Genomic DNA, 115,343 nt, shown 5'->3' with positions numbered 1-115,343 from the left:
GCCTCCGCCGCTGATAGACCCTGCGCAGACCGCAGGTAGGGCACCCCCCACAGCAGCGCGAACGTGGTCATCGAGAACTGTGTGCCCATGTGCGTGAAGAATCCGAGCCGAGTGCCGGGACGCGCCCACACGGTTCTGATCTGCCTTCCCACCTCCCGCAGTCCCGCGGGCGCGGCCACTACCTCGAGGCCGGGCGGCGAGTTCCGGATCACCGAGACGGCCAGCACGAACGACAGCAACCCCAGTGAGGCGGCGCTGCCGTAGGCGAAGTTCCATCCGGGACCGTTGAGCAACAGCATCAACGGCAATGCCGACAGGATCTGGCCTATCTGCCCGAAGATGCCGGTCAGCTGGGACACCAGCGGGACGCGTCGCGGCGCAAACCACTGCGGCACCAGACGCAGCACCGAAATGAACGTCATCGCGTCGCCGATTCCGACGAGCACCCGCGCGGCGATGGCGATCGGCAGCGATTCGGTGACCGCGAGAAGCATCTGCGCCGACGCCATGATGAGAGCGCCGGACGCGATCATGCGCCGCGAACCGTACCGGTCGAGGAGCACTCCCGCCGGAATCTGCATTCCTGCGTACACCACGATCTGCAGGACGACGAAGCTGGAGAGCACGCTGGGACTGATCGAAAACCGTTCGGTTGCAGCGAGACCCGAAACACCGAATGAGGTGCGGTGGAGAACTGCGACGATGTAGGCGATGACCCCGACACCCCACACCAACCACACTCTGCTCATCGCAGATCAAACTACTCCCCGGCGACCGTTACCCGCCGGTTGCGCTACTCCCGCCCGAAGGACACCCACTGGGGATCGGCCGAGCGGTGGCCGACGGTGAGATCGGCGAGCAGGTCGAGACGAGCGATCTGGTCGTCGGTGAGCGTCAGCGCGAGCGCACCGGCATTCTCGGTGACGCGGGCAGCGAACCGGGTCCCGGGAATGGGCACCGTCGGCAGCCCGAATGCGCGTCCTTTCGCGTCGAGCCACGCCAACGACACCTGGGCGGGGGTTGCCTCGAGTTCGGCGGCCACCTCGCGAACGACGTCGAGCACCTTCGAGTTCGCGGTCAGTGCGTCGTCACCGAACCGCGGGAAGCGCCGGCGCAGGTCGTGCTCGTCCAGGGCGGCCGGGTCGTAGGTGCCGGTGAGGAAGCCGCGCCCGACCGGCGAGTACGGGACGAATCCGATGCCGAGCTCTGCCGCCGCCGGGACGACCTGCCGTTCCACGTCGCGGCTCCAGATACTCCACTCGCTCTGGATCGCGGCGATGGGATGCACTCCCGACGCTCGCCGCAGTTCGTCCCCGGTGGCCTCCGACAGTCCGATGTGCCGGACCTTGCCGGCGGCGACCTGCTCGGCGATAGCCCCGACGGTCTCCTCGATCGGCACAGTCGGGTCGACGCGGTGCAGGTAGTAGAGGTCGACGTGGTCGACACCGAGCCGGGCCAGCGAAGCCTCGAGCGCCTCCGCCACGTACTCGGGCTTGCCGTTGATGCCGCGCTGACCGTTGGCGATGTTGCCCACGAGGCCGAACTTGGTGGCCAACTGCACTTCGTCGCGGCGTTCCTTCAGGACCTTGCCCACCGCCACCTCACTGGCACCTCCGCCGTACACGTCGGCCGTATCGATGAACGTCACACCGATGTCGATTGCATGGTGCAGGGTCGCGAGGGCTTCACCGGGATCCACGGGTCCGTACACCGGGGCGACGGACATGGCCCCGTATCCCTGCGCACTCACGGTCAGCCCGTCGGACAGTTGCACGGTGGGGAGGGAGTTACTCATGCCGACCATCTTTACCGACTGGGCGGCACCGTGCACCGTCTGGAATCGCACTGATCGATATGCGGGTCGGGTAGCACCGGCCTGCCACGGGATTCGGGCGACCGGGCTGTCGGCGCGCGCCTAGGCTGTGACTCATGACAATCTCGGATCCGAAGCCCCGCAGCCGCGACGTCACCGACGGACTGGAGAAGACCGCAGCCCGCGGAATGCTCCGCGCGGTGGGCATGGGCGACGACGACTGGGGGAAATCGCAGATCGGCGTCGCATCGTCGTGGAACGAAATCACCCCCTGCAATCTCTCGCTCGACCGCCTCGCGAAGTCGGTGAAGGACGGGGTTCATTCGGGCGGTGGATACCCGCTCGAGTTCGGCACCATCTCCGTCTCCGACGGGATCTCCATGGGGCACGAAGGCATGCACTTCTCCTTGGTGTCGCGCGAGGTGATCGCCGACAGCGTCGAAACGGTGATGCAGGCCGAGCGCCTCGACGGTTCGGTCCTCCTTGCCGGGTGCGACAAATCGCTGCCCGGAATGCTGATGGCCGCCGCCCGGCTCGACCTGGCCAGCGTCTTCCTCTACGCCGGCTCGATCCTGCCCGGTATCGCGAAACTGTCCGACGGCAGCGAACGACAAGTCACCATCATCGACGCGTTCGAAGCGGTCGGCGCCTGCTCCCGCGGACTGATGAGTCGTGAAGATGTCGACACCATCGAGCGCGCAATCTGTCCCGGCGAAGGTGCCTGCGGCGGAATGTATACCGCTAACACCATGGCCAGTGCCGCGGAAGCACTGGGTATGTCCCTTCCCGGCAGCGCCGCTCCCCCGGCGACCGACCGCCGCCGCGACGGCTTCGCCCGGCGCAGCGGCGAAGCCGTGGTCGAACTGCTTCGCCGGGGCATCACCACCAGCGACATCCTCACCAAAGAGGCATTCGAGAACGCGATCGCCGTCGTCATGGCGTTCGGTGGATCCACCAACGCCGTCCTGCACCTTCTCGCCATCGCTCACGAAGCCGGGGTCGAACTGACCCTCGACGACTTCAGTCGGGTCGGAGCACGTGTCCCGCACCTGGCGGATGTCAAACCGTTCGGCTCGCACGTCATGACGGATGTCGATCACATCGGCGGTGTTCCCGTCGTCATGAAGGCGCTCCTCGACGCCGGACTCCTCCACGGCGACTGCCTGACGGTCACCGGCAAGACCATGGCGGAGAACCTCGCGGACATCGCGCCCCCGGACCCGGACGGCAAGGTGCTCCGCGCGATGAGTTCACCCATCCACCCGACCGGTGGCATCACCATCCTGAAGGGTTCACTCGCACCCGGGGGTGCCGTGGTGAAGTCGGCGGGTTTCGACTCCGACGTGTTCACCGGCACCGCCCGCGTCTTCGATCGCGAGCGAGCCGCGATGGACGCCCTCGAGGACGGCACCATCACCAGCGGTGACGTGGTCGTCATCCGCTACGAGGGACCCAAGGGCGGTCCCGGAATGCGGGAGATGCTGGCCATCACCGCCGCGATCAAGGGCGCCGGCCTCGGCAAGGACGTGCTGCTCCTCACCGACGGCCGCTTCTCGGGCGGCACCACCGGCCTGTGCGTCGGCCACGTCGCACCCGAGGCCGTCGACGCGGGGCCCATCGCCTTCGTCCGCGACGGCGATCAGATTCGGCTCGACGTGGGCACCGGGACGCTGGACCTGCTCGTCGACGAAGAGGAACTCACCGCCCGGAAGAACGGGTGGGAGCCGCTCCCGCCGCGCTATACCCGTGGCGTTCTGGCCAAGTACACCAAGCTGGTCGGCTCCGCTTCCGGCGGCGCTGTCTGCGGCTAGGCGCTCCGCGCCCGTGAGTGGTTGACGAGTCCAGAGACTCGTTAACCACTCACGAGCGCCGAAGGCGCCTAAATGGGCCGGAAGCCTGCGCCCGGACCGCCGCTCGCATTCATGTCGCCGACGATCACCGACATGTTGGTTCCGATCTCCGGGCCGATGCACGGAGCAGCCAAATAGGCGTTGACCATGGCAACGAGGGTGGTACCGACGACCAGCGGTGCACCGGAATCGCCCTCCACCACGCACGCCTGCGTCCACGTCTCCTGGGTTTGCATCAGGTCGCCGTACACGATTCCGCAGGTGTTGCCGGTGGTTCGTCCTTCCTTGCATGCGACCTGCGGGAAGCTGGCCGGGGCACCGATCTGGGTGATGGTGACATTGCCGACCCGGTTGACCGGCACCACCTTCGCCCGATCGAACTGGATCACCGCGTAGTCGAGCGCCGGGTTCGACTTCACGAACGTGCCCACCACTCCGGTGTCCAACGCAGCTTCGGAGACCACGGTGGAACCGACATCACCACAATGGCCCGCCGTCACACCGACCAGGCGACCGCCGCTGTCATTCCCGATCGTGGTGAGCGTGCACACCAACTCGTCATTCACCACGATCCCCGACCCACCCCCGAGGACCGCCGGAGGCGCGGCCGTCGCGATACCACTGCCAAGAAAACCCAGAACTCCCACCGTGGCTGCAACAACCGCCGCGAATCGTTTCAACATTGTTCGAACCTTCCCGGAAAATGAGCCCCGACGGCCGCGTGTCTCCCCATAAGAATCCCACCCCACCCATTGCGCGCGTGGGGGAATGCGACGGAGAATCGCGGCCGCCAGCTCACTTACCGGCGCCGAGCGCCACAGCTCACTCCCCGGCGCCGAGCGCCACAGCTCACTCCCCGGCGCCGAGCGCCTCCAGCGCCTTCCGGGCGTCCTCGAGTTGCCTGCTCAGCTCCTCGACCCTCGCCGCGGCGAGGTTGCGCGCCGCAACGATGATCGACTCGACGGCCTCGATCGCCGTCTCCTCGCCCAGTTCGCGCACGGCACGCTCCACGGCCTCCGGCGAGACGGGGACGGCCTTACCCGGACGTTTGGCCCCGTGCGCGACGGTGACACTCCAGTCGTTGTCCGCTCCGGCGTGGATGGTGACGCTCACGCCGGCGGGGGCTTTCTTCGTTGTCCGTTTCGCGGGCGTCGCGGCGGATTTCGGTGCGGCAGCGACGGGCTCGGGCGCCGACACGGTGCTCGGCGCCGGAGCCTTGGCGGCGGGCGGACCGGGCTCGATCTCCTGGTGGACAGCGGGCTTCGCGGGTACTGTCGCGGGTGCGGTCTTCGGTGCTGGAAGGCGTTTCATCATGAGCTCCTCCGCTTCGAACGGAAGCTCGTCGTCGACACCCTTGGGCCGAATCATCACCGTATTACCCTGCACCGAAAGAGCTCTCGCCGACGCGCCTGCTTCGAGACGAAGGCTCGGCATCGCCTCGCGCAGATACACGGTGGCGCGTCTGCCCTCCGCGATCGCAGCAGCGAGGGTCTCGAGATTCTCCGCTGTCAGGTGATCCGGTGTGGCGGCTGCACCGGAACGTCTACGGGGCGGCATGGCGCTGTCCTTTCTGGGGTGATCTCGCGAACGGGCTCGTGAGCCCAGCAACTCTCGCACACGCCACCGACGTTTCCGCACCGGGCGGGCCCGCACAATGGCAGATTGAGAGCAGATCGAAGGCAAGTGATGAGCGCGCGAGAGGACAGCAGTGGTCGCGGACACCAATGACGACGAGACGGAGACGGTTCCGGAGGTCGAGCCGAGCCTGCTCCGCGACATCCAGGCCGATCTGGAGGAGTCGCTGCTCGGTGGCCCTCGGCGATACACCCGGCTGGAGATCGCCGAGTTCGCGGGAGTGTCGGTCGAACGTGCGGACCGACTGTGGGTGTCCATGGGTTACGCAGTGGACACCGACCCACACGGGGTGATGTTCACCGAGGGAGACATCGAAGCCCTGCGCACCATCGCGTCTCTCGTCGATCGAGGGATCATCTCGCCGGACCGCGAAGTGGCGGCTGCCCGTGCGCTCGGCCAATCGATGTCCAGGCTGGCCGAGTGGCAGGTGTCGCTGATCAGCACCCACATCATCGAACAGCTCGCCGGCTCCACCGATAGTGACCCGGAAGCGATCCGGCGGCAGGTGCGCGAACTGACCGCCGACATCCTGCCCGCGGTCGAGTCGCTGCAGGCTTATGTGTGGCGACGGCACATCGCGTCCACGACGGGCCGCAACGTGGGCAACCCGGGCGAGGAAGTGGCTAGCCGCACTTTGGTCGTCGGCTTCGCGGATATCGTCGGGTACACCTCGCTCACCCGCCAATTGGGCGCGCGGGATCTCGCCGACCTGCTGGAACGGTTCGAGTCGGCTTCGGCGTCCGTGATCAGCGGACACCACGGCTGGGTGGTGAAGACCGTGGGCGACGAGGTGATGTTCGCGGTCGAGTCGCCGGCCGACGCCGCCGCCATCGCCTTCACTCTTCAGGAACAGGTACTCCCCGACGAGGGCGACCCGAATCTCCGGGTGGGCCTCGCGATGGGACCGGCTCTCGTTCGATTCGGGGATCTCTACGGCTCCGTCGTCAACACCGCGGCGAGACTGACAAGTTCGGCACGTCCCGGCACGGTGCTGATCGACGACGAGCTCGCCGGCGCACTGGCCGACACCCCCGGCTGCTATCTCAAGCAGCTACGACCGCGACGGGTCCGGGGTATACGGCGGCTCGAGCAGTATGTGCTGCGACGAGACCGCGAGGGCTAACTCTCTGGTATCAGCTTCCGAAGGGCAGGGTTCCGGGCGGAATGGAGTATCCACTGCTTCCTGCGGCTACCCCGCCCCACGCACCGAGGATCCAGTTGAGTGCTTCAGTGATCATCGAGAAAGCCCTTCCCACATCATCTTGTCGACACGACCGGCAATTGGGTGCCGGGCGCAGGTGCCACGGTAACGACGCGGTCCCGAGCTGTCGACGTCACAGAGCCTGAGCTGGCGGAACTTCGGCAATCACCGGCGACGGCCGCGACGCGATCTGCGCGGCCCGCGCGGTCTCGATCTGCGCGGCCCGCGCGGCCAGAAAGTCGTCGACGATCTGTTCGCAGGCCTCCCGGCCCAGCGGGGTCAGCGTGGCGAGGCGAGTGAAGACGAGTGGGCCGACCAGTTGAGCGAGCGCGAGGTCGTAGTCGAATTCACCGAGCCGCTCGGCGGCCTCCGGTGTCCCGAAGATCCGGTCGAAGGCCGCGCGGTACTGTTCCACGATCGTCTGCCTCAGCGTGCGCAGTTCCGGCTTGTCCGACTCCAGCGCAGCCGCACTGGAATAGTCCTCCAGCGCCGGGCCCATTCCCAGCCAGCACATCGCGGTGACGTGCATCGGCGCGCTCTCGATCAGGGTGGCCTGACTGACCATCAACTCGACCAGCTGGTCGCGGAGATCGCCCTCCTCGGAAACGGTCGGAGCGGGCGGAATGAGTCGTCCGAATGCAGCGGCCACCAACTCTGTGCCGTTGCCGAAATGCCGGTACAGCGTGGCACGCGCCACCTTCGCCAGTGCGGTGACGGCATCGATGGTGACGGCTTCCGTACCACCCTTGGCGAGCAGAGTCGTCGCTGCGTCGAGAAGCCTCGCGCGGGAACGCTGCTTGCGGGGATCCTGCTCGGTCATCTGGCCGCCGTTCTCGCCGTGGACACCACTTGTGAACTAACAGTCTACCAACGATACTGACAGTCTCATTTCCTATCGGGAGGACCACCGTGCATCCTCGCAACGAGGCACCACAGGTACAGGCCGACCAACCGGACACGACTGGATGGACGTTCCGGCAGATATGGATGCTGGTGGTTTCCTGCTGTGCGGTCGCGCTCGTCGTCGCAGCGATGGCGGCGCTGAACACCGCGTTGCCGGACCTGGCACGCGACACCGGGGCCACCCAGAGTCAGCTCACCTGGATCGTTGACGGCTATACCCTGACGCTCGCGGCCCTGCTCCTGCCCGCAGGCGCACTCGGGGATCGGTACGGCCGACGTGAACTTCTCATGCTGGGACTGCTCGTTTTCGGCGCCGCCACCGCGGTGCCCCTCATCAACGACGCGCCCGAGTGGATCATCGGATCGCGAGTGGCTGCGGGAGTGGGGGCAGCCTTCGTGATGCCCGCGACGCTGTCGCTGCTCACAGCGGGTTTTCCGCCGTCGCAGCGCGGGCGGGCCGTGGGCATCTGGTCCGGCGTGGCCGGTTCGGGTGCCATCGCCGGAATGCTGGTGTCCGGTGCGCTTCTCGAGAAGTGGTCGTGGATGGCGATCTTCGTCAGCCTCGCGGTGGTGTCCGGGCTCATCCTGCTCGTCAGCTTCACCATTCCCTCGTCCAGGGACGCGAGCCATTCTCCGCTCGACCTGCCCGGCACTGCATTGATCGTGACCGCCGTCGGCATGTTCGTCTTCGGCACCATCGAGGCCCCGCATCGAGGCTGGCTGGATCCTGTCGTCCTGGTTCTGCTCGTCGGCGGACTCGTCGCCGCCGGCGCTTTCGCCTGGGTGGAACTCCGCCGAGAACATCCCCTTCTCGACGTGCGATTGTTCGGCAATCGTGCCTTCGGGTCGGGGTCGATGTCACTGCTCCTGCAGTTTCTCGCCTCCCTCGGGCTCTTCTTCCTGGCGATCCAGTACCTGCAGTTGGTGCTGGAGTACTCGCCCCTGCAGTCGGCGCTGGCGCTCGCGCCCATTGCGGTTCCGGTCGTCATGATGTCCGCCGTCATGCCGCTGGTCGTCCCGCACGTCGGCCTCCGGCCACTTCTGGCGGCCGGGACCGCCATCCTCGGCGCGGGAATCTTCCTGCTGGTTCGCCTGGATGCGGATTCGAGTTATCTGGAGGTGTCCTTCCCCCTCATCGTCGCGGCCTTGGGCATCGGGCTGTGCACCGCACCTGCCACCGCCGCGATTGTCCAGAACACTCCCGATGCCAAGCAGGGCGTCGCCTCTGCCGTCAACGACGCCGCCCGCGAGATCGGGTCGGCCATCGGAGTGGCCCTGGCCGGCAGCATCCTCGCCACCGGCTACAGCCGGAACGTCCAGCCGGCGGTCGACGCACTTCCCGAACAAGCGAAGGAACCGGTCTCCGGCTCACTGGCGGCCGCACTGCACGTCGCCGAAACGGCGGGCCCACAGGGCGAGCAGCTGGCGACGTTCGCGCGCGACGCACTCCTGAAGGGAATGGACGAGGCCTCCGTCGTCTTGGCCGGAGTGTTGTTCGCCTCCGCGGTCCTGCTCGGAGTGTGGGCGCCCGGTCGCCGACACCCGTCGGTTCGCGTCGATGCAGCCGAGCGGGATGCCGCCGAGCGAACGGCCGACATCGACTGAATGAACGTTGCCCTTGTGACCCCTGTCATTGTATCGTTCAGTATCAGTAACACGCTGTCACACTTAATTGACCGCACCGGCCACTGATCAAGGGGTAGTCATGACCGCATCGATTGTCGTCTCCGACCGCGAAGAGACCGCTCAGCGCCTGCTGGCGTCCTCGGCCCGCAAGTCCTACGACCCGATGGTGGAGGTCGACTGGGAAGCACCCATTCCCGACGACAAGTTCGGGCTCACGCCCGAGTGGAGCACCCTGTACGGCACCGCGCTGTGGGACGAGATGACCGACGCGCAGAAGATCGAGCTCACCAAGCACGAGGCGGCGAGCGTCTCGAGCGTCGGGTTGTGGTTCGAGATCCTGTTGATGCAGATGCTGCTCCGCGACGTGTACGGGCGCGACAAGCACTCCCGGCACGTCCAGTTCGCCCTCACCGAGGTGGCCGACGAGTGCCGCCACTCGGTGATGTTCGCTCGCGCCGGCGAACGCCTCGACATGCCGAGTTACGGCCCGCACCCCGTGATCCACAAGCTCGGACGTATCTGGGGTGGCTTCTTCAAGGGCGCCAATGCGTACGCCAGCGTGATGGCCGCCGAGGAGATCCTCGACATGATGCAGCGCGACTTCATGAAGGACGAGCGGGTGCAGCCCGTCACTCGGACGGTGAGCAAGATCCACGTCCTCGAAGAAGCCCGGCACATCCGCTTCGCACGCGAGGAAGTCGGACGACGCATCGAGGGCGCCAGCTGGGCACGACTGCAGCTGGAGCGCCTCAACACGGCCGTCGTCGTCTACTTCGTCATGAAGAGCATGATCCGCAAGGAGGTGTACTCGAATGCCGGCCTCGATCCGGAGCGTGCCATCGCCGAGGCCAAGCGGAACCAGCACTACAAGGACACCGTCCGCACGTCCGGTTCCAAGCTGATGCAGTTCCTCGACAGCGTCGGCCTCGTCGGCGGCCCGTCCAAGCGGCTGTACAAGAAGGTCCACCTGCTCTGAGTCAGCTGGGCACAGTGTCCAGATAGGACACACAGGTCGAGGTGATTTCGAGTACGCGTGCCGAAGGGATGTCGAAGAACATTCCCGCCACGCGCACTCGGCCCTCGGCCGCTGCTGCGCCGACCACCGGATGCCGTTGCAGGGTCTGTAGCTGTACCGCGACGTTGACCATTCCCAACCGGTCCACTTCGTCGAAGCCGAGCTCCTCAGCCGCACGTGCCACCGGATGACCACTGAGGAACGCCTTGTGGCTCGGCTGCGCGAACGTCAGCCACTGCTCGACGGGCCCCTGCTCGGCGATCGAGTGGTCGTCTCGTTCTTTCCCCTGTCCAAGTACAGCTTTCATGGCACCGCAACCCGAGTGGCCGCACACGATGACGGAGCTGACGTTCAGTTCCTCCAATGCAAACGTCAGCCCGGCTTCGACCGACACGTCCTGTCGACCCACCGGGACGAGATTGCCGACATTGCGCACCGTGAAGAGATCGCCCGGACCGCTGCTGGTGATCACGTTGGGCACGATGCGAGAATCGGAACAGGTGAGGAACAGCGAATCGGGGCTTTGACCGTCCTTCAGGTCGTCGAGGTGCGACTGCAGGTGTGCGGCGTTGCGCCGGTGGTACTCGGCCACTCCCGCCAGCAGTGGGCGCAGGGCGACCGGCGTGGAGTCGTCTGCGCGAGAGTGCCGCGGCTGCCAGCTTTTCCAGGGGGCGAACCTCCGGGCGCTCGCCACTCCGACCCCGCGCTGTGGAGGCGCGTCACCGATGGAGTCCATGTCGACGGTGCCGAGAGCATCGATCACCACAATCCCACCCGACCGCTCATGGTGCCGCTTCCACTCGTCGATCGCCTCGAACATGGCGTGGTCCAGAAAGTCGACAGCCAGTTCCACGGTGACGTGCGCACCGTCGGGCACCCTCGCGAGCAGCCCGGTCAATGCAGGCATGGACAGGAAGCTGCATGACCCCTCGACGGTCACGCGCCACCGGCCGGATCCCTCGGTCCCGGAACCACCGATGGGCTCCGCACGCATCTTCGGGTGGATGACCCGCCACAGCAGCAGGATCACGGCGAGAGCCAGGCCGAGGAGCACTCCCTCGAGCAGGTTGAGGAAGACGACACCCGCCACGGTGACCCCGTACACCCACAGGTCGCCGGTGCGCCGGGCCGTGCGCAAATCGGCGAGCTTGACGAGCTGGATACCGATCACGATGAGCAGTCCGGCGAGCGCGGCCATCGGGATCTGCTGGACCAGCGCGGTCAGCAGCGCGGCGAAGACGAGAATCCACACTCCGTGCAATACAGCCGACGCCCGGGTTCGTGCACCCGCCGCGACGTTGGTGGAACTCCGCACGATCACACCGGTGACCGGCAGTCCCCCGATCAGCCCCGAAACCATGTTGGCCGATCCCTGGCCGACGAGTTCCCGGTTGAATTCGGTTCTTTCGCCGCCGTGCATCTTGTCCACCGCGACTGCGGAGAGCAGGCTCTCGACGCTGGCGATCAGCGCCACCGTGAGCACACCTGTTGCCACCGCCAGCCACGGGCCTTGTGGCATCGCGGGTAGCGACAGCGCGTCGAACAGCGAGCCGTCCAACGTGATTCGATCGATGTCGAGCGGAAGAACCAGTGAGGCAAGGGTGGCCGCCGCAACCGCGACGAGCGGTCCGGGGAGCATGCCGAACTTGGGTGGCACCTTCTTCCACAGCAATAGAATGGCGATCACGGCCGATCCGATGAGAACCTCGCCGTATCGTGCGGATGCGAGTTGAGACGGAAGCTGCGTGATGTTGGCCCACGTCGAGCTGTGCGATCCACCTCCGAGGAGAACGTGAATCTGCTGAAAAGCGATGGTGATTCCGATCCCGGCCAGCATTGCATGGACCACGACGGGAGCGATCGCCAAGGCAGCTCGCGCAATTCGGCTGAGCCCGAAGATGATCTGCAGGAATCCGGCCGCGACGGTGATGGCACAGGTGGCGCGCCACCCGAAGGTGCCTACCAATTCTGCTACTACGACGGTCAATCCGGCCGCCGGACCGCTGACCTGAAGGGGTGATCCGCCGATCGATCCGGCCACCACGCCGCCGACGATCGCGGCGATGAGGCCCGCCATGACCGGGGCATCGGATGCGATGGCGATTCCGAGCGACAGCGGCAGGGCGACGAGGAAGACGACGAGCGAGGCAGGCACGTCGTACCGGGCGTTGCGTCGCAACCTCTCACCGAGGGTCGGTCCGGGGACGGCAGCGGATGGGGGCGCTTTCTCATTCTCGAGGATCGACATGTCGACACCTTACGGTGACGACCGGGCGAAACGCCCGAATCGGCTGCCGTCCTGTGGCATGTGTCACCGACGCTGAAGGTTTCGCGCGAACACAACGAAAACAACTGGACAACAGGCATATACATCGGGATCCTGTCGTCCTACCCTCCGGCCGAGGCCGGACGTTCACTCCGCCCACAACGTCTCATGGCACCTCGTGCACCATATGCTTCGCCTACCGCGCGGGGTATCGTGGGAGAGGAAAGCAGCCCCGAGGGAGCACCATCATGAAGCTCGCACTGTCGACGACTTTGCACACCTCGTTCGATGACGCCGTCGAGCGCACCCGCCAGGCTCTGGCCGAGCAGGGTTTCGGAGTGCTCACCGAGATCGATATGAAAGCCACCCTGAAGGCGAAGCTCGGTGAGGATATGGAGGACTATCTGATCCTCGGAGCCTGTAATCCGCCGCTCGCGCACCGCGCGGTCGACGTGAACCGGCAGATCGGCTTGCTCCTGCCCTGCAACGTGGTGGTGCGCGCCGATACCTCCGCCGAGAACACGATCATCATCGACGCGATGAATCCGGCGCTGATGGTGTCCGTGGCCGAGGAGCAGGGCCTCTGTGAGGTTGCAGACGAGGCCACCACCAAGCTGCAGGCAGCCATCGACGCCCTCACCGCGCAGAACGCCTGACCACGCCGCCGCCGAAGTCAGCGCACCTTCGGCGTCTTCCTCGTGCTCACAGCGATCCGATTCCAGGCATTGATCGTGAGAATCAGTGAGATGAGCTGAGCCAGCTCGGCCTCGTCGAAATATTCCTCGGCCTGCTCATACACCGAGTCGGGGACGAATCCGTCGGTCAACACCGTGATCGACTCGGCCAAGGCGAACGCCGCCCGCTCCTTCTCGGTGTACAGGCCGTGCGCCTCCTCCCAGGCGTTGAGGAGAAACAGCTTCTGTTCACTCACCCCGATCTTCCTGGCGTCGGCAGTGTGCATGTCGATGCACCAGGCGCAGTGGTTGATCTGGGAACACCGGGTGAGTACCAGCTCGACCAGCTCGGGGTCGAGTCCCTGACGAGCCGCGGCGTCGAGGGCGATCATTGCCTTGTATACGGCGGGCGCCTTCTTCGCGATGTCGACCCGCGTCTTACGTTCCGTTGTGGTCATACGACAAGACTATGCGCCCAGTAGCCCAGGTTCGTGGTTCAATCCGGTCATGGAAAGTTGGGCCAATTCGGGCGTGGGTCGGGATCTCCACCTCGACATGGTGTCCTCGTCCGGCACTCCTTCGACCACGCCGCGCGCCGACCTGGTCGCGGCGCTGCGCACGGCGATCCGTTCGGGCCGACTCCTGCCCGGCACCGTCCTGCCACCGTCGCGCACCCTGGCGGCCGACCTCGGTCTCGCACGCAACACGGTGGCAGGCGCATACGCCGAGCTCGTCGCCGAAGGCTGGCTCACTGCACGCCAGGGTTCGGGCACCCGGGTGGCGGACCGCGCCCGGGAGCCGCAGCAAACCCCCCGCATGCGTCGGGGCGTCCCGCCTCCACCACCGATGAGTCTGATGCCCGGCTCCCCCGATGTCGCAGAGTTCCCGCGAACCGCCTGGACAACCGCGGCGCGACGCGCCCTGACAGCGGCACCCCATGACGCGTTCGGTCCCGGCGACCCACGGGGACGGATCGAATTACGCCGCGCCGTAGCCGAATACGTCACCCGCACGCGCGGCGTCCGCGCCGACCCGGAGTCCGTGGTGGTGAGCGCGAGTTCCGGACACGGATTGTGGCTGCTCGCCCGCGCACTCGGCGGCCCGATCGGAGTGGAGAGTTACGGGTTACATCTGCACCGCGCACTCCTCCGTGACGCCGGGGTGGCCACCGTTCCTTTGGCACTCGACGATCGGGGCGCGCACCCGCCCGATGTGAACGGTCCCTCTCTCACCGCGGCACTCGCCACGCCGGCGCACCAGTTCCCGACCGGTGGCCCGCTGCACCCCAGCCGGAGAACCGCTTTCGTGGACTGGGCGAGCAGTACCGGCGCGGTGGTGATCGAAGACGATTACGACGGCGAATTCCGCTACGACCGACAGCCCGTCGGTGCGCTCCAAAGTCTGGCGCCCGAACACGTGGTGTATCTCGGCACCGTGAGCAAAAGCCTGTCTCCCGCGGTGCGCGTGGGCTGGATGGTGCTCCCCGATCGGCTGATCGACGACGTGCTGGCGGTCAAGGGCGACTACGAAAGGTGGGTCAGCGCTACAGAACAGCTCACCCTCGCCGAGTTCATCGGGTGTGGCGGGCTCGATCGGCACGTCCGTCGGATGCGCACCCTGTACCGCCGACGCCGCGACACCCTGGTTGCCACCCTGGCATCTCGCGCACCGCACGTGCACGTCGCCGGCATCGCGGCCGGATTGCACGCCGTACTCGAACTTCCAGCAGGAACGGAAGAGGCCACGATTGCACGCGCCGAGGCGCTGGGTCTGGCCGTCATCGGTCTGCGCACGTTCCGCCATCCGGACGCCGAAGACGAGCGGCCGGACGGTCTCGTCGTCGGCTACAGCACACCGTCGTCCGCGCGCTTCGCCGCCACACTCGACGCACTGTGCCGGGCGCTGCCCACCCGTTGAGCGCATTTCCTATAGGACTAGTCGGAATGCGTGTCTTCCGGTTACAGTCTGTCCGTGACCGACTTCCACGCGATCGATTCCGGCGAGCTGCTGACGCGGCGCCGCCATGTCGATTTCGCGTTGGTGTGTACCTCAGGGTGTCCGAGTCTCTGATCGGACTCATCCCGGCGTGACGTTTTCCCTCCGCCGGGCCAATCCCGTACACCCTCCGTTCGAAGGATTCGCCATGTCTGCCACCGATACCGCGTCACTTTCACACCTGTCGTCCGTCATCGCCGCCACCTCCGACGCCGTCTCCCAGAATCCCGCCAACGCCCAGGTCGTCTTCCGCGCGTCCGCCCAGGCGCACGACGCCGTGGCCAGCACAATCGCCCTCGGCAAGTACAGCGTCGAGGTGGACGAACCGCCCGCGCTCGGTGGTAGCAACGCCGCCGCCAACCCCGTCGAGTACTACCTCGCGTCGCTGCTGTCGTGCCAGGTGGTCACCTACCGCTTCTGGGCCGACAAGCTCGGAATCCGAGTGGACGACATCTCCGCCCGGGCCGAGGGAGATCTCGACGTGCGTGGGTTCTTCGGCTTCGACGAGTCCGTCCGTGCCGGGTTCGGCGAAGTGCGCGTCGTCGTGACACTGACCGGCCCGGAATCGCGGGAGCGCTACCGCGAGCTGCAGGAAGCGGTGGATGCACACTGCCCCGTCCTCGACCTCACCCGCAATTCGACCCCGGTCCACACCGTCGTCGAAACACTCACCAGCGAAAACTGATTCACCACATCCACCTCACCGAAATCGGAGTACACCACTCGTGACCGAGAGCATCGACCCCAGCATCAACTGGTCGTTCGAGACGAAGCAGATCCACGCCGGGCAGACGTCCGACGCCACCACGAAGGCGCGGGCACTGCCGATCTACCAGACCACCTCGTACACCTTCGACAACACCGATCATGCTGCCGCACTGTTCGGTCTGGCCGAGCCGGGCAACATCTACACCCGCATCATGAATCCCACCCAGGACGCCGTCGAGCAGCGCATAGCCGCACTCGAGGGGGGCGTCGCCGCGCTGCTGCTGTCCTCCGGGCAGGCCGCGGAGACCTTCGCGATCCTCAACCTCGCCGAGGCCGGGGACCACATCGTCTCCAGCCCATACCTCTACGGCGGCACCTACAACCTCTTCCACTACACGTTGCCCAAGCTGGGCATCGAGGTGTCGTTCGTCGAGGATCCCGACGACCTCGAGCAGTGGGCGTCGGCCGTCCGACCGAACACCAGGGCGTTCTACGGCGAGACCATCGCCAACCCCAAGAATCACATCCTCGATCTGCCCGGGATCTCGAAGGTCGCGCACGACAACGGCCTTCCGCTGATCGTCGACAACACGGTGGCCACGCCGTACCTGCTCCAGCCGTTGAAGCACGGGGCCGACATCGTCGTGCATTCGGCCACCAAGTACCTCGGCGGGCACGGCACGGCGGTCGCCGGCGTGATCGTCGACGGTGGCACCTTCGACTGGACCCAGGGTCGGCACCCGAACTTCACCACCCCCGACCCCAGCTACCACGGTGTCGTCTTCGCCGATCTGGGTGCTCCCGCATTTGCACTGAAGGCGCGCGTGCAGTTGCTGCGCGACCTCGGTTCCGCGGTGGCCCCGTTCAACGCGTTCCTCATCGCTCAGGGCATCGAAACGCTGAGCCTGCGTCTCGAACGGCATGTGGCCAATGCCCAGAAGGTCGCCGAATACCTCGAAGCTCGTAGCGAGGTGACGACGGTGGCCTACGCCGGTCTCGCGTCTTCACCCTGGCACGAGCGCGCACAGCAGCTGACCCCCAAGGGAGCCGGCGCCATCGTGACGTTCGAACTCGCCGGGGGCGTCGACGCCGGCAAGAAGTTCGTCAATGCGCTCACCCTGCACAGCCATGTCGCCAACATCGGTGACGTGCGTTCCCTGGTGATCCATCCCGCGTCCACCACGCATTCGCAGTTGACTCCGGAGGAGCAGCTCGCCGCCGGGGTCACGCCCGGGCTGGTCCGCCTGGCTGTGGGCATCGAAGGTATCGACGACATCCTGGCCGACCTCGACGCCGGGTTTGCCGCAGCGGGCGTCTGATTGGGAAGACGAGAGGGCGCGGGGCTGCTCGGCCCCGCACCCTCTTGCGTCAGATCATCCGACGCTCGTACGGACGATCACTCGTGCCGGGGTACGCCCGACACCACGCGGGAAAGTGCGTGTAAGTCCTCCGTCAGCAGGCGAAACAGCCAGTACGCCGCGACGAACGCGAAGACACTTCCGACGCACAGCACACGGAGCGCGACCACCACGTGCGGTAGGTCTTCCGGGGGAATGAACGTTGCACCCGCGACACCGAGCAACGGCACCGCGGCGGCCGCGGCCAGGAAGAACATGCTGCGCCGACCCAGCCGGTGCAGCATGCGGGCGTCGGCAGCACTGATCTCCCCGTGCGGCAGGAAGACCGGGTACAGGCAGCGGACGGCATAGAAGTTGACGAAGAAGAACGGATAGACGACGGCGATGGCGCCGCAGACCAGTTGTGCGGCCGTGAAGTGGACAACCGTATTCCACGGCACCTCACTTCCACTGATCTGCAACGTGGCCGGGACGATGATGCCGGTCACCGCCCACAGTCCGAGACACAGTAGGGCGCATCGTTGTCCGAGCAGCAGGGTGTCTTTGCGGGCGCGGGCGAGGTGGCCGCCGTCATACGCCTTTCCCTTCCGAAGCCCACCGGCCACCGTGGTCAGATACAGCGTCATAGAGACGGTGCCCACAACCCCGATCACAAAGGCCGTGGCGTAGTCGATTCGCGTGATGCGCTCGAAACTGCTCTGCGCGGTGGGCGGTAGCTTGCTGATGATCAGCGTGGTGTTGTGTTGATAGCTGTACAGAATTGCCAGGAGATTCGGTACGGCGATGGCGAGGAACATGATCGGGTGCGTCCACCGCCGCATCCGCAACCGCCAACTTCCCGGTGGTGGATCGACGAGATCGCGGGCGTGGGCATCGAGACACACGTCGAACTGTTGGGACATTTCGGCTCCGGTGGAGAACCGATCCGCCGGCTCGGGCTCGAGCGACTTCAGCAGCACTCGCCGCAACGCGCTCGGGCAGTCGGCCGGCAGGTCCGCGATCGCGGGTTCGTGACGGCCGCGGCGTCGTTCGAGCATCGCGTCGAGGGTGGTGCGATCGCCGGGCGGGTGCGTTGCCGCTTCCGCGTCGGTGTCACCGGTAGGCGTGTCGTCGAAAGGCTTACGTCCGGTGAGCAATTCCCACAGCACCACGGCAAGCGAGTACAAATCACTTCGGGTGTCGAGGTCTGCCGCGGTCCCCGGCCGATCTGGATGGATCGCCTCGAGCTGCTCCGGCGACATGTACGCGAGTGAACCACCGAAGTACGCGACCGGGCTGGTCCCGGGAAGAGTCTCGCTGAAGCTGATGTTGAAATCGGCCAGCTTGGGGACGCCCTCTGCCGTCAGCAGCACGTTGGCGGGCTTGATGTCCCGGTGTAGAACACCGTGTTTGGGGGCGTAGTCGAGGGCCTCGGCCAATCGGCGGCCCAGCCACGCCACGGTCTCCGGCCACGACAGAGCTGCGACTTCCTCACGTACCCGGGATTCACTGGGCCGTATCTCGCCCTTGCTGACCAACTCCCGATCGACTGCCTCCAGCAGCAGAAGTCCGGTACGCAGGCCGGGCGCCGTCTCGCGTACTCGCGCGACCACCCCGAGCAACGTGCCGCCCGGCACATACTGCATGTACAGCAATCGCAGCATTCGGTCGGCGAGGAGGCGCTGATCGAAGACCCGGACGATGTAGTCGTGATCGAACTGGGCGAGGGTTTGCGGCTCGGTTCCGTGGTCCTCGGAGATCTTCACCGCGACCAGTCGTTGCATCGACCGCTGACGGGCGAGGAAGACCCGGGCAAACGCTCCTCGTCCCAGGACCGTCATCAAGTCGAAGTCGTCGACCCGCTGCCCGACGTCGAGATCGCCGAGTTCCGTACTCCTCGGGGGCGGCGCCGCGGAGGTGTGTTCGAGGTGGTGAATCGAGGTGCTGTGGTACTCGTCGGTGCTCAGCAATTTTTCGAGTTCGTCGGCCTGCGCCGGAAACGTCCGCGTGTATTCCGAGGGTTCGACCGGCTGACCGCTACGCCTGCGTAGATGGAATTCCTCGTAGATCAGGTCTGGCGGTAACGGCCACCTGCCGAGCTCGGGAAGCTCGTCGCGGTACTCGGCCAGCCGCTTCGGGTGGTCGCCGCGGAGCCACCGCTTTTCCAGGTCGACCTTGATCAACTCGATCAGCGACACCCTGCGCAGCGCCGGATCAGCGGGCAGGTAATCGGTGAGGTCCGGAGCGGGGCCGGACGACTCCCACGCTGCCGCGAATCGCCCGACGATGTCTCCCACCGCCGTCGACTGTGGCGGCGGGCCGCTGGACACCGTCGCTTCCGGTGTCGGTCGGACCAAGCGCGTCACAAGCTTCTCGGACGCTAGCGGTCGTTCCGTGAACCTCGCCCGGAGAACATGCAGACCATGGTAGCTCGACGATCCCCCGTGCTACTGCAGTTCGGAAACGGGGGTCGTGAGGTCGATATGGACGCCGATGCCCTGCAAATTTCCGTGCAGCACCTGCCAGATCGACACCTCGAGGAACTGCGCCACCTCGTCACTGCCCAGTGTCGATTGCGGATTGCTCAGCCATCGGTTGACGCTCGCGTCGACCAGTCCTACCAATCCGAAGGCCAGCGGCTCCGCAAGATCTGCGTTGTCTGCCACCTTCTCCAGCACGGCCGCCAGCAGGCCCGCGAGCTGGAGTGCGATGGCAGTCTTCGTCCCGGTCACGACACGCGAACCGGTAGTGCGCCTGCTCGGCGACCCGGTGCCGAGGAATTGGTGCAGACGGGGAAATTCGACGATCCACGCCAGGTACGTCTCCACGGCCCGCGCGATGGCTTCACCTACCGTCCCCTCCGGGGTCAGCGTCGGCGCCAGATCTGCCATCAGACGTTCGATGATGCGTCCGCGGAGCTGCTCGTCGAGGTCGCCCCGGTCGGTGAAGATGCGGTAGACCACCGATCGTGGGACGTCGGCGCGCTGCGCGATCTGCTGCACCCCGACGTCGGGGCCGTCCTCGTTGATGGCCTCCATCGCGGCGTCGAGAATCCGGCTTCGGCGTTCCGCCTTGTGATCCTCCCAGCGGGTGGCACGACCGTCCCCGGTGGGCGAGGTGGCGGTGTCGACTTTGTCCGGCATCCGCCATACGTTACTCACCACGTAGTTGACTGGACAGCACGTCTCACATACTTTTGGTGGACAGCGTGTCACACACACATTTCTCAGGAGCCGCAATGGGTAACAGGGTGTTCGTGGTCGGAGTCGGGATGACAAAGTTCGAGAAGCCCGGCGCACGCGAATGGGACTATCCGGACATGGCGCGGGAGGCCGGCGGCAAGGCCCTGGCCGATGCCGGAATCGACTATCCGCTCGTCGAGCAGGCGTACGTGGGGTATGTGTACGGCGAGTCGACGTCGGGGCAGCGCGCCGTCTACGAACTCGGCCTCACCGGCATCCCGATCATCAACGTCAACAACAACTGCTCGACGGGGTCGACCGCCCTGTTCCTCGCCACGTCGGCGATCCGGAGCGGCCAGGTCGACTGCGCACTGGCACTCGGCTTCGAGAAGATGCAGGCCGGTTCGCTCGGGTCCACGTACGACGATCGCGAACAGCCGATGATGCGCCACCTCCTCGCGCTCGCGGAACTGCAGGAGTTCGCGATGCCGCCCGCGCCGTACATGTTCGGTGCAGCCGGTAAGGAGCACATGGAGCGATACGGCACCACCGCGGAACAGTTCGCCAGAATCGGCGTCAAGAACCACCGCCACTCGCAGAACAACCCCTACGCCCAGTTCCAGGACGAGTACACGCTCGACCAGATCCTCGACTCCAAGCAGATCTACGGTCCCCTCACCAAGTTGCAGTGCTCCCCGACGTCCGACGGCTCCGGCGCGGTGATCGTGGCCAGTGAAGACTTCGTCGAGAAGCACGACCTCGCCGGTCAGGCCGTCGAGATCGTCGGGCAAGCGATGGTGACCGATCTCCCCAGCACGTTCGAGGACAGGAGTGCAATCAGCCTGGTCGGTGCAGACATGACCCGCACGGCCGCCGCTCGCGTCTACGAGCAGGCCGGAATCGGTCCCGAAGACATCGACGTCATCGAACTGCACGACTGCTTCTCCACCAACGAATTGCTCACCTACGAGGCGCTCGGTCTCTGCGCCGAGGGCGAGGGCGGCAAACTCGTCGACAACGACGACACCACGTATGGCGGACGCTGGGTGGTCAACCCGTCCGGCGGTCTGATTTCCAAGGGACACCCGCTGGGCGCCACCGGACTCGCCCAATGCAGCGAACTCACCTGGCAGCTCAGGGGAACCGCCGACGCACGGCAGGTCGACGGCGCGAGCGTCGCTCTCCAGCACAACATCGGCCTCGGGGGCGCAGTAGTCGTCACCGCGTACCGCGCTCTCTGAACTCTTTCCTACCCACCTCGAACACACTTAGGAGTAACTCATGGCTTCCGTTTCCGTCTCCGCTGCGCTTCCCGCCTCCCCCGACAAGGTGTGGGACGAGCTGTCCAACCTGTCCCGCTGGGAAGAGTGGCTCACGATCCACCAGTCGTGGAAGAGCGAGGTCCCCGCCGAGGTGGCACTCGGATCGAAGTTCACCGAGGTGGTCTCCGTGATGGGCATGGCCAACAAAATCGAGTGGACCGTCACCGAGGTGCAGGTGCCCGAAATGGTGAAGATCTCCGGCACCGGCATGGCGGGTGTCACCGTCGAATTCACGCTGAAGGTCGAGCCGGACGGTGCCGGATCCAAGGCGATCATCGACGCAAGCTTCACCGGCACGATGATCGTCGGTCCCATCGGCAAGGCAGTCGCCAAGAACGCGAAGGCGGATCTGGAGGCATCCCTGGCCGGGTTCTCCGATATGGTGGGCTGATCCGTATGACCACCCCCACAGTCGAATTCGACACGAGTGGTCTCGGCGAGTGGACGGATCCGGAGCGGTTCGAGGTTACTGCCGAGCGCATCGCCCAGTACGCCGCGGCCACCAACGATCCCATCGAACGCCACCTCGCCGGAGAGGTCGCACCACCGGTGTTCGCTGTGGTGCCGGCGTTCACCTCGATGGCGCCGGCGGCACTGTCCGTCGCCCCGGTCGAACTGCTCATGAAGCTCGTGCACGGGGAACAGGATTTCTTCTTCCACCGTCCTATCCGCCCCGGCGACAACCTGGTGGTCCGCGCGAAGCCGATCGGATTCGAGGGGCGGGCGAACGGTTCCACCGTCGTCGTGTACGTCGAAACCCGCACAGAGCAGGGCGAACTCGTCAACGAGCAGTGGATGACCGCATTCTTCCGGAAGGTAGATGCGGGAGCCGGACTCGGCGCGCAGGCACCTGCACACCGGTTCGACGAATCCCTTCGCGGGCAGGCGCCGGAAGCGTCGATCACCCAGCACATCGACGACGACCAGACGTTCCGGTACTCGCCTGCCTCCGGTGATCCGATGCCGATCCACCTGGACGACGAGATCGCGCGGATGTCCGGGCTCCCCGGAATCATCAACCACGGCCTGTGCACCATGGCGTTCACCTCATGGGCGGCGCTCACCGAACTTGCCGACGGCCGGGTCGAACGCCTCCGCAGGCTCGCGGTGCGGTTCGCCAAGCCAGTCCTGCCCGGCCAGGACATCACCACGCAGTTCCGGCAGGTCGCCGAGTCCACGGGCGGGACAACGTCGTACGCCTACGAGACGACCGTCGGCGACGAACTCGTCATCAAGGACGGCCTCGCCGTCATCGCGGATACAGAAGCCTAGGAGTACGTACACATGGGAACACTCGACGGACGGGTAGCCATCGTCACCGGCGCCGGGCGCGGGATCGGGCGGGAGCACGCCCTGCTCTTCGCCCGGGAGGGGGCCGCCGTGGTCGTCAACGACCTCGGCGGTGCGAACGACGGCACCGGCGAGGACGCAGGCCCGGCCCAGCAGGTGGTCGACGAGATCGTCTCCGGCGGCGGCAAAGCCGTGGCGAACACCGACAACGTGGCGTCCTGGGACGGTGCCGAAGCGCTCGTCAATCAGGCGGTCAGGGAGTTCGGTCGGCTCGACGTCCTGGTGAACAACGCGGGCATCCTGCGCGACGCCTTCATCGCGGGAATGTCCGAAAGCCAATGGGACGCCGTCATAACCGTGCACCTCAAGGGACATGCCGCGACGCTGCATCATGCAGCGGCGTACTGGAAAGCGCAGACCAAGGCGGGCGAGACGGTGAACGCCTCCGTGATCAACACCGCGTCCGCGTCCGGCACGTTCATGCCCAACGCCGGGCAGGGCAACTACGGCGCCGCGAAGGCGGGCATCGCCGCACTGACCCTGGTCGCCGCGGACGAGCTCGAGCGGTACGGCGTCCGGGTCAACGCGATCGCGCCGATCGCCCGCACCCGGCTGACGCTGGCCACTCCCGGTATGGGCGCATTGTTCGCCGAAGAGGTGCCGGAAGGTGAGTTCGACGCATTCAGTCCGGCCAACATCTCCCCGCTGGTCGCCCGGCTCGCGGATGCGGACTGCAAGATCACGGGCAAGGTGTTCGCGGTGCAGGGCGGAGCCATCTCCGAGCTGGCCGGCTGGCACGACGTGAAGACCATCGAGAGCGACGGCCCGTGGACCGTCGCCGACCTCGCCGACCGGCTCGGCTGAAGGGTTCGGACATGGCCAAGAATACGTATGAACTGGGCCTAGGGCTCACCGAGGAGCATCGCGCCCTCGCCGATTCCGTTCGGGCCTTCGCCGAACGCGCCATCACGTCCGAGCAGGTGCGTGCCGCGGTCGAGTCGAAAGGCGAGGACAAGTTTCCGCCGTTCTGGGACGCGCTCGTCGGCCAGGAGCTGCTGGGCCTGCACATCCCCGAGGACAAGGGCGGCCACGGCGCCGGGCTGCTCACCCTGGCCGTCGCGCTGGAGGCGCTCGGCCGCACGGTGGCCCCCGGCCCATTCGTTCCGACCGCACTGTCCGCCGCCCTCGTCGCAGCCGCGGATTCCAAGGTCGGAATCGAGCTGATTCCTGCCCTTCTCGATGGATCACGCACCGCCGCGGTCGCCTTGGGTACCGCGCTCCATGCGCAGGCGCACGACGGCGGATACCGGATCGCGGGAAGCGCAGACGCCGTTCTCGGCGGCGAGCACGCCGACATCCTGCTCCTGCCGATCACCGTCGGCAACGACGTGCGCTGGGCCGTCGTCGAGTCGGCAGACGTCACCGTCACCGCGCAGGACAGCATCGACGTACTGCGAGGCTCGGCAAGAATCACGGCAGACGGCGTTCACGTCGGCGCTGATCAGATCCTCGACGGACTGAGTGAACAACGCGTCCGATCGATCGCCGCCGTCGTGCTGGGCGCCGAAGCGATCGGGGTGATGTCGTGGTGTGTCTCCACTGCCGCCGAATACGCCAAGACCCGTGTGCAATTCGGGCGTCCCATCGGGCAGTTCCAGGGCGTCAAACACAGGTGCGCCCACATGGGCATCGCCCTGGAGAAGGCGCGCGCCGTGTTGTGGGATGCCGCGTCCGCCCTCGACAATGACGACGACACCGCAGATTTCGCCGCGGATATCGCCGCCGTCATCGTTCCCGATGCCGCGGTGCAATGCGCTCAGGACTGCATTCAGGTCCACGGCGGCATCGGATTCACCTGGGAGCACGACGCGCACCTGTATTACCGGCGGGCGCTGGCCATCCGAGGGCTCCTCGGTACCCGCGAGGAGCGGGCTACCCGCGTCGCCGAACAGTCGCTCGCCGGCACCGCCCGCTCCTCCGAACTGGAACTGCCGGACGAGGCCGAGGCGATTCGGACGCAGGTACGGGCGGAACTCGCCCCGCTCGTCGATCTCGGCGAGGACGACCAGTTGATTGCCCTCGGCGACGGCGGCTGGGTGCAGCCGCACCTGCCGAAGCCGTACGGCCGCAGCGCGTCTCCGCTCGAGCAGATAGTGATCGCCCAGGAGATCAAGGCGGCCGGGATTCCCATGCCCCAACTGCTGATGGGCGGCTGGGCGGTGCAGGCCGTCGTCGCCCACGGCACCGAGTCGCAGAAGCAGGACCTCGCGGTCCCCACCCTGCGCGGAGATGTGGTGTGGTGTCAGCTGTTCAGCGAACCGGGGGCCGGCTCCGACCTCGCGTCGCTGACAACGAAGGCGGAAAAGGTCGACGGCGGCTGGAAGGTGACCGGCCAGAAGATCTGGACCACGGTGGCACAGTTCTCCGACTGGGCCATGCTGATCGCCCGCACCGACCCGTCGAAGCCGAAGCACGAGGGCATCACCTACTTCGTCCTCGACATGTCGACACCGGGAGTCACCGTCCGGCCGCTGCGCGAGATGACCGGGTCGGCGCTGTTCAACGAGGTCTTCCTCGACGACGTGTTCATCCCGGACGAGAACGTGGTCGGGAACGTGAACGACGGCTGGAACGTAGCCCGCACGACCCTCGCGGGCGAGCGGGTGGCACTCAGCCAGAAGATGGAGGCTTACGCCACCGACAAGGACCTGCTCCAATTCGCCCGCGGACGAAACCTCGGACCGTTGGCGCGGTACCGCGTCGGCGAACTGGTCGCCGAAAGCCAGGCCATCGATCTGATCGGCTCCAGGATTGTGCTGAAGCAGTTGTCGGGGGCGGACGTGAGCACCACGTCGAGCGTCGGCAAGTTACTCGGCATGGGCCTCGGGCAGGCGATCGCCGAGTTCGTCGTCGCCGCACTGGGACCTGCCGGTGCCGTGAGCATTCCGGGTGAGCCGAGCGACAAGGCGATGGAGCAGTTGATCGCCGGCCGGGCCACCACCATCTACGGTGGCACGACCGAGGTACAGCTCAACGTGATCGGGGAGCGCATGCTCGGGCTGCCCCGCGACGCGCAGGGAGTGTCGTGACCGGCGGGCCGCTGAGCGGGCTGACCGTCGTCGAGATCGCGAGCCTCGCGCCCGCCCCGTTCGGCTGTATGATCCTCGCCGACCTCGGCGCGGACGTGATCCGCGTCGAACGGGCCGGTGACGGCGGCAGCGGGCTCATGGCACCTTCAGGTGTACTCGACCGCGGACGACGATCGATCGCCGTGAACCTGCGCACTCCGGAGGGGCTGGAAGCCGTTCTGGCACTGGTCGAGTCAGCCGACATCCTCGTCGAGGGTTTCCGTCCCGGCGTCGCGGAACGGCTGGGCATCGGCCCCGACGACTGCTTGTCACGCAACCCCGGACTGATCTACGGGCGCATGACCGGCTGGGGTCAGGACGGGCCGCTCGCGGCGCGGGCCGGGCACGACATCAACTACATCGCGCTCGCAGGCGCGCTCGAACCCATCGGGCGCGCCGGCGAGCGACCGGTGCCGCCGCTGAACCTGTTGGGCGACTTCGGCGGTGGCGGCCTGATGTTGACGATGGGAATCCTGGCCGCGCTGCACGAGCGCTCCAGGTCGGGCCGCGGACAGGTGGTGGACGCGTCGATGGTCGACGGCGCGGCGCTGCTGACGGCGTTCGTCCACGGCATGAACGCCGCCGGGCTGTGGCAGGAGGGCCGCGGGCAGAACGTCCTCGACGGGGCAGCCGCGTTCTACGACACCTACGAGTGCGCCGACGGTCTGCACGTGGCGGTCGGGTGCGTCGAACCGCACTTCTACGGTGAACTCCTCGACGTGCTGGGGTTGAGCGGTGAGGATCTGCCTTTGCAGTACGACCTCGATGCGGCGCCGGAACTGAAGAAACGCCTCGCCGAGGTGTTCGCGACCCGACCGCGGGACGAATGGGCGGCGCTGTTCGCCGATTCCGACGCGTGCGTGTCGCCCGTCCTCTCGCCGTGGGAAGCGCACGAGCACCCCCACAACAAGGAACGGGAAACGTTCGTCGAAGTGGGTGGCATCCGCCAGCCCGCACCGGCACCGCGCTTCAGCCGCACCCCGGCGCCCGTTCCCCGGCCGGCCCCGCGGCCCGGGCAGGACACCGATGCGATCCTCGCGCAGGCCGGGTACGACGCGGCGGGCATCGAGCACCTGCGCTCGACGGGTGCCGTCGAATAGATGACGGGACCTATCCGCGATCGGCGTCCGGCGGGAAGCCACCGGTCGCGATGGGTCCCCACTCGTCGATGGTGATCCGGATCAGGCTCTTGTTCTGCTTCCGCATGGCGTCGCGGTACTCGTCCCAGTCGGGATGCTCGCCGGAGATTCCGCGGAAGTACTCGACCAGAGACTCGAGCGCATCGGGCATGTCCAGCACCTCGGCCGTGCCGTCGATCTGCACGTAGGCACCGTTGAACTCGTCGGAGAGCACGCACACGCTCACGGCGGGGTCGTGTCGCACGTTCGCGGCCTTGGCGCGCTGCGGGTAGGTCGAGACGACGATCCGGCTTTCCGCGTCGAGTCCCGACGTGACCGGGGAGATCTGCAGGCCGCCGGAGCGCTTCCGGGTGATCAGCACGCTGCGATGGCGCGGACGGACGAAGTCGAGCAACTCCTCACGCGACACGTGCTGTGCGGTAGCGACGGCCATGGTGCACCTTCTCTTGTCGACGGGTCGTTGCCCTCACCTTAGGCGGAACCCGGTGCCGGGGACCGATCAGTCGACGCTCTTGATCGTCTTCATCGTGATCAGCGAGGTGACCCGCGACACCGCCGGAAGTCCCCCGAGTTTCGTCACCATGAACCGCTCGTAGGTGGCAAGGTCGCGTACGGCGACGCGGATGAAGTAGTCGGGGATCCCGAACAGGCGCCGACATTCGATCACCTCGTCGAACGCAGCCACGCGCGACTCGAACTGCTCGATGGTCGCCTGGTCGTTCACCCCGATTTCGGCCGTGACGATCACCTGGAAACCACGATCGAGCGCTTCTTGACTGACGACCGCGCGGTAGCCGGTGATGATTCCGTCCGCCTCGAGCTTCTTCACGCGCCGCAGACACGGCGACGGAGTCAGGCCGACGAGATCGGCCAGCTCGGTGTTGGTCAGACTCGAGTCCCGGCGCAGATGCGCCAAAATTGCGTGATCGATGGCGTCCATTGATCAATTATTGCGCACAATCCGCTGTAGCAGCATTTGTCCGCAATCGCTCACCTCGATGATCGCTATACCTTTGCGTAGTGACCGAATCAGCACCCCACTCGACGGCCGTCGTCGCCGGCGCCGAGGCTCCACCTTCCTCGGAAGTACGCGGCGCTCTCCGAGCCTCACTCCCCGTCGGGGTCGGACTGTTTCCCCTCGGCATCGCCCTCGGGGTCCTCGTCGTACAACAGGGGCTGAGCCCGTGGTGGGCACTGGTCTTCACGTCACTGATCTATGCCGGTTCTCTCGAATTCGTCGCAGTGGGACTGGTGACCGCGATGACGCCACTGCCCTACATCGCGCTGACAGCACTGCTCGTGAACTTTCGGCACGTCTTCTATGCGCTCAGCTTTCCGCTCGACACGATCAAGGGCCGGCCGGCACGCCTCTACAGCATGTTCGCGCTCACCGACGAGGCCTACGCCATGGCGGTCACCAGCGACCGCAAGACGGTGTCCGGGCGGATGATCGTGTACACACAGCTGTACCTCCACGCCTACTGGATCGGTGGCGCCGGGCTCGGTGCGATTGCCGCGCAATGGATCCCGGACAATATCGTCGGCATGGACTTCGCGTTGACCGCGTTGTTCGTCGTACTGTCCATCGAGGCCGTCCGAGCGCAGCGTGGCCTCGCAGTTCCCCTGATGGGCGTCACTTGCGCTGTGGTCGCGCGCCTGGTCGACGTCGATCACATGCTGCCGCTGGCAATGGGGGCATTCGTGAGTCTGCTCGTCCTCCGATACGTCCTCACTCGGCGGAAGGTTGCCGGCGATGCCTGAGTCGGGTTACCTACTCGCCGCCGTGGCCATCATGGCGATTGTCACCTTCGCCCTCCGCGCCGTCCCGTTCGCGGTTCTCCACCCGCTGCGTTCCTCGGCGCTGGTCGGCTATCTCGGCGTGTTCATGCCGGCCGGAATCATGTCGATCCTGGTGGTCTACTCGCTGAAGAACGTGTCGATCACCGTCCCGGCGCACGGATTACCCGAACTGCTCGCCGTGGCAGCAACGGCTGTGGTGCACCTGTGGCGGAAGAATGCGGTGCTCTCGATCGTGGTCGGGACCGGACTGTACGTGATCCTGATGAACTGGGTGTTCGGCTGAGTAGAGGGCGTACCCGCCGGCACCTCCTGCCTTCGCCCGATACATCGCCGAGTCTGCACGGCGAACCAACTCTTCCCGCGTGCAGTCCGGATCCGAGAGGGCGATTCCGACGCTGCCACTGATCGGCAACTGGAGGAGTGCCACCTGGTTCAGCATCGCGAGGCTGTCGGTGATCCCCTTGGCGACGGCAATTGCCTCGTCGGCACCCGTAACTTGCTCGCACACGACGACGAACTCGTCGCCCCCGATCCGCGCGACAGTGTCGTCCGGGCGCACTGCCGAGCGCAGATGCTCGGCGAGGACGACGAGTACGTCGTCACCACCGGCATGACCGAGACTGTCGTTCTGTATTTTGAAATCGTCGAGGTCGATGAGCAGCAAAGCCATGACCGTACTCTCGCGCCGTGCCGCGTCGAGCGCCGAATCGATGCGTCTGCGGGCCAGCGTCAGGTTCGGCAATCCCGTCAGGGGGTCGTGCAAACTCTGATGCAGCAGTTGCGCTTCCGCCTCGATACGGCGTATCGCCGCCGACAGCACACCCGTCACCGAGCGGAGAAAGGACAGATCCCGGTCGGTGTAGTCGCGGGGGCGGTGACTGTGCGCGGTGAGAACTCCCCACACGGGGTCGGCACCGATCGGTACACACACCCCGCTCTGAAGTGCACGCCTTGTCATCGCTGTGGTGGAGAAGCGGGTCTCCTGGGTTCTGTCGCGGCACACGACCACCGATTCGGCCGCGGCGGCATATCCCGGCTGTGAGCCCGTACCGGGTGCAAAGCTCGCCGGTCCCGGCGCCGGACCCCGGTACGCGAGAACGGTCAGTTCTTCCCCTCCACCAGAGATCCGGGCAATGGAGGTACAGCGGACACCCATCAGCGCCGTAGCTGCCCTGGTCGCCGCGTCGAGAAGTTCATCGAGGTCACCATCGACGGCGAGCTGGCTCAGCTCGGCGATCGCCTGTTGCTCGCGGGCCCGGTACGCGGCCGCCTCGAGCGCGCTGTGCAGTCGGCGTTCTTCGATCTGCGCACTGCGGCGATCGTGGGCAATCGAGGCAATCACCGCCGGACCGGAGTTGTCGGATTCCACCACGAACGTCGAGATCAGCATGGGGATCGGCTCTCCGGTCACGAAGTGGCGGAGCTCGGTGAGCCCGGACCAGTCCCCCCGTTCGACGAGTGCCGACTCCACCTCGGGCGCCTGCACCAGACCGACGTCGGTGAAGAACTCCGCCGTCGTCCTCGAGTAGGCGTCGGCGGCGGTGGTGAAGCCCATGAGGCGGACGCCCGCCGGATTGAGGAAGACAATCCGGCCGGAGACGAACTCCGACAGCACTACCAGCGTCGGGGCCTGCTCGAGGACTGCGAGAAGCATCTGTGAGTTCTGCAGTCGCGATTCCATTGCGGCTCCTCCCTAGCCAGTGGTGCCGTCCACGATATGTCGCATGTACCCGCGCGTGACGACCGAGCCTGTCTCCGCATCGATCGAGACCACCGATCGACGAACCCGCCCACCCCAACGGCGGTATGTTGCGACGGTGACAGCCGAGTCACCGCTCCTCCTGCGTCACCGGCTCCAGTGGGTCGCGGCGGCGATTCTCCTCGCGCTCGTCTACGCCGCGTCCCTCACCGTCTACGGGTTGAGCAGCAACGCGATCGAGGACGACGCGCCGTTCGCCATCGACGACGACGCGATCATGGTGCTCGTCACCGCCAAGTCGCTGCAGCCGACGGTCGACCGGATGCAGGCAGAGGTGACGATCGCCGCCGGTCAGGATTACCTCCATGCCAACGGCGATACCCTCAACCGAGATATCACTCTCCTGCTCGTCCCCAGCACCAGCCACGAGCAGATCGTTTTCCGCGAAGGCACCGCGCCCACCACGTTCGACACCGAGTTCATCGCGAACGGCAACGCCGCCATGTGGCCCTTCGACCGGTTCGAGGTGAATCCGATGGTGGTCGAGGCCTACGAGGGCCTCGGCGCCCAACGCGAATTGGTACCCACGGGTGTTCTCCTGGACGGGCGGGTCGACGGATGGAAGGCGAAGGCCGAACCGGTCGCGGTCGACACCGACATCTCCCGGAACGGCACCGGCGTCGACGTGCGGTTGGCGCGCACAGGCGGAAACCTCATCTACGCCGGAATTCTCCTCCTGATGATGACGACCCTCGCCGTTCTCGCCGCCTTCGTCGCATTGCAGACGTTCCGGCGCAAGCGGGCAGTCGACACCGACATGCTCGGCTGGATGGCCGCAATGCTGTTCGCCGTCGTACCCCTGCGCGGGATCCTGCCGGGCAGCCCGCCGATCGGGTCGTGGGTCGACATTGCTCTCACTGTCTGGGTGGTGTCCACGCTGGTCGCGTCACTCGCCCTGTTCGTGTTCTGCTGGTGGCGCGACAGCGAGCCCGTCAAAGGAACGTGACCGCGCTACGAGCAGCAGTTCGGATCCAGCACGAAGCGCAGCGCCTCGAGCGCGTCGCGTTGTGGGCGGTAATAGACGTTCATTCCGCGCCGGGTGGGGACCACCATGCCCGCCTTCTTCAGTTGCCCCAAGTGATGACTGACGGTCGATTCGGATACACCGACACCGTCGGCGAGGTCGCAGGTACAGACCTCACCCTCGCTGGCGGACAACAAGATCGACATCAGCTTGATGCGCACCGGATCGGCAAGAGCCTTCAGCCGCACAGCCACCTCGAGCGCCCCATCGTCCGAGATGGGCCCCGACGCGACGGGGGCGCAGCAGAGTGGTGACGTCGCATCGATCAGGGGCAAGGCCTTGGGCATGAACCCATTGTGCCCACCTTCTTGACATACGTCAAAAAGGTGGCGCATAGTGAAGAAGTAATTCGATATACATCGAAAAGGTGGAGGATCTCATGTCCCGCGTACAGCTCGCCCTCAACGTCGACGACCTCGGTCAGGCCGTCTCGTTCTACTCCAAGCTCTTCGGCACAGCGCCCGCGAAACTGAAGGAGGGGTACGCCAATTTCGCCATCGCCGAGCCCCCGCTCAAGCTCGTGTTGTTCGAGAACCCCGGTGCAGGCGGCACCATCAATCACCTTGGCGTCGAGGTGGAATCGAGTGAGACCGTGCACTCGGAAATCGCCAGGCTGACCGAGGAAGGGTTGTTCACCGAGGAAGAACTCGGGACCACCTGTTGCTTCGCCAGCCAGGACAAGGTGTGGGTCACCGGGCCCGCCGGCGAGAAGTGGGAGGTGTATACAGTGCTCGCCGACAGCGACACGTTCCGCAATGCGCCTGCCCCCGAGCAGGACGCCCCGACCGCGTGCTGTGGGTCGTAACCCCTCACCCTCAGGGGTCTCCGATCCGCCGGCGCGAGCTCACCAGCTCCGCGCCGGCGGATCAGTCGAGCGCGAACAGCGCCGCAGCGTTGTCGTGACACACCGAGCGAAGCCAGTCCTCACCGAGATCGAACCGAGTCAGACCTTCGAGTGCGTCCAGGTACGGATACGGGATGTTGGGATAGTCGCTTCCGAACAGGATGCGTTCCTGCAGATCGGACAGCCGGTGTACAGCGTCACGCGGAAACGGGGTCGCCTCCTCGGTGTAATCGGTGAACGCCATCGTGGTGTCGAGGTACACACCGGAATAGCGTCCCGCGAGCTCGAGGAACTCCCGATACTCGGGCAGGCCCATGTGGGCGATGATCAGGCGGAGTCGGGGGTACCGCGCCAGTAAGTCGCCGATCGGTTCGGGGCCGGTGTACTTGCCCGGCGCGGGACCGGATCCGCAATGGATGACCACCGGCACACCCGCGTCCTGCAACGCTCCCCACACCGGGTCCAGCAACCGGTCGCCCGGTGAGTATTCGCCGACCTGAATGTGGGATTTGAACACCCGGGTGCCCGACTCGATTGCCTCGGACACGTACGCGGCCGCGGAATCCTCCGGGTAGAACGTCGCCGTCCGGAGGCAGTCGGGCGTGTGGTGGGCGAAGTCGGCCGCCCACTGATTCAGCCACGCGGCCATCTCCGGCTTGTGCGGATAGATCATGGACGTGAACCGCCGAACCCCGAACGCACGAAGTTGCTCTACGCGCACGTCTTCTTCGTGCCGGTAGCGGATCGGCCACTCTCGCCCGGTGAGGGGACCCACCGCGTCGAAGTACCGCCAGACCTTCTCCATCACGTTGGCGGGCATGAAGTGGGTGTGGACGTCGACGATGCCGGGCAACCCCAGCGCCCGCCAGAACTCCCGCACCCGCAGATCCTCGGTCACGACTTCTCCTCGGTACAGACTTCTCCCGGTACCGGGTGAACCGACAGGATCAGAACAGGGTGAACGCTTCTTCGGCCGCTGCAGGGGCCGCGACCGCGGGTGTAGCGGGAGCGGGAGGGGGCGCAGCTACCGGCTCACCGGATGCGACGGCCCGTGCGGCCTCACCGGCGAGTACGTCGGCCATCTCGTTGTAGTGGTTGCCGACGTGACCGCGTACCCAACGGAACCGCACGGGTCCGGAACGCTCGATGATGGCCTGGTCGATGGCCTGGACCAAGGGAAGATTCTTCACCGGGGCACCGGCCGCCGTCTTCCAGCCCTTCCGCTTCCAACCGGGCAGCCATTCCGATGCGCACTTGATGGCGTACTGGGAATCCGACTCGATCAGGAGCGGATCGGGTCCGGGATGCGCGGTGATCGCCTCGAGCAACGCCCGCAGCTCGGCGATCTGGTTGGTTCCCGAGGGTTCACCACCGGATCGGCTGGGACCTTCGTGATTGACCCATGCCCAGCCGATCGCCCCACCGGGGTTACGCAGACAGGATCCGTCGGTACTCACGATGATCATGGCTGGGACTTTACGTGCGCGCCCCGACAACCACCGGTAGCGGTGGCCGACATGTCGCCGGAGGGCGGATACGCTGCTTGCGATGACGGCTTCGCTGGAGGTGGTCGAGACCACCGTGACCGCGCGGCGTCCACTGGACGTCGCGATGACGTTGCACCCCCTTCAGCGCGGTAAGGGCGACCCCTGTCACCAGCGTGCGGTCGACGGCTCCATCTGGCGGACGTCGGTGCAACCGTCCGGTCCGGTCACCTATCGCCTCACGCAAAGCGACCGCCACACCGTCCACTGTCAGGCCTGGGGCGAGGGTGCCCGCGACTTGGCGGATGGGCTGAACCGTCTCGTCGGCGAGCAGGACGAGTGCGAAGACTTCGCGCCGGAGCACCCGATCCTTGCCGAGGCCCACCGCCGCTTCCCGCACCTGCGTCTGGGGCGCACCGACCGGGTGATGGAAGCCCTGGTCCCGGCCATCCTCGAGCAACGGGTCCACGGCATCGCCGCGTTCGCGTCGTGGCGGCGTCTGGTGTGGAAATTCGGCACACCCGCCCCCGGCCCGGCGCCCGACGGAATGCGGGTACCTCCCACCGCGCGCGTGTGGCGGCGAGTCCCGTCGTGGGAGTTCCACCGCGCGAACGTGGACCCCGGCCGTGCCCGCACCATCGTGCGTTGCGCCCAGGTCGCGGACCGTCTGGAGAAGATCGTCGACCTGTCCCCCGAGGAAGCGACCCGCCGCTTGATGTCCATCCCAGGGGTCGGCATCTGGACCGCGGCCGAGGTGACGCAACGTGCACTCGGCGATGCGGATGCGCTGTCCGTCGGCGACTACCACCTGGCGTCGATGGTCGGGTGGTCGTTACTCGGCAAGCCCCTCGACGACGCCGAGATGGTGGCGTACCTGGAACCGGTTCGCCCGCATCGTTATCGCGCTGTGCGGTTGCTGCTGGTCAGTGGCAACGCGATCAAACCCAAGTTCGGACCGCGAACCCCCGTCGTGGACCATAGCTGGCACTGAGGCTCCGGTGGTGGTGGCAGAGCACGGTTGTTTCCTGACCCATGAACACCTGTTCAAGTGTTCACACGAGAAACTAGACTGCAGAGACGGGACAGCTGCCGGCTGAGGAGGGTGACATGGAGTCCGTAGCCATGCACATGAGTGACGGGCTGATCAATGCCCCGACGTCCGTCCTCTTCCTCGCCGTAGCGGCGGCGGGGCTCGCGGTCGCCGCGTGGCGGGCCCGTTCCGAACTCGACGAACGCACCGCCCCCATGGCCGGTCTCGTAGCCGCCTTCATCTTCGCGGTGCAGATGGTGAATTTCCCCGTGCTTCCCGGTGTCAGCGGTCATCTCCTCGGTGGTGCGCTGGCAGCCATCCTGGTCGGGCCCTACACGGGTGCGCTCTGCATCGCGATCGTCCTGATCGTGCAGGCGCTGCTCTTCGCGGACGGTGGGCTGACCGCTCTGGGAGCGAACATCACGAACATGGCGATCATCGGGGTGACGGTCGGCTACGTCGTCGCGCTTGTTCTGCGCCGACTCGCGCGCCCCGAGGATCTTCGTCTCCGCGTGCTCGGCGCTCTCGCATTTACCGCTGCGCTGTGCGGAACCGTCGCGGCGTCGATGGGCTTCGTCCTCGAGTACGCCATCGGCGGTCAGCCCGCTGCCGGCGGCGCCACTGCGCTCGGCTCGGTGGCGGCCTACGTTCTCGGCGCCCACATCTTGATCGGAATCGGCGAAGGGATTATCACCGCCCTCACGGTCACGGCGGTGGCCAGGGCCCGACCCGACCTCGTGTATCTGCTCCGGACCGCGCCGCGCAACGTGGCGGTGGGCGCATGACCGCGTCGACGCGGTCGTCCCGCCGCTTCCTTCTCGGTTTCGCTCTCGCGGTACTGCTCATCGCCGGGGTGCTGTCCTCTCAGGCGAGCTCGAGTCCGGACGGCCTCGACGCTGCCACGACGCGTGGCTGCGACACCGTCGAGACCGACACCGGCGCGTCACTGGTCGGGGACTGCATTGCGAAGAACGCCGAGGACCACCACTTGTCAGCCTCCCCGCTCGCCGACTACACGGTAAGTGGACGATCGGGTTTCACCGGAGTGGCCGGAATCATCGGTGCGGCCGCGACCTTCGTCGTCGCGGCCGCCGCATTCCGGCTCCTCGCCCGCGGACGGCGTCACCGAGCCGGACCCTGATCATGAGTTCCGGTCACGCGCAGCCGCTCTATCTCCACGGCACATCCCCAGTCCACCGACTCCCCGTCGAGGTGAAGATCGTGTGCGCGGTGGTGACGGTGTTCGCGGTGGTTGCCACGCCCCGCGAGGCGTTCTGGGCCTTCGCCGTGTACCTCGCAGTCCTGGCGGTGGTGTGGCGACTTGCCGGTATCGCCCTTACCTGGCTCGCCCCGCGCATGCTGATCGAACTACCCTTCGTCACATTGGCCCTGTTGCTGCCCTTCGCGGAGGGTGGCGAGCAGACGACGGTCCTCGGATTGTCGCTCTCGGTAGCCGGACTGCACGCCGCGTGGGGGATCCTGGTGAAAGGCACTCTCGGCGTGCTGGTGTCACTCACTCTCGCCGCCACCACCCCCGCCCGCGATCTGCCGGTGGGACTCGCCCATCTGCACGTGCCCGCAATGTTCACCACGATCGTGGTCCTCATGCTGCGGTACCTCGACCTGCTCACCTCGGAGGTCGCCCGGATGCGCACCGCACGCTTGTCCCGGGGTGACGATCCGCGGACACTTCGCCAGATCGGCGCCACCGCCCAGGGTGTGGGCGGATTGTTCGTGCGTTCCTACGAGCGGGGCGAGCGCGTACACCTGGCCATGTTGTCGCGCGGCTTCACGGGGGCGGTTCCCACAGTCGGTGCTCCCCCGGCGTCCGCCGCGGCGTGGTCGGCCGGGCTCGTTCCTGCCGTCTGCGCGGTGGGTATCTGCCTCGCGGCCTGGACCCTCCGATGACGGCCGCCGTGCACCTCGAGGGTGTGTCGTATTCCTACCCGGATGGCAGGAAGGCACTCGACCGAATCGACCTCACCGTGAGCCCGGGCGAACGGGTAGCGGTTCTCGGCCCGAACGGTGCCGGCAAAACCACTCTGATGCTGCACCTCAACGGAATTCTGACCGCCTCCGACGGTCGGGTCACCATCGGCGGTGTACCAGTGTCGCGCAACACCGACCGGAACACGCTGCGCGAGGTGCGGCGGCGGGTCGGCATCGTCTTCCAGGACCCGGACGATCAGCTCTTCATGCCCTCGGTCGCGCAGGACGTCGCCTTCGGCCCGGCAAATTTCGGTGTCACCGGTGCGGCACTCGACGACCGGGTGCGCACCGCGTTGGCCGCCGTCGACATGACGTCGCATGCCGATCGCAATCCCGTTCATCTGTCGGTGGGGCAACGGCGCCGGGTCGCCCTGGCCACCGTCCTCGCATGCGCTCCGGACGTGCTGGTGCTGGACGAGCCGTCGAGCAACCTCGATCCGGTTGCCCGGCGTGAACTGGCCGAAGTCCTGCTCGCGGTGGACACCACCCAACTGTTGGTAACCCATGACATTCCGTTCGCTGCGCAGTTGTGCACCCGCGCGGTGATTCTCGACGAAGGCCAGGTGGTGGCGGACGGACCGATCCTCGACCTGCTCGCCGACACAGACCTGCTCGCCCGCCACCGCCTCGAGTTGCCGTGGGGTTTCCAGCTTCCCGGACGCTCGACCGACTCCGGCGCGAATGTGCACTGGGAGCAACCGAAACGGGGACATCGGCTACCGCGGTAGGTCACCATGAGGAGACCACCCACACCGGAGGTCAGCGATGCCCACACCCGGAGCCGACGCAGTGGCGCAACGCGTCTTCGACGCCTCCCTCGGCGCAATCGACATTCTCTCCATCCATCTGGGAGATCGACTCGGCTGGTATCGAAGTCTCGCAGATCAGGGCCCCGCAACAGCGGACGAACTGGCCGAACGCACCTCGACCCATCCGCGGTACGCACAGGAGTGGCTCGAACAACAGGCGGTGACAGGGCTGCTCACCGCAGACGGCGGCAGCCCCCGGAAATTCACGTTGGAGCCCGGTGCGGCCGAAGTGTTCACCGATGAGAAAAGCCTGGCCTACCTGGCGCCGCTGGCCCGGATTTTCGTTGCCGCCACCACCCAGATGCCCGCGCTGATCGAGGCGTATCGCACGGGAGGCGGTGTGGGATGGGCACAGTACGGTGTCGATGCGAGGGAATCGCAGGCGGATATGAATCGGCCGTGGTACGAGCAGGTTCTGCCGGGAGCGCTCGCGTCGGTACCCGAGGTCGACGCACTTCTGCGTACCCCCGGTGCCGCCATCGCCGATGTCGGATGTGGGGGCGCGTGGTCCACGATCGCCCTGGCGCGCGCCTATCCCGATGCCCGGCTGGATGGCTACGACATCGACGGCGCCACGGTCGAACTCGCGAAACACAACGTCCGCGATCAAGGGGATGTTGCCGACCGGATCACAATCACCGAGTCGGATGCAGCGGGCATTCCGGAGGGCGCCTATACCGCTGCATTCGCCTTCGAGTGCATTCACGACATGCCTGCACCTGTCGCCGTATTGACTGCGGTACGCAAGGCTCTGGCACCCGGCGGGGTCATGATCGTCATGGACGAGGCGGTGGACGATGAGTTCTCGGCGCCGGGAAGCGACATCGAGCGGTTGATGTACGGATTCAGTCTGACCGTGTGCCTGCCGGACGGAATGAGTTCCAGTCCGAGTGCCGCCACCGGAACGGTCATGCGTCCGAGCACCTTGCGAAAGTACGCCGAGGCTGCCGGTTTCGGCTCGATGGACATCCTTCCCATCGAAGACTTCGGGTTCTGGCGTTTCTACCGGCTGACCGTGTGACACCTCGTGCCAGTGAGGCGTATGTAACGAATTTTGGGCAAACTCCGAAAAGTGGGATACCCGAAGGGGGAAGATGTTCAGCAAGCTACTAGGCATGGGAAGCACCATGACACTGCAGGATTGCACAGGGTTGGACACGCTCCTCGTAGCCACTTCGCGCGCCCTGCCCCCTTCGCCTCCCCAGGCCGAGAGATGAATTCGGGAGGGCTATGGAGTAGGTGACTCACCGGGGAGCATCACCGCGCACCCACATATGCATGTAGCCGTTCGGTACTTCCAGCGAATATGGTCCACTCACAACAATGTTCGGTACTCAGGTGGAGTCCGTGTTCGACCTACGACATGGTGGGAAATCTCATGAAACTTCTCAGAACTCTGGCATTGTCCATTTTCGTCGTCGCCGCGATGGCAGTCGGCGCCGGCACGGCCTACGCCGATCCCGGCACGCAGGGAATCGACTGGAGCCAGCCCTTGATGACCCCGACCGCCGAAGGCAGTAGCCAGGTGGCTGAACAGTTCTTTCCGGAAAATGACGCCAAACAGGCCGCCTTCGACAACATGACCAGCGAGATCAACACCGGTTGGAACAATGCGGGCCTGCAGGGCATGGCCATCGGTTCCAATGTGGGCATGGCAATCGGGTGCGTCTCGATCTTCCCCAACTTCATCGCCGGATGCATCATCGGCGCCGTCGTCGGCACGATTGCAGGAGCCGTGATCGGTGTCGGTGTGGGAAATCCGAACGCGCAGCCCGCGGTGGAGCAGTTCTTCGCCACACCCTGAGCGAAGAGCGAACCGCAGCCCGGCCCTACACAGGCCGGGCTGCGGTGTTTTATCTCACCTTTAGTTAGTGCACGATTGGTTAGTGCACGAACTATCAGCTACGCTGAGTTGGTGACCACGAACGTTGCCGATGATCCCCTCGCACTCGACAGGCAGGTGTGCTTCGCGCTGGCGGTGGCCAATCGCGCAGTCCTGGGCGTCTATCGGCCGATCCTCGAACCGTTGGGACTCACGCATCCGCAGTACCTGGTGATGCTGGCCCTGTGGGGTACCTCCCCCATGTCGGTCAAGGAGATCGGCAGCGCCCTGCAACTCGATTCCCCCACGCTGTCGCCGCTGCTCAAACGACTCGAATCGTCCGGGCTTCTCACCCGTACCCGCAGCGAGGATGACGAACGCCAGCTCGTCGTCGAGTTGACCGACGCGGGCAGGGCGTTGCGCGCACAAGCCGAAAAAGTGCCACCCGCCGTAGTCGAAGCACTCGGAGTGGAACTGTCCGAATTGATGGAACTGCACAGCGTGCTGACCCGCATCAACGCCGCAGCCGTCAAGGCAGGCGCGCTCGGAGGAGTGGACAAGTGACCAATCGAAGCCGCACTGCCCGGAGCCGGCCGACGCCCTTTCAATGGCTCGGCTACGCGTTCGGACGCAGATTGCCCGACTCCATGCAGGACTGGGTTCGGAACGATCTGATCGGTGACTGGGCTGTGCCGCGACACCTCGTCCGCAGCATGGTGCCGTTCATTCCGGTGTTCGCGGCCTTCTTCCTCTTCCCCGGGCCCGTATGGTTACGCGGTTCCATGGTGCTGCTCGGGGTGTTTCTCGCACTCTTCTACAGCGTCGCCTACATGGCGCAGAACCGATCACGCCGCCTCGAAAAGCACGGACTTCCGCCCGACTTGGAAAACCCGAAAGCCAGACGCCGGCACGACGCCGAACGGGCCGCGTACTACCGGGCCCACCCCCGTGCGTGAGAGCCAAGATCGTTCGGGTGCAATTGCGGTAGACCGCCGAGGGCCAAAATGGGTCGTCGGGACGTTGTGAACCGTCGACGCCTCGCCGCGGTACGGTCCGTTCGCTGTCACTTCTGCTGTGTGAGGGGCGTTCCGCGGAGCCAAAGGTGCGGCGGGGAAGTGTAACCTCATAGGTGTCGAGGGCCCATCGAATATGCGCGGTCAAGCCATGTCGTCCTCGGCGCCCAAACCGGCCCTGAGTCCAAGGGCCGAGAACTGGAGCGCCGCCATGGCGTCGAACCCGATTGATGCTCTAGCAGTTTCCGAGTCACCGAGCCCCGCACGGGCACTGGAAACGACGCTGTCTTGCACGGCATGTCCGCATAGCCCGGAATCGCACGATGCGCTCGGTGTTCGGTTTTGCGCCGTGACCTCGGACCGAAACCTCGACCGAAAGTGCATCTGTGCTGGCGAACAGGCGAAAGGACAGCACTACTCCCGGTACTGAACGAGAGGTACACCCACGGGCGCTTCGCTGGCTGTACCGGGCTGTGCGGGCAACCGGCCCTCTGTCAGAACAGGACAATGACGGCAATGAGAGCGAGCCGTGTCGCGATGTTGGCCGTGGGACTGTGCGACCGCCGCCACAGGAGGCAGGCCGAGCGCGTCGATCGCGATCCGGTTACGGTCTCCCCCGTTCACAGCTCAGTGTCTGGCACGAGTCACCGCGAAATGTCGGGCTCCGGAGCTAGTTCTCGGATGATCGCCTACCCGTGCACCCGCTGCGGCCGCGCCAGGGGCAACGTCCGGCTTGCGCAACCACTACGACGACACTCGCATCGTTTGCAGGTACCCGACCTCGACCTCACTCGCACGCATGGCTGACTGGAGACGCGGTTCCTGTGTCGACTGACACAGCCGCGAACGGATCCAACGTCATCCGACGACGCCGGCCTTCCTCATCGCTGCGATGTCCGCAGCCGAGCACCCCAGCTCACCGAGGACCTGATCGGTGTGCTCACCGAGAGCCGGAATGTCACCCATCCGCATCTCCACGTCGGCGAAGGTCATCGGTGGCAGCATTGCGCTGATCTGTCCCACCTCGCTGCCGACCTGACGCCAGCGGTCACGTTCCTTCAGCTGCGGATGGTCGATCAATCCGCCCATATCGTTCAGCTCCGCTGCCGGAATCCCGGCATCCGCCAGTGCCTGATCGAGGGCCGCGCAGGTGAACTTCCTCGTCTCCTCGGCGACGAGGGCATCCACCTCTTCGCGATGCTGGACCCGCAGCATGTTCGTCGCATAGCGGGGATGGTCGGCGAGTTCGGGTCGCGCGAAGACCTCGGTGACCAACTGCCGCCACCCCCGATCGTTCTGGACCCCGATCAGAATGTTGCCGTCGAGGGTGGGGTACGCGTCGTACGGAACGATGGCGGCGTGCCCGAGGCCGACACGAGGGATCTGCCGGTCGGCGTACATCTTCATATACATCGGATGGCCCAGCCACTCCGCGGTCGCGTCGAACATCGACACGTCGATCTGCGCGCCCGCCCCCGTTCGTTCACGTCGGAACAGCGCACTCAGGATGGACGTCAGCGCATACATTCCCGCCGCGATATCGGACACGGGCACTCCGGTCTTGGTGGCCGTCTCGGGGGTTCCGGTCACGGAAATCATGCCGGTTTCGGCCTGCACCAGCATGTCGTACGCCTTGCGTTCACGCCTCGGTCCCGCTGTCCCGTAGCCCGACATGTTCGCCACGATCAGCGCGGTGTGTTCCGCGCGCAACGCCTCGGTCCCGAAACCGAGTCTGCTCGCCGCATCGGGCGCCAGGTTCTGCACGAACACGTCGGCACTCGCGATCAACCGCAGGACAGCATCCCGTCCCACCTCGGATTTGAGGTCGACACAGAACGATTCCTTCCCTCGGTTCAACCAGACGAAGTGTGAGGCCTCGCCGAAGACGGCGTCGTCGTAGTTGCGTGCGAAGTCGCCCTCCCCGACGCGCTCCACCTTGATCACCCGCGCGCCCATGTCCGCCAAATGACGGGTGGCGAGGGGGGCCGCCACAGCTTGCTCGAGAGCGACGACGGTGATTCCGTCGAGTGGAAGGGTTCCGGGGTCGTTCTCCATGTGGGACTTCACCGTTCCGATTTCGATTCCGGGTGGTCGTGATAGTGCGTGGCACCGATCGCGTGCAGCAACTGGTGCACGGTGTCGTCCGAAAGCCGATAACGCATCGAGCGGCCGTCGCGCGTTGCCGACACCCAGCCCTGGTGGCGCAGCAGTCGCAGTGCATGCGAGACGGCGGTACCGCTCATCTCGAGCGCTGCCGCGAGGTCGCCGACACAGATACCCGGCGCGTGGTGCAGGCACAGCAGCAACCGGAGGCGGTTGCCGTCCGACAACAATTCGAAGCGGTTGGCCCATCCCTCGATGTCGGGGCTGTGCAGCGCCGCCGCGGCGCGCTGAACGTCCTCGGGATTCAGCGCAGGAGTGGTAGCCACTCGGCCAGTCTACAAACGGCCTGACCGCGCCCATGTGCGCATACATAGGCGATCGCTAAGTGTCCGTGTGGTCCAGGGCATGCCGGGATTGTCTTCTCCGCTTCTTGCCAGAGACGACAAGACCGGAGTCGGGCCATTTGTCCAACCTGGCCGGCCACAATCGCGGGGTGCTGGACCATTGGTATGAATAATGCAAGGGCATTGGCATTTGATGCCCATCAAAAGTTACCGTTCGTGACCAGTGATGTGAGTCACTTCCCACTACTTCCGTGATCGGCGCAGCCCCGCCGGCACGGTGCAGGAGGCGAACGTGAATATCAAGGAAGCTGCGTCCGGCGCGGAGGCGACGGACCAGACCCGAAGCGGGCCGGGCCGCGCCAAGATCTTGTCCATGTCGGCACCGCGGGCGGGCAATGCACATCATCGAATATCGCGGCCAGGCCATCGAAGAGATGTCGATGGAAGGCCGAATGACGTTGTGCAACAAGCCCGTCGAGGCCGGATCGCGGGCAGGGATGATCGACCCGGACGAGAAGACCTTCGAGTATCTGCGTGGCCGCCCGGCCGCCCCGACCGGGGAACGCCGCCTGTCGGAGAACGGCGGCTGACGGGGCGACTCTATAGAGGGAGCACTGGAATCTCGGGTTCGAGCTTCACTCGATTGCTGCGGTTGCGGTAGTCATGCCGTGAGACAAGCAACCAGTCCGCAGGCGCAGCGTCACAAGATGCCACCAGCAGCGAGACCTTACAAGCATCCCTCATCGAATCATTTCAGGAGCCACTGCCTTTGTTCAGGGCACGGCCATCACGTCGAGCGTGAGATTGCCGCCCTCACCAGACCTGAATTCAACTTCCGTCAGCACCGGGTAGTCGAGCTGCGTAACAATTTGTTGTGTGCCGGCGTCGTGCACCGCCATCACCAGACGGCGCACTACGTTCGACGGGGACCTCGGGGAGAGTCTCGATCACATCGACCGAGGCGACCGATTCGGTCCCGGTCCAGGTAGCGACCGCATGCCCGAGATAGTCCGACCCACATCCACCGGGATCGTTCCGCCAGATGTGCACCCAGGAGATCAGCGCCCTTCTCGGTTTGCGGCGACGGCATCGTCGATGTGCATCCCAAGTCGTTGGAGAGTGTGCGCTTCGGCGTAACCGGGGACAGTTCGCCCGAGACCGAACTCGCGGCCTGGCAGTTCCTCGCGCTCTCTCGCGTTGGACCACCCAGGTGGATCACGCCGTCGATGCGCTCACGGCGGGCTCGCCCGAGCAGTCCGGTCGACAGTTCCTCGTCGTAGGTCAGGGCCGACTTCGCCAGGCGGACAGGTTCGGCGTCGATATACGGGCTCCCTGGACCCGACCGGGAAGGGCAGAGCACGATGGGCTACGAGGTGGAAGCCGGCACTGAACGTATTCGCGATCACGTTCGAGGGCCGGATCACCCCGAGTGAGAACTAAACCGATGTGCCAGCGTCAGATCCACCGAATATCTGATAGTCCGATAGGAGCATCCATCTTCATGGACGCAACCGCGGCCGGTGGCTGGTGGGATCGAGGTGGGCAGGTGCGGTCATCGGACGGATTTCGGGTCGTGGAATGCGGGCAGGGCGGGGATGAGGGTGCTGGCGTAGTCGCGTATTCGTTGCGTTGGGAAGGTGTCGGGTTCGGCGAGGACGAGGCGGCCGGCTTCCCAGAACAGTGCGTAGATGGTGCGGGCGGTGAGTTCGACGTCGACGGTGGGGAGCCGGTCGGGTGGTGTTGCCGCGCGCACGAAGGCTGCCAGTGCCTCGATGAACTTCTGACGGCCGGTCTCGAGGCGGCGGCGGAAGGCGGGGGTGCTGGAGTCGGCGAGCTGGAACACCGCCCGCCACCGACCAGGTGCGGCCTGCACGGCGGTGAGGAAGTTCTCGAGACTGTCAGTCATGGCCCGGATCGGGTCACCGGATGTAGCCGGGGGCACAGCGCCGGCCAGTTGGGTCAGGGCCGCGGTCTCTTCGCGGTCCAGGCACGCACGGAGCAGTTGGTCCGAGTCCTGGAAGAGGCCATAGACGACCGGGCGGCTGACGCCGGCGTCCTTGGCGACGGTGTCGATGGACACCTTGTGGACGCCCTGCTCGACGATGACGCGCAGGACCGCGTCCAGTAGTTGCTCCCGGCGTTTTTCGGGGGCCATTCGTGGTGCGTATGCGCGGTTTCGACGGTCGGTCATGATCACCGTTCCACCTCTCTGCTGCCGGGGTTGCTTGACATCGGGCAGCACCGCCGCAAATACTACACTCACTGTAGCTACACAGACTGTAGCTTTCTGAGGAGGCGGCAATGACGCATCGGTACTGCATCATCGGGGCGGGATATACCGGGCTGGCGGTGGCGAAGGCCTACACGGATCTGGGGTTGGACTACGACCACCTCGAGGCCACCGACGCGATCGGCGGCAACTGGTCGCACGGGGTCTACGACTCGACGTACCTGATCAGTTCCAAGGACGTCACCGGGTACCCGGACTTTCCGATGCCCGGCGACTACCCGGATTTCCCCAGCGCGGCGCAAATGCGCGAGTACCTGCGTGCCTTCACCGCGGAATTCGGGCTCGATCACCGGATCGAGTTCGGCGCCCTGGTGAGCGACGTCGCGCCCCGCGATGCTTCGGGGCTGGCCGGGTGGCGGGTCGAACTCGCCGACGGCGAGGTGCGCGAGTACACCGGTGTGGTGGTCGCGAACGGTCACTACTGGGACATCCACGTCCCGTCCTATCCGGGCGAATTCACCGGCAAACAGATCCATTCCAAGAACTACAAGCGCCCCGCCGACCTGGACGGCCCGCGGGTGCTGGTGGTGGGCGCCGGGAACTCCGGTTGCGACCTGGCCGTCGAGGCCGCGCTGACCTTCGGCACCGCGGAGATCTCGTTGCGCCGCAGCTATTGGTTCATCCCGAAGTACGTCCTGGGCGTTCCCAGCGGCAGGTTCGATATCGGGTCGGTCCCGGTGCCGAAACTTCTGCAAGAGGCGGTTTTCCGATCGATAGTCGCGCTCGGCATGGGCAGTTACCGCAGTTTCGGGTTGGAGAAACCCCAACACCGGATCTTCGACCAGGATCTGGTCGTCAACCAGCAGCTGCCCTATTTCCTCAAGCACGGCCGCATCTCGGTTCGCCCGGAGATCGCCCGCTTCGACGGGCGCACGGTGCACTTCACCGACGGCACCAGCGGCGAGTACGACACCCTCGTCTGGGCGACCGGTTTCAGGACCACCTTCCCGTTCCTGCGTGACGGGCTCCTCGACTGGGAGGGCGGGCAGCCGCGGCTGATATCGCACACCTTCGCCCCGGGGCTGGCGAACCTGTCCTTCGCCGGGCTTGTCGCCCCACGCTCGGGGGCAGGCAGGCTGCTGATGAACTCCTCCCGCCTGCTCGCCGAGGCCGCGCTGCTGCAACAGCGCCTGCGCACCCCGATCGGCGACCTCTACGCCCGCGTCTCGAAACCGTCCGGTGAAATCCTCGCGGGCGGGCAGGAATTGCGCTGGCAGGTGCTGCGCGGCCGGTGGATGGTGCGCGCCATGACCGGGCTGGCCACGCTCCGTTCGCGGCGTTTCGGCGCACCCGCCCCGACCCGGCGGGAACGAACGCCGATCCGCGCCGCGCTGCACCGCGCCGCCTGACCGGCAACGTGCTGCGCACCCGATCCTCGCCGCCCCGCACGGGATCGCCTGACCCGAAACCCCACCACATCACTCGCATCCCCGTCACGACCCCAGGAGTCCCGCCCATGCCACCGAAGAACCCCGCATCCCGCATCGTCGCCATCGGCAGTCCACTCACCCTGCCCTGCGGTGTGACCCTGCCCAACCGCATCGCCAAGGCCGCGATGAGCGAACAGCTCGCCGCGATCGACGGCTCGCCCAGCCAGAGGCTGACCCGGCTCTACAGCGCCTGGGGCCGCGGCGGTGCGGGCCTGCTCATCACCGGCAACGTCATGATCGACCGCCGCGCTTACGTCGAACCACGCAATGTGACCCTCGAAGACGACCGGCATCTCGAGGCCGTCGGCAACTGGGCGCGGGCGGGATCGCGCGCGGGGGCGGTGATGGTCATGCAGATCAACCATCCGGGACGGGTCGCGGTCGGACCGCTGCACCGCCGCCCGGTCGGCCCGTCGGCGCTGCGACCGCAGGCGGTGGGATTCAATCTCCGCACCCCGCGGGCGCTGTCGCACGGCGACATCGCCGACCTGCGCCGCCGCTACGCGCGCACCGCGGAACTGGCGGTCGCGGCGGGCTTTTCCGGCGTTCAGGTCCACGCCGCACACGGGTATCTGCTCTCGCAGTTTCTCTCCCCGGTATCCAACCAGCGCGACGACCACTACGGCGGCAGCCGTGAGAACCGGCGTCGCCTGCTGCTCGAGGTGGTCGCCGACGTGCGCGACGCCATCGGTCCTCACGCCGTTGTCTCGGTGAAGCTGAACTCGGCCGACTTCCAGCACGGGGGACTGGACGAGACCGAGTCCCTCGAGGTCGCCCTCGCCCTCGAGCAGGCCGGGATCGACCTGCTCGAGATCTCCGGCGGCAACTACGAGGCCCCGGCCATGACCGGTGTGGTCTCCGACAGCACCCGTGCCAGGGAGGCGTACTTCCTGCGCTACGCCGAGAACCTGCGCGCCCGCACGGCCATGCCGCTCATGCTCACCGGCGGCATCCGCACCTGCGACTTCATCAACGACGTGCTCGCGCAGGGTTCGGTCGATGTGATCGGGCTCGGCCGCCCGTTCGCCGTGCGGCCCGCAATCGCCGCGGATCTCCTGACCGGTGCGGGCGAGCCGCAGGCGCTGCCCACCGCGCCACACATTCCGCTGCCCGCAGCCACGCCGATCAACTCCTACCTCCAACTCGCCTGGCACGCGGCGAATTTCCGCCGAATCGCCGCAGGCGAGAAGCAAGTGAGCGGGCCGGGCGTGGTCCGCACCCTGGCCGCCGCCGGCGCCACCGTGACCGCCCGCGCACTCACCCAATTCTGACGTCACCGCCCGCATTCGCACCCCATTCCGATCACCGAGGAGCACCCCATGAGCCTGCCACCTCCCACCCCCACCATGCGGGCCGTCGTCACCGGAGCCTCCTCCGGCATCGGCACCGCGCTCGCCGACGGCCTGGCCCGGCGCGGATTCTCGCTGATCCTGGTGGCCCGACGTGAGGACCGGCTGCGCGAGCTGGCCGACCGGCTGGCCGCCCACCACCGCGTCGAGACCGACATCCGCGTCGTCGACCTGGCCGACCGCGGCGAGCGCGCCACCCTGTGCCACGAACTCGCCGCCCGCGATATCGCCGTCCTCTGCAACAATGCCGGGTTCGCCACCTACGGCGAGCTGGCGACCGCCGACCCGGAACGCGAACGCCGACAGGTGGAACTGAATTCGGTCGCGGTGCACGACCTCACCCTGGCCGTGCTGCCCACCATGGTGGCGCGTGGCGCTGGCGCAATCCTGATCACCGGCTCCACCGCAGGCAACCAACCCGGCCCGAACAACGCCACCTACGCCGCCAGCAAGGCCTTCGCCAACACCCTCGCCGAATCGCTGCACAGCGAACTCGCCGGCACCGGTGTCCAGTGCACCCTGCTCGCGCCCGGCCCGGTCCGCACCGAATACGCCGAGGTGGCCGAGGTTCCGAACCTGGACCGCATGGTGCCGGGCCCGCTGTGGGTCGACGCCGACCAGGTAGCGGCCGAGGCGATCGCGGGCATGGCCGCCGGTCGCCGCCGCGTGGTCCCCGGCGTCTTCGCCAAGGTGCAGACCGTCGGCGGTCAGTACACCCCGCGGGCGCTCGTCGGGCCGATCCTGCGCACCGTCTACCGGAAGGTCACCTCGAGATGAGTTGGGAGCCCGCCACCCGCACCGCAGGCCGCTCCCTCGGGGCGGACCTGCGCCGCGCACTGAAGATCGGCGATCCGCGCCGCAGCCTCTACCGCGACGCCCACTACTTCACCGCCACCGTCGAGATCGACCCCGACCACATCACGCAGTGGCTGCCCGCCGGGGTACGGCCGACCGAACCGGCGCGCGCCGACCTGTTCACCGCCTACTTCCCGGACAACAACTTCCAGTCACCGGGGTATCACGAGGCCGGGCTCTTCGTGCACGTCAACACCATGCGGGGCACCGGCATCCACTGCCCGTGGATGATCGTGGACGACGACGTCGCCCTGATCATCGGCCGCGAACTGCTCGGCTACCCGAAGAAACTGGGGGAGGTCGACTGGACAGTCACCGACACAGAGATCCGCGCCGCGGCAACCCGCCGTGGGCACACGCTGCTCACCATGGGCGGACGGCTCGGCGAAGTCATCGCCGACCCGCCGCCGATCCTCGCCCGCCCGCACCGCAACGTCGTCGGACTCGCCGGCCTCTTTCCGTCCTGGCTGCTGGCCTTCACCCCACGCGAGAGCGTGGTCGAGGTCCGGCGAATCGAGGACCTCACCCTCGAAATCCGCGGCTCCGAACGCGACCCGCTCGACCAGATGGGCATCGGCCAGGTGATCGACGCGCGGCTGCACCGCGTCGACCTGCTCGGCGTACGGATGCCGCCGATTCCGATCCGCCCGCTCACACCACTGTTCGGGGCCAGCCGCATGCGGCCCCGAACCCTGTGACCACCCATCTTCCCGACCGTCCCACCCAGGAGGCTCGCATGAGCATCGCCGAATGCCTCACCACCGAGCCGGTCACCATCCCGCGACCGGCCACCACCGCGCCGTTCCCCCGCATCGACACCTTCGACACCGCGCTCACCGCACCCGGCGGCTTCGGGCCGCGGTTGCGCATGCCGCACCGCCGCAGTGGACTTCCGGTGTGAGTTCGCCGCAACCGGCCGACCGGACTCGGTGCGCACCCATGACCTGATCTCACTGCCGTACCCGACCCGCTACGGGCTCGACATACCGGGCGACCGCTTTCTCGTCACACCCGACCAACTGCACCGCCGAATGAGCACACGGGGTCAAGTCGTAGGCTTCCAAGATCTCCATCACTTCCCTGGCACACTTGGGTCTCGGGGTTCCTTCTGTCGGTTAATTTGCGCGGCAAACGAACCCAACTCGGGCGAAGGAACCCCGCCCGGTATTTACGTCAGCGTGTCAATCAGCGGTTTCGTGGCCGCCGACCCGGAATTCTGGTGCCCACTGATCCGGAAAAGCGATGTCCGCCCAACCGGAGCGAACTCACCACCGACAAGAATTCTGCCGTGTCCATTTGCACCTCGACGAGGGCGTCGGTGGTTGCTCGAGACGGGGACAACGCGGTCATCTCGAGCAGGGCGATTCATCGCACGACCGGCTCAGCCGTACTGGAGCAGCGCTGCCGTCTCGCGCACGGTCACGTCACCAGCGCATCGTGGCGGTACCTGGACTGCTCCGCTCCGCCGCCGGTCCTTCCGACACCAGGCCATCCGAACACCCAGACCCCTCGCCCAAGCCACCGAGGCTGACGGCACGAGAACACCCTCGACGCCACCTCGCACGCACCCGTCGTGGACCGGGTAACCCAACCGTTGCCTACCCCTGTGCACCCGGCAGCGGGGAACCCACCGTGAACTTCGCACCGAACGGATCCGTGACATCCGCGGTCCGCCCGTACGGCATGTCCGTCGGATCGTCCGCGGTACCCCCGCCGGCCCGCGCTGCGGCGACGGCCGCGTCGGTATCGACGACCTGGAAAAGCGTGCCCCAGGAGGACGCCGAGGCGGACGGGTCGCCCACGACGCCACCTATCTCGTGACCGTCCGGTCTGCGTAGAAAGGTGAAGTCCACGCCAGGTAGGTCGTCGTTCCCGTCCAGCGTGAAGTCGAACACCGCCGCGTAGAACTCCCGCGCTGGGCCGGGATTCGGGTCACCAAGTCGTTGCGTAACAACGTGTTCGGCTCGTTCACGAGTTCGCAGCCGACGTGTGCCCGCCCCTGCCACAGGCCGAACTGCGCCCCGGACGGATCCCGCACCATCGCCATCCGACCCTGGTCGGCGATGTCCATCGGCTCCGTCAGCAGCGTGCCGCCCGCGGCGACGGACCGAGCGACCGTCGCATCGAGATCATCGGTCGCCAGGTAGACGTTCCACCAGAACTCGGTGGCATCCTCGTCGGGATTCGGCATCAGCGCGGCGACCTTTCTGCCGCCGAGCAGACACATCGTGTACCGCCCGTACTCCTCGGGACCGACGTCGAACTCCCATCCGAAGACCGACCCGTAGAAGGACATCGCCCGGTCGAGATCCGGGATGCCCAGGTCGATCCAGGTAGGGGTACCGAGTGGTTGATTCGTCGTGACCGCGCTCATCGCTGCTCCTCCGTCTGCCGGGTACCCACTCGACGGTAGCCCGCGGCACCGACATTCGACGGCAGAGCCACGGGACTCGCTGTCGCGCTCCGCGAATCCCTCTACAACCCACAGGACCGAATCCACCGACGCCCAGTATTCACCTCGCCGAAGCCTCCTTCCGGTCACCGAGAGCGGGTACCCGGGCAAACAGTTGGTCCGTCCGACTCGCCTCGAAAACGGCTGCTCCCGCAGCGCCGGAACCTCCGCCCGGCGACGTTCCGCCGGTACACACAGTCTCGCAGTCGGCGTCATCGTCGTCCCCCCAGTGCCGCGGTACACGGCGACCGCCTACCTCGGCGCCGATACCTCCCGATCTGCCGCCGCTCCGCGCCGGGGCTGTCCTGGTCGTCAACGCCGCCCACGCCGCCCTCCGCGCGCACACCACCGCCCCCGCCGCCCACCCCCACTACGATCAGGCCGGGGTGCGGATGCTGTCCACCGGCGAATCTGCACGCAGGCGTCCTCGTCACCAGCGGGCGGGCGGTCGCCCTATCCGCCGGGCGCCGCCCTCGGCGGCTTGACCATCACCGATGAGGCCGTCATGCTCACCGACGACCCCCACACGATCACGGACGCCCGAAAGTATCATCGACACCCCGACGAAATCACCGAAGTCGACCACGCACTCCAACGCCACCGCGATCTGGCAGATCGGCCGGATCGTGCCCCTGCCCGGGATCGGCGGTCGGATACGCACTGAACCCGAATTCCTTCCCACCCCGGTCGCCCGAATGCTCCTGTGGCACAGCTCAACTACCAACCCCGCCCCGCCGAACCGCAGAAGCGGTACACGCACACCACCCGGCGGCGCACCGCCGCAGTACCGGGCCGCGAACTACACTCTCGAAGGGTTCCGCCTCGACACCCCCCGGGTGGCCGGCGCACAGGCCCGCTCGAACGCAATCGTCGAGTCCGTCGGTGATACCCTCGCGGTCGGCGATCATGTGGTCCTCAGCTTCGACTCCTGTGGTGTTTGCGGCAACTGCCGCGACGGCCATCCGGCCTATTTCCGCACATTCCTGGCACGAAACCTCACCGGAACGGCGCTCGACGGATCGACTCCCCTCGAGGACAGCCACGGTTCCGCAGTTGCCGGCAGATCGTTCGGCCAGTCGTCCTTCGCCACCCACAGCGTTGTCGACGCCGTTGTCGTAGACAAGGACTTGCCCTCCAGCTGCTCGGCCCCCTCGGATGCGGATTCCAGACCGCAGCCGGGGCCGTTCTCAACGTCCTCGAGGTGCGCGCCGGTGACGGGATCGTCATCACCGGTGCCGGCGCCGTAGGGCTGGCAGCGGTGATAACGGCGAAAGCCGGCGCCCAACCGATCATCGCGGTCGACCTCAATACCGAACGCCTCCAGCTCGCACGTGAACTCGGCGCAACCGACACAATCGTCGGCGGAACCGGTGAACTCACTTCACAGATCCGCGCCATCGCGCCTGCGCGAGTGTGCTACGGCCTCGACACGACCGGCTTGCCCAGCATCTCCGACACCCTCGCCGCACGGTCCCCTTCGCGGGATCCTCGGCATGGTCGGCGTTCAGCAAGGCGACCTCGCCATCGCGCCGCGTGCCCTGACCGTTGGCCGCACCCTCATCGGCATATTGGAAGGCGACTCCAACCCGCACACTTTTATCCCGACGCCGGTGCGCGGATCGAGGCGGGAGGACTTCCGACCCACTGAAGGCAACTACGGTCCTTCTTACGAACGGGCCCAACTCCCGTACAGACATCGCCGACGGCACGTCAAAGGGTGTGGACCCAGATCGGCCGACCACGAGCAGGGACGCGTCACCGTGGCCGTCCACGGCTTCCTCGCTACCGTAGTCGCCCCACGAGTCCGTCAGGCGCCGGGCTGGCCCTCGGCTGTCGACGCACTATTCGAACAGGTTCGGCAACCCGTCGGTAATCCGGTTGGGGAACTTCGGCTCGCGCTTCTCGAGGAACGCGTCAACACCTTCACGCACGTCGTCCGAGGTGCCTCGGACGTAGATGCCGATCGATTCGGCCCGGTGTGCTACCTCAGGGTCGGACGCACCCAGCATCCGCCACATCAGCTGTCGAGTGAGAGCTACCGACACCGGTGAGGTGCCGGAGACGAATTCCCGCGCGATGTCGAGGGCCCGATCCAGCACCTGATCGGCGGGGACGAGTTCACGGACGAGTCCTCGTTCGAGCGCTTCGACTGCCGAGACCATCTTGCCGCCCACCGCCCACTCGACGGCCGTCGAGATGCCGACGGCCCGCGGAAGGAACCAGGTCGAGCAGGCCTCGGGGACAAGTCCGCGACGGGTGAACACGAACCCGAACTTCGCGGTTTCCGAAGCGATGCGGATGTCGGCCGGCAGGGTCATGGTGACGCCGACACCCGCGGCCGGTCCGTTGATCGCGGCGATGACGGGCTTGAGGGAACGGTAAATTCTCAGCGAGACCCGCCCGCCCGTGTCGGCCGGTGCGCCTCCGGTCTCCGGGTCGTCACCCAGGACGAAGGTGTCGCCGCCGGCTGCGAGATCGGCACCCGCACAGAAGGCTCGTCCCGTTCCGGTGATCACCACCGCACGGATCTCGTCGTCTGCGTCGGTCTCGTCGAAGATGTCGATGAGGCGATAGCACATCGCGTTGGTGAACGCATTGAGCTGATCGGGACGGTTCAATCGCACAACCGCGATCTCCCCGTGCCGCTCGAGTATCACTGCATCGTCGGTACCGGTCTCAGGCACGATGACTCCTTCCTTTGTTCCCCGCCGGTTCGGTTCAGCGGACCTTGTCGAATCGTTCAGCCACGTCCCGGTATTCGGACCGGATCGCAGTCTTCGAGAGCTTGCCACTGGGGAGCCGCGGCAGCGGCTCGTCCCGGATCACCACGTAGCGCGGAACCTTGTAGTCGGCCACGAGCCGGTCGCAGTGTTCGATGATTGCCGCTGCATCGACGCCATCCTTCACAGTGACGATCGCCGCCGGCGTTTCGCCGAAGCGTTCATCAGCGGCTGCGATGACTGCGACTTCCTCGACACCGGGAATCTCGGCGATGACCCGCTCGATCTCGACCGGCGAGATATTGATTCCGCCGGTGATGATGAGGTCTTTCAGCCGGTCGACGAACTTGACGCGTCCTTCGTCGTCGAGGGTGCCGAGGTCGCCGCTGTGCAGCCAGTTGTTCTGCAAGGCTGCCGCCGTCGACTCGGCGTCGTTCCAGTAGCCGGGGGTGACGCCCGGACCGCGCAGGAGTATCTCGCCCTCTTCACCGGGCGCGGCATCGGTGCCGTCCGGACGGACCACCTTCACTTCGGTGAAGATCGAGCCGGATCCACACGTGTCGGGGTGGTCGAAGGCTTCGGCGACGAGGGTGGCGGTGGCGACACCGCCGGCCTCGGTCATGCCATAGATCTGTCTCAGTGCGACGCCCTTGTCCGCCCAGCGCTGCAACAGTGCCGGAGCGACCGCGGCGCCGCCGACGATCGCGGTGCGCAGCGACGACAGGTCGGCGTCCGCGAACTCGGGTGAACGCGAGATCGCCTCGAAGATCAACGGCACACCGAAGATGGCCTGGACATCGTGTTCACCGAGAAGTTTGGCCGCGCGGCCCGGATCGAACTCCTTCTCGATGATCAGCTTTCCGCCGAGCACCGTTGTCATGACCAGCCCCCAGACCAGGCCGGGGGTGAACACCAAGGGCAACACGAGCAGCGACGTGGACCCGGGCCGGAAGCCTTCTTCGGTGAGTGACGCCTCGAAGACGATATTGAGCAGCGTCCGGTTCGTGCAGATCACTCCCTTGGACATCCCGGTGGAGCCACTCGTGAAGAGGAGGGCGGTCGGTTCGTCGGGTTCGAGATCGACGCGGAAGTCGTCCTGTCCTCCCGCGCGTAGCGGCGCGAGCTCGTCGAACGAGAGGGTGTCGAAGGCGGAACCCAATTCACGCGCCGCGTCGACCGTCGGCGCGAACTCGCTCGGCGTGACGACCAGGACGGCGCCGGCGTCGTCGACAACCTTGCGGAGCTCCGCCGGCTTGAACCGTGGGTTGAGCGGGATCAGTACACCGCCGGCCTTGAGGACGCCCAGTGCGATCACCGGCCATGTCAGCGAATTCGGGCCCAGCACGCCGACTCGTTGACCCGGCTGGATTTCGAGGTCCACGATCTTCCGGGCGATACGACTGGACCAGTCCTGCAGTTCGCGGTATGTGAGAGATTCACCCGCCACGACGAGCGCGTCCTGCTCTCCCCTGGTCTTCGCCCACCAATGCAATGCCGAGCCGACGGTGGCAGCCATTCGTCCTTACCTTTCGTGAGTCGCACATGTGCGATGTCGTTCTAGCGGGGCCTACCGGGCACGTGGGGTGCCTGACACAGGGCGCGGGCCGAATCGCTCTTGCCGACAGATGTTTTCAGTGCGAATATGACCAGGAAAACCTGGCTCGTACGCCGTGCGACCCACGCTATATGGTCCAAATTGAGACGTCAATCAAGTCTTGTATTTTGCAAAACGGCGCGCGCTGTGACAGCAACGAAGCCCGCTGCGAACGCGGCCACTCCCCCGACCGCGAACACCACGACGTACGCCTGTTCTGTGGGCGTCGAGGTGCCCGGGATCGTGATCGTCGCGAGCAACACCGCAACCAAGGCACTGGCCAGTGAGCTGCCGAATGTCCGGGCGATCGCGTTGATCCCGTTCACCGCCCCCGTGTTTCCCGGAGGAACGCTGCCGATGAGCATCGACGGCAATGCACCGTAGGCGACTATGACAAAGACATTGATCACCGCAACCGCCGTGATCAATTGCCACGTGTAGTCATGAGCAAGTATCAGCATCAGGAATCCGCATACCCCGACGGCACATGCCGCGGTCAGCACCCGGTGGGCTGGGAACCGTCGGGTTACGAGCCCACTGACGGCCGCCGCAGCCGTACCGGCAATCTGTCCGGGCAGCAGGTACACCAGACTGGTCTCGAGCACCGACGCATCGAAGCCGTATCCCGCTTCTTCTCGGGAGATCTGCACGAACGTCGCGATGGCCAGGAACTGCACGAACATCGCTACACCCACTAGGAAGGCGGCGATATGCGCCGGAGCCACCAACCGCGCCGTCAGAAGCGCAGGAGCAACCAGCGGTGCAGTAGTCCTCCGTTCGTGCCGGTACCAGGCGGCAAGCATGAGCGCGCCGGTGACGGCGCAACCGAGTGTCCACACCGACAGCCATCCCCACGTCCCACCTTGCGCCAGCGCCAACAGCAGCCCCGGCAGGCCGATCGCGAGCCCGACCACACCCCAGAAGTCGAACCCGTCGCGCGCTCCCGACCCCGGGGTATGCGGAATAACGCACCACCCGACGACCATTGCTATCACCGTGAGTATCAACAGCATCCAGAAGACACGTCGATAGTCGGACCCTTCGGTGTACAGCAATCCGGCCGCGATCATTCCCGCACCGCCGCCGACACTCAACGCCCCGGACATGACGCCGAGCGCCATCGGGACACGGTGCGGCCCCAGCGCGCCCCGCACTACCGCGACACCGACGGGGAACAACGCATACGACACGCCCTGCAGAATTCGCCCGGCGATGAGTGCCGGCAACCCGGTCCAGGCGACACACAGCACCGAACCGATCAGTACCGTGCCCAGCACGGCGAGCATCACCTTCCGCGGACCATGTCGATCGGCGAGGTGACCCAACAGTGGTGTACATACCGCGGCCGCAAGGAGATTCGCTGTCACTGTCCAACCGACAGCGTCCGTGCCCATGTCGAGCTGCACCGCGATTGCCGGCAGGAGCGGTACCACGGCGGTCTGCATCATCGACGTGATCATCACGACGAAGCAGAGCGCCGGAACCAGCACCGCCGATCGACCTGCCGTCTCGGGGGCGGCGCGATGGGCCGTATCGGGTGCCTGGGTCACGGCAAATCCTCGCTGCGGTGCCGGTCAGAGATCGAGCACGAGTTTGGCTGTGCAGCTTCGTGATACACAGATCATCATGCAGTCGTTCTCGGCCTGTTCGTCTTCGGTGAGGATAGAGTCCCGGTGCTCGGGAACTCCTTCCAGGACGGGAGTTTCGCAAGTCCCGCACGTACCCTCGCGGCACGAGAAGGGGGCGTCGACACCGGACCGGAGTACGGCGTCGAGCACGCTTTCGTTCGCGTCGACCGTGATGGTGCTGCCCGCGCGCCGCAGTTCGACCTCGAACGATCCGTCGACCGCATCGGCCGGCCGCTCCTTGGCAGCGAACCGCTCGACGTACAGCCTCAGGTTGGGATGCGTGAGGAATTCGTTCTCGATCGCCTGCAAAAGCGGCTCCGGTCCGCAGCAGTACACCGCGGTACCGTCGGGTACGGCGTCGAGGGCAGCCGGAAGGTCGAGGAAACCGTACTCGTCCTGGGGTCGCAGCTCGATTCGCCCGGGGTACCGAGCGACCAGCTCGTCGGCAAAAGCCATGCTGGTGCGTGCTCGGCCGCCGTACAGCAGGCGCCAGTCGGCGCCGGCGGCTTCAGCCGAACGGAGCATCGGCAACAGGGGCGTAATGCCGATACCGCCGGCGACGAAGAGGTAGGACTGCGCGGGTTCGAGAGTGAAATTGTTGCGTGGGCCTGCGATCGCGACCAAGTCTCCGACTTGCAGCGAGTCGTGCACCCAGCGCGACCCCCCTCGGCCGTCCTCTTCGCGGAGCACCGCGATCGCCAAGGAGGTGGTGTCGGATGCGTCGCCACACAGGGAATATTGCCGCACCGTCGACCTGTCGATGATGACGTCGATATGCGCTCCGGGCTCCCAGGCCGGGACAGCGCCGCCATCGGGATCCGCGAGCCATACTGCCATGACACCGTGAGCAAGCACGTCTTTGCCGATCACTCGCATTTTGCGCTGTTCGGTGTTGGTGCTTCGGGTCATCGGCGCTCTCGTTCCCATAGACTTCGCGTGCCCTATAATCTTAAGCAGTTAGGTTTACGAGGCGCAAGCCCGGCCACACCGGCACCCACGACGCGCACAGGAGATCGCCATGACCCCCCACTCATCGACGGACCGGAGTGAGACGGTCCTCGACCTGTTCAGACTGGATGGATCCGTCGCTGTCGTCACCGGTGCCGGCAGTGGCCTGGGCGCCGGATTCGCCCGCGCTCTCGCCGAGGCCGGCGCCGACGTAGTGATAGCCGCACGCCGGCGCGAGAACCTCGACGCCGTCGCGGTGACAGTAGAGGCCATCGGTCGCCGCTGCCTGGTCGTCCCCACCGACGTCACCGACCCCGAGCAGTGCGACGCGCTCGCCCAGGCCGCTGTCGCCGAGTTCGGCCGCCTCGACATCCTGATCAACAACGCCGGGGTCACCAGCTCCGCGCCTGCGACACGCGAGCGCCCTGAGGACTTCCGCGCAGTCCTCGACGTGAACCTGATGGGCAGCTATTGGGTAGCGCAAGCGTGTGGACGCGTGATGGGCCCGGGCTCGGCCATCGTCAATGTCGCGAGCATGCTCGGCCTCATCAAATCGGCACTCCCGCAGGCTGCGTACGCGGCCAGTAAAGCGGGAATTATCGGCCTGACCCGCGACCTGTCGCATCAGTGGTCGAAGCGAAAGGGCATCCGCGTCAATGCGATCGCGCCGGGATTCGTGGAGACCGACCTGATTTCCGAAATGTCGTCGGATACGCTCGACGAGTTCCTGCGCGGCAGTTCGCTCGGCCGCACCGCGACGCAGCGCGAGATAGACGGAGCCGTGGTGTTCCTCGCCAGTCGCGCCTCCGGCTACATCACCGGCTCGACGCTCGCCGTCGACGGCGGCACCTCCGGACACTGATTCCGACGACGAAGGACCATGCAACCATGACGTACTCCACCACGGTGACCACCCTCCGCGGCGACGGCGTTTCCCTGGTCGCCGACCTGTGGGAACCCCGGTCGGAACCGAAAGGCACCGTCCTGCTGCTCCATGGCGGCGGGCAGACCAGACACTCGTGGCAGCGCACCGGAATACGCCTGGCCCAGCAGAGATGGCGCGCGTATTGCATCGACGCACGTGGCCACGGCGACAGCCAATGGTCGCCCGACGGCGACTACAGCCCCGACGCGCACGCCCGCGACATCCGCACAGTCGTCAGCGACCTCGGTGAACCCCCGGTGCTCGTCGGTGCGTCCATGGGCGGCATGGCCTCACTCGTGGCATCGGGCGACGAACCAGGTCTTGCCCGGGCTCTGGTCCTGGTAGACATCACCCCGAAGGCCGAACCTGAGGGTCTCGCCAAGATCACCGACTTCATGCGAGCCGGGTTGTCCGGCTTCGACAGCCTCGACGACGCGCTCGGAGCAGTGATCGAATACAACCCGCACCGCACTCGCGCGCCGCGGGTGGAGGGTTTGCGCAAGAACCTGCGTGAACACGAGGGTCGTTGGTACTGGCATTGGGATCCGCGGATGCTGTCGGACAGGACGAATTCGGCGGCCGCGGCGGCCGAACGCGAAAGTCGTGCTCGCGCCGCAGCGCGGGCGATCAGGATTCCGACGTTACTCATCCGTGGCGCCCAGTCCGATGTGGTCAGTCCGGAAGGAGCGCGCGAACTTCTGGAGCTGATTCCCGGGTCCCGCTATATCGACGTGGGCGGCGCGGGGCACATGGTGGGCGGCGACGACAACGACGTCCTGAGTCGAGGCTTGGTGGAGTTCCTCGACGAGGCGGTTCTCACCGCATGACCACCTGAGCGACTGGAACATATACCATTCTGACCATCTGCCGCGCCGACCAGGCCCGGCGTACTGTTCGAACCGAAAGCGAGACATGGCCAGACCGTCGAAACCTCTGATCAGTCGCGCAGCCGCCGTGGCAGCGTCCATCGAGATCATCGACTCCGAGGGACTCGATGCGTTCAGCCTGCCACGCCTGGCGAAACACATCGGAGTGCGTGCTCCCTCGCTCTACCATCACTTCTCCGACAAGTCGGAGATCCTCGCCGCGGTCGCACGACAGATCGCCGGCGCCGGAAACCTACCGCGACGCAAGCCCGGCCCGGACTGGCCCGAATTTTTCGTGACGCTGAGCATGAACCTTCGCCGGTCGATCCTCAAACACCGCAACGCCGCGCCGATCCTGCTGCAATATCTGCCCCGTGACCTGCTGATCGGCACCTACGAGGACACCGCCCGGTTTCTCGAGGAGTCCGGAGTGCCCGCGCACCTGCACGTCCAGATTCTCGACGGCATGGAGCGCCTGACGCTCGGTGCGGTGCTCACCGAGGCGATGCGCAAACCGAGCACGAAGTCCACGATCTTCCCCAACGTCGACCCGGAGTCGCAGCCCCTGCTGTCCAAGGCTCTCGCCGCTAACGAGATGACCTCCCGGCAGTTGTTCGAGGAAATGATTCGCAGCTTCTTGCACGGCGTGGTTCGCAACGAGAACGTCGCGATCACGGACGCCGCGCCCTCCGACAACGTCAAGATTTCGGCCAACTGACCGAGTCGGCCCTTCCTCCGGAACGGCCCTGGGCGCACCGGTGCCCCACGGATCGAATCCGTGGGGCACCGCGTTTGCAGACCTACCGCGCTGTGCAGACCTACTGAGTTCTGCAGACCTACTGGGCAGGAGCAGGCAGGTGGACGGTCTTGATCTCGAAGAACTCTTCGAGACCTTCGATGCCGCCCTCACGTCCGACGCCCGACTGCTTGTAACCACCGAATGGCAGGGTGAAGTCCATCGTCGCGGTATTGACGCTGATGGTGCCGGTACGGATGCGCCGCGCGACCTCGAAACCGTGGTCGAGATCCTCGGTATAGACGGCGCCCGACAGGCCGTACACCGAGTTGTTGGCGATCGCGATTGCGTCTTCCTCGTCCTCGTAGGTGATCACCGAGATGACCGGACCGAAGACCTCTTCCTGCGCGATTCGTGAATCCGGCTGCACGTCGTCGATCAGGGTGGCTGCGACGAAGAAACCCGTATCGAGGCCTTCGGGGCGGCCACCACCGAGCACAACCTTCGCGCCGTCTTCCTTCGCGATGTCGATGTAGCCGAGCACGCGGTCCTGCTGACGCTTGGAGGCGAGCGGGCCGAGGAAGTTTGTCGGCTCCCACGGGTTGCCCATCGGCAGAGATCCGTATGCGGCTTTCAGTGCCTCGACCACCTCGTCGTGACGCTTGCGTGAGACGAGCACGCGGGTCAGCGCTATGCAGGCCTGACCGGATTGCATGCAGCCACCCATGGGCAGGGTCTGCAGCACGTGGTTGATGTCTGCGTCGTCGAGGATGATCGCCGCGGACTTGCCACCGAGTTCGAGCGACACGCGTGCGATGCGCTCGCCGGCAAGCGACATGATGCGCCGGCCCGCTGCGGTGCTGCCGGTGAACGTGACGTGGTCGACGTCCGGGTTGGTCACGAGCGACTCCGACACCTCGCGGTCGGCACACAGCACACTCACTACACCCTCGGGGATGCGCCCTTCCGCGACCAGCTCGGCAATGATGTCAGCGAAAATCGACGGCGAGATCGGCGCCTCGGGTGCGGTCTTGAGAACGACCGAGCAGCCCGCGGCGAGCGCCGGCGCGAGCTTGAACGCGATCGTGCCGATCGGTCCGTTCCAAGGGATGATCGCGGCGACCACGCCCGTCGGTTCCTTGACGATGCGTGAGATGCCGCCGTCGGCACGGGATCGCTCTTCGCTGACCTCGAACTCGCGGGCTACCGTGGCAACGGCCCGGAACAGGCCGCCGGTCATCTGCTGGGTCGGGCGGCTGACGCTGACCGGTACCCCGACCTCGATCACGCCGATCGGTGTCAGTTCGTCCACGCGCTGCTCGAGACGGTCCGCGATGGCGTCGAGAACGTCGGCGCGCTCGGCCATGGTGCGCGACGCCCATTCACCCCTGTCGAACGACTCACGGGCAGCGGCAACCGCTTTGGTGACGTCTTCGACGGTCGCGGTGCGGACGCGTGCGACCTTCTCTTCGGTGAACGAGTCGACGACATCGACCCATTCGTCACCGGTCGAGTCGACCCAACGGCCGCCGATGAAAATTTGTTCGCGATCGGCGATCGACGGGGTCGCCGTACCGGTTGCGGTTTCGGTGGTGGTCATCAGTGAAGCTCCTTCGCTTTCAACGGATGTTGTAGCCGGCATCGACGGGGAATGTGACACCGGTGACGTAGCGGGCCTCGTCGGAAGCGAGGTACACGATCGCGTTGCTGATGTCGACGGCCTCGATCAGCTCGACGGGCATCGGGTTCTTGTACGACTCGTCGGCGGCGACCTCTGGGTGGGAATTGACGAACTCCCCGTATTCGGCGTTCGCGACCATCGGAGTGTTCACACCTGTGGGATGCACGGTATTGACCCGAATGCTGTGGGGAGCAAGCTGTTTCGCATACAGCCGCATGAGGCCGACGACACCGTGCTTGGCCGCGCTGTACCCGGCTTGGCCCGGCAGGGTGTTGAGGCCGATGCTTGTCAGGCCGGCGGCCGAACTGGTGATGATGATCGAGCCACCCTCACCCCGCTCGACGAGATTCGGCACGGTCACGTCGAGCACGTGCCACACACCGGTGAGCATGGTGTCGATCGCGTCGTGCCACGCCTGCCGCTGCTCACCCGGTCCGATGACGGGCATGATGCCGGCGTTCGGCAGCACGATGTCGACCTTGCCGAACTGTGCGATACCCGCGTCGTACGCAGCTTGGACGTCTTCGAGGTTCCGGACGTCGCCAACGAACGCAACGATGGCGCCTCCGGCCTCCTTGACCAGGCGTTCGGTCTCTGCGAGATCGTCGGAGGTCGCCATCGGGTAGAACACGGTCGGAATCTGGTCGCAGATGTCCATCGCGATGATGGACACACCTTCCTCGGCGAGCCGGACGGCATGCGACCTGCCCTGACCGCGCGCCGCGCCGGTGATGAATGCGACCTTGCCATCGAGCCGTCCCATGGATAGTCCTCTCCGAGTGTAGGTTCCGCCTAGTGGTGCACACAGGCAACGTGCGGGGTGATCGGATGATCGAAATGAAGTCGGCACACCATCTGTGAGCCACAACACAGACCGTAGTTGCCTACAACCATTAGGTCAACACCGAACAAGAATCGTTCTTCGTATCACCGGCAACCATTCAAAAGCTGGGCACTTCGGCCCACTCCCCGACCTGGTAACACGAGTGTTCTTCCTCCTGCTCGAACGACAACAGCCGGCACATACGCACCGCGCCTGCATCGTCCGGGTCGATACGAATCAGGGCGATCTGCGCTCCCGCGTCGCGCAGCGCCCCGAGCGCCACCACGAGCAGCGTGGTGCCCAGGCCTTCCCGCCGCGCGGCCTCGGTGAGCACGAGCGCCCGGACCGACGCGGCTTTCAGTTCGAGGTGCGTGGACACCGTCGAGTCGAACCAGACGAATCCAAGCGGTGCGCCCGAAGAATCTGTTGCAATGACCACGCTGCCGGCCCCGAGACGAATGTCGTCAGTGAGGCGTTCACGCTGCGCCGGCACCAGCGCGGCCGCATCCAACACTTCCTCGATCGACTTCGACGCCGTCGGATCTTCGAGTGGGCGAGCTTCGGCGAGCGTGATGCCGTCGGGCACCGAGACATCGTCGAGCGGGCTCGCGAACGGCCCCGACAGGTGACGGAACAGCGTCCACAACCTGCTGACCGGTGCGACGCCGAACCGGCGGGTGAGACGCTCGGACGCAGGGTGAGTGCCGTACGCCCAGCAGCGCAGGGCCACAGCGCCAGTGCCTGCCCAACCACCGTCCACGGTCGTGTCCAGACCGACCTCCTCGACGAGCATCGTTGCGATACCTCGCGACCGATACTCCGGGTGAACCACGAACTGCGCGGTACCCAGCCCCCCGTCGTCGACCTGCAGATGCAGGTACGCCACCACCACGAGCGGAGCATCGTCGCGAGCACTCAAATCTCTGCGCGCCGCGATCGGCAGGTGGTAGACCCGCACACCGTCACGGCTCGTCGAGGCCACATCGCCGGGATTGATCGAGGAGAAGCCCGCCTCGTCGTCGTATTCGGCGGCCGCCGCGACAAGTGCCAGCACCTCGTCCCGATCGCCGGAATCCAGTTCCGAACACCACTGATACGAGATCATTCGTTCGCTCCTCATCTGCCGGTTCGTCCCCATAAATCTAATGCCAATCGGTATTGGATCGCAATGGTCGAAACCTACCCGGGGACGCAGCCCGGGGTTTACAGCTAAAACTACATAAGTTAGATTTAGGATCATCGATTCGCCATCGCACCACAGCCTGGAGGGCAGCCATGACAGAGGTCGGAATCCCCCGCGAGGAACGCATCCGTCGCGCGCTCGACCATCTGCGCAACGACACCACCGACGAGTTCGAGCACGTCACGTGGTTCGAACCCGTCGAGTTCACCGATCCGGACATCGCCAAGATCGAACGTGAGCGTGTATTCGGCCGGGTTCCGTCGATCATCATCCACGGCTCCGAGATCCCCCGCGCAGGGGATTTCGTCACCCTGCAGTTACCGCGAAACAACGTCATCATCGTCCGCCAGCGCGATGGCAGCGTCAAAACCCTCGTGAACCAGTGCCGTCATCGCGGGGCCATGGTCGAGAAGGAGGAGAAAGGCCGCTGCCGCCTGTTCTCCTGCCCGTACCACCGCTGGTCCTACGATACCGACGGCAGCCTGCGCACCATCACCCGCGACAACACGTTCGGTGATGCCGACCGCTCCAAACGCAACCTCGTCCAACTACCCACCGAAGAGCGGCACGGCTTCGTCTGGGTGGTCGACGACGCCGACGCAACCATCGATGTCGCCGACTGGCTCGGGCCCGAGATGGACTCGATCATGGGGTCCTACGGCATGGACAAGATGGTGACCACTCGGGTTCAACGCTTCGACGAGCCCATCAACTGGAAGTTGATGCAGGACGCGTTCCTCGACGGGTACCACATTCAGTACGCGCACCCCAACACCGCCGCGAAGCACATCCACACGAATGTCATGGCCTTCGAGGATTTCGGAAACCATTGCCGGTTCCTCAATCTCCGCAAGACCATCGACCGATGGATCGAGGAGGACCCCGGCGATCGCAGTCTCGCCGAGCACATCACGGAAAGCCACCTGGTGGGGCCCAACAGTACGTTGCTCAAACAGCCCGACCATTTCCAGCTGCTCACCTTCCGCCCTCACCGCAGTGATCCGCAGCGCTGCCACATGGAGATTCGTCTGGTCGCGCCTACGCTCGAAGAGAGCGGCTTGACGGAGGAACGCTGGAACCGGATCTGGGACAAGAACGTCGAGATCCTGGTAGCAGTGCTCCACAACGAGGACTTCCCGATCTTGCGAGATTCACAGGTTGCCATGGACAGCGCAAACGCCGGCAACATGCTCCTCGGCCGGAACGAAGTCGCCAACCAGGTCTTCCGCCGCGCAGTCCAGAAACTCGTCAACGAGAGCTGATACCTGGGCTTCACAGTCGCGGAACTACGGACGCCGGCTTCCGCTCACTTCACGAAGGGGACCCGATCACAATCGGGTCCCCTTTCTCATCTCGACTCAGAGTTCCGGAGTGAACGGGAGCGGAAGAAGCACACTGCCACGCACCGATTCTGAAAGACGAACGGCGCGTCGCGCGTCCACGTGGTTCGTGAGCGATCGACGCGCCGTTCGGATGGCACGGAAGATAGCGAGGACCTGTCGGACATGCCGTCCGCCTTCGTAGCAGATACGTTCCGACAGGACTATTCGAGAGTCAATGCTCGTTCGGGGCACACCGCGACGGCCTCCTCGGCCGCTGCGATGTGCTCGTCGAGCACGAGTGCGTCCTGAAGGATCACCGGATACCCGGAATCGTCACAGTCGACGACCTCGGGGGAACGGCTGTAACACAAACCGTGTCCCGCGCACACCGACCGATCCACGACGAGGCGGCGCGTACCGTATTCCGTTTTCGTGTCGTGGGCAGTCATGATCGTTACTCTTCGCCGGTGACCATCGGCGGAGGGTTGTTCCCGTCTTCGGGGAACATCATGGCCACGCGAGACAACGTGCCGCCATCGGTCGTCGGCAGTGTGACACCCGAGATGTACGCGGACTCGTCCGAGACCAGGAAAAGTGCTGCTCGAGCATTGTCCTTCAGTGACGGCGGACGATTGAGTTTGAGGGGAATCGGCGACACGCTCGGCTCCCACGGACCTGCCACTTCCTCATAGGACTGACCGACGACGGGCGTACCGGCCGGGGCGAGGAAGTTCGGCGACATTCCGTGTGTCGGCGCGATCGCGTTGACGCGGATTCCATATTTGCCGAGATCCAGACTCAGGGCCCGAACCATACCGTTCACACCGGCTTTCGTCGCGGAGTACGCCGCGATGCTGTGATACGCCACGAACGACGCCGCCGACGACGTCGCCAGGATGACACCACCACCGTTGGCCCGCAGCGCCGGCACCGCAGCCTTCGCGGTGTAGAACACTCCAGACAGGTTGACGCCGATGACGTCCTGCCAATCCGCGTCCGTCAGATCCTGGAACTCGACCTGCTCGCCACCGGCGACGGACGGCACACCACCACGCGAGATGATGCCCGCATTGGCCCAGGCAATGTCGAGCTTGCCGAACGCGGCCACGGTGGCAGCCACCGCTTCGATCACCTGCTGCTCGACTCGCACATCGGCGGTGACCGCGATCGCCGAACCGCCTTGCTTTTCGACCAGCTCGACGGTGCCCTTGGCACGCTCCGGATCGATATCGACCACGGCAACCTTCGCGCCTTCCGCGGCGAACAGTTGCGACGCCTCGCGTCCCAGGCCGGAACCGGCACCGGTGATCAGCGCAACCTTACCTTCGAGTTTCATGAAGTCTCCTGTATTCGGGAATGTGTTCGGATGAATGGGAGCTGTCATCGGACAGCGGGACGACAGAGATGGGACCGGATAGCCGTGTGTCGCAGATACAGCGGTGCTAGTACGCGATGAACAGAATTTCGTCGCGTGAGTACTCCATGCCCGGATGTGACTCGCTCAAATGCTCCTGGGTTTTCATCACCAGGTCGTCTTCGTCGCTGCCGGTGATCGCGGCGCCACACGGACAGCTCAGTCTTGTCTTCATTCTCATCTCGGTCAGCCTTTCTGTGCCTCTCGTGCGGTCGGACGCTCACAGCACGTCGGCGACCGGGAAGTTCGACAGTCCCCCGAACATGTTCGACGTTACACAAGGTTATCTAATGCACGTAGGTTGTACAACCCCCGCGTCGGCTCGATCGCATCGGGAACAGTCGTGATCAGGCGGGCTCCGTGGTCTTCTCTACAGACACGTCCGACTCGGACGCGGCCATGTTCTTCCGCGGAACTAACGACACCAGCACGGCGGCAGCCACTCCGGCGAACGCAAAGGCGTAGAATGCCCAGTCGGCTCCGAGTGCAGAGCTCATGATCATTCCGGTGAGTATGGGACCGCAGACACCGCCGAGCCGGCCGAGACCCACTGCCAGCCCGAGTGCCGTGCCACGCGCGGCCGCCGGGTAGAAGACTCCGACGAATCCATAGACGCCCGTCGTCGAAGAGGCACAGAAGCCGATCACGAGAACGAGTCCGAACACGAGTGCCTGTGCCGGCTGCAGAGTCAGGGCGGACACCGCGAGCGCCCCGAAGACGAAGCTGACGGAAATGACGGGACGCGATCCCAGCCGATCCGCAAGACCCGTGATGACGATCATGCCGAATCCGCTCCCGATGTTGAAGGCGAGCAGGAATGTCAACGCAGACCCGAGGTCATAGCCGGAGGACCTCAGCATCTGAGGGATCCAGGTGTTCATGCCGTATGAGACGAGAAGGCCGAAGAAGGTGATGAGCGGGAACATGATCGTCGCGATCCTGTAGCCGGGGGCGAACAGGAGCCGCAAGCCCGATGGGGAGCCGGTACTTTCACTCTTCGACTTCTCGAGTGCCATGCCGGATTCGGCGCCCGCATCGATGGAATAGCACTGTGCCAGTTCTCGGGCCTCGTCGTGCCGACCCTTGCTTGCGAGGAAGGCAATCGATTCGGGCAGGTTTCGGTACGCGATGACAAACAACACGACACCCAGAAGGCCGCCCACTGCGAACATCGATTCCCAGCCGAAGGCAGGGATCATGAAAATGGCGGCAATTGCGACGACGCACCCGCCGATGGGAAAACCGGTTTGAATCACACCGTTGTAGAACTGTCGTCGGTCGACCTTGACGTATTCCTGCGTGAGCGCGATCAAGGTGGGGAGTGCTCCGCCGAAGCCGAGGCCGGCCAGCAGTCTGAACAGGCCGAATGATTCCAGGTTCGGCGCAATGGCGCACAACCCGGTGAACAGGCTGAAGCTCACGATGCATGCAAGTACCACGGGCCGTCGCCCGATGCGATCTGTGATGTAGCCGGCCAGCATCGCCCCGGCCATCATTCCGAACAGGGAGAGGCTGCCGATCAACCCCGCCGATGCAGTGGTGATCCCCCACTGTTCTATTTCGAGCAACGTCGGCAGGACCGCGCCGAACATGATGAGGTCGACACCATCGAGAATGGTGATAGCCAAGCAGGTGAGGACCACGGATCGGGCCCCCGAGACGGCCCTTTCCTTCCCCGGGACAGGAATCTGCGACATGTTGGCTTCCTTCGGGTCGTGTGTATCGGGGTTCGGTTTCGGTGATTGCGCGAGTGGCGCGGGTTCACCATGGGGCGCGAAGGAGCTCAGCCCCACTTGCGGGGATCTGCGAACGCGCGCCCCATCCATTGGTGGAAGTGCTGGTTGGCAATCTCGTTGCGCCCGAAATAAAGGGGTCCGACATCTGTATTCGCGACAGACTTCTGCAGGCCCTCGTTGACCACGAGGTCCTCGTCGCGTAGCACGGCCATCAGAATCTTCCAGTTCTTGTCCCACCGCGCATTCTGCTCGTCCGTCACCACCGGCTCCCGAGTGAGCAAACGCATCTGCATCCGAGTCCCGACGGCTGTGCCCGGGGCGGGGACGAAGTTGAGCACCTCCAAGTGATCCGGTTGACGGAGCACCGACATATTGGGCATCAGAAAGTGCGCCACGGTGATATGCCGATCGATGGGGGCATCCTCGGGTGCTACGTCGCGGACCGAGTCGATGCTCTTGCGAGCGGTCACCATTCGTCCGTGCCTGCCCATCGGCTCCCAAGCCTGCGCGTTGTTGTAGAAGTACGGGGCAACGGTTCCGGCATGCGTCGAGGTGATGTGGTAGCCATCGAGGAAGGCGTCCATCAACACCTTCCAGTTGATGTCCACGTCGAAGTTCTGGGCGATATGGCAGTGGTACTTGTCCATCTCCATGGCGGCGAGGGACTCGTCGAACTCTCGGCCGAGCCACTCCGCGATGTCGATCTCGCGATCACCCGCGGCGGAGTCGATGACCCAGACGAAGCCGTGCCGTTCCTCGACCGGAACCTCCAGCAGGCTCATGCAACTACGATCAATCGTCCCGAACGTATGCTCGTCCGCGATCGACCGCAGCCTGCCATCGCTGCCGTACGCCCACCCGTGGTAGCGGCACGAAAAGATGCGCTTCGAACCCTTCTCCTCGGGAACGAGTTGCGCTCCTCGATGCCGGCAGGTGTTCACGAAGCCACGCACTCTCCCATCTGCCTGCCGAACGAGAACAACTTCGTTGTTCGGCAGCTGGACGGTCGCAAAGTCGTTGTTTCCGGGCAGTTCGGTGCTGTGTGCCGCGATGATCGGCACATACCCGAACAGTTCTCTGCGCTCCCGCGCCGCCAGCCCCGGATCGGTGTAGACGCGCGGATCGACCTCGAGGATTTCCGGTGCCAAATCGGTGGTGCCATTGTCGAGGTGATCGAACATCGCCCGGGCAAAACCCGCTTTCGTCTCCTCGTCGTACGGCAGATCGGTGTAGACCATGGTGCTCACTCCTTCGGGGACCGCTGCGGGGCCCACAAGAACGTCGCTAAAGCTGCAGACTCTTGATTTCGACAAACTCTTCGAGGCCGAATGCCCCGCCCTCACGCCCGTGGCCGGATTGCTTGAATCCGCCGAACGGTGCTGCGCCATTGAACTTTCCACCGTTGACCTCGATCTGCGTTGCACGCAGTCTGCGCGCCACCGACTTCGCGCGCTCGGGGTCGGCGGACCACACAGCGCCGGCAATACCGAAAATCGTTCCGTTCGCGATTTCGATCGCGTCCTCGGTCGTGTCGTACGCAATGATCGACAGCACCGGACCGAATATTTCCTCCTGGGCGATCGTGCTGTCCGGGTCCACCTCGGAGAACACTGTGGGTTCGACGAAGAATCCGGTACGGGCAGGTGCGTCGACCGAGCCGGCGACCAGCTTCGCGCCCTCCTTGACGCCGGCACGAATGTAGCCGAGCACCCGCTCGCGCTGAGCTGCGGTCACCATGGGTCCAAGCTTCGTGTCGCCGCTCGTGGGATCGCCCGGGGCATATGCCGCCACCGCCTTTGCGGCGAGCTTCTCTGCCTCGGACAGGCGCGAGCGCGGTACGAGCAGGCGAGTCTGCGCGTTGCAGGACTGCCCGCCGTTCATGTAGCAGGCACGCACGGTGTGCGGCACGGCCTTCGCGAACTCCTCGACATCGAGGTCATCGAGCAGCACCGCGGCGCTCTTGCCGCCCAGCTCGACCGACACCCGCTTCACGGTCCCGGCGGCCAGTTCCAGCACTCGCTTACCAACCGAGTTCGATCCGGTGAAGCTGACCATGTCGATGTCCGGGTGAACGGCGATGGCCTCACCCACAATCGGACCATACCCGTGCACCATATTGAAAACTCCGGCCGGGATCCCGACCGCTTCGACCGCCTCTGCCAGAGCGTGGGCGGTGAACGGAGCAACCTCGCTGGCCTTGACGACCACCGTGCACCCGGCCACGAGCGCGGCGCCGATCTTGGCGGTGATCTGGTGCAGTGGGTAGTTCCAGGGCGTGATACATCCGATCACGCCGACCGGCTCACGCACGATAAGGGAGTTGCGGAGCGGTTCTTCCCACGGGAAGTGCTTCGCCGCGGTCACTGCCTCCCGCAGGTCGACGATGCCCAGTCCGACCTGGGCCCACCGAGCGACCCTGCGTGGGGTGCCGACCTCGGAGACGACGATGTCGGTGATGTCGTCCTGTCGCCGCTCCAGTTCGTCGGCCAGACGCGACACGAACTCGGCCCGCGTGTGCGGGGCGGTCTGCGACCACTTGCCTAAGGCCCGTCGTGCGGCAGCGACCGCCATATCGACATCCTCGGCAGCTCCGGCGGGGACGCTCCCGATGCGCTCTTCGGTTGTCGGGTTGACGACGTCGATTCGCTCCGTGCTCGTGGACGCGATCCACGTGCCATCCACATATAGTTCCAAACTCACGATGGTTCTCCCCGTAGAATTGAGTTGATGAAAATTGCCGATGCCTCGAATCGCTCGATTACCGAAAAGCACCACGGTGCAGCGACTCCACAGTCATGATCCGAGCAGATCTCGCAGGCTTTCGTCGCTTACCGGCGTGGTCGCTAGACCCAGCACCCCGGCAAGGAATCCGCGGATGGTGACCACGAAAAGCTCGCGCGACGACCACTGGTTGGCCTCGAGCGCGCGGGCGAGGGTCGGGTGTCTACGCTCGTCGACCTTAGGGAAGACCTCTGTGCTGCCGACCGGATCGCGCATGAGATCGCTCAGAGTGGTTGCGAGAGCGAGTTTCTCCAGACCGTCCAGTATCACCACCTGGAGTTGCGCCGGAACGCCCCCGTCCTCGAGGATTCGCGCACACCGTTCATACGTCCGGGTCAGGACATCACGGGGAAGAAATTGCACCAACACGAGGGCGGCATTGGGATGACGAAGGATTGCGTCGCGGTAATTGAGGCTGAGTTCGACGAACCACTCCACCCAGTCCGTACCGGACGAATACTCGGGCACCGTCGCCCCGGTCATCAGCTCCTTCGCCACCTCGGTCATGAGCTCACGACGATCAGCGAAGTGGTGGTACAACGAGGAGGTACTTACGTTCAGCTGTTTGGCCACGCGCGGCAGACTGAACGCATCCATGCCCTCGGTGTCGATGATCTCGATGCTTGCCGCGACGGTCGCACTCCGGCTGATCAGAGGCTTTGCCGGTCTCCCCATCATGTCCCACTTTCGATCGATCCGAGACTCAGCTCCACGACCCCGCCGTATCGGCTCCGATGGAAGACCAGTGGCTCCGTCACCGGATCGGACCCGAAATCGAGCATGCCGGCAACTGCGATGAGGTGATCTCCACCGTCGTGCTCCGCAGTGAGCGCCACCTCGAACCATGCTGCCACCCCCTCGAGAATCGGCGCGCCGCGCTCGGCCGGTCGCCACTGCACTCCGGCGAATTTGGGTCCGCCCGATTTCGCGAAGCGGTCGCTGAGGTCGCGTTGACCCGCGGAAAGTACGTTGATACAGAATGTCTCGGCGGTACGGATCGCCGGCCAGCTCGTCGAACGCCGATTCGGGCACAGTAAGACCTGAGGCGGATCCAGCGACAATGCCGAAAACGACTGGCAGGTGAACCCGGCCGGTTCGTCGCCCACCATCGCCGTCACCACCGTCACGCCGGAACAGAAGTGTCCCAGAACGTCGCGAAGCGCCCGCGGGTTCACAGCCGATTGTGTGCTGCTGTCCGATCGTGTCGACACGTATGGTCCTCTCATACTCTCAGTGCGATGTGCACCCTGATTTCACCTGCGGGACTCAGCCATCCGCGGTGATCAGCGAACTCGATCATTGCTTCGAATCGTTTCGACCACGACGGGTCCAATGCCTGCTCCCCCGCAAGGGCGCGGATCGTGTCCGGTTTGACGAAGACCTGCTGGGCGCCGGACGGTCGGCCGAGGGCCGAGAGTCGGTCTGCCCAGATTCTGTACTTCGGGTCGGCCGATTCGATATGGAGGGAGCCGAACTCGTCGGCGTCTTCGAGTCGGAATTGTGACTTACCGGAAATCTCGTCAACCACGATTCGCATGGGTTTCTCCCCCGTTCGTGGTGGTGTGGTGAAAGCTAGTGGGCATGTTGTCGCACCGCCGATTCCTGCACCGGTCCGCGGGCTTCGAGGATGGGCAGCACTTCATCCAGCAGTAATTGCACACATGCATCGCGTGTGTTCCTCTCGGTGACAGCAGGAACGACAGTGACGCCGTCGGCAATGTCGGCCGCGCGGATGTCGAGGATCAGACTTGCCAGGCCGCTCGGCGTTCCGACGTAGACGACGGTGTCGCCTTCCGTCATGCCAGTTGCCGACGGGCGCCTCTGTCCTGCGCCGGCTTCGAAGCGCGCGGTGCGAGCGTCCGGCGCGATATGGACGACGACGTCGAGCAGTACGTCGACCCGGCCGCCGGATGTGTCGCCCGCGGCCCGAATGTGGGCACGCTTCTTCTGCGCCTCTCGAAGGTTCGGGGCTGTAATTCGCACTGTGCGGGCGTCATCCTGGCGCCGCACCACGATGGTGCTGTCGACCGGCGCGTCTGGCGTCGACAGGTCCACGGCCACGGTGAGCTGTACCCCGTTCACGACGTGGTCCGTCCCGTATGGGGTGCGGTTCGTCGCCACACCAGTGCCGGTGACAGGGTCGTGGTGCGGAACACCAATGGATCCGAGGACAGGGTCATCCGGTCACCGTCGAAGCGCACATGCCGCTTCTGGTTCTCACCGAGCCAGTTCGGGTACAGCGATACCGCCATCTCGTGCCATACGGCGGAGTCATCCTCGTCGACGTGGTAGGGCCCCGAATACGCAAGGTAACCCCCGGCGGCCTCGCTTCGTTCGCTGATCTCGCCACTGTGGACGTTTCGCGAGCGGTACGGTGTTCGGCCAGGGCGCATGATCTGTGCCGACATGAACCCGTCCGCCGAGTAGATGATCAATCCGCGGGCCTCGGGACCAAGGGGGTAGTCGACTTTCCCACTGTTCGAGGTCGTCGAGTACTCGACCAGTTCCCAGGCCCCGACGATTCGTTCGGCGATCGAGACGCCTTCGGTGTCGGTGTCAGTGCTCATGTCATGCTTCCTTTCAGCTCACAGCACGTCGCGCGTGCAGAGAAGGACCGAGCTCGACAATGCGGCCATGGGCCCGCCGATGAAGAGCGAGACCTGCGCATCGGGAACCTGGTTGGTGGAGGTTCCACGCACCTGGCGCACGGCCTCGACTGCCAGACCCATTCCGTTGACGAACGAATCCGCGAGGTTTCCACCACTGGTATTCACCGGGAGCAGCCCGTGCGGGGCGGTCAGATTCTCGAGTGTCATGACCTTGCCGGCCTCGGCACCGGGTGGGCACAGACCGTGATCGATCAGTGCAGCCACACCCGAGCCACTGAAGTTCTCGTATACCTGGACGACGTCGACCTGGTCCGGACGGAGGTCGGCATCCGCCCACAAGGTTTCGGCAACTCCGGCGGCTCCGGAGAATCCGGCCGAGGTGTAGTCGAGATCGTTCTCGCTGTCGACAGCGTATCCGCCGACCGCACCCTGACTGCCGGCCAGCACGTAGGCCGGACTGGGTGAAAGTTCCTCGGCGCGGTCGGCGGCAACCAGGATGAGTGCCACAGCCCCGTCGTTCTCCCGTGAGCAGTCGTACAGCCGGTAGGGCTCGACGATCATCCGGGATGCTTCGTATTCGGCTTCGTCGAGCGGGCGGCCGTACGCGGCGGCGTACGGGTTGCGCTGCGCGTGGAAGTAGTCGGCGAGAACCAGGGATCTCATAGCGGATTCCGGAACACCGTCGTGTTCGAGCATCCGTCGGGTGCGCAGCGCGCAGGCTTGCGCCGGCGATCCAACCCCATGCGGGAGCATATGGCCGTCGAAGTGATGCTTGGCGTATCCGAGTCGGCCGGAATCCTGCTGTGCCATGGCGCGATACACGACCACGCACCGCGCTTGCCCTGCAGCGATAGCGACCGCAGCGTTGGTGATCGCCGCGGCAGCACCACCTCCGCCACCACCCCAGATCATGGTGGACCATCGGATCCGGGGCGACATGAGCGACGCACCCACGACAGTCCCGTCGTTGTCACCGCCCCCGTACGAGACGAATCCGTCGATTTCGCATGGTGACACACCGGCGTCAGCAGCAGCCTCGACGATGGCTCGCAAAGTCATCCGGAGTTCACTGTCCGGCGATTCTCCTCGCTTGTAATGGAATTCACTGGCACCCACGACGGCTGCGGCACCACGGAGGAAGGTATCGGTCATTGTCCGGTTCTCCGTTCGGTCTCGGTGGTAGTGCTCGCCATGCGCCAGCGCAGCACCGGCCAGGGTGCATCGGCGGGCTGCTGGATGATCCCCGCAACCGCATCACCGATGGCAATGTCACCGGCACCATTCTCGGCGAGCAGACCGAGTACTCGTCGTCCGCCGGCTTCCGGAAGTTCGACGAGAACTGTGACGAACGGCAATTCGCCGGCCAGCTCCGGGATGAAGGGGTGCCAGGTCCGCGACCACGAGAAGATTCGTCCGACCGGTTCCACTGCAGTCCATTTCGGGTCGAACGTCTGACACCGTCCGCACATCCACCGCGGTCCCCAGATCCACAGGTCACACTCTCCGCACCTTTGCAGCCTCAGCTCACCCGCCTGCAGACCCTCCCAGTACGGCAGGTCGAGGCCGTCTGCGTACGGGCCGGCCAAGGCCGTGGCCGGAAACTCGCGGGCTGTTCCGGCACCCGGTGTCATCGGATCGCTCCACTCTCGTGAATTGGCATATCGCTTCCTTCTGCTGCAGGCGGGCGCCGTGGGGAACCCGACGATCAGTGCTTGGTCAGGTAACCCGCATCGATCGGCAGGTCGATTCCGGTCACGTACTTGGCGGCGTCGGAAACAAGCCACAACACGGCGTCGGAGATGTCCTGCGGTTCGAGCATCATCACGTCCAGCAGATTCGTGCGGTCGTTGTGCTTCCACTTCCGCACCACGTGCGGCAACACTTTCGACAGGCCGGCCGCCATCGGGGAATTGACCCCTGTCGGGTTCACCGTGTTGACACGGATGTTGTAGTCGGCGAGCTCGAATGCGAGGGTGTCCTTCAGCCCCTGCAGGCCATGCTTCGCGGCGCCGTAGTGCCCCCACGACGGGGAAGCACCCAGCCCGTCGACCGACGAGGTGATCACGATCGATCCGCCGCGGCCACCCTCGATCATCGCGGGGACGACAGCTTTGCAGGCCTTCCACGCGCCGGTGAGGTTGACGTCGAGCATCGTCTGCCACGCGTCGTCTTCGATCTCGATCGTCGACTCGGCGTGATCATGGATGCCGGCGTTCGCCAGCAGGATGTCGATACGTCCGAACTGAGAGACGGCCAGATCCGCGACAGCCCTCATGTCTGCACTGCTCCGGACATCCGCTTGCATGCCGGCGATTTCGCCACCGGCTTCCTTGACGAGCTGGATCGTCTCCTCGAGATCATCCGATGTCGCGAGTGCATACTGCACCTCGTCGATCGGTGCCGCGATGTCGCAGACCACGATCTTGGCCCCCGCACCGGCAAGTGTGAGCGCATGTGAGCGGCCCTGTCCTCGTGCACCGCCGGTGATGACTGCAACTTTTCCGTCGAGTCCGTCGAGAGAGGTCATCGATTCTCCTGATTCGAAGTGGGTAGTGATGTAAGAATTGCCGGACGTACTACCCTGTGCTCTTCGCGCGTTCGTAGTCTTGTGTCGCCTGGCTGATGCCGGTCGCGAAGCGCTCGCTGAAGCCTTCCTTGCGTGCCTGTGTCCAGTGGTAGGAGTTCAGCAGTGGTTCGCAGGTGCCTGTAAATCGGGGCATGACGTCGCGCATGAGGATGCGGTACATGCGCGAGGTTGCCTCGATGTCTGCCCAGTCGTGTGCTGTCGCGAGGAAGGTGCCGAATCCACCAGTGCGGTCGATGATTTTCTGGATGTAGTCGATGGCATCGTTCGCATCGCCGATGCAGCCGTATCCGGACTCGTTGACACGCCGGACCAGTTCCTCGTGCGCGACTTCTTCACCCGGTTCGATCATTTTCATCGGGGTGACGACGTGGCGGTAGTCCATGAAGTCGCGCAGCCCGTACCGGGTGTCTTCGACGGCTTGCTCGAAGGTGTCGGCGATATGGATGTTGCCGACGATCGCCCAATCGTTCCGATCGACGCTCTGCCCGTACACATTCGCCTCGTGGGTGGTGATATCCCAGGTCTGGGAGAGCAACTCGACCGACTTGGCGCTCGTTCCCCCGATAGACAGCAGGCCGAGCCCGTACTTACCGGCCAGCTTCGGGCCCGACGGCGACATCGCGGCCGCCACAGTAATCGGTACCCCCGGGTACGAGTAGGGGCCGAGTTGGACTCGCGCGTCCTCGAGAGAGAACCATTCAGTCTTCCGGTCGACGGGTCCCGGTGTGTTGAGCAATTCCAGGATGGCGTCGAGGGATTCTTCCATCCGCGGCCGCAACACGTTGTAGTCCATGCCCATCATCTGCGAATCGGCCACGAGCGCACCCGGCCCGACTCCGATACGTATGCGGCCACGGGTCATGTGGTCCAGGAAGGTGATGCGATCGGCCACCATCAAAGGATGGTGGTAGGGAAGGGATATGACGCCACTGCACAGCTCGATACGCGACGTGCGCTGCGCGGCTGCGGCAATCATCAACTCGGGCGAGGGCCCGACCTCGTACCCACCACTGTGATGCTCCCCGAACCACACCTGATGGAATCCGAGCCGATCGAGGTCCTCGACATGGCGGAGGTCCTGTTCGATCGCCATCGTGGGGTTACGCCGAGGGTTGTGGTACGGCGGAAGGAACACTCCACACCGCAGTGGTGCCGTCCTCGAGGTCGGTGCATTGTTCACGGCCGACCCGTTATTCCCAGCTTCCGGTTCCATTTCAGATCTCCTGTCGGTCGTTGCGTGCGGCGCCGCAGATGGTGACGATGGCGCGTGCCGTCTCGTCTCCACGGTTGTGCCACCGATGCTTGTTGCCGTTGACGACCACCGTGTCGCCGGCGTTCAGTTCGATTTCCGCTCCGCTGTCGAGTTCGAGGACGAGCGAGCCCTCGAGAAGCACGTGCACGTCCACGGAATCCGTGCGGTGGAATCCGGGCGCATCGTCGTCCATTTCGACGATTCCGTTGTCACTGTCGCCGACCCGTCCGGGCTCGAGCACCCAGCCGATCACCCAGACGCCACCGGGAGCGGGAAATCCGACCGTTTCGGGCACGTGGCCCGCGTTGGGTACCTCTGGAATGGCATCGGAACGCCAGATCGGGTCGAGGCCTGCGGCGTCGATTCTCTCGATCGTCTCGTCGGCGACCAGCACGGCTGTACCGTTCTGTTCTGCAGCGATAACGCGGCGAAAGCTCATGTAATGCCCTTCGGAATGATACCGAGACCGGTCAACTTTCGACCTTCCCGCCCGGCAAAGACTTCACATCGTTCAAGTCCACGGAAGTTGAATCGCCCGTGCCGTGGATCACATCCTTTTAATCTAATGCCTTTCGGTTGGATCGACAAGCCCGGACAGGCCTTCGTTGCAGTCAGCCCGATACCAGGACGCTCGCGGAGGAGGATTCGGCATCAACCGGTCCCCCAGACCCCTTCCTGCGACGCAGAGTGACCGCGAAGCACACCACCAGCAGCCCTGCAATGGCCGCTGGGATCGCAGACAACAGGAGAACTGTCGCGCTCGCCATACTCGTGGCGAGCAAAGCCCCACCCAGCGCCGGCGCGAACAGGCCACCCATCCGGCTGACTCCGAAGGCCCAGCCGATCCCCGTCGCACGTACCGCTGTGGGATATGCCTGCGCTGCGACCGACGTCAGAGCCGCCGCCAGCCCGATCGCGCCGAAGCCGAGGGTGAAGCACAGGGCGCCCACAGCGGCGGTCGACCCACCGCCCGTCAAGATCCATGCCAGCAGCGACACCGACGCTATGGTGGCGAGGGGACCGAGAACTGCAGCGGCGACTTTGATCCGGGTTCGGTCCATGGCAACGCCCAACACCAGTGCGCCGACGATGCCACCCAGGGTCGCCAACGATGTCGCGAGTAGTGCAGCACTATCCTGCACCCCGTTGTCGGTGAGAATCGTGGCCAGCCAGCTGAGGACGAAATAGCTACCGAAGAGCGCAAAGAACATCATCGACCAGATGAGGACGGTGAGGGTCGCCCTGCCCTTCACAAAGAGCGCGGCAACACGTGCGCCGACCGGCTGAGGGGGCAGGAGATACTCGGTGTCGGCACTGTGCGGCGTGCGGGTGTCGATCTTGTCCAGAATGGTCGCAACCTTCGTGGTGCGGCCCACCTTGGCCAGGAATTCGACGGACTCGGGCAGCCAACACCATGTGCCGACGAGAATGATGAGAGGAACGATTCCCGCGACCAGGAGGAGCGCCTCCCCGCCGTGCACGGGCACGATCCGTGAAGCGATCAATCCGACGACGAGCCCGCCGACCGCCGTGCCGGAACTCAGCACGGTGACAGTGGTCGCCTTCAATCGGGACGGCGAGTATTCGTTACCCAACGCGAACCCGTTCGGCACGGCTGCACCGATCCCGAGCCCTGCAACGAAACGACACACTGCGAGCACCAGGACCGATGTAGCGAAGAACGAGGGAATGGCAGCGAGGCCGAAGACGAGGATCCCGAGGCCCATGATCCGCTTGCGCCCGTATCGATCCGCCAGTGGAGCGATCAGAAAGTTCGAGAGAATCTCGCCGACCAGTGCAGCCATCACCACAATCGAGAAATCGGCCGGCGACACACCGTATGAATCCGCAAGGCTCGGAATGGCATAGCCGATCGACAGCACGTTGAAACCGTCAGCGAATGCCAGTGCCAAGCAGATGGCTATCGCCCGCCACTGGAATCGAGACACGGGAGCACGGTCGATGATCTCCGTGATCCTGACAGATGAAGTCAATTCAGTGAACCTTCTGTGAGATGGGGTCGATCGACCCGTTCCGGATCTTCGGCATGACAGGTTTCCCACAATGCTTTCGGCCCATCGAGACATGATCAGGCCGACGGATACCGAGCCGTGATACACGACTTCCCATGTATCGCAGTGCTGCGGATCACATGCGCTTAATCTAAATGCTATCGGTTAACTCGTCAAGCAACGCACACTTTTCCGGAATTGCGGATCGGGCTTTTCAGGAACTCACGGTTGACCGCGGGTAATCGCTGATCTACCTTCATCGCAAGGCGATCGCCTACTCACCCCAGCCCTCACCCCGCGGCGACAGCACTCGTCCCGGCCTTTCCGGGCAATGGCCATCCGCGGGCGCTTTTCGGGCCGCTCCCCTACGCGAAGGATCCCGATGACCTCGACACAGCTCGATCTTCCCGAACATCTGATCACCGATTTCGATGTGTACGACCCGTCCCTGGCCGTGCCCGCCGACGTGTTCCAGGAGCGCGTGGCCGCGCTGCGCAAGCAAGGGCCGGTCCTCTACTCCCCGCATCACGGGGGCCATTGGGTGGTCACGCGGTACAAAGAAGCGCTTCAGGTACTCCAGGATCCGGAGACGTTCTCGAGCTTTCCGAACAATCTGCTCAATGCCGCGCAGGGCAAGTTCCTTCCGCTCGAACTCGATCCGCCGGAACACAGCTACTACCGGCAGGCACTGCAGCCGCTGTTCAGCCCCAAGCAGATGAAGGCGCTCGAGCCCGAGATCCGGAAAATAATCACCGAGCTGATCGACCAATTCGCCCACAAAGGCGAATGCGAGTTCATCTCGGAGTTCGCACACGAGCTGCCGACTCGAATCTTCCTTGCGCTCATGGGATGGCCGCTGAGCGACGCGCCACAGTTCACGGAGTGGACCGACATCACCCTGCAGGGCATCCCCGGGGCGAGCGAGGCGGAATCGGCCGAGGCGCGCGCGAAGGCGGCCGGAGAGATTTACGAGTACTTCGGGAAGGTCGTCGCGCGAGTTCGATCCGGTGAAGACAGTTCCGAGAGCCTCACCGCGCAGATCATCAACACCCCGCTCGACGTCGACGGAACGCCTCGGCCACTCACCGACGAGGAACTGAGCCGGATGTTCTTCCTGCTGCTCGTCGCGGGACTGCACACCGTCCAGGGTGCTCTCGCCTGGGGGTTGATTCACCTGTCGCACAATCCCGAGCAGCGCGAGGCGATCATCGACGACCCGACGCTGATTCCGTCGGCAGTGGAGGAGATCCTGCGGATCGAAACTGCCACGAGCAGCGGGCGTCGCGCGACCCGGGATGCCGAGATCGGTGGTGTCTCCATCAAGGCCGGCGATCAACTGTTGGTCGTCATGACGTCCGCCAACCGCGACGACGATGAGTTCGACAGCCCTGAAGAGCTACAGATCGAACGGCACCCCAACCGACACATCGGGTTCGGCGCCGGGCCGCACCGCTGCCTCGGCTCCCATCTCGCGCGGCTCGAACTGCGACTCGCGATGGAGGAGATCCACAGGAGGATTCCCGACTACGCGCTGGTTCCGGACAACCCCGCGGTCTTCCATTCGTCCCAGGTTCGCGGATGCGAGAAGCTACCGATCACGTTCACGCCGTCGACGCACTGATCTCCGTCGACCCGGTCGCGGGAACGCAGTCCGAACAGTAGAAGGTCCCCGGAGAAATCCGGGGACCTTCTCTGCTGTGTCACACCGTGGAGGAGACCGGTGACAGCGCCGGATCGTCCGCGGGCGGTTGCAGCACACCGTCGTGCACGAGCGAATCGATCTCGACAGTGCTCAGTCCGAGCACTTCCTCGCAGATTGCCCGTGTCTGCGCACCTGCCAGGGGTGCTTGCCGCAGCGGCCAGTCCGGCAAGGCCGCGAAGTGCGCCACCTGCTTCGCCGTCGGAAGCGGCGCCGGAAGCAGCTCGTGTTCGAGCTCGGTGTAGGCACCCCGCGCGGTCAGGTGCGGATTGGTCAACAGGTCCGGCAGCCGGATCATCGCGCCGGTCGGTATCCCGACGGCCTGCAACGTCTCCATCGCTTCGGTCGGCGTGTGCAGCAACAGCCACTGCGCCAGCACCTCGTCGGCCTCGGCCCGGTGCGCAATTCTGAGCTCGGCGGTGGCGAACCGCAGATCGTCGACGAGGTCGGGGCGTCGGAGCACCCCGCACAGCGCGACCCAGTCGGCGTCGTCGCGGACGGTGACGACACACCACTCGTCGTCGCCCGCACACGCGTACACCCCGGAGGGCGCCGAGTACGGATCGGAATTGCCAGGTGCGCTGATCGAGCCCGGCGCGAGGTGTTCGGCGACGAGTTGGTTGCCGAGTTGGACGATCGCTGTGTCGGCCTGGGCGACTTCGATGGCGGCACCGCGTCCAGTCTGCAGCCGGTGGATCAACGTGGCGAGAATGGCGGTGGCGGTGACCTGTCCAGCGATATGGTCGGGGTAGACGGTCGAGCCGTCACACAATCCGTCGGAAGTATCGGAGTATCGCCAGAGCGCCGAGACGCCGCAGGCTGCCCGAACCAACGGACCGTAGCCCAGTCGCTTGTTCCACGGGCCGACACTGCCGAAGGCGCTGCTCTCCGACACGATGATGCGCGGATTGATCGCGGTGAGCTCGTCGTACGACAGACCCATCGAAGCAAGGGTCCCGGGCTTGAAATTGGCGAGCACGATGTCCGCTTCCGCAGCCAGGCGCTTGAAGATCCGGATACCCTCGGGGCTGCGCAGGTTGATCCCGAGGCTGCGGCGATTGCGATGGCCCCAGGCGACGGATGCCGCCAGCGCAGCGCCGCGCTTGGATTGGCGCAGCCCGTCGGGGAACTGAGAGTTCTCGATCTTGATGACGTCGGCACCGTTGTCCGCGAACTGGCGCCCGAGCTCGGCGCCGAACACCACGACACCCATATCGAGGACCCGAAGCCCCTCGAACGGACGTGCGCCCGGCTCGCGCTGCGGTGCGGGTATAGAAACGCAGGCGTCGACCCCGGCGGACCGGAGAACCAGATCGTTGTGCTCCCCGAGCTGCGGTGCACGGGAGCGCAAGCCGGCGCGTTCGCCGTTGATCTTCGCGTATCCGGACGGGACCCGAGCAGTGAGGCCGGAGGCGATTTCGGCGTCGACGAACGTACCGGACGCAGCGAAGTGCTCGGTGGTCAATACCTCGGCCACGGTGTTGAGGCCGCCGATCGGAATTCCGCGCGCAGCACCTTCCGCGACAAGGTCGTCGCGGGTGTACGTGCTGAACAGCTGTTCGATGAGCGGATTGAGCCGCTCGGATGCGGCGAACCTGGCGGGAATGGTGTCGTACTTCGGATCCGCGAATTCTTCCGGCCGACCCAACCATTCGTACATCGCTTGCCACTGACGCTTCGCGAGCAGGCAGATTCGCACCTGCCCGTCGCCGCACCGATACACCGGGTAGAAGTTGGCCGCATCAGGCCGGCCCCGGGGGAAGTCCTCGGATCGACCCGCGGCAGCGGAGCCCTGCACACCGAATCCGGGGTCGAAACCGTGCACGATAACCTCGAACGCAGAGATATCGACGAACTGCCCGTGACCGGTATGCAAACGGTCGTAGTAGGCGAGCAGCGCGGACCATGCCGTATGAACACCCACCGATTCGTCGATCAGCCCGTTCGGCGGCAGCAGCGGGGCCTCTCCCGGCTCACCGGAGCGCGAGAGCACACCGCTCAGCGCGTAGAGGACCTGCTCGGTCGCCGCCCAGTCGCGATACGGACCGTTCTGACCGAAGCCGCTGATCGACACGGCCACGAGCGCGGGATTGACGTGGCACAGGTCTGCGGCGCCCACCCCACGGGTGGCCAGAAAGCCCAGCGGGAACGACTCCAGGAGAATGTCCGAGCGCTGTGCCAGCAAGCGCAGCCGTTCCCGGTCGTCGTCCGTGTCGAGGTCGAGCACGATGCCGCGCTTGTTGGAGTTGCGCAGCGCGAACGGGATGCTCACTCCGTCCCGTATCGGCTGGGCCGTGCGCGAGGCCGATCCTCCCGGAAGTTCGACGCGGACGACCTCGGCGCCGAGGTCGGCGAGAAACCGCCCCGCCGTGTCCCCGAATCCGTCCGTCAGCTCCAATACCCGGACACCCTGCAGAGGTAGTGCCATCATGCGCTCCAAAGTGTGTGCTCGTCGCGGACTATGGTCAGCGAGTTCCGAAGTACACCGACTTCGAGGTGAAGTACGGTGCCAGTCCCTCCGGGCCGAGCTCGCGGCCCAGCCCCGACGACTTGACGCCACCGAACGGCGCGTCGAGGTCGAGGGCGTAGTAGTTCACTCCCACAGTGCCGCTGTGAATTCGAGCCGCCAGATCCAGACCGTGCTGTTCGTCCGTGGTCCAGACCGTGCCACCGAGGCCGTATTCGGAGTCGTTGGCGATGGCGACGGCCTCGTCTTCACCGTCGTACGCGGTGATGGTCAGCACCGGGCCAAAGATCTCTTCCTGCGCGATGCGCGCAGAATTGTCGACGCCGGCAAACACGGTCGGCTCGACGAACCACCCCTGCGGCTGCGCGGCGGGTGTGCCGCCGCCCGTGCTGATGCGATAGCCCTCGGCACGGCCTGCCTCGATGTAGCCGAGGACGCGGTCACGCTGCGCGGCCGAGACGAGCGGGCCGATCTCGGTGGCCTTGTCGAGCGGATCGCCGACGGTCAGTGCCCGCACGGTCTCGGTGACGGCGTCGACGACCTCGTCATACCGGGAGCGGGAGGCGAGGATCCGGGTGCTCGCGTGGCAGGTCTGACCGTTGTTCACCAGCGACACTTCGAGCAAATTCTCAACGAACACGTCGAGATCGGCGCGCTCGGTGACGATCGCCGCGGACTTGCCGCCGAGTTCGAGAGTGACCGGACGCAGCAACCGGCCACACACCTCACCGATGGCGCGACCGGCCGCGGTGGATCCGGTGAACGCCACCTTGTCGACTCCCGGATGGGAAACCAGATAGGCGCCGGCGTCCCGGCCGGCCGGCACAACGTTGACCACGCCGTCGGGGAGACCGGCCTCGACCGCAGCCTCGGCGAACACGAACGCGTCGAGCGCCGTCTCGGGGGCGGGCTTGAGCACCACCGTGCATCCCGCCGCCAAGGCAGGAGCGAGTTTCATCGCCGCAAGCGGTTGCGGGTAGTTCCACGGCGTGATGGCCGCGACCACACCCACCGGCTCGCGACGCACGACGGTGCGGCCACCGAAGGCGCTCGGCCGCACATCCTCGTTGGCCGCATCGCGAATCAGGGCTGCGTAGTACGAAATCATGGCTGCGGGGCCGAAACCGTTCACACCGCCCGAAAGGGCGATCGGCATACCGTTCTCCCGGCTCACCAGGCGGGACGTGTCCCGACCTCGTGACTTGAGGGCGGCAGCGAACTTGTCGAGCAGATCGGCCCGCTCGACGTTGGTCAGCGCGCTCCACTGACCACTCAGTGCGGTGCGTGCGGCCGCGACGGCCGCATCGATGTCGGCTTCGGACGCCATCGCGGAGGTGCCCAGTACCTTCTCGGTGGCTGCCTCGATGACATCGACGGTGCCTCCAGACTTCGGTGCCACCCAACGGCCACCGATGAACAGCTCATTCCTGTCCGTGGCGCTGTCACCGCGTGTCGTGTCACGGTCGTTCATGTCATGCCTTTCGGAAAGGGCGGTCACAGGGTCTCTTCGTGGCCGAACAGCACCGAACTCACCAGCGGTGCCATCGGGCCGCCGATGAACAGCGACGTCTTCGCGCCGTCCACCGGGTTGGTCGAGGTGCCGCGGATCTGCCTGACCGCCTCGACCGCCAGGTTCAGGCCGTTGATGAACGAATCGGCGAGGTTGCCACCGCTGGTGTTGACGGGCAGCTTGCCGTTCGGCGCGGTGAGGTTCTCGACGGTCATGAATGTGCCGGCAGCCTCGCCCGGCGGGCACAAACCGTGATCGATCAGCGCCGCCACGGCAGGGCCACTGAAGTTTTCGTACACCTGAACCACGTCCACGTCGTCCGGACCGAGACCCGCTGCCGACCAGAGCCTTTCGGCGACACCGGGCTTGCCGTTGTTGGCCGGGCCGAATCCCGCGCTCATGTACTGCTCGCCGAGATCGTTGTCGATCAGTTCCGAGTATCCGCCCGGTGCACCTTGCGCGCCCGCGAGGAGATACGCCGGGTCGGAACGCAGGGTCTTGGCTCGCTCGGCCGAGACGAGCACCAGCGCGACCGCGCCATCGCTTTCCCTGGAGCAGTCGAACAGGTGGAACGGCTCGGCGATCAACCGTGAGTTCTCGTAGGCCTCCTCGTCGAGGGGCCGTCCGTAGCCCTGAGCGGTGGGGTTGCTCTGCGCGTGCTGATACGACGCGAGGACGAGAGAACGCATGGCCGTGCGCGGCACTCCGCCGTGCTCGAGCATCCGTTGAGTGCGCATCGCGCAGATCTGTGCGGGCGAGCCGATGCCGTGGGCGAGAAAGTGACTGCCGTAGTGGTACTTCGCGTATCCGAGCCGGCCCGTATCGGCCTGCGACATCGCGCGATACACCACGACGCAGTCTGCCTGGCCGGTGGCGATCGCAGTGGCCGCATTCGTGATGGCGGCTGCGACGCTGCCGCCGCCACCGCCCCACATCATGTTCGACCAACGGAGTTCGTCGATCAGCAATGCGCCGCCGACGATGGCACCGTCGTTGGCGCCACCCGCGTAGGAGACGAAACCGTCGATCTCGCGGGGGCTGATACCCGCGTCGGCACACGCTTGGAGGATGACCTCGAGAGTCATTCGCTTCTCGCTGTGCAGGGCTTCGCCGCGCTTGTAATGCTGTTCGGCGACGCCGACGACTGCCGCCGCGCCGCGCATGATGTTGGCGCTCATCCCTTTTCTCCTTCTGCGGTCGCGGCGCGACGCCAGCGCAGCAACGGCCAGGGGGCGCCCTCGGAGTGTTCGAAGACTCCGACGACCCGGTCGCCGATCTCGGGATTCGTTTCGATGTCGTCGGCGAGTATGCCCAGCACCCGCCGGCCGTCGGCGTGTGGCAGTTCCACCAACACCGTCACGTACGGCAGCCGGTCGGCGTATTCGTCCATGTAGGGGTACCAGCTGCGGTTCCAGCTGTAGACGGTGCCGGACGGTTCGACGGTTTCCCATCCGAGGTCGAAGCTGTGGCAGTGACCGCAGATGGCCTGCGGGCCCCAGATCCAGGTGCTGCATTCGTTGCAGCGTTGAAGGCGCAGCTCATCGACGCGCAGGCCATCCCAGTACGGTCCATCGAGTCCGTCGGGTGTGGGGCCCCACGGTTCCGCGACGGGCTCTGTTGCGGTCATGCGTGTGCCTCCGAGCCGGTAGGGAAGTTCTCGAGCGCCGCCGCGAGCCAGCGTCCGTCGTGCCATTCCCAGATCGAGCGCAGCCCGATCGACCGGTCACCCATGTCATAGACGGTTTCGCCGACCATTCGGTTGCCCTCGGCGCGCACATCCTTGATCTCGAAGCCTTGCGCGGCCTCGCGGGGGGTGTCGACTCCGTCGAAGACCTGCGGAATGTTCTCTTTCACCATGTCGGCGAGAGCGCCCTTCATGTTTCCGGCCACAACGCGGCCGACATGCTGTTCGTACAGTGCGCGAAAGTCTTCGACAGACATCTGGAAACTCCTCGATTTCGTGACACGAGCATGCCGTGTCCGTCAGTGCATTAACCTTATGACATTAGGTAAAAGGGCGTCAAGATCACGCGAAGCGGAAGTGCCCCTCTTCCGAGATCGAAACCTGCTGACCGGCAATATCGACCTCGGTGAGGGTGACGAGATCCGCGGCGTCCGTGGTGACCACGAGGGTCCGCTCCCCCGTCGCGGTGCGGGCCGCGAGGAAACCGCGCTCCGGGGAGCCGTCGCGGCCGTACACCACAGTCCACGATTCCGCCGACGCCCTGCCCGCGTAGGACAACAGCGCTCTCGTCGTGCGCTGCGCATCGACCTCGGCCTGCACGTCCAGACGCTTGAACCCGCCGACGGGAGGTTCGGTCCGGTACACGCCCATGGCGTGCTTGGTGAGGTAACCACTGTTGGCGGTCACCAAACCGTACGATCCCGGAGATTCGCGCAACCGCGTCGCCATCGTCGCAATCGAGTGGCTGACATAGTTGTTCCACGGCCCACCGCCGAACGTCAACCCACCGGTCACCGTCAGCGGCCGGCCGGGATCATCGAGCGCGAGCCCCAGCTCCTTCGCCGCGACCTGCACCGCCGACGGGAAGCACGAGTACACGTCGACGTATGCAATCTCGTCCAGGCCGATACCGGCGAGATCGAGGGCCCGCGCCCCCGCGATGCGTATTGCCGGGGAGCCGTCGAGCGCCTCACGTTCGGCGATCGCGTACGTATCGTGTGATTCGGTGCCGGACTGCGGAAACACCCAATTCTCTTGCGGGATACCAAGTCGTGTCGCGGTCTCGACCGAGCACATCAGCAACACCGCGCTCTGATCGACCATGTTGTTCGAATTGAGCAGCTTGGTATAGGGCGTGGAGATCATCCGGTTGTCGGGCGACGGCGTCGAGATCTCCGCAGCGGTGTATTCGCGCTGCACCCACGCGTTCGGATTCGTCGCCGCGATCTTGCTGAACCGCGACCACAACCCACCGACGACCTCCCGATGCTCCTCGAGTGAACGTCCCGCCGATACCCGCAGCGCCTGTTCGAACAGCGGATAGACGTACGAGGGCCGATCCAGACCGATGCGGCGTTCACTCTCTGCCGCCATCGGCACGTCGGTGACCAGAATGTCAGCGACGGGCACCGACTCGTCCTGCACCGTCCAGTCGGGGCGCAGCTTCTGTGCCCGCAACTTGGTGCGGGTCCGCCACGATTCGGCGCCGCCGATGAGCACGACATCGGCTCGCCCGGCGGCGATGTCCTCGGCAGCCCCGTTGACGAGCACCTGCGGCGTGCTTCCGCCGTTACCGGAGTAGCCGGTGTGTTGCACGGTCGCGCCGATCCGCGCACCCACGAGCGCGCCCGGATCGCGGTAACGCCACGACAGCAGCCCGACCACCCGGACGGAATCGACGAGTTCGAGCAGGCGCGTCGATCCCGCGTCGGCAGCGGCTGCACGCGCCGCGCGCACCATCAGATCGACGGGCTCCACGCCGCCCTCGCGTTCGCTGGTCTGGCCGGTACCAACCAGGACCGGGGTTCTCGGGTCCAGACTTGTTTTCGACTGCAGGGTCACGACTGCACCGCCGCGAGGATGCGCTCACGGTTCTCCGGCTTGGGCCACCCACCGAGAATGAGAGTGGTCAGACACGTGTTCTTCCACTTGGTTTCGATCTCTTCGATGATCTTGTCCGCGGGACCGATCAGCGCAACATCCTCGACCATCGCGGTGGGGACGGCCTGGGCCGCAAGGTCGGGCCGACCGCTCAGGTACAGCTCCTGGATTTCGGCGCAGACCTCGCCCCAACCCATGCGCGCGAACACGTCGTTGTGGAAATTGGCGCCCTTGGCGCCCATGCCGCCGGCATACAACGCGACCGTCGGCTTGAGCCGGGAGGCGGCTTTTTCCACGTCGTCGTTCTCGACGAGCCAGCACACGTTCGCGATCTCGAAGTCCTCGGCGGTGCGGCGAGCTCCATCCCGTGCGAAGCCTTCGGCCAGTGCCTTGCGGTAGAACTCGTCGCTCTTGGGCGAGAACCACAGCGGCGTCCAGCCATCGGCGATCTCGGCGGCCAACGCCACGTTCTTCGGACCTTCGGCGCCCATGTAGACAGGGACATCTTCCCGCAGGGGATGGACGATCGACTTCAGTGGCTTGCCCAAGCCGGAACCGTCCTGGACGGGAAGCTGGTAGTGCCGCCCCGAGTAGGTCACCGGCTTCTCGCGCGCCCACACCTGCCGCATGATCTCGATGTACTCGCGGGTGCGTTCGAGAGGCCGCGGGTAGGGCTGCCCGTACCAGCCCTCGACGACCTGCGGTCCGGACGCACCGATGCCGATGATCACGCGACCACCGCTGAGATGATCGAGAGTCAGCGCGGCCATTGCCAGCGCCGTCGGAGTGCGCGCCGACATCTGGCACACCGAAGTACCGAGCTTGATCGTCGAGGTCTGCGCTCCCCACCACGCGAGCGGTGTCAGTGCGTCGGAGCCGTACGTCTCGGCGGTCCAGAAGCTGTCGACGCCGAGGGCCTCGGCCTCGGCGAGCATTCTTTCGACATTGCGCGGCGGGCCCGATCCCCAATACCCTGCGGCGATTCCCACTCTCATACTTTTACTCACTGCTTCTCTGTGTGCCGTCGAATCGGTCGGAATGTGGTCAGTGGTTCTGGAACTCGGGCGGGCGCTTTTCGAGGAACGAAACGACGGCCTCCCTGTGATCGCGCGTCAACGAGCTGAGGATCTGGGTGCGGTTTTCGAGGTCGATGGCGGCGCGCATGCTGGGAACCTCCAGGTTCGACCACATGACTTCCTTGGTCATCCAGACCCCGAACGGACTGTTCTGCGCGATGGCCTCGGCGGTGTCCAGTGCCACCTCGAGCACCGTGTCTGCGGGTTCGACGGACGAGGCGAGACCGATGCGTTCGGCCTCGGCGGCGTCGATGGACCGGCCGGTGAGCATGATCTGCGCCGCCCGGGAGAAGCCGATCATGCGGGGCAGGAGCCAGCTCATTCCGATGTCGCAGTTCGACAGACCGCGGCGGATGAACGCGGCGTGCAGTACCGCCGTCTCGGACATGATGCGAATGTCCGCCATGAGGGCCAGCGACATGCCGCCCCCGGCTGCCGCACCGTTGACGGCCGCGATGATCGGCGCGCGGGTGCTGCGGAATGCGTCGACGAGGCCGGCGATGTGCTTCTGCACCCGCAGTCCGAGTTGGGCCCGGCCCTCACCCTCGGTTGCGCCCGGCGGTGTGCCGTATCCGCGAAGATCGAGACCGGCACAGAAGGCACGGCCTTCACCGGTGAGCACGATCGCGCGGGTGAGCGAATCATCGCGCACCTCTGCGAGCACCTCGTGCAACTCCTCGATGAGGTCGACATTCATGGCATTGAGCTCGTCCGGGCGATTGAGCCGGATCAGCAGAATGCCCGGCCGCGGCCGCTCGATCAAGATCAGTTTCGCGTCGGACATAGTGCTCTCCCAGGGACGAGGTACTCGACAGACGCAGACTAATGGTTTTAGATTAAAAGCTCAAGGAACCGAGCCCGGAACACAACCGAAGGAGTCCACGATGACGAACCTCGACGGCAAGGTCGCCGTGGTGACAGGAGCCGCGAGCGGAATCGGCGCAGCCACGGCCCGCACGTTCGCCGAACGCGGAGCCCGCGTCGTCGTGGCCGACATCGACGACCCGCGGGGCCAGGCCGTCGCCGCCGGCCTCGGCGACCGTGGCGCCTACCTGCACACCGATGTACGCACCGAGGCCGATGTCGAGGCCGCGGTCGCACTGGCCGTCGATCGGTTCGGCAGGCTCGACTGCATGGTCAACAACGCCGGCCGGGTGGGCGCGTGGACCTTCCTCGAGGACACATCGCTCGACGAGTGGGAGAACGGGTTCGCGATGCTCGCCCGCAGTGCGTTCCTCGGGACCAAGCATGCCGCCCGCGTGATGCGCGATCAGGGGTCGGGCAGCATCGTCAATGTGTCGAGCGTGGCAGGCGTCCGTACCGGATTCGGACCGCACCCGTACAGCGCCGCGAAAGCCGCAGTGCTGCAACTGACCCGAACCGCCGCCGTGGAGCTGGCCGAATACCGAATCCGCGTCAACGCACTGATCCCAGGAGGTGTCGCCACCCGCATCGTCGGCCACGGCGCCGGCCTCGAGGACGACGCACTCGATCGCAGCGTCGATGCCGTGCGGCGCAGCCTGACGAACTTCCAGCCCATTCCACGCGCCGGCGAGCCGGAAGACCTCGCGCACGCCGCCGCCTACCTCGCCTCCGACGACTCCACGTTCGTCACCGGACAGTCCCTCGGGGTGGACGGAGGGCTGACACTGGGCAAGAAGTGGCCGTCCAACTACCGGGAAGAGGCGAAGGCGGCGTCGACGTTGCTCCGATAGACAATTCTAAAGACAATAGGTTAATGTGGTCTGCGTCACTACATGATTCGGGCACTTCGCCCAGCACTCACAACGCGAGGTTTCGTATGACCGAACGTACGACCACAGCTGCGGAAATCTCCATGGATGCAGATTCCGGACCCTCCCGCGCGGACTCGCGACGCGCAAGTCGCGCCGCCTTCGTCGGTACCCTGCTCGAATATTACGACTTCAGTCTCTACGCCTCGGCCGCGTCGGTGGTCTTCGCCTCCGTGTTCTTCACCGGCTCGAGCCCCCTATTGGGGACGCTGCAGGCGGTCGGCACTTTCGCGGTCGGATTCTTGGTCCGTCCGGTGGGCGGGGTGATCCTCGGCAGCCTCGGCGACCGCATCGGCCGAAAACGAATTCTCGTCTTCACCCTCGTCCTGATGGGTGTCGCTACGCTGCTCGTCGGCCTGCTGCCGAGTTACGCCCAGATCGGCTGGCTCGCACCGGCTCTGCTGGTGTTCCTCCGAATCCTGCAGGGCATCGGCGCCAGCGGTGAGTACGGCGGCGCGGCTCTGGTCGCCGTCGAATTCTCGCCCGCGAAGAAGAAGGGATTGATGGGCTCCTTGCCCGGCATGGGTGCGGCGCTCGGCGGCGTGCTCGGCACGCTGTCTCTGCTGACGGTGTCATCCCTGATGTCCCCGGAAAGTTTCCTCGCCTGGGGCTGGCGTATCCCGTTCCTGTGCAGCGTCGTCATCCTCGCCTACGGCCTGTGGTTACGCCGCAGCCTGCCCGAAACACCCGCATTCCGGGCGATCGAGGAAAGCGACACGGTTTCGAAAACGCCGATCTTCGATGTGATCCGGCAGCAGCCGCGCGCACTTCTGACCGTGCTCGTGATGACCATCGGTCAGACCGGCATCGGCTACTTCTACATCGTGTTCATGGGCACCTTCGGTAAGAATCAGCTGGGCTTCGGCGGCACCGAGGTCCTGATCGGCCTGATCGCCGCGCAGCTCGCGAATGCCATTCTGATCCCGATGTTCGGTTCCCTGTCGGACCGGGTCGGCCGAGCACCGGTGATCATGTTCGGATTCCTGTACAGCGCCGTGTTCGCCTGGGTCGGCATCTCGCTGTTGTCGGGCGTCGGAACACCCCCGCTGCTGTACTGGGTGGTCATGGCGGCAGGCAACGGCATCGGAGTCGCCGCCATATTCGGTCCGATGGGCGCCTACGTCATCGAGCTGTTCCACACGCAGCACGCCTACAGTGGCCTCGGTCTCGGCCGTGAGGCCGGCAACGCTCTCGGCGCGGCGTTCGTTCCAGTCATCGCGGTAGCCTTGGCATTCGACGACACCACGGTATGGCTAAGCCTCCTGATCTGTGTGGTCTCGCTGCTCGGATTCGGGGCAACCGTCCTGTCTCGTTCCCGCTCGTCGTCCGCGGTGAAGCGGGACGACGACAGAACGCCGGTCACTGCCTAGCGACAGCACCGCTCGAGGCACGGGCTCCGATCCACCGGATCGGAGCCCGTTTCGCATTCCGGGAGGGAATGGCCAGACAGCAGGAAACCGCCCACCGGACTGGCTCTGCCGGTGGGCGGTCTCAGCTGTATTCGACGGTCACACCCCGACGGGGCCACCTCGCCACACACCGATTTCCTCACCGGAGACGTCGGCGGCGTTGTCGCTCGCCAGGAACGAGATGGTGGAGGCGATCGATTCGGGCGGAATGGAGGGCCAGTGCTTGGTCAGGGCTTCGACCCCCCGCCTCGCCACCCGAAGCCACGATGTCGGTAGCGACGAAGCCGGGCATCACACAGTTGACTGTGATCCCGCGACGGGCAACCTCGAGTGCCATCGACTTGGCCATTCCCACCAGCCCGGCCTTGGCCGCGGAGTAGGCGCTCATGCCGGGGGACGGGCGCCGTCCGCCAGACGGGCTGTTGACGAAGATGACTCGGCCCCAACCGGATTCATACATTTCGGGTAGCGCGAAGTGGGTGCAGTAGAACGCACCATTGAGGTTGACTGCGATCACTTCGTCGAAATCTTCCGGGCTCTGCTTCCGGGCCGCACCGGCCTTGTTCATGCCCGCGTTGTTGACCACCACGGTGGGGGCGCCCAATTGGACGGTGGTGTCGGCGATGAGCCGCTCGGCCTCGGCGGCCTGTGAAATGTCGGCTCGGATCGCCACAGCACGTCCACCGTCGGCGACTATCTTTGCGACCACTTCCTCGGCATCGCGCGCACTCCGCGAGTAATTCACCGCAACAGCGAATCCGTCGGCGGCAAGTCGGCGCGAGATGGCCGCGCCGATTCCGCGGCCACCACCGGTGACCAGAGCGACCTTGGGTGAGTCCACGGCTCGATCACCGAACCTTGTCGTAGTTGTCGGGCACGTCCGCGAAGGCGTCGCGCAGCTGGCGCTTGGCGATCTTCCCGCTGGGCATCCGGGGCAGGGGTTCGTCCATGAAGACGATGTACCGCGGCACCTTGTAGTCGGCGAGACGCTCGTTGCAGAAACCGACCACTTCGGATTCCTTCATCTCGATGGTGGTCCGGACCAGCGCGGCCGGGGTCTCCCCGAACTTGGCGTCGGGAACGCTGATCACCGCGACCTCCTCGACCCCGGGAATCTGATTGATAACGGCCTCGATCTCGGCGGGTGAGATGTTCAGACCACCGGAGATGATCATGTCCTTGAGGCGATCGACGAACGTGAGATAACCGTTCTCGTCGAGCTTGCCGAGGTCACCGGTTTGGAGCCAGCCATCGATCAGAGCCGACCGGGTCGCGTCCTCGTTGCGCCAGTATCCCGGCATCATGCCCGGGCCGCGCAACAGAATCTGCCCGGTTTCGTTGGGGGGAAGGTCATTACCCTCGGCATCGACAACGCGAATCTTGGTGAAGATGCCACCCCAGCCGCACTTGTCGGGATGCTCGGCTGCCTCCTCGCGCGGCATCGCGGTCGCGGATCCGCCGATCTCGGTCTGACCGTAGATCTGTCGCAGCGACACTCCCTGGGCTTGCCATTTGTGCAGCAGGTCGACGGGTACGCGTGCGCCACCGACGTGTGCGGTGACCATGTGGCTCAAGTCCGCGTCGGTGAACCCGGGCGCTTTCGCGATTTGCTCGAAAAGGATCGGCGGCCCCGTCAGGGTGTTGGCCTTGTCCTCGGCCAATATGCGCAGCGTTTTCGCCGGATCGAATCCCGGCTGCAGGAACAGGGTTCCGCCGTGAAGGACGACGCGCGAGATACCCCAGATGATGCCGGCAGCGGTGAACAGGGGCAGCACCAGCACCGGGCGCAGGTTGTTCGGCTGAATCGGTTCCATCAAGTGCCATTCGTGCATTTCGCCGGCGACGGTGGCGTGGGTGAAAATGACGCCTTTCGGCTTGCCGGTGGTGCCGCTGGTGAACACGATGGCGGTGGGAGTGTCGAGGTCGACCACCGGAGTGCGGTATTTCGCATGATTGCTGCCCCGCAGCGGACGCACATCCTTCTCGAACACTGCGATCGAAAAGGTGTTGCGTGCCTGCTGGACTTCTTCGAGGCGCGGCAGCAGCGCCTCCTCGCAGTAGACGACGGTGGGTTCACAGTCCTCGACGAGGGTGATGAGCTCGCCGGCGAGCATGCGCTGGTTGAAACCGACCGCGATGGCACCGACCTTCATGGCAGCGAGCGAGGCCACCGCCCACTCGAGGCTGTTGGCACCGAGGAAGCTCACCCGATCACCGGGCACGACACCGCGCGACGCGAGGTCGTGGGCGACCCCGTCGGCCCATGCGGCCAGCTCTGCGTAGGTGACGGAGTCGCCGTCGAAGTCGATCGCGGTCAGATCCGGCTTCGACCGGGACCAGTAGGTCAAAGCGTCTACAACAGTGCCGCTCATGTAAGCCTCCAAGAGTTGTCATCGATCGCGGGGTGCTCGGCGGCGAGCACGGCGGACCGTGCTGTGTCTTCGGCCTCCCGGAGAGAGCCGTACGTCACATCCGCCTGTTAAATCTAAAGGTCGTTGTTTACTGTGGCAAGTACTAGCTGCTCTCTGCCCCACGGGCCACCGCGAGCATCGCACCGACCTCCACCAGCTTCTGCCGGGCCCGGCCCCGGCGTCGTCCTTCGACACGTTCGTACCGGTCGATCCGCTTCCAGCCGTCGAAACCGAACGACTCCGGACACCGGGAGTGCACGACCTCCGCCAACTCGTCACCTGGTCGGCTCGGCTGCGGAAGAAGCGCACGTTGATGGTCGGCTACGAGCGCGTCGACGGTCTCGGCGGCGCAGTATCGATTGGTGCCGATCACCCCGGTCGGACCCCGCTTGATCCACCCGGCGACATACACCCCCGGCACCGGACGCTCGTCCACCGGATCGACAACGCGGCCTGCAACGTTGGGGACCGTGCCGTGTTGGGAGTCGAACGGCAACCCCGGCACGGGAGCGCCGCGGTAGCCGACCGAACGCAGCACCAAAGTTGCCTCGAGATCCTCTTCGCTTCCGTCCATCCGGGTGGACGCGATCCGTAGACCTTCGACGTGACTGTCACCGAGAATCTCGACGGGCGTCCCGTGGAACCTCAGGGTGATCTTCCGCCGACCCGGTCGAGGGGAGCGGCGTGCGTAGTCGGCCAGCGTCCGCAACTTGATCGAGGCATCGTCGGAAGCGTCGAATCCGCCGTGAACGCTCACCTCGACCTCGTGTAACGCTCCCAGCGCGATGAGCTCGGGTGTCGTGAACGCTGCGTGCTCCGGCCCTCGTCGTCCGAGAACCACGACTTCTTCGATGGTGCTGTGCCGAAGTGCGTCCAACGCATGTTCGGCGATATCACCCGGGACGAGCCGGTCGGGATCGCACGCCAGGATCCGTGCTACGTCCAGCGCCACATTGCCGTTGCCGATCACCACGGCACGACGCCCCGACAGATCGAAGGTGCGACCCGCGGAGTCCGGATGTCCGTTGTACCAGGCGACGAATTCGCGTGCAGCAAAACTCCCCGGCAGATCTTCGCCCGGGATGCCGAGCTTGCGGTCGTCGGACGCACCGCTCGCGTAGATCACCGCGTGGTGATGATCGAGCAGCTCGTCGACACTGATATCCCGACCGATCTCCACGCCGAGGAAGGCGCGGAAACCGTTGCGGCCGGCAGTACGGGAAAAGACCCGCTCGACGGCCTTCGTGGTCTGGTGATCCGGAGCCACCCCGAACCGGACGAGCCCACCGGCCACCGGGAGCCGCTCGAACATGGAGACGTCGACGTCGACGTCTCGCCGAGTCAGCAACTCTTCGGCCGCATAGAAGGCGGAGGGACCGGACCCGACAATCGCCACCTTCAGCGGACCGGGCCGGGGCGCCGTGACGACAGGTTCGGCCGGCACTTCGCTCGGGCCGGACACGGTCGGGTTGCCCAGGAAGTACGCGGCATTGAGATCCTTGTAGATCTCGGCTTCCGGGGTGAGGTCGCTGTCGGGAACGATCGCGTCGACCGGACACACGTCGGCGCAGGCCCCGCAGTCGATGCAGGCGGCCGGATCGATGTAGAGCATCTCGGTGCGCTGGTACTGCGCTTCGTCGGGAGTCGGGTGAATGCAGTTCACCGGACACACCGCGACACACGTCGCGTCGTTGCAGCAGGCTTGGGTAACTACGTAGGTCATGGGCACTCCGGTTGATCGTATGGTTCCGAACTTTGCTCCGGTGGGAGGAAGCGGTCGCCGTAACGGCCTGCAAGCTCGCGGGCACGAGCGGTGAACCCGTCCTCGCCACCCGGATAGGAACGCCGGAACGACAGAACCCCACCCGTGTGCGCTGGGAACCCGATGCCGAGAACAGATCCCGTGTCGGCGTCGGACTCGGATCCCACGACACCTTCGCCGAGACAGCGCAGCGCCTCGAGAACCTCGACGAACAACAACCGGTCGCGCATATCGTTCAGTGGAATATGCCGTGCGGGCCCGAACACCTCACGGAGGGTGGGCCACAATCTCGAGCGCTTGCCATCCGAGTCGTACTCGTAGAAACCCTGACCGTCCGACCTGCCCCCGCGACCGCATTGGTCGATCATCCGGTCGCGGACGCTGTCTGCTTCGCTCCCCCGCCACGTCCCGCCGTCCGCCTCGACAGCTAGACGGTTCTCGCACTGCACCGCGCGGTTGAGCGTCAAGGTGATCTCGTCGAGCAAGTGGAGCGGCGGCACCGGATATCCGGCGGCGGTCGCTGCGCGCTCGACAAGGCCCGGATCGATTCCCTCCCCGACCGCGACCAATGCCTCGTCGAGATAGCGCTCCATCACACGGCTGGTGAAGAATCCCCGACTATCGCCCACCACGATCGGTACCTTTCCGAGCATCCGCGCGTACGCCAGTGATGCCGCGACGGTGGCCTGCGAGGTACGTGATCCGACGATCGTCTCCACCAACGACATCCGGTCGGCGGGCGAGAAGAAGTGCATCCCGAGGAAGCACTGCGGGCGTTGTAGCTTCGCGGAGAGAATGGCGATCGGCAGGGTCGACGTCGTCGACGCAAGCACCGTAGGAGCCTCGGTGACTGCCTCGACCATCTGCAGCACCTGTTGTTTGACGGCGACGTTCTCTGCGACGGCCTCGATTACCAGCGCGGACGCCGACAGATCTCTGGCGCACTCGGTGGGCGTGATGCGCGCGAGCAAGGACTGCGACGTCGACCTGTTCGAGGTCCCCGCTTTTCTCGCATGCGCTTCCCGCCGGTCGGCGTACGACTTGCCTCGGCGCGCATTCTCCAGCGTTCGCGCCCACAGCACGACGTCGGCTCCTGCCCGCGCGCAGGTGTAGGCGATGGCAGCGCCCATCATCCCGGCGCCGACGACGCCGATCGTGGTGCCCGCCAGGCTGTCGGACTTCTCACTCGACGGCGCACACTCGGTCCGTGCTCGTACGGTTCTGACCGACGTGTCAGGGTGCATCGGCAGGTACCTCCCGTTCGATTGCATTCGGCTGCCCGGCCATCGTCGACATCCCGTCGCCAAGTGAATTCGATCACACCGACCGCAGTGGGATAATCTAATCTCAGTAGATTCCCGGCGCAAGACCCGACTCCTGCCGCGACCACGGCGCCGGGGTTTACAGGTAAAACTACGTCAGTTAGATTTAGAGGCGTTGATTCGCAGTACACAAGTTCGCAAGCCGGTGCCCACACGGTAGCCGGGCGCCCACGAGACTGGAGGAGATGCAATGACCGAGGTCGGAGCACCCCGCGAGCAACGTATTCGCCGGGCCCTGGATCACCTGCGCAACGACACGACGGACGCGTTCGACCACATCACCTGGTTTCAGCCGGAGGAATTCACCGATCCGGCCATAGCCAAGCGAGAGCGTGACCTCATCTTCGGGCGGGTTCCCTCGATCGTCGCGCATGGCTCCGAGATTCCTCGCTCCGGCGACTTCTTCACCCTGCAGATGCCGCGGAACAACATCATTGTCGTCCGCCAGCGCGACGGTGGCGTCAAGACGTTCGTCAACCTGTGCCGGCACCGGGGCGCCCTCCTGGAGAAGGAGGAGAAGGGCCGCTGCCGGCTCTTCTCCTGTCCGTACCACCGGTGGTCGTACGACACGGACGGCACCCTGCGGACGATCACCCGTGACAACACCTTCGGGGAGCCCGACACCTCGAGCATGGGCCTCGTCGAATTGCCGACCGAGGAGCGCCACGGCTTCATCTGGGTCGTCGACGAGGCGAACGCCGAGATCGACGTGGCCGGTTGGCTCGGGAAAGAGATGGATGCAATTCTGTCCGGATACGGCCTCGACTCCAAGATCGCCGTCCAGTCCGAGGGATTCGACGAGCCGGTCAACTGGAAGATCATGCAGGACGCTTTCCTCGACGGATACCACATCCAGTACGCCCACCCCAACACTGCAGCCAAGCACATCCACACCAACGTGATGGCGTTCGAGGACTTCGGCAGGCACTGCCGCTTCATCGCCCCGCGCAAGTCGATCGATCGGTGGATCGAGGAAGACCCCGGCGACCGGAGCCTGGCCAAGGACATCACGGAAACCCATTTCCTGCTTCCCAACAGCACCCTGCTGCGGCAGCCGGATCACTTCCAGCTCCTCACCTTCCGGCCCCACCCCACCGATCCGCAGCGCTGCCGCATGGAGATGCGTCTGATCGTGCCACCAGTGGCGGACACCGAGATGACCGAGGAGAAGTGGACTCGCCTGTGGAACAAGAACTGGGAGATTCTGCTCGCAGTTCTTCACGCCGAAGACTTCCCACTCCTACGGGACTCCCAGCACGGCATGACGAGCGCCAACGCCGGACGGATGGTACTGGGCCAGAACGAGGTTGCCAACCAGGTGTTCCGGCGTGAGACCCAGAAACTGCTGGCAACGAACTGACAAACACACGATGTGCAGGTCGCCTGACGGGCGTCCCGCATCAGGAGGAAAACATGCAGAGCGATCTCTTCGACCGGGACCACGAGTTGTTCCGCGAATCCGTCCGTGGATTCGTCGACAAGCACGTGGTCCCCCAACTCGAGAAATGGGATGCGGATCGCCTGATCGATCGTGAGACCTGGCTGGCAGCGGGTCGCCAGGGCCTGCTCGGGCTACCCGTCCCCGAGGCGTACGGCGGGCCCGGTGAACTCGACTACCGCTTCCGGTTCGTGATCCAGCAGGAGATCGCCCGCGTCGGCGCATCGGCCCTGCAGTCCGGGTTCTCCACGAACGACGACATCGTCCTGAACTACCTTCTCCGTCACGCCGACGAAGAACAGCGCCGACGGTGGTTGCCGGGATTCGTCACCGGTGAGACCATCGGTGCGATCGCCATGAGTGAGCCTGCCGCCGGCAGCGACCTGCGCGCCATCCAGACCACCGCCGTCGCCGACGGCAACACCTGGGTGATCAACGGGTCCAAGACCTTCATCACCAGCGGCATCCTCGCCGACATCGTGATCGTCTTCGCGAAGACAGATCCCTCTGCCGGCTCCCGCGGCTTCAGCCTCTTCGTCGTCGAGGACGGAACGCCGGGATTCAGCCGAGGCCGCAAACTGGACAAGCTCGGCCTGCACGCGCAGGACACGGCCGAGTTGTTCTTCGAGGACGTACGTATCCCGAAGGAGAATTTGCTCGGTGAGGTGGGCTCCGGCTTCGCGTATCTGATGCAGAGCCTTCCCCTCGAACGACTCGGCATCGGCATCGCCGCGCAGGTCTCGGCCGAGGCAGTTCTCGGCTGGACACTCGACTACGTCAAGGAACGCACCGCCTTCGGCAAGCGTATCGGCGATTTTCAGGGCATGGGTTTCACGCTCGCCGAACTTCAGACGGCCGTCGAGGTGTCGCGTGCGTATATCGACCGGTGCGTGCGTGAACACAACGCCGGCACCCTCACCGCCGTCGACGCAGCGAAGGCCAAGCTCTGGGCTACCGAACTGCAAGGCCGGGTGATCGATGCCGGTGTCCAATTCCACGGCGGCTACGGCTACATGATGGAGTACCCCGTCGCGAAGGCGTACATCGACGCCCGAATCCAACGGATCTACGGCGGTACCAACGAGATCATGAAGGAAATCATCCATCGCGATCTGATGAAGGCCTGAGCGAATAAAGGGCAGAAGAAAAGGGTGCGGCTGACGATTCTCGGCCGCGCCCTTTTCGCCGTTCTCACCCTTGACGGCTGCCAAGAACCTAGACTCCATAGGTAAAAGCCAATTGTCCGCAGTCGCGGAAGAGGAGTGCGAGATGGGTGTAATCGCGCGCGGGGTGGCAGTGTGCAGTTTCCTGGCGGTCCTCACGACTCCGGCCGTGGCTCTAGCCGCACCGGACCGCGCCCTCGAGGGTCCGCCACAGACAAGTTGGCCGGCCGCATGGGCATATTCCATCGTGTACCCCGATGCAATTCCACCGGGCATGAACGATTTTTCGTGCAGGCCGAGCGCTGTGCATCCTCGCCCCGTCCTCCTCGTCAACGGGACCTTCGAGAACATGTACGCCAACTGGGCGATGTACTCTCCACAGCTGAAGGCGGACGGCTACTGCGTCTTCGGTCTGAACTACGGTGGCACGAACACCGGACCGTTCCATCAGATCGGGGACATGCGCGTGTCCGCGCAACAGGTCGGTGACTACGTCGACGAAATTCTCGCTGCCACTGACGCGGACAGGGTCGACATCGTCGGGCACTCCCAGGGCGGGCTCGTACCGTTGTACTACATCAACCGGCTGGGTGGAGCGTCGAAGGTCGGCACGATGATCGGTGTCGCCGCCGCCACCAACGGCATCAGCGCGTACGGGATGCTCAATCTCCTCGCCGGACACCCTCAGGCCAAAGATCTCGTCGGTCGCACAATTCCCGCGGTCGACGACGGCACCGCAGGTTCGGCGTTCGTCGCAGAAACCGGCGTCGACGGAATGACCCGACCGGAGGTCGAATACGCCACTGTCAGTTCCCGGTCCGATCTTGTCGTGCAACTGAGCGAGTCTCAGCTACCACCCGGACCGAACGTCTCCAACGTCGTGGTCCAAGATTTCTGCGCCGAGAATCTGACCAATCACGGGACCATGGTCTATGACGACACCACGCTGCGTATCGTCAGGAATCTGCTGGATCCGGCGACGGCCGTCACGCCCGGCTGTCATGCCGTTGCGCCACTGCCCTGAACGTCGGTCCTTCCCCGAGGGGGTCCCATGCTTCGGATCACCTCGACGTTGATGCCGGTGAGCTGTGACTGGTTGCTGAGCGGGTCGTAACCGTCCGTGCCGGTGGGCGCGAGCCGGTTGACGTTCACACCGGGGTTGCGCCTCGCCACGCCCAGCCCTCGGGCCGTGCCCTGCCCCCAGCCGTGCGTCATCGCCACGACACCCGGCCGAAGGGTGTCGTCGCAGACCAGAACCGCCTCGACCTCGCCGTGGCGGTTGCGCACAGTGACGTCGTCGCCCTCTACGAGGCCGCGGCACCGCGTGTCGTCCGGGCTCATCCACAGCGGATTGCTCTGGTGGACACCCTGTTTGAACACCGGGAGGTTGTGTAGCCAGCTGTTGACCATGTAGTGGGTGCGCCGGGTGATCAGCTTGAGCTGGTCGGCGGGTTCTGCGGCCAGCTCCGCGAGGATGCGTTCGGCGGTCTCGTACGAGCGCTGGAACAGTGCGGGGCAGCAGTCGATCAGTCCGTCGTCGTGCTGGACTGCGATGCTGAACACGTGCGCGGGATCGGCCTCCGGCAGCACCGCGGTCTGGCAGGGCATCGTCGCGAGAAGGTCGATACTCAGACCCGAGTCTCGCATCATCGCGTCGACCGCGGCGAACGGATTCGGGTCCGGGTCGTCCAGCAGGGTCGGGACGCCCATCTCCTGCTGGATGCGGGACAGAATCCACCAGTCGTCGCGACGCTCCCCCTTCGCCGGCACGACGGCAGGCGTGTACTGCACATAGGGCTCCATCGCGACGCCCATCGTGTTGAGGAAGTTGATGTCCTCCCGTTCCAGCCAGTCCGTCGCGGGCAGTACATAGTCCGCCATCTCGCCGGTAACCGTGCGATACAGATCGACGGTCACGATCAGGTCCAACTGCTCGAACGCACGGCGCAGGCGGCCGTCCCCGCCGACCGACAGCAGCGGGTTGCCCGACACTACGATCAGTGCGCGAATCGGGTCGTCGGGGTTCTCGATGAACTCCGGGAGGAGCGCGGCGGGCAGGTCGCCGCTGACCGTGCGCATCTCACCGAAGGGACCGTCGTAGAAGGGATCCTCCCGCTTGCGCTTCGAGCCCTGCACGACATCGGCGACACCGCGGGAGTAGATGTTGCCGCCGCGTCTGCCGAGGTTGCCGGAGAACAGGCTCACCATGGTGAGCATCCAATAGGCCAGGGTGCCCTGCCGGCCCTGGTTCACGCCGGTCGCCATGTAGATGCTCGCGCTCGGCGCCGCGCAGAAGTCGGTGGCGACCTGCCGGATCGTGTCGGCGTCGATACCGGTGACCGCGGCGATCCGGTCGACGGGATACTGCCGGACGAAGTCGAGCAGTTCGTCGACGCGTCGCGCGTGACGTTCCACGACGTCCCGGTCGTACCCGATCCGGAACACGATCTCGTGCAGAACTCCGGCGAGGAAGTAGAAGTCGGTGTCCGGCTTGATCAGCAGCACCTCACCGGTCTCCGGTGACGACGACTCGATGCGGCGCGGATTGACGAACAGCACGGTTCCGCCGCGCTTGTTCACGGCGCGGATCTTGGCCATCGGATCCGAGATGTGGATCAGCGTCATGTGCGAAACCTGTGGGTTGCTGCCGAGACACAGGAAGTAGTCCGTGTGCAGCAGGTCGGGAATCGGATGCGCCATCGACGCGCCGTAGATCGCCTCGCTCGCCGCATATTTGGCCGACGTGTCCTGCGTTCCCGCACTGAAGCGCATCCGGGTGTCGAAGCCGCGGGCGAGCGTGGCGGCGTTCGCGTAATAGGCGCCGTTGAACGCCGACGGGTTGCCCTGATAGACGGCGAGGGCGTTGCGGCCGTACTTCTGCCGTATTTCCCGGAGCCTGCCGGCGATCTCGCGCGCCGCGACATCCCAGTCGACGGGTTCGAAGTCGCCGCGTTCTTCGCTCCGCGGATTGGTCCTCTTCAGCGGCCGGTCGAGCCGGTCCGGATCGGAGTGGACCTGCAGGTAGTGCACCCCCTTGTGGCAGGAGAACCCTTGGTGTACAGGATGATCCCGGTCCGGCTGCAACCGGACCACCTCGCCGTCCCGGACGTCGGCGAGCAGGCCGCATCCCGGCTCGCAGATGCGGCAGAACGTGTGCACCTGGGTCGTGTCCTTCGGGGTCATCGGACTGCCGCTCCCGCAACGACAGCCGCCTGCCCGGCGTCGACGATCTTGATGCGGGGCCGGCCTGCCTCGCGGCCGCGCTCGCGCTCGAAGCGGTCGATTGCGCTCCAGTCCGCACCGCCGAGCGCGTCGGGTCGGCGTTCGCGTACCAGCGCCGCCAGGTCCGCGGACGCCCCGGACGGTGCGGGAAGCAGTCCCGCACGGTGATCGGCGAGGAGGGCCTCGACGGTCTCCGCCGCGCAGTAGCGATTGGTGCCGATCACCCCGGTCGCGCCGCGCTTGATCCAGCCCGCCACGTAGTGGCCGGCCACAGCCTTCCCCGTGTCGGGCAGTGTGACCCGGCCCGACACGTGGGCGACGGTTCCAGCGGCCTCGTCGAACGGGAGGCCGGCGATGGGCAGTCCGCGGTACCCGACCGCCCGCAGGACCAGACCACACTCGATCCGGTCCTCGGTGCCCGCGTCGGTGCCGGTCACGATCAGTCCCGCGGTGCGCCCGTCACCCGTCACCTCCTGCGGGGTGGTGCCGAAGCGGAGCACGATGCGCTTGTTCCCCGGAGTCGGCTCCCGCCGGGAGTAGTCGGCCAGGATCCGCAGCTTGGTCGGCGCATCCGGGCCTGCCGTGACCGGGCCGTCGACGAGGACGTCGATCCCCTGCAGAGAGCCGAGCGCGAGCAGTTCCGGAGTGGTGCAGGCCGCGTACTCGGGTCCCCGTCGGCCGAGCATCACCACCTCCTCGATCCGGCTGTCGGCCAGTGCGCTCAGGGCGTGATCGGCGATATCGGTGCGGCGCAGGGTCTCCACGTCGGAGACGAGGATGCGGGCGACGTCGAGTGCGACGTTGCCGTTGCCGACCACGACGGCGCGGGATGCGGTCAGGTCGAAAGCGCGGTCGGCGTGATCGGGATGGCCGTTGTACCAGGCGACGAACTCCCTGGCGGCATGGCTGCCCGGTAGGTCCTCGCCGGGGATGCCGAGGCGCCGGTCGCCCGCCGCGCCGGCCGCGTGGATCACCGCGTGGTGATGGGCCAGCACCTCGTCGATCGTCACATCCTTCCCGACCTCGACGCCGAGATGGAACGTGAAGCCGTCACGACGCGCGGTGCGGTCGAAGACCCGCTCCACCGACTTCGTGTGCCAGTGGTCGGGCGCGACGCCGAACCGCACGAGTCCGCCGGCCACGGGCAGTCGTTCGAACATGGTGACCTCGGCGGCGATGTCGCGGCGGGCAAGCAGCTCCTCGGCGGCGTAGAACGCGGACGGTCCGGATCCGACGATCGCCACTCGCAGCGCCGGGGGGTCGGCGACGCCGGCGGTCGCGAGGGCGAGCGGAAGCGGCTGCACGTGCGCGCCCGGCCCAATGCTGCGTGGATTGTGCTGGAAGTACTCGGCATTGATTTCCCGGTACTGGTCGATGTCGGGGGCGGGTGCGTCGCCGGGGACGATCGCGTCCACGGGGCACACGTCGGAGCAGGCGCCGCAGTCGATGCAGGCGCCCGGGTCGATGTACAGCATCTCGGTGCGCTGGTAGTCCCGCTCCGCGGGAGTCGGGTGGATGCAGTCGACCGGGCAGACCGCGACACAGGTCGCGTCGTTGCAGCAGTTCTGGGTGACCACGTACGCCATCAGGGATGCTCCTCGCTCGTGCGCGTCACCGTGACCGGGACGCCGTTGAAGATCGGGGACGCCGTGAGCGCCTCGAGGTCGGTGGTGTCGTCCACCAGGGCGTTGTAGTTGCTGCCGGGCACCGAGGCCGACCGGGACGTTCGCAGGCCCGGTCCGTCGTGGCCCCACCCGTGCGGCATGCTCACCACACCGGGACGCAGCGTGTCGTCGATCCGCAATTCGGCCGTCACGGTGGTGACCTTGGACGTGACCGACACCCGGTCGCCGTTCACCAGACCCCGCTCGGCCGCGTCGGGTGGGCTGACCAGCAGGGCGCACTGGCCGGCATCCGGCTGGGGCAACGCGTTGTGCAGCCAAGAGTTCATGCCGCGACGCTGGCGCCGGTTGATCAGCAGCAGATCCGGGGCTGCCCTCGTGACGCTCGCTCGCAGCCGCGGCAGATCGGAGACGATCATGTCCGGCATCAGGTCGATCCGCCCGTCCGGTGTGCGCAGCACCTCCGGGACACGCGGCGCCAGCGGCCCGTAGTCGATGCCGTCCGGGTTGTCCTCCAGCAGTGCGAGAGTAAGCCCGTCCGGGTCGAGCCCGAACCGGTCACCGTAGGGTCCGCTGCGCAAACGCAAGTCCAGCAGTCGCTGCGGGCCGCGGCGGCCGGCCACGGCGTCCATCGCCCGTCCCGTTTCGCAGCCGACGAGTTTCGCGGCGCGCCGGGCCGCGACGGCTGCCACCTCGTCGTCGATCTCGCCGACCGGACGGTGCGGGGTTCCCTTGGCGATCGCGGCGAGCCGCAGCAAGATCTGCCACTCCGCCATCTCGCCGTCGGCGAGGTCCAGCAGGGGTGGGGTGTACCGCGCGACGTTCCGGATCTGGAAGTGCGCGAGCGTGACATCGTGGTGGCCCCGGGTCGTCACCGGTGGTGGGGGCAGGATCACGTCGGCGTGGCGGGTGGTCTCGTTGAGGTAGCAGTCCACCGACACCATGAATTCGAGGGCACCGAGCGCCTCCTCGATCGCCCGGCTGTTGGGCAGGGAGCGGGCCGGGTTCCCCGCAAGGGTGATCAGCGCCCGGGTGCGGCCAGGCCCGGGAGTGAGGATCTCCTCCGCGAAACACACCGCGGGCAACTCCCCCATCGCCTCCGGCAGTCCCCGCACCCGCGAACGCCACCGGTCGAACATCAGCTTCGGCGGCCTGGTCACCGGCCAGGTGTTCTGTCCACCCGCGGGCGGCAAGGCGAACATCGCCCCTCCGGGCCGGTCCAGGTTGCCGGTGACGATGGTGAGTACCTCGACGAGCCAGTTCGCGAGGGTGCCGAACTCCTGCATGCAGGTGCCGATCCGCGAATGCGCTACCGCCGCAGGAGCACCCGCGAACCCACGAGCCACCGAGCGAATCACATCGGCGTCGATCCCGCACGCCGCGGCAACGGTGTCGGGCTCGAGTTCCGCCGCCATCGCGAGGGCGGCGTCGAGGCCGTCCACCACGTCCGGCACCCGCTCGGGTCTGGACAGTCCCTCGGACGCGATCACGGACAGCACCCCCAGCAAGAACAAGGCGTCGGTCCCGGGCCGGATCGGCACGTGCAGATCCGCTACCTCGGCGGTGCGGGTCCGCACCGGGTCCACCACGACGAGGGTGCCGCCCCGCTCGCGCAGCGCCTGCAGGCGGTGGTGGATTCCCGGCGCGGTGACGGTACTACCGTTGGACACCATCGGGTTCGAGCCGAGAATCAGCAGGTAGTCGGTGCGGTCGAGGTCGGGCAGGCTCATGCCGAGACCGGTACCGTACAGCAGCATGTGCGCGAGGTTCTTCGGCCAGGTGTCGACGCTCGCAGGCGAGTAGATGTTCCGGGTGCCGACCGCGCCGATCAACTCACCCAGGTAGAACGTCGAATCCAGGTGGTGGGCAGCCGGATTGCCGTGGTAGATCGCGCAGCTGCCCGGGTCGCCGGTGACGAACTCCGGCAGTCGCCGCTCGATCTCACCGAACGCTTCGTCCCAGGTGGCCTCGCGGAATCCACCGTCCGAGGTGCGCAACAGCGGTGTCCGGATCCGGTCGGGGTCGTTCTCGATGCGGCCGAGTCCGAGGCCTTTCGCGCAGCTGTGCCCGCGGCTCAGTACGTCGTCGGGGTTCGGTGCGACCCGCACGATGGTGCGGCCGTCGAGCTCGACGAGTAGCCCGCAGGTCGACTCGCACAGTGGGCAGATTCGGTGCCCGACGATCGGTTCTGCGGTGCTCATCACGCGTCCTGTTCGATTGCGGTGGGCTCGACCGCGACGGGAACCGCGGTCATGGTGGGCATCGCGTTGATCGACTGGACACCCTCACCGGTTCCGGTCAGCGCGTTCACGTTCACTCCGACGTCCTCGCGCGGGTCGACGCTGCCGAAACAGTGCGTCATCGACACGCTGCCCCGGGCCAGGGTGACATCTGCCCGTGCGGTCGCCCGCAGGCGTCCGGACGCCGACCGCACGGTCACCGCCTGCCCGTCGCCGATACCCAGGGCGGCGAGGTCGGCGGGGTGCAGGCTCGCGGGGTTGGCGCCGCCGGGAACGAGCCCCGGGACACGAGTGCCGGTGGAGTTGACGGCCTCGCGGATCCGTCGCACCGTCAGAAGAAACGGGAACTGCGTCGTGACGGCCTTGTCCATCAGCGCTGCGTGTAGTTCGTCGCGCACGTCCTCGGGCATCAGCGTCAGGCGGTGTCCGGCACCCTCCTCGGTGGCCCGACCGACGACGGCACCGCTGCGCCCGGCGAGATGTCCGTGCGGAGCGGCGACCAGGTTGGCGAACGGCACGCGTCCGCGCTCGGTCATCATCGCCAGCAACTGTTCGGAGGTCGGCGGCTCGGCGGGATCGAGGATGCGGCCGGCGAACTTGACCGGCTGCCCGGAGGCGGCGGCAAGGTCGAGGAAGAACCGCCAGTCGTCGACGACGCCGGGCGGCGCTGTCACGATCGCGGGAGTGTATTGCGCGAATGGGCGTGGAAAGAACGGCTCCATGATCACGGTGTGGTCGGCGCGCTCGTACATGGTAGTCGGGGCGATGACGTAGTCGGCGAGCCGCGCGGTGTCCGACATCCGAGGGTCTACGCACACCAGCAGGTCCAGCGATCGCAATGCGCGCAACGCTTTCCCGCGATCGGGCAGCGCCGCCGCCGGATTGCCACCGGAGACGATCAGCGCCCGAACGCGGTCGGGGCCGGGTTCGAGGATCTCGTCCGCGAGGATGCCGGACGGCAGCTCGCCGCGAATCGCCCGCACCCCACCGATTCGGCTGCGAAATCCGTGCTCGTACGCCCGGGTGGGCGGTGCGACCTCCGCACGCGCCGGCTGATGCCGGGTCAGCACGGCGCGGTCGTCGGCCCGCTCCCCCTCGCGCAGGTACCTGCCACACACAACGTTCAGAGCGGCAACGAGGTGCTCCGCGAGGTTCGAGTGCGGGCCCATGCACAGCCCGGTGCCGCTGGTCGCCATCCCACGGCTCCCGCCCGCGAATACCCGTGCCGCTTCGCGGATCCGATCGGCAGGAACACCACAGACGCCCTGCACGACAGTGGGAGTCACGTCGGACACGGCATCGAGTAACGCGGTCAGGTCGGCGGTGTACCGGCCGCAGAAGTCTGCGTCGTGGAGGTGTTCGGTGAGGACGACGTGGAGAAGGCCGGCGAAGAGAACCGCGTCCGTCCCCGGCCGGGGCGCCAGGTGGATGTCGGCCAGGGCGGCGGTCTCGGTGCGCCGCGGGTCGACGACGATCAGCTTCAGGCCCCGCTCCCGCGCCGCCCGCAGCGTGACCGACGGGTTCTGCACCACCGCGCCGTCCCCGTCGCCGCCGTTGCCGGAGACGACGGGGTTGGTGCCTGCCAGCAACCATACGTCTGCATCTTCGAAGCGTTGCCGGCCGCCGAGGTATGTGCCCATACGTTCCGCGACAACCCATTTCGCGGACTGGTCGATGGTCATCGTCGAGAACAGCTTGTGTGAGCCGGTGCCCCGGAACCAGGCGCGGGCCATTGGCGGGGTGAGTGCAGCGAAGTTCTGCTGCGTCCCCATGAACAGCGCGACCGCATCCGGTCCGTGCCGGTCCACGATGGCGCGCAGCCGGCCCGCGATGTCGGCAGTCGCCTGCGCCACCGGCACCGGCTCGTGGGTGCCGGTGGCGGTACGCCTCATCGAGGTGGTCAACCGATCCGGCCCGTGCACGAGGTCACCGCCGCGACGCCCTTTCGGGCAGGTGTATCCACCGGAGATCGGATGGTAGGCGTCGCCGAGCACTCGTGTGATCCGCCCGTCTTCGATGTCGAGCAGAACCCCGCACGAGGAGGCACACAGCCTGCAGAACGAGGTACGCCGGGACGTGACGGGTGGCATCGGTTCAGTGCGCCTCGGCCGGTGCGGCCGCCGGTTCCGCGACCCCCGCCTCGGTGCGTCCGCGCAGTCGTTCCCGCACGAACAGTGCACCGAGGGTGAGGACGGCGCCGGCGGTCGGCACGATCATCAGCAGGAAGATCGTGCGGGCATCCATTCCGGCCGCGATCAGGGCGGCGCCCAGGGTGGGCCCGGCAATGGACCCGATGCGCCCGATTCCCATGGCCCAGCCGATGCCGGTCGAGCGTGCCGCTACCGGATAGATCGACGCGGCAATCGCGATGATGCCCGCCGAGCTACCGGACATCCCGAATCCCACGATGCAGATCGTGATCAGCAACAGCGTGGAGTTTGCCAGGAACATCGCGACGGCACCGATGAACAGGGCCCCGAGCGTGTATCCGGCCATCACCACCGCGTAGGCGGCGTCCGACCCTCTGGATCGAGCCCACGCGGTGCCGACCCGGTCGGTGATCCACCCGATGGACAGCGCTCCGGCCATCCCGCCGAGGTTGAACAGCGCCGCGGCGAGGATCGCGTTCGACGGGCTCTGCCCGGCCTGGCTGAACAACGACGGCATCCATCCGAACAGGAAGTAGATCACCAGGAAGTTGATGACGAACACGACCCACAACAGCACGGTGTCGAGCGCCCGGCCTCCGGCGAAGAGTTCCCGGATGGGCGATTTGGTGGCCACGGCGGTATCCACGGTGAACGTCACCGATCCGGTGACGCCCGCCTGCGGGGCGATCGCCGAGAGGATCTTCGCGGCGCCGGCGTGGTCGCCGCGGGCTGCGAGGAACTTGCCCGACTCCGGGAGTCCGGCCCACGCCAGTGCCGCCACGATCAGCGGGAGAACGCCGCCGGCCACGAAGATCGACTGCCAGCCGTATGCCGGGATCAGTTGTGCGGCGGCGAGTCCGCCGAGGAAGCCGCCGAGTGACATGCCCGCGACAACGATGGTGACCAGGGTGGAGCGGCTGCGCGCGGGGCTGTATTCACTGGTCAGGGCGATCAGGTTCGGGGTGACACCACCGAGTCCGATTCCGGCGAGGATGCGCAGCACGATCAGTACGCCTATGGACGGCGCAAATGCGGACGCGAGCGTGAACACTGCGAACAGCACCGTGCACAGCAGGATTACCCGGCGCCGGCCCCACCGGTCGGCGACGGGGCCGAACAGCAGGCTGCCCACGACCATCGCGCCGCTGCTGAGAGCCAGGAGCAGTCCGAACGACGCCTTGGACAGTCCCCAGTCCTCGGAGAGCGCGGGAATCGCGAATCCGATCAACTGGGCATCCATGCCGTCGAGGATCGCGAGCGCCAGGCACAGCCCGATGGCGCGTTTCTGGAGGGCCGACACCGGTGCGGTGTCGATGAGTTGGGAAATGTTTATTTCACGAGTTGGGGCCACGACGTGCATTCCTCTCGGAAGGGGGAACCGCGGGGGATGAAGCCTCGACCTGAGCGGACACGCCTCAGACCGGTGTGATGGTGCCCTCGACCGCGAGTGCGTCGCCGGGCACCTCGGGAAAGCGTTGGCGCAGGTTGGGCTTGGCGAGCTTGCCGGAGAAGGTGCGCGGCAGGGGCTCGCCCAGCGCGACGGCGTGCTTGGGACGCTTGAACTTCGCCAGGTTCTCGCCGGCGACCTCGGCGATGTCGGCGACGATCTCCTCGGCGGGACGCTCACTGTGGAACACCACCATCGGCACTTCGCCCCAGCGGTCGTCCTTGACGCCGATGACCGCGAGGTCGACCAGTCCCTCGATGCCGTGCAATGCCTTCTCGATCTCCGCGGGATAGACGTTGAGGCCCCCGGAAATCAGCATGTCCTTGCTGCGATCGACGATCTTCAGGAATCCGCCCTCATCCTGCATGCCGAGGTCGCCGGTGCGCAGCCACCCGTCGGCGAGGGCCGCCTGGGTGGCCTCGGGCTTGTTCCAGTACTCCCGCAGCACGTGCTCGCCGCGGACCAGGATCTCGCCGACCTCCCCTGCCGGGGTGTCGACTCCCGGATCGCCGATCCGGACGTGGGTGCCGACCAGCGGCAGCCCGGCGAAACCAGGGCGCGACACGGCGTCCTCGTAGGCAAGGGTCGACACCATGCCGGACGCCTCGGTCAGGCCGTAGCACTGGGTGAGTGGGATGCCGTGCGAGCGGTAGAAGTCGAGGAGGTCCAGGCTGACCGGCGCACCGCCCGTGCCGGCGAAGGTGAACTTCGCGAGCGTGCGGGTGCCGAAGTCGGGCAGCATGGTCATCCGTTCCCAGATCACCGGAACGGTGGTGGTGGCCGTGATCTGCTCGCGTTCGAAGGTGTCGAGGGCGATCTCGGGGTCGTACTCGCGGAGCAGGACCATCGTCGCGCCGGGCACGACGACGAGCTGCATGAAGATCGACAGGATCGAGCCGGTGTACACCAGCGGGGCCGAGCACAGAACCCGGTCCCGGGACGAGAAGCCGAACGTGATCGACTGCGAGATGCCCGGGGTCATCGCGTTGCGGTGGGTGATCAGGGCGCCCTTCTGCACCCCGGTGGTCCCCGACGTGTAACAGATGAAGCCGGGGTCGTCGGCGTCGATGGCGACGACGGGCGCGGTCCCGGGGTCGATCAGCCGCTCGTACGGCTGGTGGCCGGTGCCCCCGATCGCGTAGGTCTCGAACTCCGCTTCCTCGGCGGCGACCTCGAGGAGCGACGCGAAGTCGTCCTCGACGATCACCACGCGCGGCGCGGAGTCGACCACCATCGGCGCCAGCTCCTTGGCGGTGAGCCGGAAATTGAGCGGGACGCTGATGGCGCCGAGCTTCAGCGTCGCGAGGATGACATGCGCGAGTTCGGGGCGGTTGAGCATCATCACGGCGACACGATCGCCCTTGCGGACGCCGCGGGCCGCCAGTCCGCGAGCAAGCGCATCGGTGATCGCGTCGACCTCTGCCCAGGTCTGCGACGTGTCCCCGAACACGATCGCCTGCTGCTGCGAACGCGTTTTTCCCCAGAACCGGGTCAGGTCCGCGAGATTCATCTGTGCTCCTCGTTGTCGTCAGCCGGTCGTCCCGGCCGCGGCGTCGATGGGTGTGATCACCCTCACTGCGTGTCGTAAACCTAACAGTTGTAGGCATGGTACGCAATGTCCGATTTGGGGGTTCTCCCGGCTCGACATCGACCCTGTGGTGGTCACGAAAACTACACCCACACAGTAGGTTTCGCGTGGGTGCAGTTTTCGGGGGTATGCGCCGGATGCAACCGGCGAAAGCCATCTAGCGGGGTGCTCGCGCCGGGTCCGTCGTCGCCGCGGCGATGCGCCGATCGTCGTACTGCGCGACCGCCCGCAGCACCTCCGTGGTATCCGCGCCCACGACCGGCGGGAGGGCGGGAGCGAATTTCTCCCCTGCGACGCGGACCGGGCTGGCAATGAACTCGAGCTCACCAACCCCCGGGTAGTCGACCCGGTAGGTGTTCTCCCGCGCCCGGAAGTGCGGGTCCGCGAGCATGTCGGCGACGCTGTTGACCGGGCCACCTGCGATGCCGCGGTCCAGGAACAGCTGCACCCACTCGGCGCGGGTGCGCTGCGCGAATATTTCCGTCAGCGCCCGCCACACCAGATCCGCACGAGCGGGGGCGCCGTCGTCCGTGCTGGTGAGATCGACGCCGATCAGGTCCTCGCGCCCAACCGCGACGAGGAAGTTGTGCCAGAACTTCTCCACGTGCGACCCGAACAGGATCGCCTCGCCGTCGCTGGTGCGGTAGGCCTCGAGCCGTGGCCAGTCGGGCAGTCGCCCGTCCGGCAGCCAGGTCGGACGGGGAATCGAGCGATCCTCGTTCAACGCCGCATCCACGAGGTCCGGCATCCACGCGGCGGCGACATCGATGCCCGCCACCTCGACATGGCATCCCTCGCCGGTGGCACCGGCCTTGTGCAATGCGGCGAGCAGTCCCATCGCCCCGTATGCGCCGAGCGCGTACATCGCGATCGGAGGCGCGGTCGATCCCGCCATGCCCTCGGTCGGCGGCTGCGCGGGAGTGGAAACCTCGCGGAGCCCGGCGTACGCGTCGAACACCGGGCCCCCTGTGCCGAGACCGCGGTACGGGCCATTGGCGCCCATGCCCGACACCGTGCACAGCACGATCTTCGGATTCACCTGTCGCAGTTGCTCGTAGCCGATAGCGAGCCAGTCGAGATACCCGCCTCGCATGCCCTCGATCACCGCGTCGCACGAACGCGCAAGGTCGAGGAAGGCCTGCTTGCCCTCGGGGGTGCGCA

General features: G+C 65.7%; 107 protein-coding genes and 3 pseudogenes (2 of these 110 only partly in view). 45 read left to right on the top strand and 65 right to left on the bottom strand.

Going from position 1 to position 115,343, the window contains the following annotated elements; translation table 11 throughout:
• Together HYG77_RS20330 and HYG77_RS20325 are read right to left on the bottom strand one after the other, a co-directional pair.
• Positions 1–749: the 5' portion of an MFS transporter gene (locus HYG77_RS20330; RefSeq protein WP_208960388.1), read on the bottom strand. The gene continues 520 nt to the left of window position 1, outside the view; 749 of the gene's 1,269 nt are visible here — the first part of the coding sequence; its start codon is at positions 747–749; the stop codon falls past the left edge of the window.
• 44 nt (positions 750–793) lie between these two features.
• On the bottom strand, positions 794–1,795 hold the full coding sequence (locus tag HYG77_RS20325) for an aldo/keto reductase (RefSeq protein WP_208960387.1): 1,002 nt from the start codon (positions 1,793–1,795) through the stop codon (positions 794–796).
• Between the two features lie 134 nt (positions 1,796–1,929).
• Here HYG77_RS20325 and ilvD point away from each other — a divergent pair, with 134 nt between their 5' ends.
• The gene (ilvD, locus tag HYG77_RS20320; protein WP_109333477.1) at positions 1,930–3,624 is read left to right on the top strand and encodes a dihydroxy-acid dehydratase; all 1,695 of its coding nucleotides are present in this window, start codon (positions 1,930–1,932) and stop codon (positions 3,622–3,624) included.
• Positions 3,625–3,692: 68 nt separating this feature from the next.
• Here ilvD and HYG77_RS20315 read toward each other — a convergent pair whose 3' ends face one another.
• The gene (locus HYG77_RS20315; RefSeq protein ID WP_109333479.1) at positions 3,693–4,346 is read right to left on the bottom strand and encodes a S1 family peptidase; all 654 of its coding nucleotides are present in this window, start codon (positions 4,344–4,346) and stop codon (positions 3,693–3,695) included.
• A gap of 166 nt (positions 4,347–4,512) precedes the next feature.
• On the bottom strand, positions 4,513–5,220 hold the full coding sequence (locus HYG77_RS20310; RefSeq protein ID WP_208960386.1) for a DUF6319 family protein: 708 nt from the start codon (positions 5,218–5,220) through the stop codon (positions 4,513–4,515).
• Between the two features lie 151 nt (positions 5,221–5,371).
• On the opposite strand from HYG77_RS20310, the gene HYG77_RS20305 reads away from it, so the two are divergent.
• Positions 5,372–6,421 carry an adenylate/guanylate cyclase domain-containing protein gene (locus tag HYG77_RS20305; RefSeq protein WP_109333483.1) on the top strand — a complete coding sequence of 350 codons (1,050 nt, stop codon included), beginning with the start codon at positions 5,372–5,374 and terminating at the stop codon, positions 6,419–6,421.
• Between the two features lie 211 nt (positions 6,422–6,632).
• Here HYG77_RS20305 and HYG77_RS20300 read toward each other — a convergent pair whose 3' ends face one another.
• Positions 6,633–7,319: a TetR/AcrR family transcriptional regulator gene (locus HYG77_RS20300; protein WP_244372971.1), complete on the bottom strand. Its 687-nt coding sequence runs from the start codon at positions 7,317–7,319 to the stop codon at positions 6,633–6,635.
• Positions 7,320–7,486: 167 nt separating this feature from the next.
• On the opposite strand from HYG77_RS20300, the gene HYG77_RS20295 reads away from it, so the two are divergent.
• Together HYG77_RS20295 and HYG77_RS20290 are read left to right on the top strand one after the other, a co-directional pair.
• Entirely contained in the window at positions 7,487–9,007 is a 1,521-nt protein-coding gene (locus HYG77_RS20295; RefSeq protein WP_208963455.1) for an MFS transporter, read from the top strand.
• 100 nt (positions 9,008–9,107) lie between these two features.
• A complete protein-coding gene (locus tag HYG77_RS20290) occupies positions 9,108–10,004 on the top strand; it encodes a diiron oxygenase (protein WP_109333487.1) in 897 nt (298 codons plus the stop codon).
• Position 10,005: 1 nt separating this feature from the next.
• Here the strand turns inward: HYG77_RS20290 and HYG77_RS20285 are convergent, their stop codons facing one another.
• Entirely contained in the window at positions 10,006–12,291 is a 2,286-nt protein-coding gene (locus HYG77_RS20285) for a bifunctional SulP family inorganic anion transporter/carbonic anhydrase (protein ID WP_208960385.1), read from the bottom strand.
• A 266-nt stretch (positions 12,292–12,557) separates the two neighbouring features.
• On the opposite strand from HYG77_RS20285, the gene HYG77_RS20280 reads away from it, so the two are divergent.
• Entirely contained in the window at positions 12,558–12,965 is a 408-nt protein-coding gene (locus tag HYG77_RS20280; RefSeq protein WP_109333491.1) for a DUF302 domain-containing protein, read from the top strand.
• Positions 12,966–12,982: 17 nt separating this feature from the next.
• Here the strand turns inward: HYG77_RS20280 and HYG77_RS20275 are convergent, their stop codons facing one another.
• Positions 12,983–13,441, bottom strand: coding sequence for a carboxymuconolactone decarboxylase family protein (locus tag HYG77_RS20275; protein ID WP_208960384.1), 459 nt, complete (start codon positions 13,439–13,441; stop codon positions 12,983–12,985).
• A 49-nt stretch (positions 13,442–13,490) separates the two neighbouring features.
• On the opposite strand from HYG77_RS20275, the gene HYG77_RS20270 reads away from it, so the two are divergent.
• From HYG77_RS20270 to HYG77_RS20260, 3 genes are all read left to right on the top strand, one after another.
• Complete coding sequence (locus tag HYG77_RS20270; RefSeq protein ID WP_208960383.1) at positions 13,491–14,900, top strand: PLP-dependent aminotransferase family protein; 1,410 nt, start codon at positions 13,491–13,493, stop codon at positions 14,898–14,900.
• A gap of 226 nt (positions 14,901–15,126) precedes the next feature.
• Positions 15,127–15,663 carry an OsmC family protein gene (locus HYG77_RS20265; RefSeq protein WP_208960382.1) on the top strand — a complete coding sequence of 179 codons (537 nt, stop codon included), beginning with the start codon at positions 15,127–15,129 and terminating at the stop codon, positions 15,661–15,663.
• A 40-nt stretch (positions 15,664–15,703) separates the two neighbouring features.
• Positions 15,704–17,005, top strand: a complete 1,302-nt coding sequence (locus HYG77_RS20260; protein ID WP_208960381.1) for a bifunctional o-acetylhomoserine/o-acetylserine sulfhydrylase — start codon at positions 15,704–15,706, stop codon at positions 17,003–17,005.
• Positions 17,006–17,082: 77 nt separating this feature from the next.
• Here HYG77_RS20260 and HYG77_RS20255 read toward each other — a convergent pair whose 3' ends face one another.
• Entirely contained in the window at positions 17,083–19,320 is a 2,238-nt protein-coding gene (locus HYG77_RS20255; RefSeq protein WP_244372969.1) for a serine/threonine-protein kinase, read from the bottom strand.
• A gap of 150 nt (positions 19,321–19,470) precedes the next feature.
• Complete coding sequence (locus HYG77_RS20250) at positions 19,471–20,166, bottom strand: TetR/AcrR family transcriptional regulator (RefSeq protein WP_208960380.1); 696 nt, start codon at positions 20,164–20,166, stop codon at positions 19,471–19,473.
• Positions 20,167–20,261: 95 nt separating this feature from the next.
• Here HYG77_RS20250 and HYG77_RS20245 point away from each other — a divergent pair, with 95 nt between their 5' ends.
• From HYG77_RS20245 to HYG77_RS20220, 6 genes are read left to right on the top strand one after another with little or no spacing between them, the layout of a single operon-like run.
• Positions 20,262–21,446: a lipid-transfer protein gene (locus tag HYG77_RS20245; protein ID WP_208960379.1), complete on the top strand. Its 1,185-nt coding sequence runs from the start codon at positions 20,262–20,264 to the stop codon at positions 21,444–21,446.
• Positions 21,447–21,486: 40 nt separating this feature from the next.
• Positions 21,487–21,918: an SRPBCC family protein gene (locus HYG77_RS20240; protein WP_208960378.1), complete on the top strand. Its 432-nt coding sequence runs from the start codon at positions 21,487–21,489 to the stop codon at positions 21,916–21,918.
• Positions 21,919–21,923: 5 nt separating this feature from the next.
• Positions 21,924–22,799, top strand: coding sequence for a MaoC/PaaZ C-terminal domain-containing protein (locus tag HYG77_RS20235; protein ID WP_208960377.1), 876 nt, complete (start codon positions 21,924–21,926; stop codon positions 22,797–22,799).
• Positions 22,800–22,811: 12 nt separating this feature from the next.
• A complete protein-coding gene (locus HYG77_RS20230) occupies positions 22,812–23,681 on the top strand; it encodes an SDR family oxidoreductase (protein WP_208960376.1) in 870 nt (289 codons plus the stop codon).
• Positions 23,682–23,692: 11 nt separating this feature from the next.
• Positions 23,693–25,906 (top strand): acyl-CoA dehydrogenase, encoded by a 2,214-nt coding sequence (locus tag HYG77_RS20225; protein ID WP_208960375.1) that lies wholly within the window; start codon positions 23,693–23,695, stop codon positions 25,904–25,906.
• Positions 25,903–27,045 (top strand): CaiB/BaiF CoA-transferase family protein, encoded by a 1,143-nt coding sequence (locus HYG77_RS20220; RefSeq protein ID WP_208960374.1) that lies wholly within the window; start codon positions 25,903–25,905, stop codon positions 27,043–27,045. Before HYG77_RS20225 ends, HYG77_RS20220 begins: the two co-directional genes overlap by 4 nt.
• 10 nt (positions 27,046–27,055) lie before the next feature.
• Here the strand turns inward: HYG77_RS20220 and HYG77_RS20215 are convergent, their stop codons facing one another.
• Together HYG77_RS20215 and HYG77_RS20210 are read right to left on the bottom strand one after the other, a co-directional pair.
• Positions 27,056–27,517 (bottom strand): PPOX class F420-dependent oxidoreductase, encoded by a 462-nt coding sequence (locus HYG77_RS20215; RefSeq protein ID WP_208960373.1) that lies wholly within the window; start codon positions 27,515–27,517, stop codon positions 27,056–27,058.
• Positions 27,518–27,583: 66 nt separating this feature from the next.
• Positions 27,584–28,024, bottom strand: a complete 441-nt coding sequence (locus HYG77_RS20210) for an Lrp/AsnC family transcriptional regulator (RefSeq protein WP_109333515.1) — start codon at positions 28,022–28,024, stop codon at positions 27,584–27,586.
• 80 nt (positions 28,025–28,104) lie between these two features.
• On the opposite strand from HYG77_RS20210, the gene HYG77_RS20205 reads away from it, so the two are divergent.
• Both HYG77_RS20205 and HYG77_RS39705 read left to right on the top strand, forming a co-directional pair.
• Positions 28,105–28,845, top strand: a complete 741-nt coding sequence (locus HYG77_RS20205; protein WP_208960372.1) for an AzlC family ABC transporter permease — start codon at positions 28,105–28,107, stop codon at positions 28,843–28,845.
• The gene (locus HYG77_RS39705) at positions 28,838–29,167 is read left to right on the top strand and encodes an AzlD domain-containing protein (protein ID WP_109333519.1); all 330 of its coding nucleotides are present in this window, start codon (positions 28,838–28,840) and stop codon (positions 29,165–29,167) included. Before HYG77_RS20205 ends, HYG77_RS39705 begins: the two co-directional genes overlap by 8 nt.
• Here HYG77_RS39705 and HYG77_RS20200 read toward each other — a convergent pair.
• Positions 29,168–30,565 (bottom strand): annotated as a pseudogene (locus tag HYG77_RS20200) (sensor domain-containing diguanylate cyclase); the annotation flags it as partial.
• 136 nt (positions 30,566–30,701) lie between these two features.
• Between HYG77_RS20200 and HYG77_RS20195 the strand changes: the two are divergent.
• Positions 30,702–31,589, top strand: coding sequence for a DUF4436 family protein (locus HYG77_RS20195; protein WP_244372967.1), 888 nt, complete (start codon positions 30,702–30,704; stop codon positions 31,587–31,589).
• A 5-nt stretch (positions 31,590–31,594) separates the two neighbouring features.
• On the opposite strand, the gene HYG77_RS20190 is transcribed toward HYG77_RS20195, so the two are convergent.
• Positions 31,595–31,954: an Rv2640c family ArsR-like transcriptional regulator gene (locus tag HYG77_RS20190; RefSeq protein ID WP_109333523.1), complete on the bottom strand. Its 360-nt coding sequence runs from the start codon at positions 31,952–31,954 to the stop codon at positions 31,595–31,597.
• A gap of 92 nt (positions 31,955–32,046) precedes the next feature.
• Here HYG77_RS20190 and HYG77_RS20185 point away from each other — a divergent pair, with 92 nt between their 5' ends.
• Positions 32,047–32,472: an ArsI/CadI family heavy metal resistance metalloenzyme gene (locus HYG77_RS20185; RefSeq protein WP_208960369.1), complete on the top strand. Its 426-nt coding sequence runs from the start codon at positions 32,047–32,049 to the stop codon at positions 32,470–32,472.
• Positions 32,473–32,533: 61 nt separating this feature from the next.
• On the opposite strand, the gene HYG77_RS20180 is transcribed toward HYG77_RS20185, so the two are convergent.
• Together HYG77_RS20180 and HYG77_RS20175 are read right to left on the bottom strand one after the other, a co-directional pair.
• Positions 32,534–33,409, bottom strand: coding sequence for an amidohydrolase family protein (locus HYG77_RS20180; protein ID WP_109333525.1), 876 nt, complete (start codon positions 33,407–33,409; stop codon positions 32,534–32,536).
• 49 nt (positions 33,410–33,458) lie between these two features.
• Positions 33,459–33,977 (bottom strand): ribonuclease H, encoded by a 519-nt coding sequence (locus HYG77_RS20175; RefSeq protein ID WP_109333527.1) that lies wholly within the window; start codon positions 33,975–33,977, stop codon positions 33,459–33,461.
• An 82-nt stretch (positions 33,978–34,059) separates the two neighbouring features.
• Here HYG77_RS20175 and HYG77_RS20170 point away from each other — a divergent pair, with 82 nt between their 5' ends.
• The 10 genes from HYG77_RS20170 to HYG77_RS20125 all read left to right on the top strand — a co-directional run bounded on the left by HYG77_RS20170 (position 34,060) and on the right by HYG77_RS20125 (position 41,088).
• A complete protein-coding gene (locus HYG77_RS20170; protein WP_208960368.1) occupies positions 34,060–34,986 on the top strand; it encodes a DNA-3-methyladenine glycosylase 2 family protein in 927 nt (308 codons plus the stop codon).
• Between the two features lie 116 nt (positions 34,987–35,102).
• Positions 35,103–35,810: an energy-coupling factor ABC transporter permease gene (locus HYG77_RS20165; protein ID WP_208960367.1), complete on the top strand. Its 708-nt coding sequence runs from the start codon at positions 35,103–35,105 to the stop codon at positions 35,808–35,810.
• Complete coding sequence (locus HYG77_RS20160; protein ID WP_208960366.1) at positions 35,807–36,166, top strand: PDGLE domain-containing protein; 360 nt, start codon at positions 35,807–35,809, stop codon at positions 36,164–36,166. The genes HYG77_RS20165 and HYG77_RS20160 overlap by 4 nt, the downstream gene beginning before the upstream one ends.
• Before the next feature lie 2 nt (positions 36,167–36,168).
• Positions 36,169–36,933 carry a cobalt ECF transporter T component CbiQ gene (cbiQ, locus tag HYG77_RS20155; protein ID WP_208960365.1) on the top strand — a complete coding sequence of 255 codons (765 nt, stop codon included), beginning with the start codon at positions 36,169–36,171 and terminating at the stop codon, positions 36,931–36,933.
• Complete coding sequence (locus tag HYG77_RS20150; RefSeq protein ID WP_208960364.1) at positions 36,930–37,742, top strand: ABC transporter ATP-binding protein; 813 nt, start codon at positions 36,930–36,932, stop codon at positions 37,740–37,742. The genes cbiQ and HYG77_RS20150 overlap by 4 nt, the downstream gene beginning before the upstream one ends.
• 37 nt (positions 37,743–37,779) lie before the next feature.
• The gene (locus tag HYG77_RS20145; RefSeq protein ID WP_109333537.1) at positions 37,780–38,844 is read left to right on the top strand and encodes a methyltransferase; all 1,065 of its coding nucleotides are present in this window, start codon (positions 37,780–37,782) and stop codon (positions 38,842–38,844) included.
• A 357-nt stretch (positions 38,845–39,201) separates the two neighbouring features.
• Positions 39,202–39,627, top strand: coding sequence for a hypothetical protein (locus HYG77_RS20140; RefSeq protein ID WP_109335379.1), 426 nt, complete (start codon positions 39,202–39,204; stop codon positions 39,625–39,627).
• Positions 39,628–39,738: 111 nt separating this feature from the next.
• Positions 39,739–40,209, top strand: coding sequence for a MarR family transcriptional regulator (locus HYG77_RS20135; RefSeq protein ID WP_208960363.1), 471 nt, complete (start codon positions 39,739–39,741; stop codon positions 40,207–40,209).
• Entirely contained in the window at positions 40,206–40,601 is a 396-nt protein-coding gene (locus HYG77_RS20130) for a DUF5313 family protein (protein ID WP_208960362.1), read from the top strand. The genes HYG77_RS20135 and HYG77_RS20130 overlap by 4 nt, the downstream gene beginning before the upstream one ends.
• Positions 40,602–40,794: 193 nt before the next feature.
• Entirely contained in the window at positions 40,795–41,088 is a 294-nt protein-coding gene (locus HYG77_RS20125; RefSeq protein ID WP_204164826.1) for an RGCVC family protein, read from the top strand.
• A gap of 428 nt (positions 41,089–41,516) precedes the next feature.
• On the opposite strand, the gene HYG77_RS20120 is transcribed toward HYG77_RS20125, so the two are convergent.
• Positions 41,517–42,713, bottom strand: coding sequence for a CaiB/BaiF CoA-transferase family protein (locus HYG77_RS20120; RefSeq protein WP_208960361.1), 1,197 nt, complete (start codon positions 42,711–42,713; stop codon positions 41,517–41,519).
• Positions 42,714–42,721: 8 nt separating this feature from the next.
• Positions 42,722–43,087, bottom strand: a complete 366-nt coding sequence (locus HYG77_RS20115; protein ID WP_109333546.1) for a metalloregulator ArsR/SmtB family transcription factor — start codon at positions 43,085–43,087, stop codon at positions 42,722–42,724.
• A 393-nt stretch (positions 43,088–43,480) separates the two neighbouring features.
• Between HYG77_RS20115 and HYG77_RS20110 the strand changes: the two are divergent.
• Positions 43,481–43,665 (top strand): annotated as a pseudogene (locus tag HYG77_RS20110) (aconitase family protein); the annotation flags it as partial.
• Positions 43,666–43,878: 213 nt separating this feature from the next.
• Here HYG77_RS20110 and HYG77_RS40695 read toward each other — a convergent pair.
• Positions 43,879–44,004: a hypothetical protein gene (locus HYG77_RS40695; protein WP_280123271.1), complete on the bottom strand. Its 126-nt coding sequence runs from the start codon at positions 44,002–44,004 to the stop codon at positions 43,879–43,881.
• Positions 44,005–44,657: 653 nt separating this feature from the next.
• The gene (locus HYG77_RS20105) at positions 44,658–45,260 is read right to left on the bottom strand and encodes a TetR/AcrR family transcriptional regulator (RefSeq protein ID WP_208960360.1); all 603 of its coding nucleotides are present in this window, start codon (positions 45,258–45,260) and stop codon (positions 44,658–44,660) included.
• A 146-nt stretch (positions 45,261–45,406) separates the two neighbouring features.
• Here HYG77_RS20105 and HYG77_RS20100 point away from each other — a divergent pair, with 146 nt between their 5' ends.
• The 5 genes from HYG77_RS20100 (at position 45,407) to HYG77_RS20080 (ending at position 49,930) form a co-directional block, all read left to right on the top strand.
• Positions 45,407–46,744 carry an NAD(P)-binding domain-containing protein gene (locus tag HYG77_RS20100; protein WP_208960359.1) on the top strand — a complete coding sequence of 446 codons (1,338 nt, stop codon included), beginning with the start codon at positions 45,407–45,409 and terminating at the stop codon, positions 46,742–46,744.
• A gap of 107 nt (positions 46,745–46,851) precedes the next feature.
• The gene (locus HYG77_RS20095) at positions 46,852–48,096 is read left to right on the top strand and encodes an NADH:flavin oxidoreductase/NADH oxidase family protein (protein WP_208960358.1); all 1,245 of its coding nucleotides are present in this window, start codon (positions 46,852–46,854) and stop codon (positions 48,094–48,096) included.
• A 48-nt stretch (positions 48,097–48,144) separates the two neighbouring features.
• Positions 48,145–48,951 (top strand): SDR family oxidoreductase, encoded by an 807-nt coding sequence (locus tag HYG77_RS20090; RefSeq protein WP_208960357.1) that lies wholly within the window; start codon positions 48,145–48,147, stop codon positions 48,949–48,951.
• The gene (locus tag HYG77_RS20085; RefSeq protein ID WP_208960356.1) at positions 48,948–49,727 is read left to right on the top strand and encodes an acetoacetate decarboxylase family protein; all 780 of its coding nucleotides are present in this window, start codon (positions 48,948–48,950) and stop codon (positions 49,725–49,727) included. The genes HYG77_RS20090 and HYG77_RS20085 overlap by 4 nt, the downstream gene beginning before the upstream one ends.
• A gap of 38 nt (positions 49,728–49,765) precedes the next feature.
• Positions 49,766–49,930 carry a hypothetical protein gene (locus HYG77_RS20080; protein ID WP_208960355.1) on the top strand — a complete coding sequence of 55 codons (165 nt, stop codon included), beginning with the start codon at positions 49,766–49,768 and terminating at the stop codon, positions 49,928–49,930.
• Positions 49,931–50,627: 697 nt separating this feature from the next.
• Here the strand turns inward: HYG77_RS20080 and HYG77_RS20075 are convergent.
• From HYG77_RS20075 to HYG77_RS39695, 3 genes and pseudogenes are all read right to left on the bottom strand, one after another.
• Positions 50,628–51,403: pseudogene (locus tag HYG77_RS20075) on the bottom strand (VOC family protein).
• A 508-nt stretch (positions 51,404–51,911) separates the two neighbouring features.
• Positions 51,912–52,142: a hypothetical protein gene (locus HYG77_RS20070; RefSeq protein WP_208960354.1), complete on the bottom strand. Its 231-nt coding sequence runs from the start codon at positions 52,140–52,142 to the stop codon at positions 51,912–51,914.
• Between the two features lie 306 nt (positions 52,143–52,448).
• Positions 52,449–52,766, bottom strand: a complete 318-nt coding sequence (locus HYG77_RS39695) for a hypothetical protein (protein ID WP_244461410.1) — start codon at positions 52,764–52,766, stop codon at positions 52,449–52,451.
• Between HYG77_RS39695 and HYG77_RS39690 the strand changes: the two genes are divergently transcribed.
• Positions 52,683–53,129 (top strand): zinc-binding dehydrogenase, encoded by a 447-nt coding sequence (locus HYG77_RS39690; RefSeq protein ID WP_348273562.1) that lies wholly within the window; start codon positions 52,683–52,685, stop codon positions 53,127–53,129. The two genes, HYG77_RS39695 and HYG77_RS39690, sit on opposite strands and share 84 nt — an antisense overlap.
• A gap of 193 nt (positions 53,130–53,322) precedes the next feature.
• Here the strand turns inward: HYG77_RS39690 and HYG77_RS20060 are convergent, their stop codons facing one another.
• From HYG77_RS20060 to HYG77_RS20045, 4 genes are all read right to left on the bottom strand, one after another.
• Positions 53,323–54,165 carry an enoyl-CoA hydratase-related protein gene (locus HYG77_RS20060; protein ID WP_208960353.1) on the bottom strand — a complete coding sequence of 281 codons (843 nt, stop codon included), beginning with the start codon at positions 54,163–54,165 and terminating at the stop codon, positions 53,323–53,325.
• A 34-nt stretch (positions 54,166–54,199) separates the two neighbouring features.
• Positions 54,200–55,717 carry an AMP-binding protein gene (locus HYG77_RS20055; RefSeq protein WP_208960352.1) on the bottom strand — a complete coding sequence of 506 codons (1,518 nt, stop codon included), beginning with the start codon at positions 55,715–55,717 and terminating at the stop codon, positions 54,200–54,202.
• A gap of 188 nt (positions 55,718–55,905) precedes the next feature.
• Positions 55,906–57,345 (bottom strand): MFS transporter, encoded by a 1,440-nt coding sequence (locus tag HYG77_RS20050; RefSeq protein WP_244372961.1) that lies wholly within the window; start codon positions 57,343–57,345, stop codon positions 55,906–55,908.
• Positions 57,346–57,369: 24 nt separating this feature from the next.
• Entirely contained in the window at positions 57,370–58,332 is a 963-nt protein-coding gene (locus HYG77_RS20045) for a PDR/VanB family oxidoreductase (protein ID WP_208960351.1), read from the bottom strand.
• A 109-nt stretch (positions 58,333–58,441) separates the two neighbouring features.
• Here HYG77_RS20045 and HYG77_RS20040 point away from each other — a divergent pair, with 109 nt between their 5' ends.
• From HYG77_RS20040 to HYG77_RS20030, 3 genes are all read left to right on the top strand, one after another.
• Complete coding sequence (locus tag HYG77_RS20040) at positions 58,442–59,233, top strand: SDR family NAD(P)-dependent oxidoreductase (RefSeq protein WP_109333553.1); 792 nt, start codon at positions 58,442–58,444, stop codon at positions 59,231–59,233.
• A gap of 26 nt (positions 59,234–59,259) precedes the next feature.
• Complete coding sequence (locus tag HYG77_RS20035) at positions 59,260–60,123, top strand: alpha/beta hydrolase (protein ID WP_208960350.1); 864 nt, start codon at positions 59,260–59,262, stop codon at positions 60,121–60,123.
• 85 nt (positions 60,124–60,208) lie between these two features.
• A complete protein-coding gene (locus HYG77_RS20030) occupies positions 60,209–60,880 on the top strand; it encodes a TetR family transcriptional regulator (protein WP_208960349.1) in 672 nt (223 codons plus the stop codon).
• Between the two features lie 118 nt (positions 60,881–60,998).
• Here the strand turns inward: HYG77_RS20030 and HYG77_RS20025 are convergent, their stop codons facing one another.
• The 3 genes from HYG77_RS20025 to HYG77_RS20015 form a co-directional block, all read right to left on the bottom strand.
• Positions 60,999–62,498 (bottom strand): aldehyde dehydrogenase, encoded by a 1,500-nt coding sequence (locus HYG77_RS20025; RefSeq protein WP_208960348.1) that lies wholly within the window; start codon positions 62,496–62,498, stop codon positions 60,999–61,001.
• A gap of 19 nt (positions 62,499–62,517) precedes the next feature.
• On the bottom strand, positions 62,518–63,342 hold the full coding sequence (locus HYG77_RS20020; RefSeq protein ID WP_208960347.1) for a mycofactocin-coupled SDR family oxidoreductase: 825 nt from the start codon (positions 63,340–63,342) through the stop codon (positions 62,518–62,520).
• Between the two features lie 178 nt (positions 63,343–63,520).
• Positions 63,521–64,507, bottom strand: a complete 987-nt coding sequence (locus HYG77_RS20015; RefSeq protein ID WP_208960346.1) for a GNAT family N-acetyltransferase — start codon at positions 64,505–64,507, stop codon at positions 63,521–63,523.
• A gap of 170 nt (positions 64,508–64,677) precedes the next feature.
• On the opposite strand from HYG77_RS20015, the gene HYG77_RS20010 reads away from it, so the two are divergent.
• On the top strand, positions 64,678–65,847 hold the full coding sequence (locus HYG77_RS20010; RefSeq protein WP_208960345.1) for an SRPBCC family protein: 1,170 nt from the start codon (positions 64,678–64,680) through the stop codon (positions 65,845–65,847).
• Positions 65,848–66,128: 281 nt separating this feature from the next.
• Here the strand turns inward: HYG77_RS20010 and HYG77_RS20005 are convergent, their stop codons facing one another.
• The 17 genes from HYG77_RS20005 to HYG77_RS19925 form a co-directional block, all read right to left on the bottom strand.
• Positions 66,129–66,356 carry a ferredoxin gene (locus HYG77_RS20005; protein ID WP_109333567.1) on the bottom strand — a complete coding sequence of 76 codons (228 nt, stop codon included), beginning with the start codon at positions 66,354–66,356 and terminating at the stop codon, positions 66,129–66,131.
• 5 nt (positions 66,357–66,361) lie between these two features.
• Positions 66,362–67,243: an SDR family NAD(P)-dependent oxidoreductase gene (locus tag HYG77_RS20000; protein ID WP_159923863.1), complete on the bottom strand. Its 882-nt coding sequence runs from the start codon at positions 67,241–67,243 to the stop codon at positions 66,362–66,364.
• Between the two features lie 106 nt (positions 67,244–67,349).
• Positions 67,350–67,496, bottom strand: coding sequence for a DUF1059 domain-containing protein (locus HYG77_RS19995; RefSeq protein WP_109333571.1), 147 nt, complete (start codon positions 67,494–67,496; stop codon positions 67,350–67,352).
• A gap of 172 nt (positions 67,497–67,668) precedes the next feature.
• On the bottom strand, positions 67,669–69,018 hold the full coding sequence (locus tag HYG77_RS19990) for an MFS transporter (protein ID WP_208960344.1): 1,350 nt from the start codon (positions 69,016–69,018) through the stop codon (positions 67,669–67,671).
• A gap of 86 nt (positions 69,019–69,104) precedes the next feature.
• Complete coding sequence (locus tag HYG77_RS19985) at positions 69,105–70,295, bottom strand: SRPBCC family protein (protein ID WP_208960343.1); 1,191 nt, start codon at positions 70,293–70,295, stop codon at positions 69,105–69,107.
• Between the two features lie 46 nt (positions 70,296–70,341).
• On the bottom strand, positions 70,342–71,757 hold the full coding sequence (locus HYG77_RS19980; RefSeq protein WP_109335381.1) for an aldehyde dehydrogenase family protein: 1,416 nt from the start codon (positions 71,755–71,757) through the stop codon (positions 70,342–70,344).
• Positions 71,758–71,850: 93 nt separating this feature from the next.
• A complete protein-coding gene (locus HYG77_RS19975) occupies positions 71,851–72,513 on the bottom strand; it encodes a TetR/AcrR family transcriptional regulator (RefSeq protein WP_109333576.1) in 663 nt (220 codons plus the stop codon).
• The gene (locus HYG77_RS19970) at positions 72,513–73,049 is read right to left on the bottom strand and encodes a flavin reductase family protein (protein WP_208960342.1); all 537 of its coding nucleotides are present in this window, start codon (positions 73,047–73,049) and stop codon (positions 72,513–72,515) included. The genes HYG77_RS19975 and HYG77_RS19970 overlap by 1 nt, the downstream gene beginning before the upstream one ends.
• 11 nt (positions 73,050–73,060) lie before the next feature.
• Positions 73,061–73,375 (bottom strand): hypothetical protein, encoded by a 315-nt coding sequence (locus HYG77_RS19965; protein WP_208960341.1) that lies wholly within the window; start codon positions 73,373–73,375, stop codon positions 73,061–73,063.
• Positions 73,376–73,410: 35 nt separating this feature from the next.
• Positions 73,411–73,920 carry a hypothetical protein gene (locus HYG77_RS19960; RefSeq protein ID WP_244372959.1) on the bottom strand — a complete coding sequence of 170 codons (510 nt, stop codon included), beginning with the start codon at positions 73,918–73,920 and terminating at the stop codon, positions 73,411–73,413.
• Positions 73,917–74,405, bottom strand: coding sequence for a lipocalin-like domain-containing protein (locus HYG77_RS19955; protein WP_109333584.1), 489 nt, complete (start codon positions 74,403–74,405; stop codon positions 73,917–73,919). Before HYG77_RS19955 ends, HYG77_RS19960 begins: the two co-directional genes overlap by 4 nt.
• Before the next feature lie 18 nt (positions 74,406–74,423).
• The gene (locus tag HYG77_RS19950) at positions 74,424–75,599 is read right to left on the bottom strand and encodes a transporter (RefSeq protein WP_208960339.1); all 1,176 of its coding nucleotides are present in this window, start codon (positions 75,597–75,599) and stop codon (positions 74,424–74,426) included.
• Entirely contained in the window at positions 75,596–76,078 is a 483-nt protein-coding gene (locus HYG77_RS19945) for an OB-fold domain-containing protein (RefSeq protein ID WP_109333588.1), read from the bottom strand. Before HYG77_RS19945 ends, HYG77_RS19950 begins: the two co-directional genes overlap by 4 nt.
• A 74-nt stretch (positions 76,079–76,152) precedes the next feature.
• Entirely contained in the window at positions 76,153–76,974 is an 822-nt protein-coding gene (locus HYG77_RS19940; protein WP_105413799.1) for a mycofactocin-coupled SDR family oxidoreductase, read from the bottom strand.
• A 49-nt stretch (positions 76,975–77,023) separates the two neighbouring features.
• Entirely contained in the window at positions 77,024–78,247 is a 1,224-nt protein-coding gene (locus tag HYG77_RS19935; protein ID WP_208960338.1) for an LLM class flavin-dependent oxidoreductase, read from the bottom strand.
• 1 nt (position 78,248) lies between these two features.
• Complete coding sequence (locus HYG77_RS19930; protein ID WP_109333593.1) at positions 78,249–78,725, bottom strand: cupin domain-containing protein; 477 nt, start codon at positions 78,723–78,725, stop codon at positions 78,249–78,251.
• Between the two features lie 172 nt (positions 78,726–78,897).
• Complete coding sequence (locus HYG77_RS19925) at positions 78,898–80,280, bottom strand: MFS transporter (RefSeq protein WP_208960337.1); 1,383 nt, start codon at positions 80,278–80,280, stop codon at positions 78,898–78,900.
• 400 nt (positions 80,281–80,680) lie between these two features.
• Between HYG77_RS19925 and HYG77_RS19920 the strand changes: the two genes are divergently transcribed.
• Positions 80,681–81,919: a cytochrome P450 gene (locus tag HYG77_RS19920; RefSeq protein ID WP_208960336.1), complete on the top strand. Its 1,239-nt coding sequence runs from the start codon at positions 80,681–80,683 to the stop codon at positions 81,917–81,919.
• 79 nt (positions 81,920–81,998) lie between these two features.
• Here HYG77_RS19920 and HYG77_RS19915 read toward each other — a convergent pair whose 3' ends face one another.
• The 8 genes from HYG77_RS19915 to HYG77_RS19880 form a co-directional block, all read right to left on the bottom strand.
• Positions 81,999–84,428, bottom strand: coding sequence for a CoA transferase (locus HYG77_RS19915; RefSeq protein WP_208960335.1), 2,430 nt, complete (start codon positions 84,426–84,428; stop codon positions 81,999–82,001).
• 34 nt (positions 84,429–84,462) lie between these two features.
• Positions 84,463–85,935: an aldehyde dehydrogenase gene (locus tag HYG77_RS19910; RefSeq protein ID WP_208960334.1), complete on the bottom strand. Its 1,473-nt coding sequence runs from the start codon at positions 85,933–85,935 to the stop codon at positions 84,463–84,465.
• Positions 85,936–85,958: 23 nt separating this feature from the next.
• Positions 85,959–87,152: a transporter gene (locus HYG77_RS19905; RefSeq protein WP_208960333.1), complete on the bottom strand. Its 1,194-nt coding sequence runs from the start codon at positions 87,150–87,152 to the stop codon at positions 85,959–85,961.
• Positions 87,149–87,601, bottom strand: coding sequence for a zinc ribbon domain-containing protein (locus HYG77_RS19900; protein WP_208960332.1), 453 nt, complete (start codon positions 87,599–87,601; stop codon positions 87,149–87,151). Before HYG77_RS19900 ends, HYG77_RS19905 begins: the two co-directional genes overlap by 4 nt.
• Positions 87,598–87,915: a hypothetical protein gene (locus HYG77_RS19895; RefSeq protein WP_109333605.1), complete on the bottom strand. Its 318-nt coding sequence runs from the start codon at positions 87,913–87,915 to the stop codon at positions 87,598–87,600. Before HYG77_RS19895 ends, HYG77_RS19900 begins: the two co-directional genes overlap by 4 nt.
• Before the next feature lie 85 nt (positions 87,916–88,000).
• Positions 88,001–89,500 carry an acetyl-CoA acetyltransferase gene (locus HYG77_RS19890; RefSeq protein WP_208960331.1) on the bottom strand — a complete coding sequence of 500 codons (1,500 nt, stop codon included), beginning with the start codon at positions 89,498–89,500 and terminating at the stop codon, positions 88,001–88,003.
• Positions 89,497–90,534, bottom strand: coding sequence for an LLM class F420-dependent oxidoreductase (locus HYG77_RS19885; RefSeq protein ID WP_109333609.1), 1,038 nt, complete (start codon positions 90,532–90,534; stop codon positions 89,497–89,499). The genes HYG77_RS19890 and HYG77_RS19885 overlap by 4 nt, the downstream gene beginning before the upstream one ends.
• A 49-nt stretch (positions 90,535–90,583) precedes the next feature.
• Positions 90,584–91,399 carry an enoyl-CoA hydratase-related protein gene (locus HYG77_RS19880; RefSeq protein ID WP_141469842.1) on the bottom strand — a complete coding sequence of 272 codons (816 nt, stop codon included), beginning with the start codon at positions 91,397–91,399 and terminating at the stop codon, positions 90,584–90,586.
• A 100-nt stretch (positions 91,400–91,499) separates the two neighbouring features.
• Between HYG77_RS19880 and HYG77_RS19875 the strand changes: the two genes are divergently transcribed.
• Both HYG77_RS19875 and HYG77_RS19870 read left to right on the top strand, forming a co-directional pair.
• Entirely contained in the window at positions 91,500–92,330 is an 831-nt protein-coding gene (locus HYG77_RS19875) for an SDR family oxidoreductase (RefSeq protein ID WP_208960330.1), read from the top strand.
• An 86-nt stretch (positions 92,331–92,416) separates the two neighbouring features.
• Positions 92,417–93,778 (top strand): MFS transporter, encoded by a 1,362-nt coding sequence (locus tag HYG77_RS19870; RefSeq protein WP_208960329.1) that lies wholly within the window; start codon positions 92,417–92,419, stop codon positions 93,776–93,778.
• Positions 93,779–93,956: 178 nt separating this feature from the next.
• On the opposite strand, the gene HYG77_RS19865 is transcribed toward HYG77_RS19870, so the two are convergent.
• The 4 genes from HYG77_RS19865 to HYG77_RS19850 form a co-directional block, all read right to left on the bottom strand.
• Positions 93,957–94,658: an SDR family NAD(P)-dependent oxidoreductase gene (locus tag HYG77_RS19865; protein WP_244372957.1), complete on the bottom strand. Its 702-nt coding sequence runs from the start codon at positions 94,656–94,658 to the stop codon at positions 93,957–93,959.
• Between the two features lie 7 nt (positions 94,659–94,665).
• Positions 94,666–96,189: an AMP-binding protein gene (locus tag HYG77_RS19860; protein WP_208960328.1), complete on the bottom strand. Its 1,524-nt coding sequence runs from the start codon at positions 96,187–96,189 to the stop codon at positions 94,666–94,668.
• Positions 96,190–96,331: 142 nt separating this feature from the next.
• Positions 96,332–97,951, bottom strand: coding sequence for an FAD-dependent oxidoreductase (locus tag HYG77_RS19855; RefSeq protein ID WP_208960327.1), 1,620 nt, complete (start codon positions 97,949–97,951; stop codon positions 96,332–96,334).
• On the bottom strand, positions 97,948–99,234 hold the full coding sequence (locus HYG77_RS19850) for a 3-hydroxyacyl-CoA dehydrogenase family protein (RefSeq protein ID WP_208960326.1): 1,287 nt from the start codon (positions 99,232–99,234) through the stop codon (positions 97,948–97,950). The genes HYG77_RS19855 and HYG77_RS19850 overlap by 4 nt, the downstream gene beginning before the upstream one ends.
• Before the next feature lie 268 nt (positions 99,235–99,502).
• Here HYG77_RS19850 and HYG77_RS19845 point away from each other — a divergent pair, with 268 nt between their 5' ends.
• The 3 genes from HYG77_RS19845 (at position 99,503) to HYG77_RS19835 (ending at position 102,937) form a co-directional block, all read left to right on the top strand.
• Complete coding sequence (locus HYG77_RS19845) at positions 99,503–100,672, top strand: SRPBCC family protein (RefSeq protein ID WP_109333625.1); 1,170 nt, start codon at positions 99,503–99,505, stop codon at positions 100,670–100,672.
• 53 nt (positions 100,673–100,725) lie between these two features.
• Positions 100,726–101,877: an acyl-CoA dehydrogenase family protein gene (locus HYG77_RS19840; protein ID WP_109333627.1), complete on the top strand. Its 1,152-nt coding sequence runs from the start codon at positions 100,726–100,728 to the stop codon at positions 101,875–101,877.
• A gap of 142 nt (positions 101,878–102,019) precedes the next feature.
• Positions 102,020–102,937: an alpha/beta fold hydrolase gene (locus tag HYG77_RS19835; RefSeq protein ID WP_244372955.1), complete on the top strand. Its 918-nt coding sequence runs from the start codon at positions 102,020–102,022 to the stop codon at positions 102,935–102,937.
• Here the strand turns inward: HYG77_RS19835 and HYG77_RS19830 are convergent.
• The 7 genes from HYG77_RS19830 to HYG77_RS19800 form a co-directional block, all read right to left on the bottom strand.
• On the bottom strand, positions 102,913–105,096 hold the full coding sequence (locus HYG77_RS19830; RefSeq protein WP_109333631.1) for a molybdopterin-dependent oxidoreductase: 2,184 nt from the start codon (positions 105,094–105,096) through the stop codon (positions 102,913–102,915). The two genes, HYG77_RS19835 and HYG77_RS19830, sit on opposite strands and share 25 nt — an antisense overlap.
• Positions 105,093–106,721 (bottom strand): FAD-dependent oxidoreductase, encoded by a 1,629-nt coding sequence (locus HYG77_RS19825; protein WP_208960325.1) that lies wholly within the window; start codon positions 106,719–106,721, stop codon positions 105,093–105,095. The genes HYG77_RS19830 and HYG77_RS19825 overlap by 4 nt, the downstream gene beginning before the upstream one ends.
• A complete protein-coding gene (locus HYG77_RS19820) occupies positions 106,721–108,958 on the bottom strand; it encodes a molybdopterin-dependent oxidoreductase (protein ID WP_208960324.1) in 2,238 nt (745 codons plus the stop codon). Before HYG77_RS19820 ends, HYG77_RS19825 begins: the two co-directional genes overlap by 1 nt.
• Complete coding sequence (locus HYG77_RS19815) at positions 108,958–111,087, bottom strand: molybdopterin-dependent oxidoreductase (RefSeq protein ID WP_208960323.1); 2,130 nt, start codon at positions 111,085–111,087, stop codon at positions 108,958–108,960. Before HYG77_RS19815 ends, HYG77_RS19820 begins: the two co-directional genes overlap by 1 nt.
• 4 nt (positions 111,088–111,091) lie before the next feature.
• The gene (locus HYG77_RS19810) at positions 111,092–112,498 is read right to left on the bottom strand and encodes an MFS transporter (RefSeq protein ID WP_109335383.1); all 1,407 of its coding nucleotides are present in this window, start codon (positions 112,496–112,498) and stop codon (positions 111,092–111,094) included.
• 64 nt (positions 112,499–112,562) lie between these two features.
• A complete protein-coding gene (locus HYG77_RS19805; protein ID WP_109333639.1) occupies positions 112,563–114,104 on the bottom strand; it encodes an AMP-binding protein in 1,542 nt (513 codons plus the stop codon).
• A 235-nt stretch (positions 114,105–114,339) separates the two neighbouring features.
• Positions 114,340–115,343, bottom strand: the 3' portion of a protein-coding gene (locus tag HYG77_RS19800; RefSeq protein WP_208960322.1) for a CoA transferase. It continues 232 nt past the right edge of the window; 1,004 of the gene's 1,236 nt are visible here — the last part of the coding sequence; its start codon lies beyond the right edge, outside the window; its stop codon occupies positions 114,340–114,342.

It is taken from the genome of Rhodococcus sp. ZPP, assembly GCF_017656075.1.
Taxonomy (GTDB): Bacteria; Actinomycetota; Actinomycetes; order Mycobacteriales; family Mycobacteriaceae; genus Rhodococcus_F; species Rhodococcus_F oxybenzonivorans.
Note: the sequence above shows the minus strand (reverse complement) of the source record. Positions and strands in the feature narration are given on the sequence as shown.

Coding starts and splice junctions, on each gene's coding strand:
- HYG77_RS20325 (WP_208960387.1), bottom strand. CDS start 1,795: ATGAGTAACTCCCTCCCCACCGTGCAACTGTCCGACGGGCTGACCGTG.
- ilvD (WP_109333477.1), top strand. CDS start 1,930: ATGACAATCTCGGATCCGAAGCCCCGCAGCCGCGACGTCACCGACGGA.
- HYG77_RS20315 (WP_109333479.1), bottom strand. CDS start 4,346: ATGTTGAAACGATTCGCGGCGGTTGTTGCAGCCACGGTGGGAGTTCTG.
- HYG77_RS20310 (WP_208960386.1), bottom strand. CDS start 5,220: ATGCCGCCCCGTAGACGTTCCGGTGCAGCCGCCACACCGGATCACCTG.
- HYG77_RS20300 (WP_244372971.1), bottom strand. CDS start 7,319: ATGACCGAGCAGGATCCCCGCAAGCAGCGTTCCCGCGCGAGGCTTCTC.
- HYG77_RS20295 (WP_208963455.1), top strand. CDS start 7,487: ATGCTGGTGGTTTCCTGCTGTGCGGTCGCGCTCGTCGTCGCAGCGATG.
- HYG77_RS20290 (WP_109333487.1), top strand. CDS start 9,108: ATGACCGCATCGATTGTCGTCTCCGACCGCGAAGAGACCGCTCAGCGC.
- HYG77_RS20285 (WP_208960385.1), bottom strand. CDS start 12,291: ATGTCGATCCTCGAGAATGAGAAAGCGCCCCCATCCGCTGCCGTCCCC.
- HYG77_RS20280 (WP_109333491.1), top strand. CDS start 12,558: ATGAAGCTCGCACTGTCGACGACTTTGCACACCTCGTTCGATGACGCC.
- HYG77_RS20275 (WP_208960384.1), bottom strand. CDS start 13,441: ATGACCACAACGGAACGTAAGACGCGGGTCGACATCGCGAAGAAGGCG.
- HYG77_RS20270 (WP_208960383.1), top strand. CDS start 13,491: ATGGAAAGTTGGGCCAATTCGGGCGTGGGTCGGGATCTCCACCTCGAC.
- HYG77_RS20265 (WP_208960382.1), top strand. CDS start 15,127: ATGTCTGCCACCGATACCGCGTCACTTTCACACCTGTCGTCCGTCATC.
- HYG77_RS20250 (WP_208960380.1), bottom strand. CDS start 20,166: ATGCCGGACAAAGTCGACACCGCCACCTCGCCCACCGGGGACGGTCGT.
- HYG77_RS20245 (WP_208960379.1), top strand. CDS start 20,262: ATGGGTAACAGGGTGTTCGTGGTCGGAGTCGGGATGACAAAGTTCGAG.
- HYG77_RS20240 (WP_208960378.1), top strand. CDS start 21,487: ATGGCTTCCGTTTCCGTCTCCGCTGCGCTTCCCGCCTCCCCCGACAAG.
- HYG77_RS20235 (WP_208960377.1), top strand. CDS start 21,924: ATGACCACCCCCACAGTCGAATTCGACACGAGTGGTCTCGGCGAGTGG.
- HYG77_RS20230 (WP_208960376.1), top strand. CDS start 22,812: ATGGGAACACTCGACGGACGGGTAGCCATCGTCACCGGCGCCGGGCGC.
- HYG77_RS20225 (WP_208960375.1), top strand. CDS start 23,693: ATGGCCAAGAATACGTATGAACTGGGCCTAGGGCTCACCGAGGAGCAT.
- HYG77_RS20215 (WP_208960373.1), bottom strand. CDS start 27,517: ATGGCCGTCGCTACCGCACAGCACGTGTCGCGTGAGGAGTTGCTCGAC.
- HYG77_RS20210 (WP_109333515.1), bottom strand. CDS start 28,024: ATGGACGCCATCGATCACGCAATTTTGGCGCATCTGCGCCGGGACTCG.
- HYG77_RS39705 (WP_109333519.1), top strand. CDS start 28,838: ATGCCTGAGTCGGGTTACCTACTCGCCGCCGTGGCCATCATGGCGATT.
- HYG77_RS20190 (WP_109333523.1), bottom strand. CDS start 31,954: ATGCCCAAGGCCTTGCCCCTGATCGATGCGACGTCACCACTCTGCTGC.
- HYG77_RS20185 (WP_208960369.1), top strand. CDS start 32,047: ATGTCCCGCGTACAGCTCGCCCTCAACGTCGACGACCTCGGTCAGGCC.
- HYG77_RS20175 (WP_109333527.1), bottom strand. CDS start 33,977: ATGATCATCGTGAGTACCGACGGATCCTGTCTGCGTAACCCCGGTGGG.
- HYG77_RS20170 (WP_208960368.1), top strand. CDS start 34,060: ATGACGGCTTCGCTGGAGGTGGTCGAGACCACCGTGACCGCGCGGCGT.
- HYG77_RS20165 (WP_208960367.1), top strand. CDS start 35,103: ATGGAGTCCGTAGCCATGCACATGAGTGACGGGCTGATCAATGCCCCG.
- HYG77_RS20160 (WP_208960366.1), top strand. CDS start 35,807: ATGACCGCGTCGACGCGGTCGTCCCGCCGCTTCCTTCTCGGTTTCGCT.
- cbiQ (WP_208960365.1), top strand. CDS start 36,169: ATGAGTTCCGGTCACGCGCAGCCGCTCTATCTCCACGGCACATCCCCA.
- HYG77_RS20150 (WP_208960364.1), top strand. CDS start 36,930: ATGACGGCCGCCGTGCACCTCGAGGGTGTGTCGTATTCCTACCCGGAT.
- HYG77_RS20145 (WP_109333537.1), top strand. CDS start 37,780: ATGCCCACACCCGGAGCCGACGCAGTGGCGCAACGCGTCTTCGACGCC.
- HYG77_RS20140 (WP_109335379.1), top strand. CDS start 39,202: ATGAAACTTCTCAGAACTCTGGCATTGTCCATTTTCGTCGTCGCCGCG.
- HYG77_RS20125 (WP_204164826.1), top strand. CDS start 40,795: ATGCGCGGTCAAGCCATGTCGTCCTCGGCGCCCAAACCGGCCCTGAGT.
- HYG77_RS20120 (WP_208960361.1), bottom strand. CDS start 42,713: ATGGAGAACGACCCCGGAACCCTTCCACTCGACGGAATCACCGTCGTC.
- HYG77_RS40695 (WP_280123271.1), bottom strand. CDS start 44,004: ATGGCGGTGCACGACGCCGGCACACAACAAATTGTTACGCAGCTCGAC.
- HYG77_RS20105 (WP_208960360.1), bottom strand. CDS start 45,260: ATGGCCCCCGAAAAACGCCGGGAGCAACTACTGGACGCGGTCCTGCGC.
- HYG77_RS20100 (WP_208960359.1), top strand. CDS start 45,407: ATGACGCATCGGTACTGCATCATCGGGGCGGGATATACCGGGCTGGCG.
- HYG77_RS20095 (WP_208960358.1), top strand. CDS start 46,852: ATGCCACCGAAGAACCCCGCATCCCGCATCGTCGCCATCGGCAGTCCA.
- HYG77_RS20090 (WP_208960357.1), top strand. CDS start 48,145: ATGAGCCTGCCACCTCCCACCCCCACCATGCGGGCCGTCGTCACCGGA.
- HYG77_RS20085 (WP_208960356.1), top strand. CDS start 48,948: ATGAGTTGGGAGCCCGCCACCCGCACCGCAGGCCGCTCCCTCGGGGCG.
- HYG77_RS20080 (WP_208960355.1), top strand. CDS start 49,766: ATGAGCATCGCCGAATGCCTCACCACCGAGCCGGTCACCATCCCGCGA.
- HYG77_RS20055 (WP_208960352.1), bottom strand. CDS start 55,717: ATGGCTGCCACCGTCGGCTCGGCATTGCATTGGTGGGCGAAGACCAGG.
- HYG77_RS20045 (WP_208960351.1), bottom strand. CDS start 58,332: ATGACCCGAAGCACCAACACCGAACAGCGCAAAATGCGAGTGATCGGC.
- HYG77_RS20040 (WP_109333553.1), top strand. CDS start 58,442: ATGACCCCCCACTCATCGACGGACCGGAGTGAGACGGTCCTCGACCTG.
- HYG77_RS20035 (WP_208960350.1), top strand. CDS start 59,260: ATGACGTACTCCACCACGGTGACCACCCTCCGCGGCGACGGCGTTTCC.
- HYG77_RS20030 (WP_208960349.1), top strand. CDS start 60,209: ATGGCCAGACCGTCGAAACCTCTGATCAGTCGCGCAGCCGCCGTGGCA.
- HYG77_RS20025 (WP_208960348.1), bottom strand. CDS start 62,498: ATGACCACCACCGAAACCGCAACCGGTACGGCGACCCCGTCGATCGCC.
- HYG77_RS20020 (WP_208960347.1), bottom strand. CDS start 63,342: ATGGGACGGCTCGATGGCAAGGTCGCATTCATCACCGGCGCGGCGCGC.
- HYG77_RS20015 (WP_208960346.1), bottom strand. CDS start 64,507: ATGATCTCGTATCAGTGGTGTTCGGAACTGGATTCCGGCGATCGGGAC.
- HYG77_RS20010 (WP_208960345.1), top strand. CDS start 64,678: ATGACAGAGGTCGGAATCCCCCGCGAGGAACGCATCCGTCGCGCGCTC.
- HYG77_RS20005 (WP_109333567.1), bottom strand. CDS start 66,356: ATGACTGCCCACGACACGAAAACGGAATACGGTACGCGCCGCCTCGTC.
- HYG77_RS20000 (WP_159923863.1), bottom strand. CDS start 67,243: ATGAAACTCGAAGGTAAGGTTGCGCTGATCACCGGTGCCGGTTCCGGC.
- HYG77_RS19995 (WP_109333571.1), bottom strand. CDS start 67,496: ATGAAGACAAGACTGAGCTGTCCGTGTGGCGCCGCGATCACCGGCAGC.
- HYG77_RS19990 (WP_208960344.1), bottom strand. CDS start 69,018: ATGTCGCAGATTCCTGTCCCGGGGAAGGAAAGGGCCGTCTCGGGGGCC.
- HYG77_RS19985 (WP_208960343.1), bottom strand. CDS start 70,295: ATGGTCTACACCGATCTGCCGTACGACGAGGAGACGAAAGCGGGTTTT.
- HYG77_RS19975 (WP_109333576.1), bottom strand. CDS start 72,513: ATGGGGAGACCGGCAAAGCCTCTGATCAGCCGGAGTGCGACCGTCGCG.
- HYG77_RS19965 (WP_208960341.1), bottom strand. CDS start 73,375: ATGCGAATCGTGGTTGACGAGATTTCCGGTAAGTCACAATTCCGACTC.
- HYG77_RS19955 (WP_109333584.1), bottom strand. CDS start 74,405: ATGAGCACTGACACCGACACCGAAGGCGTCTCGATCGCCGAACGAATC.
- HYG77_RS19950 (WP_208960339.1), bottom strand. CDS start 75,599: ATGACCGATACCTTCCTCCGTGGTGCCGCAGCCGTCGTGGGTGCCAGT.
- HYG77_RS19945 (WP_109333588.1), bottom strand. CDS start 76,078: ATGACACCGGGTGCCGGAACAGCCCGCGAGTTTCCGGCCACGGCCTTG.
- HYG77_RS19940 (WP_105413799.1), bottom strand. CDS start 76,974: ATGACCTCTCTCGACGGACTCGACGGAAAAGTTGCAGTCATCACCGGC.
- HYG77_RS19935 (WP_208960338.1), bottom strand. CDS start 78,247: ATGGAACCGGAAGCTGGGAATAACGGGTCGGCCGTGAACAATGCACCG.
- HYG77_RS19930 (WP_109333593.1), bottom strand. CDS start 78,725: ATGAGCTTTCGCCGCGTTATCGCTGCAGAACAGAACGGTACAGCCGTG.
- HYG77_RS19920 (WP_208960336.1), top strand. CDS start 80,681: ATGACCTCGACACAGCTCGATCTTCCCGAACATCTGATCACCGATTTC.
- HYG77_RS19915 (WP_208960335.1), bottom strand. CDS start 84,428: ATGATGGCACTACCTCTGCAGGGTGTCCGGGTATTGGAGCTGACGGAC.
- HYG77_RS19910 (WP_208960334.1), bottom strand. CDS start 85,935: ATGAACGACCGTGACACGACACGCGGTGACAGCGCCACGGACAGGAAT.
- HYG77_RS19905 (WP_208960333.1), bottom strand. CDS start 87,152: ATGAGCGCCAACATCATGCGCGGCGCGGCGGCAGTCGTCGGCGTCGCC.
- HYG77_RS19900 (WP_208960332.1), bottom strand. CDS start 87,601: ATGACCGCAACAGAGCCCGTCGCGGAACCGTGGGGCCCCACACCCGAC.
- HYG77_RS19895 (WP_109333605.1), bottom strand. CDS start 87,915: ATGTCTGTCGAAGACTTTCGCGCACTGTACGAACAGCATGTCGGCCGC.
- HYG77_RS19885 (WP_109333609.1), bottom strand. CDS start 90,534: ATGAGAGTGGGAATCGCCGCAGGGTATTGGGGATCGGGCCCGCCGCGC.
- HYG77_RS19880 (WP_141469842.1), bottom strand. CDS start 91,399: ATGTCCGACGCGAAACTGATCTTGATCGAGCGGCCGCGGCCGGGCATT.
- HYG77_RS19875 (WP_208960330.1), top strand. CDS start 91,500: ATGACGAACCTCGACGGCAAGGTCGCCGTGGTGACAGGAGCCGCGAGC.
- HYG77_RS19870 (WP_208960329.1), top strand. CDS start 92,417: ATGACCGAACGTACGACCACAGCTGCGGAAATCTCCATGGATGCAGAT.
- HYG77_RS19860 (WP_208960328.1), bottom strand. CDS start 96,189: ATGAGCGGCACTGTTGTAGACGCTTTGACCTACTGGTCCCGGTCGAAG.
- HYG77_RS19855 (WP_208960327.1), bottom strand. CDS start 97,951: ATGACCTACGTAGTTACCCAAGCCTGCTGCAACGACGCGACGTGTGTC.
- HYG77_RS19850 (WP_208960326.1), bottom strand. CDS start 99,234: ATGCACCCTGACACGTCGGTCAGAACCGTACGAGCACGGACCGAGTGT.
- HYG77_RS19845 (WP_109333625.1), top strand. CDS start 99,503: ATGACCGAGGTCGGAGCACCCCGCGAGCAACGTATTCGCCGGGCCCTG.
- HYG77_RS19840 (WP_109333627.1), top strand. CDS start 100,726: ATGCAGAGCGATCTCTTCGACCGGGACCACGAGTTGTTCCGCGAATCC.
- HYG77_RS19835 (WP_244372955.1), top strand. CDS start 102,020: ATGGGTGTAATCGCGCGCGGGGTGGCAGTGTGCAGTTTCCTGGCGGTC.
- HYG77_RS19830 (WP_109333631.1), bottom strand. CDS start 105,096: ATGACCCCGAAGGACACGACCCAGGTGCACACGTTCTGCCGCATCTGC.
- HYG77_RS19825 (WP_208960325.1), bottom strand. CDS start 106,721: ATGGCGTACGTGGTCACCCAGAACTGCTGCAACGACGCGACCTGTGTC.
- HYG77_RS19820 (WP_208960324.1), bottom strand. CDS start 108,958: ATGAGCACCGCAGAACCGATCGTCGGGCACCGAATCTGCCCACTGTGC.
- HYG77_RS19815 (WP_208960323.1), bottom strand. CDS start 111,087: ATGCCACCCGTCACGTCCCGGCGTACCTCGTTCTGCAGGCTGTGTGCC.
- HYG77_RS19805 (WP_109333639.1), bottom strand. CDS start 114,104: ATGAATCTCGCGGACCTGACCCGGTTCTGGGGAAAAACGCGTTCGCAG.